Below are 105,292 nucleotides of genomic sequence, written 5' to 3'. Positions count from 1 at the left end.
GGTTGCTCCGCATTTCGCGGTGCAGGCAGCGCAGCACTTCGCCGGGTTGCTCGGCGTTGAGGACGATGCCGTTGGGCGGGAATTCCAGGGCGCGGGTCCACTCAAAGCGTTCGGCGTAGCGGAGCAGGTGCAGCCGGTCGATCGCCAGTTGCGCGTCTTCGGGCAGGCCGATGATGTAGTGGCGCAGGCGGCGACGGTGGGGCAGTTCGCAGGTGAGCGGCGGCAGCGAAAACTGGGTCGCCTCCGAGCGTGGGGACGACCAGGTGTATTGAATTGTCAGCATTTGGGGTTTCCTCCAGGAAACGAGTGGGGTAGGAAACCCCGAAATGTTGGCCGCCCCCGGAGGTGAAGCACTGGGACAGGGCGGCCTACAATGGACGCAGCCCTGAGACAGGCGGTGACTGTCGAGGGGTCAGGCGTTGGTGGGTGTTGCGAGCACCTGCCAATGCCGTGGATGACTAAACGACCAAAATTTCGGGGGAAAGGTAAGCCGCGCTGACTTGGGGTCATTCACAGCTTGATGGACGATTGTACTGGATGCGATCGCCCCCGTCAATTGCCCGATCAAAAGAGGGCGACTCAACCCGAGATTTGAACTCGAGCAGTAAGTTCGAGTCGTAACCCGCCACCAAGGCGCTCAAAAGAGGGCGACTCAACTCGAGATTTGAACATCGGTGGACAATGGCGCGACCAGCGCAATGGGCGATTACGGGAGAAGGTTGGGTGGCGCAAGCCGAATAAACCTTAATCCGTTAATCACCAGAATCCTAACTCTGCTGGATAATCGGACAGATTGTTTCCGCTGAAGCGGTTGGCGCTACCTGCCAGCCGGACAGCAACCCGCCCAGTTCTTGCTTGAGAATTTGAAGCTGTTGAATCTGCTGCTCGATTTCAAGTAACTTATCTTCCAGCTTTTCGCGAATATGATCACAAGGTAAGTTTCCCTGATCGTAGACTGCTAGGAATTCCTTTATTTCCATCAGGCTCAACCCCAGGCTTTGGGCGCGTTTGATGAAGCGCAGCCGAGCCAACACGTCTGGGGCAAATAGCCGATAACCGCCTTCTGTTCTGCCAGAGATTTTCAGCAAGCCCAACTCGTCATAGTAGCGAATCGTCTTGATGGGCAGACCACTTGCTCTGGCAACTTCACCAATTCGCATTGTTTTTTCGTGCGTGAGCATACTCGATTCCGCCAAACTCGTACCCCCATCATAAACTCTCCAGTTGGCTGGAGAGACGAGGAGGGATGGAGACCTGGGCGCAAGTGGAGTTGCTTATTCTCCGGGTTGTGAGATCGAGGCGGCGGTTTGCCCAAAGAGGATCTTGCGGCTGTCGTCGTTGAGGGTGGGCGTGTTGCTGAAGGGCTGCCCCTGCTCGTAGGCGCGGATGACGGCGGGGCGATCGCGCATCGTTTCAAACCAGCGTTTCAGATTGGGGAAGTCCTCCAGGTTTTGCTGCTGCCGCTCGTAGGGCACGATCCAGGGATAGCAGGCCATGTCTGCGATGGAGTATTCGCCTGCGATGTAGTCGCGCCCCTGCAACTGCCGATCGAGTACGCCGTAGAGCCGATTGGTTTCGTTCACATAGCGGGCGATCGCATAGGGGATTTTTTCTGGCGCGTATTGCGAAAAGTGATGGTTTTGCCCGGCCATGGGCCCCAGCCCGCCCATCTGCCAAAATAGCCACTCGGTGACGGTCTTGCGCCCGCGCACAGTGTTCGGCAGAAACAGCCCCGTCTTTTCTGCCAGATACAGCAGAATCGCGCCCGACTCAAAGATGGAAATTGGCTCGCCGCCATCGGCCGGAGCTTGGTCGATGATGGCAGGTATCCGGTTATTCGGTGCAATTTTGAGAAAGTCGGGCTTGAACTGGTCGCCCGCGCCAATGTTTATAGGCACAATGCGATAGTCCAGCGCCGCTTCTTCCAGAAAAATCGTGATCTTGTGTCCGTTTGGGGTGGGCCAATAGTAGAGGTCGATCATACGATTGCATCGGGGTTAAGGGGGGGGAGATCACGCAGCCAGCGCAGAAACCTAGGGGTGAAAGGTCTGCTGAATCCCGCTTTATTCTAGTAGACAGGGCGCTGGCTCAGGTTCATGCAAACTCCATACGACTCCGCTGCTCTGGATACGATCGCCCCTTGCCGTCTTGCTGTAAGCTTTTGGGGGAGATGTATGAGTAACCAAGTGGTATGAGAGTTGTGGCCCTTGTTCCGGGAGGGATTGGTGACCAAATCCTGTTCTTCCCCACCCTGGATGATCTAAAGCAAGCCTATCCTAATGCGGAGATTGATGTGGTGGTGGAACCCAGGGCCACAAGCGCCTACCGGGTCAGCAAGTCGGTCAGCGATGTGCTGTCGTTTGACTTCAAAGACAACAATAGCCCGGCGGATTGGGCAAACCTGCTGGGCGTATTGCGCGATCGCTACTACGACGTGGCGATTTCGCTGGGGCAGCGCTGGGGCGTGGGGCTGCTGCTGTGGCTGACGGGTACGCCCAAGCGCATCGGCTATCAGAGCGGTTCGAGCGGTCTGTTTCTCACCGATGCAGTGCCGCTTAACACCGACCAGTATGCGGCTGCGATGTATCACGACCTGCTGAAGGGGCTAGGCATCGACACGCCCTGTCCCGACCCGTCCATCAGCATTCCCAAAAAAGATCTGGACTGGGCCGAGGCCGAGCGGGCGCGGCTAGGGCTGGGCAGCAGCGGCTATGTGCTGATCCACGGCGGCTCTAGCCAGCTTGCCAAAACCAAGGGCATCGACAAGATTTATCCCGTCGAAAGCTGGCAGATGATTATTCAAGACTTTCAGACCAAGCAGCCCGACCTGCCGATCGTGGTGGTGCAGGGTCCCGAAGATGAGGCGTTTGTGGCGACGCTGACGCAGGTTGCCCCCGGTATCAAAGTCACCTCGCCGCCCGACATCGGCAAACTCGCCGCCATGATTGCCGGAGCAAACCTGATGCTCTGCACCGACAGCGCCCCCATGCACCTGGCCGTAGCGCTGAAGGTCTTCACCCTGGCTCTGTTTGGCCCCACCGATCCAGAAAAGCTGCTGCCCAAGAGCGATCGCTTTGCAGGCATCAAGTCGCCCACGGGCAAGATGGCCGATATTGATCCGAAGACGGTGCTGGCTAAGGTGTGGGGAGGTTGAGGGAAAAACGAAAAAACGAAGAACGAAGAACGAAAAACGAAACTTCTTCTCTCTTCGTTTTTCGTTCTTCCCTCTTCTTTCTTCCCTCCTCCCCTACCCCCTCCTCGCCCGCAACTGCCCACAGGCCGCATCCGCCTCTAGCCCGCGCGAATAGCGGACGCTGACGGCGATGTGATGATCCTGGAGCGATCGCACGAATGCTTTAATCCGCCGCTCGTCGGGGCGCTGATAATCGACTTCGCTGATGGGGTTGTAGGGAATCAGGTTGACGTGGCTCTGGAAGCCGCGCAGATGGTGCGCCAGTTCTTCGGCGTGTTCGGGTTCGTCGTTGAGTCCCGCCAGCAGGATGTATTCAAACGTGACGCGCCGCCCAGTGTGCTGGACGTATTCGCGGCACTCGTCGAGCAATGCTTCCAGAGGATAGTGCTTGGCGCTGGGGATGAGGGCTTCGCGGGTGGGCTGGTTGGAGGCGTGCAGGCTGACGGCCAGCGTCACCTGGAGCTTGTGCTGGGCCAGGCGGCGGATGTGGCCAGGAATGCCCACGGTGGAAATCGTCATCGTGCGCTGACCAATGCCCACGTCCGTATTGAGCGATCGCACGGCTGCCAGCACATTGTCCGTATTCAGCAGCGGCTCACCCATGCCCATAAACACGATATTGCTCACCCGCTGCCCAAAGTCTTCTTGCACCGTTAGCACCTGGTCGATGATTTCGTGTGCCGCCAGGTTTCGCAAAAAGCCGCCCTTGCCTGTGGCGCAAAAGTCGCACGCCATCGGGCAGCCGACCTGGGAAGAGACGCAGACCGTCAGGCGGGTCAGGTCTGAGGAAGTGTAGGCATAGGTGGGCATTCCGACGGTTTCGATGATGTGGCCGTCGGCCAGGCGCAGCAAAAATTTCACCGTGCCGTCGGGGGCAGTGGCGCGATAGTGGATCTGCGATCGCCCGATGGGATAATCTGCCAGCGCTGCTCGCCACACCTTGGGAAACACGGTCACGTCCGAGAGCGATCGCGCACCCTGTTGATAGAGCCATTGATAAAGCTGCTTGCCGCGATAGGCGGGCTGTCCCTGCTGTTGCACCCACGCGGTCAACTGGTCGAGCGACTGGCCCAGCAGCGGTGCCTGGAGCGAGTCGTCCGCAGGTGCAACGGTGGATTCGGCAGCTTCCGCCGATGACAGATCGGCGGGCAGCGTGGAAGAGTCGGAGTGGATGGATGGCATCAGGGCGGCAGAGGGCAGAAAGTTGGCACGCTTTCCATTATCGCTTGCGGTTTAAAGGACGGGGCGATCGCCCCCACCATATGCTCCCACTACACGCCCCCACCATACGCTCCCACTACACGCCCCCACCATACGCTCCCACCATACGTCCCCAAGATGTGCCTTCACCATGCGCCTCCAGCACGCGCCTCACCCCAAACCTGCCACCCAGCGTTTTGGACTAGAATTTAAAAGCTCTCAGCCTAAAAGCTCTTAGACGCTTAGAAAAGCGATTGAGCAAGCTGTCAAGCCCAGAACTTGTACTTCCCCTCACCCGCAAATCAAAATGACCAAAATTGTTGTCGGCCTCTCCGGCGGCGTAGACAGTTCCACCGCTGCTGCCATTTTGCACCACCAGGGCTATGACGTGGTGGGCGTGACGCTGTGGCTGATGAAGGGCAAGGGGCAGTGCTGCTCGGAGGGCATGGTGGACGCGGCGCGGCTGTGCGAAGAGTTGGGCATTCCGCATCACATCATCGATAGCCGCGATCTGTTCCAGGAAAATATTGTGGACTATCTGGTGGAGGGCTATGGCGCGGGCATTACGCCGCTGCCCTGTTCGCAGTGCAACCGGGCGGTGAAGTTTGGCCCGATGCTGCGCTATGCAAAAGAGGAACTGGGCATCGATGCGATCGCCACGGGGCACTATGCCCGCATCAGCCACAACCCCGAAACCGGGCGCTACGAGCTGCGCCGCGCCGTAGACCTGAGCAAAGATCAGTCCTATTTTCTCTACGACCTGCCGCAAGACGTGCTGGCCCACGTCCATTTTCCCCTCGGCGACCAGACCAAAGCAGAAACGCGCCGGGTGGCGTCCGAGTTTGGGCTGCATACTGCCGAAAAGCCCGAAAGCCAGGACTTGTGTCTGATCGAGGCGCACGGCTCCATGCGTGATTTTTTGGATAAATATCTAGCTCCCAAGCAGGGCGATATTGTCGATCAGTCGGGGCGCGTGCTGGGGCAACACGACGGCATCCACCATTACACCATTGGTCAGCGCCGGGGCATTGGCGTGGCGGCGGCGGAACCGCTGTATGTCGTGGGCATCGACGTGGGGCGCAATCAGGTGATTGTGGGCGATCGCGCTAGTGTTCATCAGGCAGAATGCACCGTGCAGCGGGTCAACTGGGTGTCCATTGCCGCGCCCAGCGGCCCGATCCGCGCTCTGGTGCAGCCCCGCTATCGCGCCACGCCCGTCCTTGCGACGCTGGTTCCACTCAACGACGACGCGACTCGCCTGAAGATTACCTTCGACGAGCCGCAGTTTGGCATTACCCCCGGGCAAGCCGCCGTGTGGTACGACGGCGACGGGCAAGACTCTGCGAAGGGCGATCGCGTTTTGGGTGGCGGCATCATCGAAGTGCAGCCCTAAGTGCAAGCTTTTATCTGCAAGCTTTTATCAAAGTTTGGGAGAACTGTGAATGACGCTGAAGATTGCCACTAGCCCAATCCCATTAACACTGGATGCAAACGGAGTTGTCAGAGTCGGCGGCACTCGTGTAACCCTGGATACCGTTGTGGCAGTTTTTCAGCAGGGAAGTACGGCTGAAGAAATTGTTTATCGGTATCCATCTCTCAAGTTGGCAGATGTGTATGCCACGATTGCCTTCTACCTCAACAATACAGAGGCAGTCGAGCGCTACTTGCAACAGCGACAGCAGCAGGCTCAACTGATCCGACAGACAAATCAATCCCGGTTTGATCCTCAAGGCTTGCGAGATAGACTCCTTGCCCGTAGAGCAGAGCAATTTCCATGTTGAAGTTGCTTGCAGATGAAAACTTTGACAACACGATTGTCAGAGGACTGATTCGCAAAAAACCTAAAGTTGACATCGTACGTGTACAGGACTGCGATTTATCTGGCAAAGATGATCCAACCGTTTTGGCATGGGCCGCTCAGCAAGAGCGCATCTTGCTGACCCACGATGTTTCAACTATCACGCGCTACGCCTACGAGCGAGTAAGAGATGGACAGCCCATGCCAGGAGTGCTTGAAATCAGCGTCTTTGCACCGATTGGTCCAGTGATTGACGATATTCTGCTGATTGTGGAATGCAGTTTGCAAGAGGACTTGGAAGGACGGATTTACTACCTTCCTTTTTAGAGACTTCCTCTTTAGAGAAACAGAGACAGGCTCAAGATAACAGAAATTGCAACTGTTAGTTCTGGCTGCAAACCACGCCCAGTCCAGGGCGATCGCCCGGAATCAGCCGTCCCTCCTGCATTTCCGCACCGCGAAACGGATCGTCTAGCAAGTTCAGATGGCTATCCAGATCGACGTGGGTGGCAAAGGGCGTGAGGTGGGCGGCGGCGGTGTTGGCCAGCGTGCTGTCAGAATAGCAGCCAAACATCAGTTGCAATCCGTAAGCCTGGGCCGTGTGAACCATTGCTAGCGCCTCGCTCAGTCCGCCGGACTTCATCAGCTTGATGTTGATGCCGTGGATGCGATCGCCCAGTTTGGGAATATCGGCGCGGTCAAAACAGCTTTCGTCGGCAAACAGCGGCAGCGGCGACTCGCGGTAAAGCCTGGGCAAATCGGCTTCCTGACCGGGCGCAAGCGGTTGCTCCAGATACGTAACGCTGCGCTCTGCCAGCCAGTGGCTCATGGCGATCGCCCCTGGCAAATCCCAGCCGCCGTTGGCATCCACACTCACCTTTGCGCCCGCTGGCACGTCTTGCAGCACCGCTGAGAACATGGCGCGATCGGCCTCCAGCCCTGCCGGACTGCCCAGCTTGATTTTCACGGCGTAAACCTGGGTCAGCTCCAGCCAGCCCCGGAGCCGCTGCTGGGCGGCTTCTGGTGTGTTGATGCCGATGGTGACGGAGGTCGGCACGATGCGATCGCGCTCCAGCCCCCACAGTTTCCACAGGGGCAGTCCTGCTTTTTTGCCCAGCCAGTCGTGCAGCGCCAGATCCAGTGCAGTCCGGGCAGCCGAAGGCAGTTGCAGTTTCCTCAGACGAGCGGCGATCGCCTGCTGGTCGTAGGGCGTATAGTCTGCTAGGTGCGGTGCAGCAGCTTCTAGCGCAGCGGCGATCGCGTCGGTGGTTTGGGGCGATCGCCCAGCCGCAAAGGGCGACGCTTCGCCCCAGCCTTCAACGCCATCATGTTCCAAAATCAGCCACAGGTTTGTGCTTTCGGCGGTGGTTCCCCGGCTGATGGTCAGCGGCACTCGCTTGTGGACTGTAAACGGCTGAACCCGGATCTGCATGAAGAATTCTGAGTAATCTGTCTCAAAAATTGCGTCAGGATTGGGTCGAGCCGACTTCCTCCTCTGCCCTTTCTAGCATATTGTTTTGAAGCTGCTGCTCATGCAACCGCTGCTCGGTCAAGGCTTCTCGCGCTTGTTCAGCAATGCAAGACTCGCCAGCCGCAGCCAGTTCTTCTTCGGCACGCTCCAGCATGTTGTCTTGCAGGTTTTCGGCGTGCTGGCGCTGTTGTGCGAGGCGTTCGCGGGCCTGATGGTCAATGCTCATGGGAAAATCCTCCAGGTGTACTCTAACCAGATGTACTCTGAGATGTAGCGTTCGAGTCCAAACACGGAAATGAGTTCAGCCGCCTACTTTCCTTGTACTTTGATTTAGGGGCTGCAACCTCAAAACGTAACTAAAGTTACGACTGTGGCGATCGCCCGCGTTGAGACACCGAACATCCTGCCACCTCTTTCGCCCTCACTTCAGCCCGTTCACAGCCTCTCCAGTTAATCTCCAGTAATGAGCAGCTTTCCTCCTCCCCCCTCCCAAACCCGTCTCGAAATTTTGCAGCGCTTTCGGGTTTCTTACCTGCTGTGGACGCTGCTATTTGCAGCGCTGGCGATCGCCGCCGTTGCCTGGCGCTGGAGCCGGGGCACAGACTTTGCCGATGGAGTGCCCTTTCGCCAATCGGTGCCCATTCTTCTGGCGGCCGCCGGTCTGGTCAACGGCATCTCGTTCTATTTCCAAAATCGCTATGTGCGCCACTTGCTAAAACAGCCCAATATTGCCCAAACGTTTTACCTCGGCCGCTTCACGCTGCGGTTCTACGCAATTAACCTGGCGGTTGCGCTGGCACTGTCGATTCTTGGGTTTTATCCGCTGCTGCTGCTGCTGTTCTTTTACTGGATCTACCCGATGATGGTCTGGCTGATTCCCTATCACCTGATCACAGGCGCAATTTTGGGACGAGAACTCCGGCAAGGTCTGGGGCGATTTTAGATTTTGGATGGGCGATTTCGGATTGGCGATTTTGGATGGCCAGCTTGGATTGTCTTATCCTTCTGCCTTGGCGATCGCCTCGTCTAGGTGATCGATGCGAATGGCGAAGGTCAGCACAGTCTCGTCTACGCCCTTGAGTTCTAGCGGGCTGAACTTGGTAATCGTGTGCTGATCCAGGTAATCAGCCACGGCGGCAGAAACCAGAATCGTATCGGGTTCGGCAGCTTCCTGGATGCGGGCAGCGATGTTGACGCTGGGGCCGATAGCGGTGTAGTCGGTGCGCTCGGAGCCGCCGAACATGCCGACGACGGCCGTGCCCTGGTGGATGCCACAGCGAAACTGGACGCGGCTGATGCCCTGGGCTTGCCAGCGCTCGTTGAGCTTGTCGAGGGTGCGATACATCTGCTGAGCAGCGGCGATCGCCCGTTTTACCTGCTCATTTGGGCTAATTTCTTCGGGCGCACCAAAGATGGCCAAAATTGCGTCGCCCATGAATTTATCGACCGTGCCGCCATGTTCAAAAATGGCGTGGGTCATTTCGGTCAGGTACTCGTTCAGCAGTTCGGCCACCCGGCGCGATCGCAGCGTGTTGGACAACTGCGTAAAGCCGATAATGTCGCTAAACAAAACGGTGATCATGCGCGGCTCTGGTCGCAGATCTAGCGCCAGGTTGCCCCGTGCCGCTTTCTCCACCAGCGATGGCGGCAAAAATCGCTTCAGCACCGATTCCGTCAGGTAAGTGTTTAGCTCTGCCACGCGCCGCTCGCTCTCTTTCAGGGCCAGCAGGTTTCGCACCTCGGCCACCAGTTCTCGTGCATTAAACGGCTTAGAAAGATAGCCGTCTGCTCCCTTTTCGGCTCCTTCAATGCGGGTTTCTTCGTCGGCCTTGGCAGTGACCAGCACAATGGGTGTTCCCCTCAGGTCGTCGTCCTGACGCACCATTTGAATCAATTCCAGCCCTGACACCAGCGGCATCATCAGGTCGGTCAGGATGAGTTGCGGACGATGCACCTGCGCTGTCATAAAGCCTTCGGCTCCGTTGCGGGCGGTGATCACCTGATAGCCCGCCTGCTGCAACACACTGGACACGTAGCCGCGCATGTCAGCGTTATCGTCTACCACCAAGACCGTGCTTTGTGAAGTGGCCGCAGTTTGGGCGAGGGGCAGCGACTCCAAGGCCGGTGCGCCCGTAATCTGGGTCGGGGGAGCGCTGGGGGAAGGGGCGATCGCCACGGGTCGCTGCTCTGCATCTTGGGCAAGCGCTAGATCGCCCTCAATATCCGCCAGTTCCACCGTAGAGCGGCTATGCTCCAACTCAGCGGGAATCTCAATCACCTGCTCAGATGGCAGATGGGTCAGCCCCGTTTGCAGCCACACAATAAAGGACGTGCCCTCGCCATAGACCGATTCCACTGTCACCTGGCCGCCGTGCATTTCGACCAGTTCCTTCACCAGTGCCAGTCCCAAACCGCTGCCTTCGTAGCTGCGGCTGGCCGAACCGTCGGCCTGGCGGAACCGCTCAAACAGATGAGGAATCTGGTCAGCACGGATGCCGATGCCCGTATCCTGCACCCGAATCTGGCAGTGATCCCCCGCTGGAGCCACAGTGACAGTAATCGTGCCGCCCGACGGCGTGAACTTCATGGCGTTCGACAGCAGGTTATATAGCACCTTGTCAAACTTTTCGACATCCAGATACACCGGGGGACACGGCTCCAGATGGGTAATCAGATGAATCTGCTTTTTCTCGCAGTAGGGGCGGAAGCTGTCGATAATCTGGCTGGCAAAGTCGCGCAGGTCGCAGGGGCGGAAACTGGGCTGCATCCGGCCAGCATCCAGCCGCTGGAGGTCGAGCAGTTGATTTACCAGTCGCAGCAGGCGACGCGAGTTTCGCAGGGCGATTTGCGACTGCTCGAAGCTGAGGCCCTGCTGTTGAGACACAGCCGACTCTAGCGGGCCGATGGTGAGGGTCAGCGGGGTGCGAAATTCGTGGGATACGTTCTGGAAAAACTCGGTCTTTTGGCGATCAAGTTCCAAAAGCTGTTCCGCCTGTTGGCGAGTTTTTTGATAGAGGCGCGACTGCTGCACGGCGATCGCCGCTTGGACGGCCACGGCCTGGGCTAGCTCGATCTCGTCTGCCGACCACTGGCGCGGCTGGTGCATCTGGCGCAGCGAAATGCTGCCGATAATCTGGCCATCGCTGAGCAGTGGCACCACCAGCAGGGCACGGGCGGGCGATCGCAGCGGCAGATCGGGCACGTTTAGCTCTGGGTGCTGGCTGAGGTCGTTGATTACCACCGGAGCCTGGGTAGACAGCAGCCGTTGCAGCACGGGATTACCCGAAATAGGCACCAGCGACAGCGGCAACTGGTGACGTGAACTGGGATCACTCCGTCCCCATTCATCCAGCGGTAACCCGGAGGACACCTCTTTGCCGTCGTGGGTCAGCTCGTGCAAGCCAACGCACTGTACAAACTCGTTTCCCTCTGTCCACAGCGACAGGGCACAGCCATCGGCATGAATTGCCTGCCCCAGCTTTTGAGTAATGGCAGAGAAAATATCCTGGGGATCGAGGCTAGAGCGGATCGCGGTGGTGATGGTGTTCACCAAAGCTTCTCGACGAGCGAGCGATCGCACCTGTTCATAAGCCTTGGCCTGAGACAGCGCCAGGGCCGCCTGATCCGACACCATCACCACCAGTTGCACCTCGTCGTCTTGCCAGGTGCGCGGCGCTTCGCACTGGTGCAGCGCCAGCACTGCCATTAACTCCTGCTGACAGATCAGCGGCACCACCAGGCTAGAAGCAATGTTGGCAGCGCGATAGGCTTGCTGTCCGGCTTCGGTAGGGCAGGTGGCCAGCAGTTCCGCTTCGGCGCGGGCATCGTAGATGACCTGCACGTCTCGCGTTTCCCAGACGGTGTGGGCGAGGCTGCTGATATCATCCAGTCGGTAGGCCAGGTCGGTGTGTTCCTCGGCTTCGGTAACGCGGCGAGAGCGATAGACAAACACCTCGCTCCCCAGGCGGTTGTCGTGAACCGGCCGCAGCAGGCAGCAGTCCACCTCAAACATGTGTCCGACGGTTTCCACAATGGTTTGCAGGATCTGCCGATAGTTCAACGCTCCACGAATGGTGTTGGTGACGGCGTTCAGCAAAGATTCCTGACGGAGCGATCGCTGCAATTCCTGAGTGCGCGTTTTCAGGACATTGTGCGTGTCTACGGCTTGCCGCACCACGCCCTTCAGTTCCTCATCGTCCCAGGGCTTGGTGACATACTTGAAGACCTTGCCGGAGTTGATGGCTTCGACCAAATCCTCTACATCGGTATAGCCCGTGAGGATAATCCGGATAATGTCCGGGTACTGGGTTGCGGTCAAGCTCAGGAATTCCGTCCCGCTCATAGACGGCATCCGCTGGTCGGAAATGATCACCGCCACGCCGCCCTCGCTGGCCAGAATGTTGAGCGCTTCTGGCCCGCTCTCTGCCCGCAGCACTTTGTACTCACGGTGAAAGGTGCGATAGAGCAGGTCTAAGTTATCGGGTTCGTCATCGACGACCAGAATTTTGGGCTTGTTGGGATCTATTGCCGCCATGCATCGCGCTCCTGCTGGGAGTTCATCGCTCTCAAGGGACGGCTAGAAATAGTGTGCCGCATAGAATTCAACGTGCTGCCAAACTGTGAACACCAAATGCACCACGGACTTACCTGATTCTTAGCGTTCCCAATCTAGCAATAGATGTAACTGTAAATGCCAGACGCGCAATAGTAGGGGAATACTGAGAAGAATCAGAATAGCTGCGACTCGTTTTCGCTCGTTCTAGAATGGGGAGATGCAGTGATTACGGGCGTGGCCGTGGGTCGAGACGTATTTTTATCGGCGTTGCTGGCTGGGTTGATGGGTGATCCGCGCGGGATGCCCCAAGTAGATGAACCTGGAACAATCTTAATCCGAACAGCGCGATCGCGCGACCTGCCCGATCTAGCCGAGGTGCTGGCAAGCAGTTTTCACAATCCAGACGGGCTGCTGGGCTGGGCCTATCCGCTGTTTCGAGCGGGTATTTTGGACGATTTGCGCGGCCGGCTGCATCGCAAAACGCCGCACTATACCTGCCTGGTCGCTGTTGAGCAGCACGGCAGCGACGACACCCTGACCGAGCGCGTGGTGGGCACGCTGGAGATGAATCTGCATCGTCCTGCATTTTGGAATGTGGTGGGCGATCGCTATCTTTATATTTCCAACCTGGCAGTGCGGTCGGGCTATCGGCGGCGGGGCATCGCGCTGCAACTGCTGCGAGCGTGCGATCGCATCGCGGCAGAGTGGGGCTTTGCAGCACTTTATTTGCACACGCTGGAAAACAATACAGCAGCCCGACTGCTGTATGAAAAGGCGGGCTATCACGTCAGCAAATCTGAGTGGAATCCGTTTACCTGGGCAATGGGGCAACCCCAGCAGCTTTTCTTGCAAAAACGCCTGTCACAGCCACAGGGATAGGTCACAGCTACAGAGATAGCACTTATAGAATGCATTGAGCAAATGCATCGTATCAGTTCTACCATCGGTTCTACATTCAGTTCTATGCCAGTGGAGAGGTGCCGATCGCAACGGTGGAACAATCTGCACTTCTTGACATCTTTAAAGTTTATTGGCTGATCTGCGCTCGCCCGGCCAATCCGGCGCAATTGAGGATATGAGGACTTTTCAGGGGAGTTGGCTGGACAGCGCTAACGCAACTTTACGAGAGGTTTAAATTGTCGCATCCAACTTTTACTGGGGCTTTATAAAGCTCTTATGGGTTCCGATGCGTTCTGGATTTGCTGCCCTTAGAATTAACTCTAGACATGGACTGCTGTCTGTCCTCAGAGCTTCGTGGGAACATGCTGGATACCGCTAAAGGGAACCGTCAAGATTCTGCTCGTCAAGCGTCTGCTGCTATCAGCGATCGCGATTTACACCATTCATCCACTCGTGTGACAACTCAGCAGAATGGGTTGCTGGACAATGCGGAGATTTCTCAGCCTGTTACGAAGGGCGATCGCACAAATCCCACAGGTTCAGACTATCCTTCTAGAGAGAGCCTCCAATCGTCCTCTGGCTCGGCCTCGGCTGAGCGATCCCCTAGCGAATCCGCTGCGAACACCTCCGTGCAAATTATTGACTGCACAAATCCAGACGAGCTTTTGCGCTATATCCAAGAAGGGCGAGTGCTTGCGGTCAATAAGCGCAAGCGCAACGGACTCGTTCTCTACAAACAGTTCCACGCTGAGTTTGCTGGGCCTGGTGCAGCGGTCGGCGGCGTGTTTGATGCAGACTGCCAAAAGGTTATCCCGGTGGGCAACCTGTCGCTAGTTGCTCCAGAAACCCACGAAGAGCGCCAGGAAGCTTACCTAATTCGGCGACAGTGGATTCGCCTGACGCAGCAGTTTACCGACACCTCTGAGGCGATTCAGCGGGCCAAAAAGATTTTGAACCAGTTTGAAACCTACTTCGACGCGCCTACTATTGCTCGCATTCCTGACGAGTCCTTCGCGCTGATGGTCGGTGTCATGCCCAGCACCGTTCGCCTGGCCCGCCGCCCCCCTGCTGGCAAGGTCAGCGTCAAAGTGCGGGGCTAGCAGGAGAAAAATACCCCCTGCGCCCTTATTCGCCGTGTGTCTGCGATCGCGCTTGGCGCACCATTGCAATCAGCGTTTGATGGGCATCTTCCGAGTCTTGCAGCGTATGGTCAAAGGTGACGCGCACAGGAGTCGCGGTTCCCGCTTGTTCCGCTTCTAGCGTCATGCCCTCTGGGTCAATCGACACCATCTTCGCCGCCGTGGCCGCCGCTGCCCCGCCGTAGACCTTGGCGTAGAGCAACACCGCGTCGGCGTGGTCTTCGTTCATGTGCTTACAAATGCGATCGCTGATTGCGGGAGAAAGTACGTCGGCCATAAGGGGTTTGGGGGTTTAGAAACTGAAGTTGAGGGTAAAGGATTTAGAGAACGAAAAAAATGGCTTAGAGTCTCGCCTTAGCGGATATCAAGAGCGGATATCAAGAGCGGATATCAAGACGCAGCTTAGGACGCAGACAGCCCGCCACTCAAAAAGAATACACCTAGCCGAAATAAGCTGCTGGCAATAAACGCTAAAAGCAAAAACAGAATCACTACATTCACGACGTTGCGAACAGACTGCATAAGGTTTCAGACCCTCAGATAGAGCTAATAGAGCCAACAGACATTAGGCTGCATAAGTCAGGTTTTAGGGTGCGATCGCAGGACTTGAGTGGTTTTTCAGATCCATTTCACCCAACCTCTAGCGCTAGCCTGTTCTCTATAACCCTATCAAGTTTGCGTCCCCGTCGTAATCTGAATGACCTAAAGCCAATCTCTGGTTGTGATAGAACCTGTGCAGGTATTTCATGGGCTGCTTTCGAGTCCTGCGTTCTGAGTTCCAACGTGACTACCCAGTGGTTTAGTAATCACCGCTGCCCATGAAGTCGCTGAGAAGCCGAGCAGAACCCTGGATTGGCGATCCAAAAATCAGCAATCTAAAACCCAAAATCGATATGGCGCAGGAAATCGAGCGAAAATTTCTCGTGGTGGGCGATCGCTGGCGTGGGCTGGCGGAAGGCACGACCTATCGCCAGGGCTATCTGCTGTCGGGGGCAGGGCGGACGGTGCGGGTGCGGGTTGCAGGAACGCGGGGCTTTTTGACGATTAAGGGCGCAACGGAAGGAGTATCGCGCAGCGAGTTTGAGTATGAAATTCCTCTGGCGGATGCGGAGGAATTGTTGGATACCCTGTGCGATCGCCCGCTGATCGAGAAAACTCGCTACAAAATTCCCTACGAAGGGCTGGTCTGGGAAGTGGACGAGTTTTGGGGCGACAACGACGGGCTAATTGTTGCCGAAGTGGAACTCTCTAGCCCCGACCAAACGGTGCAACTTCCCGACTGGATTGGCGAAGAAGTCTCCCACGATCCGCGCTATTTCAACGCGGCGCTGGTGAAGCATCCCTACCGCCAGTGGCACCCCGCTCCAGGATCGTGATCCTTTTTCCGCTAGATCTAACACTGCCCAATACGGAAAACCGCCCCAACTTTAACGGTTTTTTCCTCACGATCAGCGATCCCCGACTCGTACAATTTGAGTGCAAAATAGCGGGTGAGTTGCGATAGGAGCCGGATATGAACCAAGTAAAAACCCTGGCGCTGTTGAGCCTGTTGAGCGGGCTGCTGGTTGGCATTGGCTGGATGCTGGGTGGTTCCAGCGGGGCGCTGATTGGACTGGCGATCGCCGCCTTTACAAACCTGATGTCCTGGTATTCGTCGGATAAGATTGCGCTGGCTGCCTATCAGGCACAGCCGATTACCGAAGCCGAAGCACCGGGGCTGTATGCAATGGTGCGGCGGCTGTGTGAGCGGGCAGACCTGCCGATGCCTCGGATCTTTGTCATTCCCTCTCCGGGAGCCAACGCCTTTGCCACCGGGCGCGACCCAGAACATGCGGCGATCGCCGTTACACAGGGCATCGTGCAAATGCTGACAGAGCCGGAGCTAGAAGCCGTCATTGCCCACGAACTCAGCCATGTCCGCAACCGCGACACGCTGACCCAAGCTGTAGCTGCAACGGTTGCTGGGGCGATTTCCTGGCTGGCGCAGATGATGCAGTACAGCTTGATGTTTGGCGGCATGGGCAGTCGCGACGAGCGCGAGGGCGGCGGCAATCCCCTGGGGCTGCTGTTCACCGTTCTTCTAGCGCCGCTGGCCGCCAGCGTGATTCAGATGGCGATTTCCCGCACCCGCGAGTTTGAGGCCGACGCTGGCTCCGCCCGGATGACGGGCAATCCCCGTGCCTTGGTGAGCGCGCTGCAAAAGCTGGAGGCAAGCGCCCGACAAATGCCGCTGCGGGCCAATCCTGCGTTTGAGCCGCTGCTGATTATGAACGCTATTCCTCAACAATTTCTCTCCAGCCTCTTTTCGACCCATCCAACCACCGAAGCCCGCATCGAAAATCTGCTGCGGGTCGAGCAGGAGCTTTTGGCAACTGGAGACTCGGCAACGCTGAAGTCGTCTGGATTCTAACGTGTTGCTGAGACTGTCATTTCCTAAGGCTGTCATTTGAGCCTGCCGCAATCCGAACTCATCCACTATTTTTTAGGTTTTTAGGAGGCAATGCGATGACCTTTGATCCAAATTCACCGAATGGGTCTGACCAAGAGCCAATCGTCCTGGAAGCGCGACCCGCTACGGGCGACCACGGCTCTGCCTTGGAAGGGCTGGATGAAATTCAGCGAGAAACTAAGGCGCTGATTGATGCCATCACGCACCGCGCCCAGGAGGAAGCCCATTCCGCAGGGGAGTTTACTCGCGAAACCTATCTCAAGGTGGTGCGCCAGGCCCGCGAGGCCGTTGAGCAAAACCAGCTTTTCAAGCCTGATGAATTGGAGCAGTCGATCGACTCGATTCAAAAGGAAGCGGAGAAAAACTGGAATGCGCTGGTGAGCGAGGTCAATGAACTGGGCGATCGCCTCTCAGAAGCGGCCAAAGCCGCCTGGGAAAAGCTGATGCAAGATCAGACACCGAAGTCGTAAATTCTGTTGTAAGTCCCTTGTTCGCACTGAGCCAGACCGGCTCTGTAAGCATCGCCCACACGGCGACCTGACTACAATCTCGGCGTTAGGAGTAGAGGCAGGGACTGGTTTAATTCGGAAAGCTCTAGGCAGATGCTCTCTGAGGTTGCATGATTCCCATCCTGACAGGCACTCATTCAGCCTCTCTGGGTAAGTCGTTATCGAACCAATCTCTGGAAACCTCGATTTATTGGAACCTCGATTTATTGAATGTTGCCCGGGTACAGCCTCAAACAAGACATTAAGCAAGACCAAGGTGAAGCCTCAGTGAAATACGGGCAGTCATATCAATTTTTCGAGGTTCCTATCCCTGTCTCAAGCGACCTAGGCAGCGCGAGTGAATGCACCCCACAGGAAGATCAACAGCATTGCCCCGATCACTGCCAGGATAATGCTGGTCAGATTCAGCCCTGTAACGGCTCCACCCAACAGCACCGTGCCCAGCCATCCGCCCAGCATTGCACCCAAAATACCCAGCAGCGTTGTGGCAAAGATGCCGCCGCCTTGCCGTCCTGGATAAATTAGCTTTGCCAACGCGCCCGCGATGAAGCCCAACACCAGCCAAGTCAACAGATTAGCCATGATTTTTCTCCCACAGTTTAAAGAACAAATTGATCTCAACAGCCGACAAACCTGCTCAGTCAGTAGAAGCGTTTAATTCAATGGAAAGCAGTGCGTTGACCCAATATTTCGGTACAACGCATAACCCGCTTTGGAAAATTAAAAAACGCTGCACAGGGCGATCGCTCGATATCCCCTGTTAGTTTTGCAAACTTGCTTGATATGTTGAATGTTACGAGATCACATGTCAGCAAACTTCATTCCGCAGGGATATTAAGCTGCGATCGTCCGTTGTTGCGGCTATCCCTCCAGGGAGACTTCTGGGGCGGCTTCTGAGGTGGCAAATTCGGTGGCACGGGCAAGGGGCGGGCGAACGGATAGGTAGACCAGCGGCCCCAGCAGGGGAACCAGCGCGATCGCCCAGAACCAGCGGCTTCCAAGACCCCGCCGCGCCAGGTCATCTTGCAGCAGCACCGGAAACAGCGCCGACAGCGCTACAAAATCCAGACTCATGACGTGGATAAACTTGCTGGTTTGCCACTGCTGCACAAAATCAGTCCAGTCGCCCTGCGTAAAGCCGTAGAGCAAGAGGGCGATCGCCCCTAGCAGCAGTACGCGCCCTGTCCACACCGAATCCATCACTCGAATCAGCCAGGACGTTTCGCCGATAAAAGTGGGATTTGGCTTTCGCAGTGCCAGATAGGGCAACAGAGCAAACGCACCGACGGCAAAGCTACCCGCCGCAAAGGGAAACGCCCGCACCTTTTGCCCACGCCCGTCGGCATACAGCACCGCGCTGTAGACGAGCGGCCAGATGCCCATCAAATTAAACAGCGCAATTACCAGCGGGTTAATGCCATCCCACTGGCCCGTTGAGAGGTTCTGAATCAGGCTAAGCGTTTCAGGGCGATCGGGCGGTGCGAGAAAGGTTGCGTAGGCGATGAAGCTGAGCCAGAGGAGCCAGTAGAGCATGGTGGAGTGTTGGGGTGTTGGAGAGGCTTCTGTTCTTGTGCCACAGGGGATGGGGAGAAAGCAAGCGGCGCAGGGGAGAAATGAACAAGCTGGAAAGAGCGATCGCCCCATCCAGCCTGCCCAGTTGATTCACGATTGATTTCAAACCCAATGATTTCAAACCAAAACCCTTACAAGGCTAGGCAGCGCAATTCCCTGGCTCCACCTCCACCGTCACCGTGTTAAACCCTGCCTTGTTTAGAATCGTCCTGATCTGTTCTCTGGCGCTGCTATTGGCGGCTTTGAACAAGTTGCCGCTGCACGCTTTTTCACGGATGATGGCGAGTGCTTGGTGCTGCGCTTCTTCGTATAGCTCCGCAGTTGCAGCAGGGCCAAACCACGAGCGGTAGTCGTCGATTTTTGAACTCCGCGCAATGTCGAGATTGATGTTCAAAATCCGAGGAGCGGGCAATTCGGCTTTGATGACGCGATTCTTGAAGTCGAGATCTGAAACCACCAAGTCTTTCAGGTTAAAGCCTGCCTGCACCGTGCCCACGCCTTCATAGATCAGGCTGGTTTTTCCGATAGGAATGCCCAACTTTTTGGCGACTTCTTCCACCTTGACTGTGGCATAGCCATCCGTCGTGGCAGCAACAAACTCACTGGCATTTTCCACGCCGCTAAAGATTAAGTTTCGCACACTTTCAGTCGTCACGATCTGGGCCGGACGGAACAGCGAAAACAGCAGCATTGCCAGCACTGCAAAACCCACCAGCCCTGCGCCAATGTAAACCTTCGCGCGATCGCCCAGCCGCTCCACAACCCCTTGAGCCATTTTCAAAATACCCAACGAATTCATGTTTGCTCCTTTAGCGTCTTGATTCGGACTCTGGACTCTGTTTTTCAGGAGTGAAGCCAATAGGTGATGCCAGTTCTCAATGAAGCACCACTGTCTTCTATAGTCACACTTCTATAATCACCAGTCACACTTCTATAATCACAAGCGTTTTCGAGTTTTGTCATCCAGGAAATCACAAAGATTTTGAAATCCGCTCATGGCTGATAACAACCAGACCAGACCCTTTAACTCCTCGGATTACCCATCTTTAATCCATAAGCAACCACCTATTTATGAATAGTTATAAATAGACCGCTAGGGAAGTGATTTCATTCCAGCGGATGCTGGATCAAAGCCTTCAGGAAATTGAGTCGGGCAGGGATGAATGGGCGGATAGGTAATATCTACACACAAACTCCTGGACGTTTTTTCGTCGGAATAAAAGGCTCCTTGAAAGTTGGTTTCATCCAGTCTCGTCCCTTGTAGATTGGCTGCGCCCAACTTCGCCCCTCGCAAATTCGCTTCTTCCAAATTTGCCCCTTGCAAGTTGGCTCCCCATAGAACTGCGCCTTCCAAATTCGCTTCAACCAAGCTGGCTTTGGGGAGCTGAATTCCGGCCAGGTAGGCCTTTGCCAAGTCCACCCCGTCCAGGCTTTCAGGTTCCCACTTGGAACATAGCCAATCTTCAGAGATGCAAATCCAGGGAAAATGCAAACGCCAGTTGGCCCCCGGCGAAGCATTCAGAAACTCCAGAGCCAGGATGCGTCCTCCATTTCCGCTTTGTCCTTGGGCGTTGGTGATGGTCTGCCAGGCTGCATAAACCTGATCATCGCGCCGCTGTTTTTCTAAGCCGATGTAACTAACGACAGCAATGATGAGGCCAAGGTTGCCCAACAATCCCAGCAGGCTGATTAAGGCCTGATTTTCTCCCCAGGAAAGTAGCGGTTCCCAAATCCGCTTCTCCATCCAGACAAAGGGTTTAAGCAAGGCGCTGGGCTGCGGGGCGGGCGGAGTTTGTCCGATTTCTTGGGACGAAACTGGATCATCGACATGCTGCTGAGCGTTGATCGAGGTTTCGGAATAGGCGGGGCTGATGGGGTGGAGAATTGGCGAAGAGAGGCTTGCAGTTCTAGAGGGTTCACTGCCAGAGGGTTCACTGCTAGAGGCTTCATCTCTAGAAATAGATGAACCGTAATGACTGCGATCGGCCGCAAATTCCAGGCAAGCCCTGATATCTGTTTCTGTCAGTTCTGGGAATTTATTGACAATTTCAGCGATGGATTGTCCGTCGGCAAGCCAGCCCAAAACGTCATATACCGTGATACGTGTGTGGCGAATGTATGGAGTATCGCCATGCTCATCAGGTTTGATTGTGATAACACTACGATTGCTCATCGCGGAAAAATTGCGGCAGAAGGATTGCGAATGATGAATATTAGGATCTAACTTTACCAAGGCTCTCGGCATCGATAGAGTTTTCAACGCCTAGAGAATTTGGCAGAATTTGGCTCTCGATCTCGATTTTTTCCTCTGGCAAGGCGATCGCCTTGCCGTTTCGTTCTGCCAGGTCAGCCTGCAAATCTTCCGACGACTCCTCGCTGTCGCCCAAGGCTTTGGTGATGCGGGCCAGGCGGGCGGCGGTGGTGATGCTCTCTTCGGTGAGCAGACCGATGACATGGGTGGGGTGGTCGCGCTCAACGACGGGGATCTGGTGCAGTCCGCGAGTGCCCATGCGGGCGATCGCCTCTTTCACCGTTTCGTCGTGATAGGCAAACAGCACATGAGTTGTACAAAGCTCGCGGATGGGTTGCTGGAGTAGGTCGGGGTCTTCTTCAGACTTGAGAATCAGTCGATTCACATCGCGCAGGGTCAAGATGCCCACCAGTTCCTCGTCGCCGCTGAGATAGTCCAGATTGTTGAGGTGATCGACGTTATCCAGCCCTGCCAAATTGTCCATTACCAGAGCGCAGGTGGCCCGCTGATCGATCAAGGTGCGGGCGGCCTGCACCAGTGACAGATCGGCCGACAGCTTGAGGGCAATTGGCTGCAAAGCATCGACCACCAAAAGCGATGCAGGGACGGATATTCCGGCGATTGTCTCCTCTGGGGCTTCTTGCTGTTCGCCGTCGGAGTCCATCAGTTTGGTGGGTTGCAGGGTTTCCACCAGCCAGATGCTCAGCCCTACCGCCGACATCAGCGGCAAAATGATGCGATAGTCTTGCGTTAGCTCAAACAGCAGCAGGATGGACGTGAGCGGCGCGCGCACGCTGCCGGCCAGCACCGCCGCCATGCCCACCATCGCATAGGCGGGCGGCGAGGCCATGTAGGGATGCAGCACGGGCAGGGCGATCGCCAAGGTTTTGCCATACACCAGCCCTAGCGACGCGCCCAGAAACAGCGCGGGCGCAAACACGCCACCCACAAACCCGCTGCCAAAGCTGATAGCCGTCATCACCAGCTTTAGCCCCAGTAGCGCGATGACCATTCGCAGGGGAAACTGCACGTCTTGCAAAATGGACTCAACGGTTTCATACCCTACGCCCAGGATTTGCGGAAACCACAGCGCCACGGCCCCGACCGCAATGCCGCCCAGCACCGGATGCAGCGGATGGGGGATTTTCGCCAGCCATTGAGTTCCCGGCAGTTGCCCTTGAAAGGCTTGTTGGGCGATCGCCATTGCCTGTCGATAGAAAATGGACACCAAACTGGCAAATACTCCCAACCCCACATACAGCGGCAGTTCCAGCAGACTCCGCACCTCATAAGCAGGCAGCGCAAAGGCAGGCTTTGCCCCCAGCCCAATCTGCGCGATCCATGCCGCCACCACCGCCGACAGCAGCACCACACTCGCCGATGACGGGGCAAACAGGCTACCCAGCACCACTTCCAGCGCAAAGAACACCCCGGCGATCGGCGCATTAAACCCCGCCGCCAACCCCGCCGCCGCGCCCGCGCCCAGCAGCAACATTTGCCGCTCTTGCGATACCTTTAGCGCTTGCCCCAGCAGCAGGCTAAAATTTGCGCCAATTTCTACACTGGGCCCTTCCGGCCCTAGAGAAGCACCGCTGCCCAGCGATATCGCTGCCGCCACCATCTTGCTTACGGGCTTCAGCGGGACAAGCTCTTTGCCACCCTGCACCGTTTCCATCAGCGCCGACAGACCCGGCCCAAAGCCCTGCACGCCCCAGCGAAGTCCGCCCACCAATAGCCCGCCCAAAATCGGCAGCAGCGCCAGCGTCCAGTGTCCCCAAACGGACAGCACGCCCGCCACGCGACCCAGCATGAGCTGGTTGACTAGGTGAATTAAATAGCGGAACGTGACTACGCCCAGCCCTGCGCCTGTGCCAATGAGCAGCGCCAGCCCTAGCAGCCGAGAGTCAGGGGTCGGTTGAAACCGGGTCAGCACAGCGCTGAGGCGCAGCGGCTTGGCAAGAGCTGCGCCATCGGTTGCGCTTGGCAAAATGGGCCCCACAGTTTGAGGAGAAGCGGGCATGGCGGCGAGTTGGGGGCGAGAAACGGCAGACCTATCTCTATTCTGTGGGATTCTGCACCAAAGGCGATCGCCCTCAACGCTTCAATTTGCCTAAATCCTCAGCGAAGCAGAACGAATAGATTTGCCCTAATTTTCTTCTGTCAAGTTTTGTCAAGCTGGCTAAACTGGCTCACCAGCGCCAGTGATTTTTGCCGCGCCAAAACACGCCGATGATCAAGCCCATCAGCGCAACTTGACTGGGTGGCAGCAGCGAGGGAATACCAGAGAGCGATCGCACCCACACCATCACCACCAGGCAAGCAATCAGCCCCCAAAGCACACCCAGATTAATAAAAATCTGCCGCTGAAAGTGATCCAGCAAATGCACTGCCAGCGCTCCCACGCCAATGGCAATTGACAGGACAATCAGCAAATCCAGCGGCGGCGAAAAGATCAGGGCATTCGCCCGCGCCACAAAGGGCAGTCGAGAATCGCCCCACCACAGCAACAGTTCCACCGCAAACAGCCCAATTACGGCATAGCCCGCCGTCTGAAACAACGGCAGCCAGGGCAATTGCTTGATTCTGCGGAGGGGGTTGGACATTGCGAGGGAACTTTGGGCTGTGAGAGCTTCAGACGGACAGGAGCGAGAGACTGACAGGAGCGATGTTGCAGGTTTTGCGTATTGCAGACGACAACTGGCGCTTCCCATCATTCATTCCATCATCCCCTAATCTCCGTTACCTTGCATCCCCCATTACGCTACCAAGCGCTGACTCGCCGACAGCACCGCCTGCCGCGCCCACTGATCGGCTACAAGGATGTCGTCGAGGGTGGGCTGGGGCAGATTGTGCGGATGATGGCGATCGCACGCTTGCTCAATCAGCCGGGGAATGTCGAGAAACTGGATTTTTTCCCGCAGGAACAGATCCACCGCCTGTTCATTAGCGGCATTCAGCACAGCGGGCATAGAACCTCCTGCCCGTCCCGCCGCATAGGCCAGCCCCATGCAGGGATACTTCTGATGGTCGGGGGCACGGAAGGTAAGATCGCCACATTTCACCAGGTCGAGTCGTTCCCACTGGGTCGGCACCCGGTCGGGATAGGACATGGCATAGAGCAGTGGCAGGCGCATATCGGGCAGCCCCAACTGCGCCAGCACGGAAGTATCCTCTAGCTCAATTAGCGAGTGGATAATGCTCTGGGGGTGGATGACGATTTCGATATGGTCATAGTCCAGCCCAAATAGGAAATGCGCCTCGATTACTTCCAACCCTTTGTTCATCAGGGTGGCAGAGTCGATGGTGATTTTACGCCCCATCGTCCAGTTGGGGTGCTTGAGCGCGTCGGCAACCTTAACAGTGGCCAACTTTTCGACCGGCAAATCGCGGAATGCGCCGCCCGATGCTGTCAGCAGGATGCGCCGCAGCCCGCCCTCTGGAACCCCCTGGAGGCACTGGAAAATGGCGGAATGCTCGGAATCTGCGGGCAATAGCTTCACGCCATGCTTTTGCACCAGCGGCAGCACGACCGGGCCGCCCGCAATCAGGGTTTCCTTGTTTGCCAGCGCAATGTCTTTGCCCGCTTCGATGGCAGCAATGGTGGGCAGCAGCCCCGCACATCCCACAATCCCCGTTACCACAGCTTCGGCATCGCCATAGCGGGCGACTTCGACTACGCCATTTTCGCCCGCGAGCAGGATGGGTTGCGGCGTGAGGTCGGCGATCGCCTCTTTCAGCTGGGGCAACAGCGCCGGATCACAAATTGCAGCAATTTGGGGGCGAAACTGGCGAATCTGCTGAGCCAAGAGGTCTACGTTTCGCCCCGCCGCCAGCCCCACAATCCGAAACTGGTCGGGATATTGGCTCACAATGTCCAGGGTCTGGGTGCCGATGGAGCCAGTGGAGCCAAGCAGAGTAATCGCTTTCACAATTGCTTAAGGAATGAGCAGCAACTCCACTATAAAACGCAGCGTTACTGTAAAACGTGGCGTTACTTAGAATTCCCTAAATTCTGATGCAACCTTTAGATGCGCCCACTAGGCAAAGGGTTCCAAGCTGCGACGAGCAGCTTCAGAGAGGACATCCTGCGCCCAGGAATCAATGCTTTTGCCTGCGTGGTCGGCGGCACGGCACAAATCGGGCGTGGCTTTTAAGGCGATAGTTTTGGAATCAGGCTGAAGACCGGGGCGATCGGGTTCTTGCTGAGTGTCCTGGCAGAATTTCAGATACACGTCGATACAGCGGTGAAACTTGCGCTCTAGCTCAGCCGCAGTCTCGGCTTCAAAGGTCACGACATCCTGAATGTCGCGGACGCGACCATGCAGCACGCCGGCCTGAATATCCACCTCGATCTCCGCTGTATAGCCTTTGTATTCCAACCTGTTGTGTTCCAACATTTTGTATTCCAGCATAGCGATCTCTACCCCAACCCATAACCAGCGCGATCTGTGCAACCGATGCTAAACCGAGACTTCAACCTTAGTTGAGAAGCGACAACTCTGGCACTCCTCATAGGAGGGAGACTTGAACCTGTCTTGAGAGGGTTCCTAAACCAGGGCGATCGCCACAATGCAGAAGCGTAGCATCGAGTAGACAGCAGCCCTGCAAGCAAACTTAACAGAAGAACTTTTGGAAACGAATCTATCCCAGACCTGATGAACTTTTGAAAAAGCCTATCAGGTTCTGCAATAAGATACCAAAAAGTTCGATTGCAAGATGTGCTAGCACTTGCTTCTAATCTGTTTCACCCGCAAGATACCTACACCCGGACGTAGTCCAGACCCAGATACAGCGTTTTCTCGTGTGGTGAAGTACGCGCCGCTCTCAAGAGACACACAACAAGAGACACACAAGAGACACAGGTTTGATAACCCTTTTGACGACCATCTGCATCCCTCACGAGCCTCAAAAACGCCGGATCAAAATCCTTCGCTGTTGCACCCTGTCAGCGCTTGCGGAATCGGAAATTCCTAGCTTTGGGCGATTTCGATCTTAGCGTGGCCAGTTGGCAGTTGTGAGCAGGGCGATGGGTTAGCTTGCCGCTGCGTGGCTGGTTGGATCAAACAGGTTGTTGAAGTCTAGACTGTTGGGCTGCACATTCTGCAAGATTGCGAGCGTCCTGTCTCCATAGCGGATCAGGGTATTGCTGCCGCTGGCGCTAAAGGTTAGCTGATCGGGGGATAGGCTGCCCGTTAGTCGCAGCTTGTCTAGCCCCACTTCAAAGTCGGCGATCGCATCCACGCCCGGCCGTGCGCCCAGCACGAAGGTATCGCGCCCAGCACCGCCCACCAGCGTATCGTTGCCGATGCCGCCATCTAGCAAGTCATTGCCATCGCCACCGCGCAACAGGTCATCGCCACTCAGCCCCAGCAGCACGTCGTTGCCGCCCATGCCGTTAATCGTGTCGTTGGAATTATCGCGGCCTGTAACGCGGTTGTCATAGTCATTGAGGAAGGTGACAACGTTACTCCGGAAGACCGTCAGGTCTTCGCGCCAGTGGATGACATCAAAGTCATCGGCGATCGCCGTTTGCCCATCAAACAGTAGGTTGCCGTCCGCCACTAGGTTGTCGAGATCCTTCAGCGCAAAGTTCTTCAGGCGAATCGTGAAATCAGACACGCCATCAAAGGTAATCAGCAAGTCAGCCCCGACTTGGGTCAGCAGCATGTTTTTTGCAGTGAACGGCGCACCCACTAGCTGAATCGTATCCAGCTCATTCGGATTCGCTGCTGCAACGCTGCCTGTGCCCACGCCGCTAAAGTTCGCAATCACCACTTCGCGGCCCATCGAGACTGAGAGGGTTTCCTTTCCAGAACGCACTAGGGCTTCAGAGTGACCCAGTTGCAGCACAAAAGTCTTGCTGCCGCCTGCGCCATCCAGCGTCGCAGCAGGGGGTGTCGGCGACACAGGCACATTGTCCGGCGGGTTGGGTAACTCCCCGCCACCTGACTGGTCGTTCTCTCCGCTACCGGGCAAACCCGATCCATCTGGCGGAGTCGGCTGGCTTGGTGGGGCCCCGTCTGCGCCGCCAGAATTGGGTGGGGGCGGCCCGATTGGCGGCTCTGGCAGATTGGGAGGCTCGATGGGCGGGCTAGGAAGCTCATCGTCGCCATTTCCCGACCCTGGCAGCTCAGGCAGTCCGTCGTTGTCGCCACTGTTTCCGCTATTGCCACCATTGCTGCCACCCGGCGCATTGTTACCTGGCGCATGGCCACCCGGCGTATGATCACCGGGCGCATCTGGTGTACTATCACCTGGCACCTCACCACCGGGCGTATCGCCTGGATTCCCCAAATTGGGTGGCGGTTGGGTTGGCCCTGGTGGAGGGGCAGGGGGTTCCGGGATGTTTGGGGAATCTGTTCCGGGCGGGTTATCGATGGGCGGCTGAGGACTGTGTGGAGTCCTGGGTGATTTTGGCTGGCCGCCACCCCCACCGCCCGCATTGTCAGGACTTCCCGGATCGTCGCCCTCCAAATCGCCGACAACGGGATCGCCTGCCCCATCCGCTCCGGGTTCGGAAAGGTCTAAGGTTGGATACTCAAAGGCGGGTGGAGGGGTTGGGCGCGTCGGCTCCCCGCCATTCGTGGAGTCTAGATCGGATGCGGGCGGATCTTCGACTCCGTCGTCGGGCCAAGTTTCGCCGTCAAGAATCGGAAACTGCGATCGCTTCCCGCCAGCTTTTAGCAGACTGGGATGACTGTCTTCGTCTAATTCCTTAAGAACTGCTGGTTGCGCTGGGGAAACCTCTTGAGAAGGCGGTACATCGGGGGCGATCGCCCCTTCCACAACAGAGTCGCCAGAGTCACCCGTCCGCCCCAGCACATGCAAGGCTACGAGATCGTTAAACCTTCCACCTGCTCCGGGCGCTCCTTCTGCTGTGCCCACCCGATCCGAGCTTGCCCAGCGGCGGAGCCAGTCGAGGCTCTCGGCCAGTTCCACGGGCTTTGCAGGATTCCAGCGATGCACCTCGGTAGACAGCAAGTGATACAACAGCAGTGCTACAAGGGCTTCCGTCCGCTCTGGTTTTTCTGAGTGAAATCGCAAAAATTGGGAAGACAGCCCTGCAACGCTCAGCCCAACCCAAGGCAAGACCGATTTTTTAGTAGCGGCATCCGTTTCTAGCGTTGGGCTGCCCTCTTCAGCAACGGGTGTTTCGTTGGGTGCATCGACAGGGTGGGGAATTTGCTGCAACCACTTGAGGAAGTCGCTGGCCGTGTGGATCTGAATGCTGCCATCAAAATTGGGGTAGATTCCAGGGACAATGACGACGATTCCTAGCTGCTCACGCTGGGCGATCGCCAACTCATGCGACTTGGAATCGTGATCCTCTCCCCATTCATGTCCCTCTGGCAGCGGCACAAGGCAGAGGTTGATTTGGTCGATCAGGTCTTCAACTCGCTGGGCCAGTTCAGGATGTTGATTCTCTGTGCGAATCACGTCCAAAACTCGATCCAGCCCTGGTTTTAGAACCACCACAGGAACGCGAGTCCGGATTAGTTCTTGAACAATGCTGTGGGCCTGCTTTTGCAGCTCGACGATAAAAGAGTCAATCTCTGCGCCTGGATATAGGAACGAAAAAAACTCGCTAGCCAAAATCGCAGCAGGCAAGCTAGTCGAGGAAACCAGCGAAACGTGAGGGGGGCGGGCAGGACTCACGAGAAATTTCCTGAGGGGAGCTAAAACCAGTAGTAGTCTATAGGTTCATCTATTTGGGGGATGCGGCCACCTATGCCAGTAGCTTAACCGGACTAGTTCCACTCTAAAAAGTGGCATAGCTTGGAGGTTCAAACCCTGAAAAAGCTCCACCTAGCGGGGTTGAAAGCGCTCCCTCTCAGAACTGTCTCTTCCGACTATTGTGACTATTGTGACTATTGATAAAAGCCTGACACCAGTTGCCAGGTGTGGGCACAACGTTCAAAAAATTACTTGATCAGCCTAAAAAGATTGAAGCACCCCAAACGGCTTCTTGCATAGATGGGCAATAGATGAGTAAACAGTTAAAGCGTTGCCAGATGAATCCAGCCAAGGCCAACCAGCTCAACTGGCGCAGAGCAGTAACGGCGATCGCCCCAAACTCAGCCGGGTTCGAGAATCCTTGCCTTGGGTCAGCAAGTGGGGTTCAAGCGTCAGAAGTTGAAGCGTCAACAGAGAAACACGAAAAAGGGATTGCCCAGGGTATCAAGCAGTTCCAATGCCGATACAACGGCTCAGGTGTTAATTACGGGTGTATTTTCGGGATGCAGCGAAAAATTAACATTCGCCGGTGCAGCGGGGTCTAGACTAATTGTCCTCAACATCTGCTCTGAAATCGCCCTCAGCACAAAGGGCGGCACCTCAGCGACATCATCCGACTTGGTCAGGCTCAAGAGCTTCGACATGCCCTCTTGAACTTGAGCGCGATCAATGGCAATGCCTCGCAATATCAGATCCAAAGATTTCATAATCTCTAGGCTGGCGTGGGGGTCTTTGCGGCTGGCGTAGGGGTTGAAGGCGCTAACCAACTGAGGGGCGATCGCCCCATCCTGGCGCAGAACCTCAGTCAACAAAACCGCAGAGGATGATGCGACTGCCTGTTCCAGCGGCACAGCCACAAGCTGATTGGTATTTCCGGCATTGCCTCGCTCGTAGCGATAGCCCTTTAGCTCGGCATCAGCCGCTTCACTCAACACCTGATCCATCCACGCATTGATGCTCATATCAGCGCGAGCCGCGGCCAGGGAAATCTTCTTGTGAGTCGTCGACGAGGTGCGAAACGCAATGTTTCCTTTGAACGGTTTTTCGGGTTCCTGACCCGTTCGCTCCATTAAACTCAAATATTGATCAACCGCGTCGTGAAAATTCCGCTTAACGTCCTTTAGCTCCTTTGCCTGAAAAACGATAGCATCTCGCAAATCTAAAACTGTGCCATGAAGGACTTCAGCTTCAGGGTCGTAATCTACTTTTGCGGTGTAGCCTCGGTAACTCAGCAAAGTACTCATAACACTACTCGTTCGTGCGGGGAGGTTGTATGCCTGACGCAATCAGGAATCGACGGACTTCGACCACCATTAAGGGCGCAAGACACGGCTGATGGTCTAGCCGATGGAAGATTGCGTTTGCGCGGCGCGTTTCGCACCAGACTTGAATCCACTGACCATCATTGCCGCCGTTCTGGAATAGCTTCGCGCCGCATACGCGAAGTAAATCCAAAACCTTTTCCCAAGAAATATCAGACCGAGGGGGATTCTCAAAAATTGCCTGATACGTCTGCTGATGGTCGTCACTGGCCGTCATGAAGATGCACTATGGAACCGCAAACCCAGTCCCGTTGCCGGAGTGAAATCTCTAGCGAATGGGCTTCAGAATTTTCCATATCCTACCCCGGATATCCAGATTGGAGCTTAGGAAAAATTAGCCCCACTCTAGACCCAGAATAGCGGAAATCATCGACCCGACAAGATCTGCATTAGACACTCAGCCAGCCAAGTTGCTTCCCCGAGAAAAGCAAAAGGTAGACGGCTGAACCTATAAGCAGCTTTCTGAGAGAGCGGTTTCTAGAGCCTGTTTTACGCTATCAAGATAAGCTATCAATGTCAAGGCGATCGCCCGTCTTTTGCTGGATCTTAAGCAGAGTGGGCGATCGCCCGGTTTTATGCCTAGTTTTCATGAAGATTTCTAACTAGATTCGCAAAAAACTTTGCCCAGAATTTTTCTTGCAGATTCCTTGATACTGGATTACGATATCAAGTAGACGATATCAAAAAGCGATATCTAAACTTAGATGCCGGAATAGGCCGCTTCCAACGGCTGCCACGATGTAGAACATCCGTCTACACCGCACAGTGTGCTGCGCCCGTTCTGCATTCCAGACTTTCATCGATTCTCGATCTTGGCTTTGCAATTTTGGATTTGCGATTTGGATCACCAGCCAAAGTGTCTGCGGGGCTTTCAGCCATTTCATTCGTAGATCTGCTTTGGAGAGTGGATATCATTCGCAATCCAGCTAGCCCAGCGAATAACCCAGCGAACTCTACACAACGCCATAACCTGCCCAATGCTGAATTACGAAAACCACATGGAAGTGCGGCTGGTCAAAGACAAAGAGCCACCACCCCCCTCCAATGACGCTGGAAAGACTGTGGTGACCATTACCACAATTTCGATTGCCGCAAGTTTGGCGCTGAAAGTGATGCTGCCAGACATCAACATCAACCCGGCGATCGCCCTTGCCGATCCCATGCCACCCGCAGAAGAATTTCCCGCTGACTGGCCCAACCATCCGCCGCCTTCTGTGGGTGGCCCCTCCACCTCCACGCTGGCGCCAGACCCAAGCTATGGGTACGGACGTGGCTTTTCTCAAATCGTTGAATGTGGCACGGTCTATCCGGCAGCGGCAAACTTTCGAGCCTATCCGGGGCTGGCAAACCACGGCATTCGGGGTGTCGTGCCCCACGGGGAATGGGTGCTGCTGACGGGATTGGTGAGCTATGCCGACGGTATTCTCTGGCATCAAGTGGTGAATCAGTCTCGCCTCTGGCCATCCTTCGCGCCAGGAGCCTTCAACCAGCTTGATAGAAATCAGTTGGGCTGGGTAGCGGGCTGCTTTATCTAACCAGTTGATCGAGCCACATTCCAGGAGCCGAAGTTCGCTAGGATCGGCTTGTCTCGTTCCCGCCTGATTGCACCCCCTGGATCGACCGTGTGCCTCATCGCTATCTATTGTTTTATAAGCCGTACGATGTGCTGACCCAGTTTGGGCAGCCTAGCGAACTGCCCGACCCCGCACCAGCCTATCGCACGCTCAAAGACTACATCCCGGTTCCGGGGGTGTATCCGGTGGGTCGGCTAGATCGAGACAGCGAAGGACTGCTGTTGCTCACCAGCGATGGGCGCTTGCAGCATGTTTTAACAGACCCCAAGTTTCAGCATCCCCGAACCTATTGGGTACAAGTCGAGCGATCGCCCGATGAAGTGGCCCTGCAAAAGCTGCGTCAGGGGGTGGTGATTCAAAACTACCGGACGCGCCCCGCTAAAGCTCGGATCTTGCCCCAGGAGCCAGCGTTGCCGCCGCGCAATCCGCCGATTCGCTTCCGCAAAACCGTGCCGACGGCGTGGCTAGAGCTAACGCTGACGGAGGGACGCAATCGCCAGGTGCGTCGGATGACGGCGGCAGTGGGGTTTCCGACGCTGCGACTGGTGCGAGTGGCGATCGCCCATCTGCGGTTGGACGGGTTGCAGCCGGGCCAGTGGCGCGATCTCACGCCTGATGAATTGGCTGAATTGGCAAGATTGTCTCCAAGATCGCGCCCACGCCCGTAGAGTTGGGGGTGCGGGTCGAGAATGGATCGTGTAACCTTTTAGTCAAGCGGCTGATTCGTTAGGTCACGAAAGCCGAGTCAGGTCGCCGAAGCCAGCTTCAACGGCAGCAGAGTGATTCATTAGAGCGATTCGGTAGAGTTACCAGAGAGTTACCAGTCCGGCTTGCCGCCTACGGGAGTGAAGGAAGTTCCCCCATGCTTGTTTGTCCTCAGTGCGAATTCGAGAATCCCGATAGTAACAAGTTTTGTCAGCAGTGTGGGGCTTCCCTCCAGGAAATCGCCTGCCCTGCCTGCGGGTCGTCGGTGCCCTTTGATGTAGAGCTTTGCCCGACCTGCGGCGCAACGGCGGGAACGTCCTGGCGAGCCATTATTGCCGCCGTTGATGCAGCCGTTGGCTGGCCGCTCGTGTTGCCAGCTCTGCCGTACCTGGATCTGCAACATCGCTATCGGCTGCTGGAGCCACTGCCTGCGACCTCCCTTTCTACAGTGGGTACAGAGGTGCGCGTGCTAGACTGCCAGCCGTTTCGCCTGTCGCCGCTGGAGATCTTATACAGTCAAGACCCAGATGCACCCGATGCTGGGCTGGCGCGGAGTGATGAAGCGATCGCCCAGAGCGGCAAAAACGCCATTCCGGCGATCGCCCAGACCTACCTAGACTTGCAGCAGCAGCTTTATCCGTCCTTACCCCATATTCACGATGCCTGGGAGAAGGATGGGCAAATTGTGGTGCTGCTGGAAGACCGGAGCAGGCTGCCTTCCTTGGCAGAACTGGGTGCGTCGGAGGTGCTGCCTCCGTTCCAGATTCTCCACCTGCTCCACCAGATGACGGAACTGTGGAACGCACTGCAACCCGTGGGCTATTCCCAAAGCTTGCTAGAACTCAACAACCTGAAGGTCGATGAAGACCAGTTGCTCTATCTTCAGCGGCTTTATCAGGATAAACCCGACGCGCCCCCCCAACTCCGCGACCTGGGTCGCGTTTGGACACTGCTGTTGCAGCAACAACCCAGCCACGAAAATCTGAATCCCCTGGTGCAGGTCTGTCAGGATTTGGAACTGGGCACAATCGCCACAGTAGATGTATTGCAGCACTGCCTCAGCATGATTGCAGATCTGTTGCAGGGAGGGGAAGAATTGCCTGATGCAGGGGCGATCGCCCTCGATGCGACTATAGAGGCGATCGCCCTCGATAAGCCTGAAGCGGCTGACGAAACGGCCCCTGATTTGCAAGCAGACGATATACAGGCAGAAGATACGATCGTGCTTCCCCCTGCGCTTTCCGCGAAGGACACCGCGCCGGCCGACGCTGCATCTGCCAATCATCCCAATCGCCCCCTCGATCCAACAGCGGTATTGCTCGGTGGGGTTACCGCCAGCCTCCTCGACACAGCCCCTCCGAAGTCAGCCACAGACGAACCCATTACCAGTGAGCTAGTCCCGTCCGAACTGATTACGGGCGAACCAGTTACAGACGAACCCATCACAGCAGAACTCGTCGCGTCGGAACCCGCCGCAGAACCTGCCGCAATGGAAGCGGAACCCATCACCGCAGAATCTGCTGCTGCCAACCCTGCGCCGGACCCAGCTACTAACCCAGAAGCCTTGCCGATGTCTGATTCGGCTGAATCGGAAACAACGGAGATTCTTTTTCCCACGGTGTCGCGGATGGCGGATATTAGCGTGTCGGCCAGCCCCACCCGCCTGGAGTTGGGCAGTCCCGACGAAGACAGCGAGACCGAAGGCGACGACCTGCCAACGGTGGTGCTGCCGATGAAGCTGATTGGGCTGGAAGATGCAGGACGGAGCGACATTGGCCGCCAGCGAGAACACAACGAAGACTATTACGCCATCCAGGTAGAGGTGAAAAAGCTGGAAAGCCAGAACGGGCGATCGCTCAAGGCGAAAGGGCTATACATTCTCTGCGATGGCATGGGTGGCCACGCCAGCGGCGAGGTGGCCAGCGCCCTGGCGGCCAGTACGCTTCAGCAGTATTTTCAAGATCACTGGAAAGATGGACTGCCCAATGAGGCAACCATTCGAGATGGCATTTTGCTGGCAAACAAGGCGATTTACACCCTGAACCAGGAAAACGCCAGTTCGGGCAGCGGTCGCATGGGCACAACTTTGGTACTGGCGCTCATCCAGGACACCGAAGCGGCGATCGCCCATGTGGGAGACAGCCGCCTCTATCGCTACAGTCGCCGTCGCGGTCTGGAGCAACTGACGGTGGATCATGAGGTGGGGCAGCGAGAGATTCAGCGGGGCGTGGAGCCTACGATCGCCTATGGTCGCCCCGATGCCTACCAGCTAACCCAAGCCCTCGGCCCGCGAGACGAGCACTTCGTCAATCCCGACGTGCAGTTTGTCGAGCTAACCGAAGATTTGCTGCTGCTGCTGTGTTCCGACGGGTTGACAGACAATGACTTGCTGGAAACCCATGTTGAGAGCCACCTCGACCCAATGCTCGACGGGCAGGTGAGCCTAGACAACGGGGTGAATATGCTCATCGACTTGGCAAATCAGCACAACGGCCACGACAACATTACGGCGATCGCCATCCACGCCCGCGTGCGTCCAAACCTAGACATGATGAAGCGTGGATAGGCGATCGCAATCTAGCTGCAATTCAATCTTCGTCCCAGGATTCCACAGCAAGCAAGTCGGCTACGGGATCTCGCATGGAAAAGTCGAAGTCCTCCAGTTCGCGCTTCCAGTAGGCCCACTCGTTACCATAGAGCAGCGCAATCTTCCAGAGGCGATCGCTTGGCTTCAGCACATCTGAGTCCACGAGCGATTTCACCTGCCGCTGAAATTTCACCATCGGATGCAAATCCGGGCTAACAACACGGTTCACCATAATTAACTTGTTAAATTTCCTCTAGGGTAAAAGTTATCCTGACCTCGCAGAGCGCTCCCTCAGCAGCGTGGAGTCTAGTGGCGCAGGGTTTAATAGCACAGAGCCACAGCCGCACTCAGCGGTTCAATTCAATCAGCCGATACTCAATCAGCCGCACTTGGGTAACAGATTCAACTCAAACTCAGCCAGAAACTTATCTGTCGAAACACATCCTAGCTCATCCCTTCACTCTTGCATCCCAAAATCCCGGATGCAGGCGGCAATATTCATTTCTTCTATGGGTCTGCACAGAATCAATTAGGAACCCTTGTTTGCAAACGCTTCACAATCCTCTGATTGGGTGAAGTCACTCCTCGGCGGCAAAAGCCGAAAGCCCTTCGCGATCGCATTGGGAAGTTTGGCGATGTTTCTTTGTCAGGTCTTTGTCAGGGTTCTGGGGGCATCTTTTGTAAGCGGTCTTGACGCTACAGGCGGCGTTTCAGATGGGATAGTCCACCTGTTTGATGAATTCGTAGGGGCCCATCAGCGCTCCCCAAAGCGCCTGGCCGGTGTCTGGGTCAACGCCTTTGTCGTAGCTGCGAAAGCGGCCTGGGCTGACTTCAAACCCCAGCACGACCTGGCGCGTCTCGCCGTTGTATTGAAAACAGCAGCGATCGCCCTCCTTGGGTTCTGCGGCTACTCCGTCCTTGTCAGTCCGCAACCGCAGCCGACAGCCCGGTAGGAGTTGCAAGTCGTCTAGTGTCAGATTGGAGAGCAAATCCGGTCGTGCGCCCGCGCCCCGAAACCGATCTGGCTGGCGAAATGCCCAATATTGCACGATGGGATTGCCGTCAGCCTCATCGCCCACATGATTGGTGTTCCCGTCGCTATTCTCCTGCAATACCAGCACCCGCTGTCGGTAGGGGTTTTGCAAATACAGCGCGTTGGCCTGTTCCGCAAACAGCGCAAGGCATCCATTTATCCGAATGGGCAGAGGGCGGTGCCACAGCCGCAGGTGAACAAACCAAGCCGGCTGATCGAGCGACTGGGCGCGATTGTCAAACTCGCCCGCAAGCCACTGGGCCAGGATGAGTAAATCCAGAACTGGAGGCATGTTGAAAAGTAGGCGCAGGTTTAGAACTGGGGAACGTCAGATTATTTTCTTATTCTTCGAGGTTTTCTGAGGGCTTAGGACGCTGAACAGCCAGTGGGTCTAGCTCGGGCAGGGGAATCGGTTCGACAAGAGGGGGAGCAGCCTGGGGCGATCGCGCTTCGGGTTCCAGCGGCTCCGCCGACTCGATGGTCTTTTGCGCGGTCTTTTGCACTTCGACTTCGGGCTGTTCTGGTGCAGCCAACTCCTTCTGCGGCGCTTTTAGATCCAGCGGCAGGGCAATCGGCTGCGGCTTCTCGATCCAGTAGCTGGCAAGCGGGAGGGTTTCTTCTAGGTCATCCAGCGGACGCGGAATCACCATCACGGCGTGCAGTTCGCCAATCCGCTCGGCTTCGTGCATCCCGGCTTCTACGGCCATGGCCACATCCGCCACGCGCCCGCGAATGATCGCAGTACACAGCCCGTCGCCAATCGTTTCGCACGCCGCAAGCTGCACCTCGGCTGCCTTGAGCATGGCATCGGCTGCACCCACCATCGCCGGATAGCCGCGTGTTTCCAGAAGCCCTACGGCCTGCTTGCTGAGGCGGCTATAGCCCCGGTCAGACAAAAACTTGGCTAGCCGACTGCCGATGGGTAGCACGGCTTCGAGGTTTGGCGAGGGGCGGGCAATGATGGTTTTAGAAATGAACTGGTCAAACCGTCGCGCCGTTTCTTCGCCCACATCTACGGCAATGCGGACATCGGAAATGCCGCCCCGCACGACGGCAGTGCAATAGCCGCTGCCTGTTTTTTCATAGCCAATTAGCGTTACGCCGGAGGACTTCAGCATCATGTCGGCTGTGCCCACAATGGCGGGAAAGCTGCGCGTGCAAACTAGCCCCAGAGCGCTGTCTCCAAAGTCTCGCCGGGGCGGGGTCGTTCCAACCTGAAGTTTGCCGGATGCGTCCATAGGGTTTGATGCTCAGATTGGCGATCGCCCTCTCAGCTTAACACTACGCCCTCGGCTTGGCGGTCTTTTGGCTTGCACCGCCCAACTGCGTTAGATACTGGCGCAAGTTCTGCATGATCTCTACACAGTTGAAATAATCTGCACAAGATTGAACTAAATGATTCAGCCAGCGCTAGGCGGCGAAGCGCTATCTGTCTCCGCCTGCCGATAGGGAAACATGGTTGCTAGAAGCTGCTGAAGTGCCTCCCGTCCGTAGACCGGGGGGGTGGACAGACTAATCGGCGCAGTGGTCGAGAGTCCGCCCACAGAGCGATGGTCACTCAGCACATCGGGCCCCGACCCAGCAGCAGACGTGGAGGCTGGAGCAGGCAGCGGCGTGGATGGAATCGCACCGCTGGAGTCTGGCATCGTAGAGGCGAGTGGGGTATCCAGGTCAACCCGACGGCTCGTGTCTCCCAGCAACGCCCTGGGGGGAACCATTTCGCCAGGGGCGATCGCCGGATTTAGAACCGTCGCCTCGGCCCCGATGCAAGCCGTCGCGCCGATGTGTCCCGCCCCAATGATTAGCACCCGCGAACCAATCGTCGCGCCTGCCTCGATCGTCAGCGGGCCGCCGTGGGCGTGCAAGATAGCCCCCGCCGCAACGCTAACCCCTGCCCGAATCGTAATCCGACTGCCAGGGTTAGCCTGGAGCAAAACCCCAGGGGCGATCGCCGCCCCTGGCTCAATCACCACATCGCCATTCGTCAACCCTAGGGTGGTCTCAACTGACGATAGCGGTGACCTCTGCATTGCTCTAAGGGGATGTAAACCAACCTGTCGTTAAACCCGACTCCACCCGATCAGTGAGCCGCGAGGTTGCTAAGTCAACGCTGCAACTGCTGAAACTGCTGATTGCAACTTGTAACCAGCCGTTGCAACCGATGACTGCAACCAATGACTGCACCTCCATGCAGCGCCTATGGACGCTGAATAATCGTCTCCGCAACTCGCCGCTTGGACTGAGTATCAACGCCATAAATCCGAACATACTGCCCCTGGTTGTCTCCCAAGCAGCGCTCCAAAGCCGCCAGCACATCCGACTCGCGGTTAGACTCGATCGGCGAACAGCTTTCCCAAGAGCTGGTTTGGAAGCGACGCTTGTCGGCGTGTTCTACCGCAACTTTGTAGCCTTGAGACAGCAGGTGCCGCACCTGATCCACGACCTCAGGGCTGAGGCGGTGGCTAGATGCAGTGGAGCTATGGCCAGCGTTGAAGCTGCTGGCAGCAGGCTTCTGATAGGAAGAGGCACTGCCGTAGCTTGGAGCAAGAGCGCTGCCGTTCTGCCCATTGCCAGGACGCTGCACGATCAGTTCTCCAACCCGCTGCTTTAGCTTGGGATCAATGCCAAACAGCCGGACATACTCACCCGAATGCTCTGCCAGACAGGCTTGCAGTGCCGAAATCGCTTCAGAGTCGCGGGTTGCCAGGATGGGAGCGCAGGTATGCCAGGAACTCGTCTGGAATCGGCGCTTATCGGCGTGTTCTGTGCCGATTTGCAGCCCGCGAGACAGTAGCCCGCGAACGTGTTCTACCACTTCGGCCGGTAGACCAGACGAACTGACGCTGCTCCCTCCATAGGATGCAGCGGGCTTGCTGTAGCTCTGGCTAGCGTAGCTCTGGCTAGAATAGCTAGCAGTGCTGGTCGATGTGCCATTTCCGTTAGTGCGATCGCCTGGCCGCTGCACGATCAGTTCCCCAACACGCCGCTTGGAATGGGTATCGATGCCAAACAGCCGAACATATTCGCCGCTATGTTCGGCTAGGCAGGCCTGGAGCGCAGCCAGTACATCTGACTCGCGGGAAGACTGGATGGGCGCACAGCTATGCCAGGAACTGGTTTGGAATCGGCGAGTATCCGCATGTTCGGTGCCAATTCGATAGCCCTGGGCTAGCAAATGGCGCACCTGTTCGACAACTTCTGGAGTTAATTGAGTATTCAGCATCTCAGGATTTTGGCTGGAACGATAGGACGACTCGGCAGCGCGATCGCTCGGCTGCTGAAGGCGGGCTGATTCGGAGCGGGCCGGAGAACCAGCGCCCCCACCACCAGACCGCATTGCGTCGTTGAAACCAACGACTTGGGAAGCAAACTCGATATCAACCGACTGAACCTCTGGCAAGCGGTCGGCCTGCTGCTGGGTGGTGATAATCGACCCAGAGGGAACATACCGACCTGGCGGAATTTCCACATCCTGGATGAGCGCGTGCATCATGACAATGCAGCCCTCGCCAATGCGGGCGTTGAACACCGTAGACCGAAAGCCAATAAAGCAGCGATCGCCCACATAGGCCGGCCCGTGAATCAGCGCCATGTGGGTAATAGAAACGTCTTGACCAATCCAGACTGAGTAGGGCTGCTGATCATCCCCCAGCACGCGCCCTTGCGGCAACCCGTGAACGATCGCCCCCTCCTGAACGCTGCTGCCTGAACCGACATAAAAGGGTGCGCCCTCCTCTGCTCGGATAGAAGCGCCCGGTGAGATTAGCACGTTTGCACCAATCTGCACATCTCCCATCACTGTCGAAAAGGAGTGAACGTATGCAGTCTCATGAATCTTGGGCTGCGTTACCCCTTTTGCCCAGGGTGTAGCAGCAACGGAGCTTTGAGCAACCATGACCACAGCTCTCCTGACCCAGCAACAAAACTCGAACCGTGACCGGCAAAATTAACAGGCCGAATCAACCCGCAAAACCGGCCGACACAGATCGAACAAGGTCAACCCAAACCTTTCACCACCCTCACAGCCCGATCGACCCCGATCAGCCGTAAACCGAGAGCCTGAAACACAATGGTCAGGCTCTCGGTTTCCCACAGCACTCAACGGGCGATCGCCCTCACCACTCTAGAATCGGAACGCTAGAACTCAGAACTCTAGAATCGGAACCACTGTTTGGAAAGCCCTCGCTAGACAATCATCGATCTTGATCCCGCTTGCGATAAAGCATAAGATTTTCCACGCTTACGGTATCAATAATGCCAATCACTAGGGCATCCAGGGGACGAGACTCTCCGCCAGGGGTCTGACGCGCAGCACTGCCTCGACTAACCAAGACCCATTCATCTAGCCCAGCCCCTACGCTGTCTGCTGCCACTTCATAGTCTGCCAGGAGGTTTCCCTCCACATCGACAAACTGCAACAGCAGAAACTTGACCCCCTGCAAGCTAGGCTCTTTTTGAGTGCTAACAACCGTACCGCAAACCTTGGCAATCTGCATCTAGTGGCTACTTACGGACGGTTGACGGGTCGAATCCCGCTGACGCTTTCCCGGAAGGCTTCAACGGCTTCGGTATAGCGAATCGGCAGCACGTACTCCAGGTTTTCATGAGGACGAGCAATAATGTGAGTGGAGAGCACTTGTCCGCCATTGACTCGCTTCACGTTTTCAATCCCAGCCGCCACGGAAGCTTGCACTTCGGACACGTCGCCCCGGACAATCACGGTCACCCGCCCACTGCCGATTTTCTCATAGCCAACCAGCGTCACCCGTGCTGCTTTCACCATCGCGTCCGCCGCTTCGACCACGGCAGGAAAGCCCAGAGTTTCTACCATTCCAACTGCAATTGCCATCGTTTTCTCCCTTCCAAAAAACGGTACTCGAACAAAACTAAAACCTGCGATCGCCATTCATCGCTACTCGCAGCTTGGGCCAGCAAACCAGTCCAAAACCTTATTCACCAGCCCAACACCGTCAATCTGTCTGCAACTGTTAATTATGACAAGTTATGTGCAACTAAGTAACAGCCGGCAGCGACTTAGATATAAGAACTCTGCTTCAACCTTCCATCAGTCTTGCAGAATGGACTTAAGCGACCCTAGGTGTGGGAAATGACGCAAGCGATAACGCTTTGTCTCAGCTATACAAGCTGCGGCTAGCCAACCCAGCAGCCATCCCCTTCAGCGCGCTTCAAACCGGAACAACCGTGCAACGTGGGCATAGAGCAAACACTCCAGAGCTTCCGATAGGAATCTCCGAATAGAGCTACCCACAGTCAACAACCTGTGCGGCTTCAAATCCTTAGACGAAGGACTGAAATGTAGCTTCAGCCAATACCACAAGGTGTCCAAAAAATCTCTAGATGAGCAAACAAACTCGGCATTTGCATCACAAGAAATAGATTGGAAAAGCACGACGGAATTCCCATTGTCAGAATACAAGGGGGTTGACCGCTTTGGCAATATAAACCAAAGTAATTGTTTTTATGGTCTATATAACTCAGCGTTATATCCGTTGGCAATCTGAATCTTTAACAGAACCAGTTCAAGACCAGAGCGCAGGGGCTTATAGTGTAATGCGTCGTGTGAGCAAAGCTGCACATAGAACTGCACACATAGAACCGCACATTCCGTGCATTGTGGCAATACCTACAAATATCTGACAAACTATCTGACAAATACTTGCAAACAATACCAAGGACAGGCATGTATACCAAAAATGCTGGTTCGGAAGCTGCCAGCCCCTTGAACCTTTAACTCCTTATTCCGTAATGGCCCTTGTATTTTATGAGGAAAGCAACAGCCAGTGTCTTATTCTTGGAAAACAGTTCGTAAACCTTGAGAGGATTTAATATTTCGTGTTTTTTGACTGAGAATCGACACAATAATTTACATTTCAACGTTGTCAATCCTGTGAAGCCAGAGGGTCAACCAGTTGTTTGCCTTTTATATATAAGCGTTTGCGGCAGTAATGCTATAGTCCTTTATTACAAAAAACCTTGTGTAGCGGCGATCGCACTCTTTGTCTAGAACGTGCGATCGCCTTTTTAGCAACCTAAGTTTGGCATCAAGTTGATCCCATATCGATCCCATATCGTGATACATCAGCAGCCAGTAAAATCCTCAGTCCGCTTGATCTGCTATTGGCAGCAATGCGAGAATCGCTCAAGTCGTGCCACAGGCTGCACGCAGTGGCTTAGATTCAAGGGCGGATCAGACTTAGGGGGGTAGGCCAAGCAGTTTAGTCCTACGAATGTAGACTCAGAAATGCGTATCTGTTTAAGCAACAGTTCAAACCATGTTCAGACGACATTTGTTCAGACGACATTCAGGTCAGATAGTTCAGTCAGGATGACATGAGTTCGGGTATGGCTGGTTAGCCTAGCTCATGAAGTGTTTGCGATACAGTAGCTCCAACTGTATCTAACTCCAGTAGAGTAGGCCTCCAGTAGAGCAAGCCTCCAGTAGATGGAAGTGGGTTCGAGCAGCCATAGAGAATCAGTGAATGATGAAGCGTGATGAAAGGCAGCCCGACAATCTTGGCACCTGTTTTAGCACCTGTTTTATTTAGCACCCGTTAAAGCGCGTAAGGGATGAATCGATGGTTCAGTTTTTAATTGAAACCAGTTGGTGGGTTCCAGGCTATGGATTGATTGGAGCGCTGTTGACGTTGCCCTGGTCTGTGGGGGCAGTGCGGCGAACGGGGCCCCGGCCAGCGGCCTATTTCAATATTTTGATGACGCTGCTGGCCCTGGTTCACTGTGCGCTGCTGCTGTGGGTGGTCTGGGATATGCCGCCCCAGTATGAGCCGCTATCCTGGCTGTCGGTGCTAGATCTGGACATTACCCTATCGCTAGAGCTATCCCGAATCAGCGTTGGCGCAGCACTGATTATTACGGTCTTGAGCCTGATTGCCCAGGTGTTTGCTCTGGGATACCTGGAGAAAGACTGGGCGCTGGCCCGGTTCTACGCGCTGATGGGCTTTTTTGAAGGAGCCATGAGCGGACTGGTGCTGAGCAACTCGCTGTTCCTCAGCTATGCCCTGCTGGAGATGCTGACGCTTTCGACCTATCTGCTGGTGGGATTTTGGTATGCTCAACCGCTAGTGGTCACGGCGGCTCGCGATGCTTTCTTGACCAAGCGCGTAGGCGATGTGCTGCTGCTAATGGGCGTGGTTGCGGTGGGTCTACTGGCAGGCGATTTAGACTTTCCCTATCTAGAAGCCTGGGCTGAAACGGCGAATTTGTCGCCGCTGGTGGCAAATCTGGTGGGACTGGCCCTGATTGCGGGCCCGGTCGGCAAGTGTGCCCAGTTTCCTTTGAACCTTTGGTTGGATGAGGCAATGGAAGGGCCAAACCCGGCCTCGATCCTGCGGAACTCGGTGGTGGTGGCCTGCGGAGCCTATGTGCTGATTCGGATGCAGCCGATCGTGGCGCTGTCGCCTGTGGCGCTGACGACTCTGATGGTGTTGGGGACGGTGACGGCGGTCGGGGCTTCGCTGGTGGCGATCGCCCAAATCGACATCAAACGCGCCCTTTCCCATACCACAAGCGCGTACCTGGGGCTGGTGTTTTTGGCCGTGGGGCTTCAGCAAGATGAAGTGGCGCTTCTCTTCTTGTTAACCCACGGAATTGCGAAAGCGCTGCTGTTTATGTGTACTGGCTCAGTAATTCTGACCACTAGCACTCAAGATTTGCGAGAAATGGGGGCGCTGGGATCGCGGATGCCTGCAACCGCTAGCGCTTTTATTATCGGGGCGCTGGGGTCTGTGGGGCTGGTGCCGCTGGGCTGCTTTTGGGCGATGTATCAGTGGGCGTTGCCGGTGTGGCGGTCTTCGCCAGGTTTGCTGGCGGTGCTGCTGATCGTCAACGGCCTAACGGCTTTTGGGCTAACGCGAGTGTTTGGTCTAGTTTTTTGTGGCGAGGTGAAGCCCAAAACGCGACGTGCTCCTGAAGCACCCTGGCCGATTGCAGTGCCGATGGTATCGGTGGCGATCGCCACGCTGCTGGTGCCCGTTATGCTCCACAACTGGGGGCTGCTGCCCGACTGGAGAGACCTGAATCTGGCGATCGCCGGGGCGCTATTTGCCTCCAGCATCACGGGTTGCGGGCTGGGTGTTTTCTTTTACATCGGATCTCGCCCCCTGCCGCAGCCGGGCGGACTGGGCTGGAAATCGCTCCAGGATTTCCTGGCCCACGATTTTCGGATTGAGCAGCTTTACAAGCTGACGGTGGTGTTTGCTGTGTCCCAAGGTTCGAGGCTTACGGCCTGGTTGGACCGATACGTGGTAGACGGCATGGTGAATCTCCTTGGCGTTGCCTCGCTGATTGGTGGCGAGAGCCTGAAATATACTGTTTCAGGACGCGCCAGACACTACCTGCTGACTGTGTTTATCGGGGTCATTTTGGGCATCGCCTGGCTAGGCTGGATGTTTTAAATTGCTGTTGCTCAATTCAAAACGCCCGTCACTAAAACGCCTGAAAGAAAAAACTATCACCCGAACGTTTTAGCCAAACTTTTCATTCAAACCCGCTACCCAAACTCTCGCCCAAGCATCCAACCCTGCCGATTCGCCATGCTGAGTGTTCTAATCTGGTTTCCGGTCATTGGTGCGCTGCTCATCAGCCTCTTGCCCCAGGCGCAAGCAGCGGCACGGGGTCGCCAAGTGGCGCTGGTGTTTGCAACGATGGTTCTGGCGTGGACTGGGGTGCTGGTCAGCCAGTTTGACACCAGTGCGGCTGGATTTCAGTTTCAGGAATCGCTGACGTGGATTCAGCAGCTTGGGCTGAGCTACAAGCTGGGGATGGATGGGCTGTCGCTGCCGCTGCTGGTGCTGAATAGCCTGCTGGTGTGGCTGGCAATCTACAGCACCGATGCGAATCTGAACCGTCCCCGGCTCTGGTACTGCCTGATGCTGCTGCTAGAAGCGGGCGTGGCGGGGGCGTTTCTGTCAGAAAACCTGCTGCTGTTCTTCCTGTTCTATGAGGTAGAACTGATTCCGCTTTACCTGATGGTGGCAATTTGGGGCGGCGCACGACGGGGCTACGCGGCCACCAAGTTTTTGATTTACACGGCCCTGTCTGGAATCCTGATTTTGGCTGCTTTCTTCGGGCTGGCGCTGCTCAGCGGGACGGGCAGCTTTGACTATGCGGTGCTGCAAAACCCGGCGCTACCGATTGCCACGCAGTTGGTGCTGCTGATTACGCTGCTGATTGGCTTTGGCATCAAGATTCCAATCGTGCCGCTGCATACCTGGCTGCCAGATACCCACGTCGAAGCGCCAACGCCAGCCTCGGTGCTGCTGGCGGGCGTGCTGCTGAAGCTGGGAACCTACGGAATTGTGCGGTTTGGGCTGGGGCTATTTCCTGAAACCTGGCAAATTGTCGCGCCGTGGCTGGCCTGGTTGGCGGTGGTGAATGTGCTGTATGGCTCCTTTGTGGCGATCGCCCAGACGGACATGAAGAAAATCGTCGCCTACAGCTCCGTCGGGCACATGGGCTATATCCTGCTGGCTGCCGCCGCTGCCACACCGCTGAGCATCGCTGGGGCGATCGCCCAAATGGTCAGCCACGGGCTAATTTCCGCGCTGCTGTTTTTTCTGGTGGGCGTGGTCTATGCCAAGACCGGCACGCGGGATGTCACGGTGCTGCGGGGCCTGCTGACTCCAGAGCGGGGGCTACCACTGGTGGGTTCCCTGATGATTGCTGGGGTGATGGCCAGCGCAGGCATTCCCGGTATGGTGGGCTTTATTGCTGAGTACATCATCTACCGCAGCAGCCTGCTGGTCTTCCCCATCCAGACTCTGCTGTGTATGCTCGGCGTTGGGCTGACAGCCGTGTACTTCTTGAATTTGATTAACCGCGTCTTCTTTGGACGGCTGCCGGATGCCCTGGCGAACCTGCCGGCCATCTACTGGAAAGACCGCATTCCTTCGATTGTGGTCGTCGTTTTGGTCATCTTCCTGGGGCTTCAGCCCAACTGGATGACCCGCTGGAGCGAACTCACCTCCCTGTCGCTGGGCACGCTAGACGACCGGGCGATCGCCGCTGCGCTGGCCCCCCGCCCCCTCCGCCGAAGCGTTGAGTAATTTTTGAGTCATTTGCTTGAACGTCCCTAAAGATTCAGGGATCACGCAGCTTACGCAACCATCCCACCACCCCACACCCAAGCCCCTTGCTCTATAAGATCCTGAAGCTCCTGCTATGCTAACCGCACCCTCTCCCACCGCCCATCCCCTTTCCTACATCGTGGACCGGATTGAGTCTGGCGGTGCGCTACTGCCCGACACCCCGGAAAACGTCGTGGAAGTGGTAGGCATTCTCAAGAGCTATGGCGTGGTGCTGGATGCATACTGGCGCAACCTGATTTACATTTCAGAGCATCAGTTTTTGGTGCTGTTTCCGTTTTTCAAATATTTCAACGGCAAAGTCACGCTAGCCAAGCTGCTGCGCCACTGGTGGCACGACCGGATTAACTACGAATTTGCCGAATATTGCATGAAAGGCATGTTCTGGCACGGCGGCGGCGGTCTGGATGCATTTCTTGACACGCCGGAGTTTGTGAATCTGGCGAAAACGGCGATTCGCGCCAAGGTCAAGTCCAATCCGCTGATGGCTGGACTCAATCAGCTTTTTCCTGACTTCTTGGTAGAACAGGTGCGGCTGCTTTGCTATTACAGCGGGCTAGGGCAGTTTTGGCGGGTCATGAGTCCGATATTCCTGACACTTTCAGATCGATACGACCGGGGAGAAATCAGGGCGATCGCCGATGTGGTAGCGCATGTCAAACAGGGCTTAGTCGATGCAGCCGCACTGCCAATCACCTATTCAGTCAACATAGACGGCAAATCCTATGACCTGCTGCCGGCCTCCGCTGGGTTAACCTTTTTGCCCGATACCGCGCTGCCCTATGTGGAAGCAGTATTTCTCCGGTCGTTTCCCTTCTTTGGCACAGTGTCTTATAACGCCCAGGCACACCAAATTTCAGACAAACAGGCAGACTTTAATTACGGAGCGCTGTTTGCCGATCCGCTGCCGATTGGCGGTGGAGGCATTCCGCCCACGCTGCTGATGCAGGATATGCGCCATTTTCTACCCGATTACTTGCGCGACATTTATCAGCAAGGGCTGCGCGGCGAAGATGATCTGCGGGTGAAAATCTGTCTTAGCTTCCAAAAATCGATGTTTTGCGTGACGACGGCGGCAATTTTGGGCACGCTGCCGCATCCGCTGGAAACGACCGATCTCGCCCAGCAACAGGCCAACCGGGCCTATCTCGAAGCCTGGGTGGAGCGCCTGTCGCCCTCGCGTTTGCCGTGTGTGCAGGAATAGGGCACGGCAGGAGAGCTAAAGGAGAACTAAAAGAGAACTAAAAAAAAGAGCGATCGCCCGCTTGGAACGATCGCTCTTGTTGCCGAATGTTCTTGACCTTCGACTCTGAGTCCGACTCCCAGGAGCCACACCAGCGGTGCGGCTCCTAGGACTGCTCCAACTTAGTAGTCGAAGTCGCCGCCCATGCCGCCGCCAGCGCCAGCGCCAGCCGCTTCTTTGGGTTCGGGCTTGTCAACAACGATGCACTCGGTCGTCAGCACCATGCCCGCGATCGATGCCGCATTTTGCAGGGCAGAACGAGTCACCTTTGCTGGGTCAACAATACCCGCGTCAAACATATCGACGAACTCATCGGTGGCAGCATTGTAGCCCACGTTGAAGTCCTTCTCCTTGACGCGCTCCGCGATTACCGCGCCGTTCTGACCTGCGTTTTCGGCAATCCGCTTCAGCGGCGCAGACAAGGCACGGGCGACAATCAGCGCACCCGTCAGTTCTTCCGCCGTCAGGTTGCTCTTGGCCCACTCTTCAAGCTGCGGAGCCAAGTGAGCCAGCGTGGTGCCACCACCAGGAACGATGCCTTCCTCTACCGCAGCCTTGGTCGCGTTGATGGCATCTTCCAGGCGCAGCTTGCGATCCTTCATTTCGGTTTCGGTCGCAGCACCGACCTTGACCACAGCCACACCGCCAGAGAGCTTGGCCAGACGCTCTTGCAGCTTCTCTTTGTCATAGGAAGAATCAGTTTCTTCAATCTGACGACGGATTTGCTCGCAGCGAGCCTTGACCTGAGCCTCGTTCCCTTCTGCAACAATTGTGGTGGTGTCCTTAGTGATCGTGACACGGCGAGCCTTACCCAAGCTTTCCAACTTCACGTTGTCGAGCTTAAGACCCGCATCTTCGGTGATCACCTGACCGCCCGTCAGCACGGCAATGTCTTCCAACATGGCCTTGCGGCGATCGCCAAAACCAGGAGCCTTGACCGCAGCCACATTCAGCACACCCCGCAGACGGTTCACCACCAGGGTTGCCAGGGCTTCTTTCTCGATGTCCTCAGCAATGATCAGCAGCGGACGACCAGCGCGGGCCACTTGCTCCAGCACAGGTACCAGGTCTTGCACCAGAGTGATCTTCTTGTCGGTCAGCAGAATGAACGGCTCATCCAGGATAGCCTCCATGCGCTCGGTGTCGGTGGCAAAGTAGGGTGAGATATAGCCCTTGTCGAAGCGCATCCCTTCGGTGACTTCCAGTTCGGTCGTCATGGACTTGCCTTCTTCCAGCGAGATCACGCCTTCGCGACCCACTTTGTCCATCGCTTCGGCAATCATCGCGCCGACTTCTTCATCATTGCCCGCAGAGATAGAGCCAACCTGGGCGATCGCCTTGGAATCTTCCACCGGACGAGCGTGTTCCGCGATCTTCTCCACAAGGAAGTGAGCCGCCTTGTCGATACCGCGCTTCAGCGAGATCGCATTGGCTCCTGCCGCCACGTTCCGCAGACCTTCCTTCACCATCGCATGGGCCAGCACGGTCGCCGTCGTCGTTCCGTCACCCGCAGCGTCGTTGGTCTTGGATGCAGCCTGACGGATGAGAGAAACACCCGTGTTCTCGATGTGGTCTTCTAGCTCAATCTCTTTGGCAATGGTCACACCGTCGTTGACGATTTGGGGTGCGCCAAACTTCTTCTCCAGCACCACGTTCCGACCTTTGGGGCCGAGGGTGACTGCCACGGCTTCTGCCAAAATATCGATGCCCTTTTCCAGAGCGCGACGTGCGTTTTCGTTGTAAATGATGCGCTTAGCCATAGTTTCGATTTTGGATTTGCGATTGAGAATTTACGGTTAGATGTTCGATTTCGGGCCGGGTATTGGAATGAGCGCGGCTTGCAAAGGCAGCCGTCTGTCCAAAACCCAAAATCCAAAACTTAGGAAACGATCGCCAGAATGTCTTTCTCGGTCAGTAGCACGTACTCTTCGCCGCCCAGCTTGATGTCGGTGCCGGCGTACTTGGAGTACAGCACTTTGTCACCCACCTTCACTTCCAGTTCTTGACGGGTGCCGTCGTCATTGCGCCGACCGGGGCCCACCTGCGCCACTTCGCCGACTTGAGGTTTTTCCTTAGCGGTGTCGGGCAGAAAAATGCCGCCTGCGGTCTTTTCTTCGGAAGCGCTGACCTTCACAAACACGCGATCGCCCAATGGCTTAACGGTGGAAACACTCAAGGACACAGCAGCCATACGTATAGTCTCTCCAGACGATAAAGTTGCAGTTAGGTTGAAAGAATCTTGCTCAATTGCTGGCTTGTTTGACCAGACAGACCCGCTGCGAGGACTTTGCCCTTGACGCGCTCCGCATTCCCGTTCATATTGAAAGGCTGAACCGGACACTTGCCAGAGCGATCGCCCATCGGGAAGCAGCCCCATAAACCCAGCAGAAGCCGTCTGCCCTATGCCAACCTGCAATTGAGCCGTTGCTATCGAGTCGAGAATTTAGCACTCTCAACTCCTGAGTGCTAATTTACCTGGCAGGTGGGCCCATCTGCAACTTTTTGGGGTGTACGGGTTCCCGAACTAGTGCATTTAGGGGTAGAGGGTTCGTTTGGGCGAACCTGAAACCCCCTGTAAAACCTCAATCCAGGCTTGGTAAGCAGGCTTTGGCTGCAAGTTTTCGTCATAAAGACAGGGATCGGATAGGGGCGAAGCGTTCCTTTCGCTGGGTAATTCTAGCCAGGAATAGCGATCGCTCAATCCCCACACGTTAATCGTAGTCACGCCTGCTTCTAACGCTGCTTCCAGCACGCGCCGATAGAGCCGGGCCTGCTTGCGAAACCGCCGGGTCTGGCTACCTGCAACGCTACGCAGGTCTACATCCAGTTCTGTGATATGCACAGGCAGTTCATAGGCCCGCATCGTCTGAACCAGATCGGCTTTGCGATAGCGGGTCGAGCCACCCAGATGCATCTGGAGTCCGACCGCATCAATCAAGCCCAACGCTTTGAGTCGCTTCACAATCTGCTGGGTGTTTTCGGTATTTGCCCCGCTGGTGGTTTCATTGTTGTAGTCGTTGTAAATCAGGGTTGCCGTGGGATCAACCGCACGAGCCGTCGCAAACGCAATTTCCACGTATTCTGGGCCAATCTTGCGCTGAAAGAAGTCTCGCGGATGCTCCCCGGTTTCCAGTGCCTCATTGACAACCACCCACTCATGGATTTTCCCCTTGAAGTGAGTCATCACCGTGGTGATATGTTGCTGCAAAATCTCGATGTATTGCTCGCGGGTAAAACGCCCCCGACGCAGCCAATCCGGGATGAGGCGAAACTGAGGATAGACAAGCGCGTGGCCATAAAGCTGAATTTTCGCCCGCCTGGCCCAATTCACCTGCCGATCCTGACGTTGGAAGTTATACACACCGCGCTGGGTACTGTCGGCACTCCAGTAGGTTTCTAGCGTGCCATAGTTAAACTGTTGGGCAGCTAGCCGTCGCCAGCGCAGGTCATTCCATCCCCCTAGCTCAGTGCCAATTCGTAACTGGCGGGTGGCTCCTAAGCCTCGCAGCGTCACTACTGCTGATCCTTTGGATTCAGATATTTGTGCTGTCTGAAACAGGTGCGCCGTCGCCAATCGCTTTGGAGGGGGGCTGCTGTGCAGGGCTTTCATGTGCGGTTCTTCCAACCGTGGGTTTGACCTGATTTCAGATAATCTGCCAGCGGCGTTAGGATGACTCGTGCGTATGGGTTTTGCGGAGACTGCGGTTCCTGAGCGCCCCTTTTGGCGGTGCAGTCCCCGTTCCAGGATGGAATTTCGTACCGGAAACTGTGGCCCTGCAACAGGCACTTGCTGGGAATGTTGTATTTGCAGGGAATGGGCGATCGCATCCATCATGCTGACAGTGCCGTAATGAGAAGCAACTTAGAAGAAGTCACTAAAAGGCTAAAAAGAAATCACTAGAATTTAGGTGCAAAGGTGCTACGACGGGTAACCATAGGGGCCGCTATAGGGGCAACTACCCGCTATAGGGGGAACTACAGGGACAACACAGGGGCAACTCCAGGGGCAGCTACGAGCCGGATCGCTACAGGCTGAGGGCTAGTTATACGCCGAGATTACAGTAGAAAACGAAGAACTGCCAAAGTAACGGCTGCTAAAGCCAGAGCGACTTATGACTTCAAAATCAAACCTTCCAGATATCCGAACGGCTATCTCTCAAGGCTCGAATCTTGCTCAAGACGCTGCGGCTCAGCCGCTACTGCGGGCGCGGGTGCTGATCTCCGGGAAGGTGCAACGGGTGGGATATCGTTCTGCAACCCAGGATGCTGCGACACTCTTAAAGATCAACGGCTGGGTGCGAAACCTACGAGATGGGCGCGTCGAGGCCGTGTTTGAAGGGCCGGGCGATCGCGTTCAGGAAATCATCCGCTGGTGCCATCAGGGGCCGCCCACTGCGGTTGTGAAAGACGTTGCAGTGCAATATGAGTCGCCAGAGCATCTGCGGAGTTTTGAGGTCAAGCGATAAGCTAGGGGCTGTCATCAATTGCATACCCAACGTCTAGCTTCTTGGGAAGTTCAGCCCCTAGCCTGATTTGTGTGGACGGGCGCGATACTGCTGATTCCTTAAGGCTTCTGAGCTTGATTGATGACGCGCCCTAGGGTGCAAACTGGCAGATAGCGCGAATTTTCGACATTTCATCCAAACGCGCACCAGACAGAAAGCGCACTGAATTAGAAAGCACGCTGAATATCGATGTGTGGGCAGCCTTGATTCAACCTCGACAGTGGGTTCTCCGTTCTCTCGGCTTCTGCGCCAGCCCTGGCTTCTGCGCTAAGATGCTGATTCCGCTGGCGATTCCTTTGGCTGCATGAAGATCCTGATCTATTCCTACAACTATTTTCCAGAGCCAATTGGGATCGCGCCGCTGATGACGGAGCTAGCCGAAGGATTGGCCCAACGGGGACACCAGGTGCGTGTGGTGACGGGGATGCCCAACTATCCACAGCGGCGCATCTATCCGGGCTATCGCGGGCGGCTGTATCAAACGCGAGTGGAAAACGGCGTGCGCGTGCAGCGCTGCTATGTCTGGATTCGGCCGCGGCCGGGGCTGCTGGGGCGGGTGCTGCTGGACGGCAGCTTTGTGATTACGAGCGTCGTGCAGGCGCTATCGGGCTTTCGACCCGACGTGATTCTGCTGACCACGCCGCCGCTGCCCGTCAGTGTGCCTGCGGCACTGCTGGGGAAGATTTACCGCTGTCCGGTGGTGCTAAACGTGCAGGATATCTTGCCGGAAGCGGCGGTGCGGCTGGGCATTGTGAAAAATCGGCTGGCGATTCGCGCTTTCGAGGCGCTGGAACGGTTTGCCTATCGCACCGCAACGGCGATCGCCGTAATTGCCGACGGATTTGCTCAAAACTTGGTCAACAAAGGCGTGCCGCCCAAAAAGCTGACCTGCATTCCCAACTGGGTAGACGTAAACTTTATTCGCCCGATTCCGCCAGATGAGAACCGATTTCGCCAACAGTACGGCTTGCAGGAAAAATTCATCGTGCTGTACGCGGGCAACATTGCGCTGACCCAAGGCATGGAAACGGTGGTTGAGGCTGCATCACTGCTGCGCGATTTGCCCGATTTAATCGTTGCGATTGTGGGCGAGCGCGAAGCCTGTCAGCAGTTGCAGGACTATGCGCGGCAGTGCCATGCAGACAACGTGCAGTTTTTTGACTTTCAGCCGCGAGAACACCTGCCCCACCTGATGGCAGCGGCCAATGTGGGGCTGGTGGTGCAGCGCAAAAATGTGGTGAGTTTTAACATGCCGTCGAAGTTTCAACTGCTGCTGGCGAGCGGCTGCCCGGTGGTGGCTTCGGCCCCGATGGAGGGTGAATTGGCAAAACTCGTGCTGCATAGCCAGGCAGGAACGGTCGTGCAGCCGGAGCAGCCGGAGCAACTGGCAGAAGCGCTGCGCTCGGTCTATCACGATGCGCCGCAGCGGGCCGCGTGGGCCCACCAAGGGCGACAGTATGCCCTCCAGCACTATCGCTTTGAGCAGGCGATCGCCGCCTATGAACAGCTATTCCACTCGCTGGTCGGTTCGGCAACGCCAGAAACGTCCGCCCCGTCCCCCGCGCCCGCTGCCACTCGACCTACTGGGACGCTGCCAAACGGTTCCACGCCCAACGATTCAAAATCCAGCAGCCCAACGAGTTCCACCGAGCCAGCCCGTCGTCGCCAACCCTGGCGGTAAGCAAGCCATCCCGTAACCTGCGCTACAATTGACTCACTTGGCAGGAGACGGTGAGCAGATCTACGCATTCCTATGCATCCTCAAGCAACATGAATCCAGCATGGTTGATTTAGACGATGACGCGCTGCGGAGCCGCATTCTGAACTGGCTAGAGGTTCAGGTTCCAGCCTCGCGGGTGCAGCATGTGCTGGGGGTCGAGCAGATGGCGATCGCCCTGGCCCAGGTTCATAACCTCGATCCACAGCGGGCGGCCCTAGCGGCGCTGCTGCATGATCTGGCGAAATACTTCAAGCCCCAAACGCTGCTGAGCATCGCGGACGAGGCGGGGCTGCCGCTCGATCCGGTAGACGAAGCCAATCCGCATCTGCTCCATGCCGATGTGGGGGCGATCGTGGCGCAGCGAGAATTTGGTGTCATGGATGCAGAGGTGCTGGCGGCGATCGCCAACCATACGCTTGGCAGTCCGGGCATGAGCGCCCTGAGCTGCGTCGTGTTTTTGGCAGACACGCTAGAACCGGGGCGCGGCAACACCGACGAACTACGTCATTTGCGAACCGTGAGTCAACAAAATTTAACGCAAGCAGTTTGGATGACCTGCGACTATACCTTCAAATATCTGCTGGACGCTGGACATTTAATTCATCCCCGCGCCCTGCAAACCCGCAACTGGTTTCTCCAGGCAGATTCGGGGCGATGGCGCAGCCCCGCCGCCGAGGCATATCGCGCTGCAACTTGGTCGGCCCCAAGATTTACCGCAACTTGATTTTTTGCCCGCTGCTTCGTTGTTCATCACACAATGCAAAACTTTGTTTTTTTGCTATTCTGCCTGCAATCTCGATTCAGCCAGTCCTGAATCTGTTTTCCTATCAAGCCCTGTCTTATCAAACCCTGTCCTATCAAACGTAGAGGTACTGAACATTTGATGACCCATGAATCTCCGCTAGAGGCCCTGCTTTCTACCCGGTTGGCTGCTGATGCATCCGCCCCTCGCCTCACCATCGAAACCGACTCCAGCAGCGATGACTTGGCGCTGGCGATCGCCCAGGCCGCCGACGACCGCAAAGGTGGCGACATTGTGCTGCTGAAGGTGGCGGACGTGTCCTACCTGGCAGATTATTTTGTGCTGGTAACGGGCTTTTCGCATGTGCAGGTGAGGGCGATCGCCAACAGCATTGAGCAAACGGTGAAGGAAAAACTCCAGCGGGTGCCCGTGCGAATCGAGGGGCAAGCCGAGGGCAACTGGGTACTCATCGACTACGGCGATGTCATTGCCCACATCTTCCTCGAAAAAGACCGCGAGTTCTACAACCTGGAAGCGTTTTGGGGACACGCCGAGCGGCTGTCTTTTGCGGCACTTCAAGGCGCAAGCACCTCTGCAAAAGGCTAGGGTCACGTTTGACGGACTTGAGAAGGGGCATTTGACCGGGATCTTTTAACTAGAATCTCACTGGGTCGAGTGTCCTTTATCCGGTACGGCTGGGATTAAACAAGGTAGCGAAGAGCCTGGAAATCACAAAAGCCCTGTGCAGCGTGACTTTCGGCTCCGCCTTCCGCCGTCTGTCTGCCCCTAGCTACACCAGATTCGTGGATTACAGTAGACTGCATTCAGGATTGTTTTCAGAATCCGATTTGAAACCAGACTCAGTGCGGATGACGCGAGAAGTCAGCACATTTCGTTCACTGTTTCCCACCTCGCGCTAGGATGCAGCCCACTCGTTGCCCATGAAATCCTCTCTGCCCGTCTGCCCGGTTCCCTCCGAGCAACAACCCATCAATGAGTTTCAGGACTTGCAAGAGTCCTGGTTTTTTCGCTGGGCGACGCTCGACCTCTGGCCCTACATCAAGCCGATTCTGATTCTCTGGAGCTTGAGTTGGGCGGTGTCTGGGCCTGTGGCGGCGGTCAGCTTTCCGCCCGCGAAATATCCAGCGCTGTTTGCCCTGAGCGCGGCGGTAGGGGCTTGCGTGATTCCGCTGCTGGCGCTAGTGCGGCTGACGCTGGGCTGGTGGTATGTGCGCGATCGCCTTTCCAAGGAAACCGTGTTCTATGAAGAATCGGGCTGGTATGACGGCCAGACCTGGACGAAGCCCGAAGAGGTGTTGCAGCGCGATCGCCTAATCGTGAGCTACCAGATCCAGCCCATCATGAGGCGGCTCTGGCGCACGTTTGCCATCTTTGGGCTACTGTTGCTTCTCAGTGGCATTATCTGGAGCATTCTCTCGCAGCGTGGCTCGTTGCCGTGACTCCCTCGCGTGAACTGTTGACTCGCATCGCCTCGCTCCCAAACACCTGCCGTCAAGCTATCTCGTGACACATCATGGCGTTTCTATTGCGCTAGTGGACGCAGTGTGTCACAGTCCTAGAGGCGGAAGACGCTGGACTTTATCTACTGGAAATGGCTAAGGCCAGGAATGACTAGGGGAAAACGAGTACAGACCGCAGAGCTAGAAGTTCGGCTGCTGCGAGAGGGCATTATCGAGTCGCGGCATCTGGTGCAGGCGGCAGTCGCAGACAATCGTGGTCGCGTGCTGTCCGTCGCGGGCAGTGCGGAGACGGCTTCCTTTGTGCGATCGTCGCTCAAGCCGTTTCAGGCGATGGCCGTGACCAGCACGGGCACGCTGGAGCGCTTTGGGTTGAGCGATCGCGATCTGGCGATTATGTGCAGTTCCCATCGCGGCACGATTGAGCAGGTACGCCAGGTGTTCAACATTCTCTGGCGCTGCGATGTGGACCCGTCAATGTTGCAATGCCCCATTCCCGATGGCAAGCGTAGCCCTTTAGAATATAACTGCTCTGGCAAACATGCAGGCATGTTAGCAGTCTGCCGCCAGCTTGGCTATCCCACCTCCGATTATTTGCAGCGCAACCACCCGGTGCAGACGCTCATCCTGTCCAAGGTATCAGAACTGCTGCGAATGCCTGCGGCAGAATTCATCTCCGCCCACGACGATTGCGGCGCACCCACGTACTTTATGCAACTGGGGCAGATGGCGACGCTGTTTGCCCAGCTTGCATCGGGCAGCAGCCTGGATCTGGAGCGCATTGTGCGAGCGATGACCCATCACCCCATTCTGGTGGCAGGCGAGGGCGAGTTTGATACAGAAGTGATGCGCCTCTCAGAAGGTGCGCTGGTGAGCAAGTCTGGTGCAGAGGGGATTCAGTGCATTGGCCGCGTGGGCGAAGGCATGGGGCTGGCGATCAAGGTGATGGACGGAGCCAAGCGGGCCAAGTATGCCGTCGCGGTTCACCTGCTCAAGCAGCTAGGCTGGGTCACCCCGGCGATCGCCGAAACCTTGACCGAACGCTACCTGACGCTGGGCAACTTTAAGCGGCTGGATGTGCAGGGCGATCTGACCGTCGTGTGATTTTTGTGTTTTGTAGTTTTCGTACCGCGATCGCAAAACTGCGATCGCAAAACCGCGATTAAAAAAGCGGGTGGCTGATCGCTTGGCGATGGGTCACCCACTTTTCATTCTTCGTTTTTCGCTCTTCGCTCTTCCTTCTTCCTTCTTCGCGCTTCCCCTGCCATTGGAGTGCGGCCGCAGCCCTACTCCACGGGATTTTGACGGGCGATCGCCATCAGGGCCCGCTCCACTCGCAGCGCAGGTTGCAGCATCGGTGTGCTGTCAACCGAGTCATTCGCCAGCGTGAACAGCGGATTGGACAGAATGCCCGCCAGCGAGGTGAAGATTAGCGCCGTGATGATGCCTACCTGGAGCGGTCGCATTCCTGGCAGCGTCCAGCGGATCGGCGGATAGTTCTTCACCGACTCCGACATTTCATCCGGCTCCTTCACGACCATCATCTTCACCACACGGATGTAGTAGTAGATGGAAATTACGCTCGTCACCAGACCCACCAGCACCAGCGCATAGGCCCCAGCCTGCCAGCCTGCCCAGAATAGATAGATCTTGCCAAAGAAGCCCGCCAGCGGCGGAATGCCCCCCAGAGACAGCAGACAAATGCTCAGCGCCAGCGTCAGCAGCGGGTCTTTTTGGTACAGACCGCTGTACTCGGTAATTTCGTCCGTGCCCGTCCGCAGCGCAAACAGGATGATGCAGGAAAATGCGCCCAAGTTCATGAACAGGTACACCAATAGGTAAAATACCATGCTGGAATAGCCAGCCTGAGTACCCACGATCAGCCCGATCATCACAAAGCCCGCCTGACCAATCGAGGAATAGGCCAGCAGTCGCTTCATGCTGGTTTGTGCTAAGGCTACCACGTTGCCCAGCACCATGCTGAGAATCGCCAGGGCCGTTAGCACAAACTGCCACTGGTCGGAAACAGCAGGAAAGGCCGTTACTAGCAGGCGAATCGCCAAAGCGAAGCCCGCCGCCTTGGAACCCACCGACAGAAACGCGACTACGGGCGTTGGAGACCCTTCGTACACGTCTGGGGTCCATTGGTGAAAGGGCACAGCGGCAATCTTGAAGGCAATGCCCGCAATCACAAACACCAGGGCAATCACGATACCGATGGAGTCTTCCAGCCCTGCGATCGAAATGTTAGTGGCGATCGCCCCCAGTCGCGTCTCACCCCCCGACAGCCCGTACAGCAGCGATGAGCCGTAGAGGAAAATGGCGGAACTGGCTGCGCCAATCAGCAGATACTTCAGCGCCGCCTCGTTCGAGCGGGGGTCGCGCTTCATGTAGCCCGTCAGCAGGTAAGACGAAATACTCAGCGTCTCCAGCGACACAAACACCATCACCAGTTCGTCGGCCCCGGAGAGGAACATGCCGCCCAGCGTCGCCGTGAGTAAAATGACGATGAACTCGGCCAGCGATGTGCCCGACTGCTCCACGTAGCGCACCGACATCAGGATCGTCAGCGCCGCCGACAGGGCAATGATGCCGCGAAACACAACGCTCAGGGTGTCCCCGCTGAAGCTCCCCAAAAATGAAATGGGTTCGGCGATATCCCACTGCGGCACTAGCGCCACAACCGCCGCCAACAGTCCGGCGATCGCCACGTAGGGAGTCCATCGAGCCGACGATCGCCCCACAATCAAGTCTCCGATCAGCACCACCATCAGCGTGGCAATCACAATCCCTTCCGGCAGAATGGTTCCGGCATTGAGCTGGCCGGCAAGCGTGGAAAAGTCCATAGGGGGTCTAGCGTAAACGGCGCAAAGTTGAAAATGTGACAGAACAAAATGACCTTATCAGAATCATGGGCAGTTAGACCAAAGCGTTCAAACAAAACGTTCGACAAAGCGTTCAAACGTGGTTTCCGATCGGCTTTCTGTGGGCAAACTGCTTTCTAATCGCCTGCATTCAGGTCAGACTCACTCCATTTCTAATGGATCATACCGCGCAAATCTGTGCGCTACGTGCGGCTCGGCCGATAATCCCCGTTGTTTCTCCTAATAGCCCCCAAAAGATTTCCTTCTTGTAAAATCCTTACGATTTGAGATTCCCTACTTTTCAAGGCTATGGTCTATAAGTAGAGAACAGGCATCAGTCGAACGACTGTCCTATAATTGCCTATCTGTCTCGTCCTCGCCCGGCCCCCGCCAGATCGAAGCGTTACCGATACGTTCTCCATCTGCGTCCTTTTTCTTAGCACGACTGAGATCCATGTCAACTCTCGTCATTGTCGAATCCCCCACCAAAGCGAAAACCATCCGCAACTACCTGCCGCCGGGCTATCGGGTCGAGGCATCGATGGGACATGTGCGAGATTTGCCCCAGTCGGCGAGCGACATTCCCGCTTCGGTCAAGGGCGAAGAGTGGGCAAAACTGGGGGTCAACGTAGACGCGGATTTTGAGCCGCTCTACATCGTGCCGCAGGATAAGAAGAAAGTCGTCAAGGCACTGAAGGAGGCGCTGAAAGAGGCCGACGAGCTAATTCTGGCAACAGACGAAGACCGCGAAGGGGAAAGCATTAGCTGGCATTTGCTACAACTGCTCCAGCCCAAGGTGCCCACGAAGCGCATGGTGTTCCACGAAATTACCGAGGAAGCCATCCGCGAGGCCCTGCAAAACTGCCGCGATGTGGATGAGCAACTGGTTCATGCCCAAGAAACGCGGCGCATTCTGGATCGGCTGGTGGGCTACACCTTGTCGCCCTTGCTGTGGAAAAAAATTGCCTGGGGTCTATCGGCAGGGCGAGTTCAGTCGGTTGCAGTACGGCTATTGGTCAACCGCGAACGGCAGCGCCGCGCTTTTCGCAAGGGGTCTTACTGGGATCTGAAGGCGACGCTGGAGAAAGACGGCAGCAGCTTTGAGTCGAAACTGGTGACCCTGGGCGGCCGCCGCATTGCCACGGGTGCAGATTTTGACGAATCGACGGGACAAATCATCGCCGGACGCGATGTGCTGCTGCTGGGTGAGGCAGAGGCCCAGACGTTGCACGATCGCCTCCAGTCGGCAACCTGGACTGTCACAGGACTAGAGGAGCGGTCTTCGACGCGCAAGCCCTCGCCGCCCTTCACCACCTCGACGCTGCAACAGGAGGCCAACCGCAAGCTGCGCCTGTCGGCCCGTGATACGATGCGCGTGGCTCAGAGCCTTTATGAACAGGGCTATATCACCTACATGCGAACTGACTCGGTGAACCTGTCGCAACAGGCGATCGCCGCTGCCCGAAGCTGCGTCCAGCAAATGTATGGCAGCGAATACCTCAGCCCCGAACCACGCCGCTATGCTACTAAGAGCAAGGGCGCACAGGAAGCCCACGAAGCTATCCGTCCCGCAGGCAGCACCTTCCGCACGCCCCAGGAAACGGGCCTGAGCGGGCGCGAGTTTCAGCTTTACGACCTGATCTGGAAGCGCACGGTGGCCACCCAGATGGCAGAAGTTCGCCAGACGAATATCACCGTGCAGCTCCAGGCAGAAGATGCGGGATTCCGCGCCACGGGCAAACGTATCGACTTTCCCGGCTTTTTTCGGGCCTACGTGGAAGGATCAGATGACCCTGATGCAGCAATCGAAAACCAGGAAGTGATCCTGCCTGTGCTGCGGGAGGGCGACCATCCAAATTGTCAGGAGCTAGAGGCGATCGCCCACGAAACCCAGCCGCCTGCCCGCTATACCGAAGCATCGCTGGTGAAAACGCTGGAAAGCGAAGGCATTGGTCGCCCCAGCACCTACGCCAGCATCATCGGCACCATCATCGACCGGGGCTACGCCCAAATGGTGAACAACAGTCTCGTGCCCACTTTCACTGCCTTTGCCGTCACCAGCCTGCTCGAAAAGCACTTTCCCGACCTAGTAGACACCAGCTTTACCGCTCGCATGGAGCGCACGCTAGACGACATTTCCACGGGCGAAGCCGACTGGCTGCCCTATCTCCAGCAGTTTTACCTGGGCGAAACCGGGCTAGATGGGCAGGTGAAGCAGCGCGAGAGCCAGATCGACCCTGCCGAAGCCCGCAGCGTGGATCTGGAGGGACTGGATGCCAAAGTCCGCATTGGCCGCTACGGAGCCTATATCGAAACCGAAACCGAGGAGGGGCTGGTTAAAGCTACCATTCCCCAGGACTTTACGCCGTCTGACCTGGATGCCGAGCGGGTCGAAGTGCTGCTGCGCCAAAAAACCGAAGGGCCAGACAAGCTTGGGTTTCACCCCGAAACGGGCGAACCGATTTACGTGCTGATCGGAGCCTACGGCCCCTATGTGCAGCTTGGCGACGTAACGGATGAAAACCCCAAGCCCAAGCGGGCCTCGCTGCCCAAAGGCTTGCAGCCCCAAGATGTGACGTTGGAGCAGGCGGTAAACCTGCTGGCGCTGCCGCGTTTACTGGGGATGCACCCGGAAACGGGCTGTAAAATTCAGGCGAACCTGGGTCGTTTTGGGCCCTATATCGTCCATGACCAGGGTAAAAATGGCAAAGACTATCGCTCGATCAAAGGCGACGACGATGTGCTGACGATCACGCTAGAGCGGGCGCTGGAGCTGCTGGCAGAGCCGAAGGCGGGGCGTGGACGCGGACGGGCCGCGGCTCCGATCCGAGAGTTGGGCCCCCACCCGGAAGACGGCGAACCCGTGAACCTCTATAACGGCCCTTACGGCGTTTACATCAAGCATGGAAAGCTCAACGCCTCTTTGCCCGAAGGCGAGGCGGCCGAGTCCATTACGATGGAAACGGCACTGAAAGCGCTGGCTGAAAAAGCCGCCACCAAGAAAACCTCGCGCCGTTCCAGCAAAACTGGCGACGCAGGCACGAAGACTTCGGGCACCAAGACGGCGACCAAAACCACCAAAACAACCCGCGCAAAGGCTGGTACGGCTAAATCCAGTACAGCTAAATCCAGCACAACTAAATCCAGCACGGCTAAATCCAGCACAACTAAGGCGGCCGCTGCGAAGAAGACGACCAAATCTGCTAAATCGACGGCTGAGGCAGAGGCTGAGGCAGCGCCAACTGAGCCAGCGCCCGCCCAAAAAACGGCAGCAAAATCCACCCCTGCCAAGTCCACCACTCAAAAAGCGGCATCTACAACGCGCAGCACTAAGTCCACCAAAGCGTCCTGAGCATCTTATTGACTAGTACTGTTGACTGAAACTGCCTGACGCTGAGCGGTCAGAAACGCCTAATTTTGAAATGCTTGGTTTTAGTAAACCCAGCGAACCCGGTGATCCGGCTCGGTGCTGGCGATCGCCCCGCTGCTCTCTAGATAAACCAGCGCTGGATATTGGGTAAACCGCCCCAGCCCACCTGTCCACCAGGGATCGAGCGTCCAGTAGATCTGCTGCGCCGTCAGACCATCGCAATAGAACAGCAGGGCACTGCCCAGCGTATGCTGATCTGGATTGGGGCCAGGCAAGGCTCTGGCTGCCTCCGGAGAACAGTGCCACGCGATGATGTGGAGCGATCGCCCCAGTCGCGTCGCCACCTGTTCTGCGGCTTTGGCTAGACGCACAATGGCCTGCATCGCCGCCAGATTCTTCGGCAGATATAGCCCGCCCTGGGTCGCCTCTGCCCAAGTCAGCCGTCCACCAGGGGCGATCGCCCCGTGCAGTTGAATCGTGTCCAGCGCCCACTCGGTTTGCAGCACCGGCAGCAGGTCGGGTACGGGCGCAGGCATTGCGTCTAGAGAACCAGGATGTGCTGCTTGCAGGCGGCGTAGATCTTCCACGAGCGATCGCACGGTTGCCTCGCCTGTTTCCAGCCCCCGCCAGGTCTGCACCAGATGCAGCAGGGCCACTCGCTGAGCATCGGTTTGACGATAGGCGGCGGGAATCCGCTGGACAAATCGCAGAAGCTGCTGATCAAGCTGGCGAGCAGCATCCAGCAGCGCGGCGGGGCTGGCGCTCATCAGTGCCTCTGGATCTACGCCCAGCGTCCGCACGGCTGTCGTGCGCGAATCCAGACCTTGCCATAGGCGAAAGGTTTCCGTCAGGGCATTGCGCTGTTCCCCTTTGCCCAGGTAATGCGCCGGAAGCCGCTGCACAAAAGCCATCAGCGCCGGATCGAGGATTGCCAGATCAGGGGAAACTGGCTCTTTTTTCTCCAGAGAGGCGATCGCCGCTTCTCGGCTGGGCAACTGTCGCCAGCACTGCACCAGCCGCAGCAGCGCCTCCCGCTGATGGGGATAGCCTGCGTAGTTGAGCGGCAGGCGGCGGCTCAGGTCTTGCAAGGCGATGTCCAAGCGGTCAGTAGCAGGCAGCGCGTCTGGCTCAGAGGTTGACCCACGGGGCAGGAGCGAGTGAATGGCGGCCGATTGGCTGTCCAACTTCCGCCAGAGTCGCACTGCCTCCAGCAGTCCGTCCCGCTCGTGGCTCAGCCCGCGATAGGTTGCAGGCACTTGTTCCAGGAAATTCAGCAGCGCCCCATCCACAAACGCCAGGTTAGACGGCAACCCTGCCGCCAGATGGTCTGCTTCCACCCTTTGGACATAGGCCCGCAGCAGCGCCCCGCCGTCGCAGGGTTCGATCTGGGCGGCGTGGGTGTCGTTGGGCGGCGGCAGATAGCCCTCCGCCAAGGCAGTCAAAAAGCGATCGCCATAACGTCCCCGATCCACGTCCCACAGGTCTGCACTTTGCCAGCCCTGGGCAATCAGGCGATCGGTAATGCTGCGAACCGTGCTGGCGGCGACCTGCACCTGTCCAGGTAGCGTTTCCACCTCTGTCAGCGCCACCTGGTTGGCAGGCGAGATGCCGAGGCCGACTTCACCATCGCTAAGGGTTGGAGCCTGATGCACCGCGTGGAGGGCTGCCAGCAGCGGCGCATGAACCCCAGCGCGATCGCCCGCCTGCTGAAAAAATGCCCTGCGCTGTGCGGCGTTGAGTGGTTCCATCGCTCCCTGTCCTCCCAGTCTTGCCAGTCTTGCAATTCGGCTTCGCGATTGTCCGTCGCGGCTCCAAACGACTATCTGCCCTCCCAATTTACCCGCTGATGCCCGTTTGGAGACAGGTTGTGGATTTTGGATTGGGGATTTTTGGATTGAGGATTTTGGATTGCCAAGTCAGGCGTTGATGAGGCTTCTAGGTATTAGCGCTATTTGTGAGAATTAATCTGGGTGTCAAAAAGGGGATAGGGCAGAAGCATTTGACCGAGATATTTGAGATAGGCAGTTTAGGCGGAGGCTGCGACGGATTTCTTCACCTGGGATTCCAAAATCACGCCGTAGAGCGGACTGGTTTTCAGCAGTTCTTCATGGGTGCCCTGGGCCACCAGTCGCCCCTTGTCCATTACCAGAATGCGATCGGCAGTGCGGACGGTGCTGATGCGCTGGGCCACCACGAAGGAGGTGCAGGTGCGGCGGCGCATCAGGTCGTCGAGGGCGGCTTGAATCTCGGCGCTGGTTTTGGCATCCACTGCCGAAGTGCTGTCGTCCAGGATCAGAATGTTGTAGTCGGTGAGCAGTGTGCGGGCGATCGCCAATCGCTGCTTTTGCCCACCCGACAGCCCCACGCCCCGCTCCCCAACGAGGGTGTGATATCCTTCTGGCAAACTGGCGATAAAGTCGTGAATTTGCGCCGTTTTTGCCACGGCGATCGCCTCTTCTAGGGTGGCGTGGGGCTTGGCGTAGGTGATGTTGGACAAAATCGTGCCGGAAAACAGCGTCGTTTCCTGAAACACAATGCCAATGCGCGATCGCAGGCTTTGCAATGTGAAATCACGCACATCGCGCCCGTCAATCCGCACGGCTCCATCCGTCACGTCGTAAAACCGGGGAATCAGGTTGACCACAGTGCTTTTGCCCGATCCGGTCATGCCCAGGATGGCGATTAGCTCGTTGGGCCGGGTCTCGAAAGACACATGGCGGAGGGCAGGCGTGCTGGAGCCAGGATAGCGGAACGACACATTCTCAAACGTGATGCGGCCGCCGCAGGTGACAAACGGAACCGCGTTGGGGCGATCGCGAATTTCGACTTCCGCATCCACCACTTCGTAGACGCGCTCTGCCGAAGCCGCCGCCTGGGCGATCGCCGGGGCCGCAAAGCCAATCAGCAAAATCGGCTGCAAAATCAGCAGCAGGTAGGAGTTAAACGCCACCAGTTCGCCTACCGAAAAGCGGCCGCCAATCACGGCCGCGCCGCCATAGCCAATCACCGCCACCGTCACCAGGTTGCTCAGCAAAAAGATAAACGGAAACGTATTGCGAATCGACCGCACCGTTTTCAGGTTGGTCGCCACCAAGTCTTGATTCAGGCTGGAATAACGCGCCGTTTCCACGTCCTCCCGCACAAACGCCTTGACCACGCGCACGCCGATCAGGTTCTCTTGCAGCACGGCGTTTAGATTGCTCAACTGTTCCTGCACTTGGCGAAATAGGCTGCTGTTTTGCCGCAAAAACCGCGCCATCAGCCAGCTACTTGCAGGCACGACCGTCAGCGTGATCAGCGCCAGTTCCCAGTTCATCATCAGCAGAATGATGGCGATCGCCACCAGCGTCACCACGCCGCTGATCACCTGAATCAGGCTGGTGCTGAGAAACGTCCGCACCTGCTCGATGTCGCTGGTGACTCGCGTCAGCAGTTGCGAGGTCTGCGCCTGGTCGTGATAGCTAAAACTGAGGTTTTGAATTTTCCGAAAAATGCGGTTCCGCAGGTCATAGGCTACGCCCTGCGACAGGGCCTCGGCACAAAAACTTTGCCCAAAGTTGAACACACCCCGGGCGATCGCCGCCGCCACCAGCCCGCCCGCTCCATACAGCACCACGTGCAGATTGCGTTGCGCCACCCCCTGGTCAATCGCCCAACGAAAGAGTTGCGGGGTCGCCGCGTAGGCCGCAATTAGCAGCAGCGCACTCAGCAGCCCGCCCAGCGTCAGCCAGGGATAGTGCCGCAAGCTGCCCAAGACTCGCTGGAGCGGCAGCAGCGAAGACTTTTCTTCCAGATTGTTCAGATCAGACGATGGCACAGATCAGCCGCCCCCGAAGCCCCAAACAATTCCCTCCAGCCTATCAGACCAGGGGCGATCGCCGCTGCTCTAGCCAGTCCGTTGGCTCAGCTAGCTAATCTAGTTAATCTGGTTAAGCCCATGAATCTAGTCAAGAATCTTGGCAGGAATACCCACCGCCGTCTTGCCTGCGGGTACGTCCTTCAACACCACGGCGTTTGCGCCCACATTGGCATCGTCGCCCAGCGTCACCGCACCCAGAATCTTCGCCCCCGCGCCCACATTCACCCGCTTGCCGAGGCGGGGCGCTTCCGTGGGGCGATCGAGATAGCGGTTGCCCATCGTCACGCCCTGACGAATCACGCTGTCGTCGCCGATTACCGTCTGCCCATGAATCACGATCGCCCCTTGGTGCTCGATAACCACGCGCCGCCCAAGCTGCACCGTGTAAGGCAGTTCGATCCCGTAAACATTGCGAACATGGCGAAACATGGCCCGGTAGAGAATGCTGAAAGGGGCCCTCAGCAGCTTCGGCTCAATGCCCATGCGCCACACGCCAAAGCGATGCACCGCCACGGCACGAAACCCAGGCTTCGTCCAATCGCGGCCGTGGGCGATCCAGTCTTCTTTGATCTGCTGCCACAGCGACAACGGCGCATCCTCTGAAGCGGCAGACATCATGGAGGGGTCAGTATGAGCAACCATAGGTCGGGGTTTGAAGTTTGGGACTGGGGATGTGGTGAGATATCGGTTTAAGCCACTTAAGCCACGAGGGGTTGGGGGGATTAAAGCCCTGGATCTGACTCCAAAACCTCGCCAGACTTTTTGCTAATGCCAGACTTTTTGCTAGCGCCAGATCACGAGCAGCGGGCAGGCTTAATTTCGGCTCCCTTTAGAAACACGCTGTTGGCGATGAAATCGGACAGGAAATTGGGCGGGTCGGCATCGGGCTTTTGCTGGAGGACACGCCGCAACCGCCATAGGGCAAAGGTGCTAGCCCACACAGCATCGGTCGCCGCGGCATAGAGCCAGCCGTGGTTTTTGACAAAATAGCGGCGGCGCGAGTCAAACCAATATTGTGGGCGACGCTTGGGCGCTTGCTTTTGGTTGGTGACTCCGGAGCTTTGCCCCACCAGATGCACGACGCGGCTCTCTGGCACATACCAGCAGGGCCAACCAGCGCGATGGGCTTGCAGGCAAAAGTCCATCTCTTCGTAATACATGAAGTATTCTTCGTCCATCAGCCCAACGGCATCGAACACCTCGCGGCGGATGATCATGCTGGCTCCGGCCACCCAGTCGGTCTGGAAGGTGTCATCGGAAACGGGTGGTGCAACCGTCCAGCGGTTTAGCAGTTGGCTGACCACGCCCAGCCGCAGCCCGCTGTCGATTTCGCTCAGCAGCGTGTGGAACCGGAAGGCCGAGCGCTGGGGCGTGCCGTCTGGGTCTTCTAGCCGACTGCCCGCAATGCCAACCGTGGGATGCTCGTCCATGAACTGAACCAGCACTTGCAGCGCCCGCGGCCGAACGATGGTATCTGGGTTGAGCAGCAGCACGTAGTCTGGCGGGTGTGCGGATTGCAGCGCTGGCCGAATCGCCGCATTGTTGCCATAGGCAAAGCCGCCGTTTTTCGGTAAGGGCATAAAGGTACACCAGGATTCCCAGCCCTCAGCGGCGATCGCCTCTCCGATTTTTGCGACCGAGTCATCTGGCGAGAGGTTGTCGGTCACCACGACGCGGGTATCGGGCATGGCCTGAATTTCGGGGACGAGCGATCGCAGCGTATCGATGGTCAGGTCGGGCGTTCGGTAGTTCACGATTACCACCAGCAGGCGGGTTGCTGGGGTCAGCGGTAAAGATTGAGTCATAGGGGTTGATCAAAAACGCGCATAACTGGGTTGCTTTGGGCTAGCGATGGGTCGATCAATGCACCGGAACCCGTCCTTTTCGATCCACTGAGATTAAATCACACAGCGGCTAAAATCACGGTATCAATCCACTCATCCGTTAGATCACGGTACAGAGCTTTTGATACTTGGCGGCCTTTTGCTGGCGTAGCTGATTTAGCCCCTTGCTCAGCACTTTCCACTGGGGCGGGGCACTGTTGACCAGAGGCCCCTGCGCTGCCAGCCAGGTTCCTACATCGGGATGCGTGTCGTTCAGGCATTGCAGAAACGTGTCCCAAAACGGCATCCACATCGCATCGTGATAGTGCAAAATCTTGGCTTGCCGCAGCTTTTCGGGGTCATACCATTGGGCGTGGGTCTTGGTGCCCATGCCGTAGTTGTGTGAATGGGGGAGCGATCGCCAGCGCAGGCCCATCTTCACCATCGCCATGCCCAGCGTGTGCTGGGTGAAATACACGCCCGCCTTGGCAGAGGCGATGTGGGCATCCAGCAGTTTCAGCGTCGTGTCCAAGTGGATCTTGGAAAATCCTGTGGCGCGGCGATAGACAAACACGCCGCTGTTCCAGTACAGGCGGATTTTGATGCCCTCGCGCTCCGTCACCACCCACGGCAAATCCGATAGCTCCAGTCCCGCCACCTTGCAAGCTTCGCGCCAGTAAGGTTCAAACGGATCGTCCGGGCCGGATGTGCCAATGTTCTTGTCGGGGGCGCAGGCGGCAAAGTCTTCGTCGGCAGATAGGCGGAGCTGGTCGGGTTCGCCCAAAATCAGCAGGTCGCTATCCAACCAGCCCAGAAACTCCGTGGTGCAGCGTTCCTCAACCGCCGCCATCGCGTAGTGCTTGTTCAAAAAGCTTTTCCAGGCGTAGGGATTGGGGGCGCGAAAGCGCAGGTATTCCACACCTAGGCGGTCAAACGCCCGCAGCGTCTTGCCCGACAGCGGCGGCCCAAAGCGCGGCGTGACTGCCACCACGGGCACATCGGCAAAGGCCCCGCCCCAGCGCCGCAGGCTCTCTACCATCCGCACGGTCTGGGTTTCCAGCCAGCCCGACTCGACGCAGCAGACAAAGGTGGTGTCAGTTCTTCGCTCTTCGCTCTTCACTCTTCGTTCTTCACTCTTTGATCTTTTTGATCTTCGCTCTTCGTTCTTGCTCAAATTGGCGACAGATGACATAGGGTTGCTCCGTAATGTGCTTTGGTTCTGGATTGGCGCTGTTCGGATTCGATTCCCAGGACTGCGGTCAGGTTTCGCGATATTCGGGTTGCAGCGCACTCGCACCATAGTTTTGCGATTTGCAGGTCAGCAGCAGCGTTTTCAATCGGGCAGCCCAGCCGCGCTTGGGGTCATAAAAGCGGTCTTGCAGTTTGAGGCAGGCTCGCTGCTTTTGCTGATATAAAGCGCGATCGCCCATCAGCGTCACCAGCGCCTCAGCGTAGGCAACGGTATCGTTTGGTGGCACTTCGATCACGGCCTCGCGCACAGCCGACAGAGCAGGACAGGCGGCAGACGTGACCACCGGACGACCCGCCAGCACGCCTTCTACCACCACTTTGTTGAATCCCTCTACGAAATCCGTTCGAGTGGGCACGATGACAGCATGGGCGGCTTCGTAGCGCTGCCGCATGGCGGTCTGGTCGCAGTGTCCGTGGCAAATAAAGGAATCTGCCAGTCCCGCCGCTGCGGCAGCCTGTCTCAGCGCATCCAGCGCCGATCCATCGCCGCACAGGTCGAATACGATATCCTGGCTGAGGCTGCGCGTTTGCTTGGCGATGTCCAGCAGGTCGAACACGCCTTTTTCAGGTTCGATGCGCCCCGCAAACAGCACACGAAAGGGCGATCGCGCTTCGTCAGGCGGCTTCAGCAGGGCAAACTGTTCCCGCCGATAGACAGGGGTAAAGATGGAGATGGTGCGATGCTGACGATGGGTGATCATGGCGACCTGCTCAGCGATATCATCAGAAATCGCCAAAATCGCGCGACAATCCTGCTGAAACAAGCGTTTTCCCCACCTGAGCGCAGTCTTTTCAAGTTTTCGCATGGGCAAAAACTTGCGCCACAGGACGCAGTGCAGCGATGGGATCACCTGCACCCCCAGCCGAGGCAACAGTGACAGCATGAACCAGTGGGTCGTGCCGTCAGCAACAACTGCTACATCAGCTCGAAATTGCACTGCCGTCATCACCAGCCGCAGTCCGTACCAGATTTGCCCCGCGTGGTAGATCAACCCCGTTGCCTTTTGAAAGGGAATCGGCCGATGTTCCAGAGTAAATGCACCATCCTGAAGCGTTCGCTTATCTCGATGCGAAGAAATCACGTAAGCGTTCGCATTGAGTTCGCGGCAGACTTCAAAGAACTGTCCGGAGTACGTCACAGACACCTGCGATGGATCATCTTTATGCTGTCTCCAGTGCTGGTATGTTCCAATTACATTTCCAGGGCCAGCCGCGTACAAAACGCGCAGAGACGATGGCATCACCTTTTGCATGAAAACGGCCTCAGATCAGCGGAAGAAGCAGTTGCAGCAATCTCAGCGTGGGCGTATGAAGGACACTCTGGAGGCGTTAAGTCGTGCAGAGGGCGGCACTTTTCACTTAGCGTTCCCGAACTTAGGGCGAAGCTAGCGGCAGGCTTGGCCTTCGACGCGGGAGCGATCGCCCCGCGGGTTTGCGTTTGGGCACTCGTTTTCGCAGCGGCTCCGGTTTCAGCACCAGCCCCGCAATGCCGCCGCTAGAGAGGGTGAAAATGGGATTGGGCATGGCGTTTAGCACACAGTCCAGCGCAAATAGAATCGTGACGACCGCCACGCAGACCGCAGGAGCCGCCAGCGGTTGGGCCCAAACTTTTGGCGGATAACGGCTGACGCAGAGCAGAAACGATGGCACAATCATGGTGCTGAACAGCGTGATCAGCCCAAACGCGCCCTGATTCCCAAAGGCAATGATCCACAGGCTGTCCGTCACAGAAATGTCTTTGCCATAGTCGTCGTAGACGCGGGCCCGCCCCCAGCCGCCCCAGCCAAACACAGGTCGCTGGCGGGCTTTTTCGCTCAGCAGTTCCTCGTTTTCTAGCCGAAAGATCAGTGATTGGGCACGTTCTGCATTTAGCGTTTTGGTGACAAATTCTTCGATGCTGTCGCGGCGATCGGGCGTGATGTAGCCCGTTGCGCCCATGTAGAGGTACGTGCCGATGAACACGACCAGGAGGATAAGTGGAACGTAGGTTTTCAGCTTGCTGCCCAGAAATAGAATGATCAGACCAAACACCAGCAGCAGGTAAGCACCCGTCGATCGGCAGTTGAGAAAGCTGACCACCAGTACGGGCACCAGCGTTTTCATCGGCTGATCCCAATACTTTTTCAGCACGCCGCTTTTCCAGAGCCAGATGCCCACCAGCGCCGCCGCCATCATCCACGCCCCTACCGCCAGCCCGTGGGACATAAACACCGTGGGACGATAGCCGCCCATCCGCATGGTTTGAGAAAAGTCGGCGCGGGCGTGATAGCCGTAGACCATCCGGTGAAGCTGGGGGCTAAAGCGCGATTCGTAAAGGGTGAAGGGAATATAGGTTAAGCCACCCGCAAAGATGGCGATCGCCAAGTGCTTCATGCCCGCCAGATTACTCAGGTACAATCGCCCAAAAAAGTAGGGTAGCCCCCAACTCACGACCTGCTCCAGGCTGCTGGAAACGCCGTCGTAGGCCCCCAGCCCATTGGCCATTGACGAGACAAATGGACTGATGCAATACAGCGCCATCAGCCCGTCGATCCAGCCGGGTTTGAAGGTGCTAAATCGTCCTGAGTCGAACACAAACACTGCCAGCAAAATGCAATAGCACGTCGCCGACATTTTGGTGTAGTCGGGAATGCTGGGCAGCACAATGGCGGCCTGCGGCAGGAACAGCCACGCGATTACAAAACTGATGATGACGGCCCGCGGGGGGGAATAGCGCGTGAACAGGTACAGCACGATGGGAATCCAGCCGTACATCACGAGGGCAACTGTTGGACTCATGGCGATCGCTCCTCCGGGTTACACCGATCCGCCAAAGGCGGGCAGCCCCCAGCCCAGCGCCAGCCGCAGCCCCAGCACCGCCGCCAGCAGTCCCAAAAACACGGCCGTCGCCTGCACATCCTGTCGCCAGCAGCCCAGCCGCTCTTTTTCCAGCCCGTATAGCACCACGCCATACATCGGCAGGTCGCTAAAGGTGATGGCCAGCACGCCGCCCCATAGCCCTGCCGCGTCAAACCCATAGGGAATGCCAAGGGCGATCGCCCCAAACCGCAGCAGATTGCCCCAAGCTCCGTAAACCGACTTGCCCACACTCAGCAAACAGGGGTTCATCGTGCTATACAGCAGCGTATGCCATAGCCCGAAGGACATCACAGGCACCATCCACGCGGCATCGCGATAGCGGTTGTCATAGAGCGTCAGGATGAACAAATCGCCAAAGCCCACCACGCCCGACAGCAGCAGCGCCGACCCCATCAGCAGCAGCCAGCGCTTTTTCAAAATCTTGGCCCGCAGTTCAGGCCGGGGCAGATCTGCCGTGCGCGACACCACGGGAAAAATCACCTTGGTTCCCAATGCGCCAATCACCTGCCGGGGAATGTCCGACAGGGTAAAGGCAATTGTGTAAATCCCCAGCATGGTGATGGAGATGTATTTGCCGAGAATCAAGCGGTCGGCCTGGGTCGCCAAAAACGTCAGCGCGGTAGAGATAAAGATCCAGCGTCCAAAGCTGAATAAATCTCGCAGCGATTCTTTTTCCCAGCACAACTGGTTGCGATAGCCCGGAATCAGCCAAAAGCTGCGAGCTGTTCGCAGGGCCGCCGCCACCAGGTTGCCGCCCACCAGCGCCCAAATCGTTGGGCTAAAGCTGGCCCAGATGATCATAAAAATCAGCGAGGCCGCCTGCATGATGGCATCGAACTTGATGGTCTTGGCCAGGTCAACGTGGCGGCGCAGGGTCGCAACAGCGGTAGACTCAAACCCGTTAAGAATGGTGGTCAGCCCGACGATGGGAATCAGCCAGAGCAGGCGTGGCTCGTTGTAAAACTGGGCAGTGGGATAGGCGATCGCCAGACAAAACAGCCACAGCCCAAAGCCCCGCACGATTTGCAGCGTCCAGGCCGTGTTGTAAAAGGCTGGCTCGTCGCCGCGCTTGTTTTGCACGATGCTGGGAATGATGCCCACGTCAGAAAATAATTGCAGCCCGATGATGGGAATATTCACCAGTGCCATCAGTCCGAAATATTCCGGCAAGAGCAGCCGCGTCAGGATCAGGTTGCCGCCAAAGCGCATGACCTGGCTGGCTCCATAGCCTGCAATAGTCCAGATCACGCCGCTGAGGGCTAGTCGGTTGAGAGAGGCAGAAGAGGCCATGCGAATTTCATGAGAAGGGGCAGAGAGACGTTCGGTCGCGTTCCAAGCAGGCTAGATGCTGTTGAGCGAAGGCAGCAGATGAGGTTGGGGCAGACAGCCAGCAGCAACCGTAGGCAACTCCTAGCCTTCGGGAATCGGTTGAGACAGGTCGGGTGGGGCGATCGCCTCAGACAATCGCGCTTCGGTTTCAATTTGTTGGAATAGGGCGGCCAGCTTACGAGCTTCGGTGGCGGCGTTGTGCTGCTGAAACACGCGCGATCGCCCATGATGTCCCATCGCGCTGAGCGTCTTTGTGTCTGCTTGCAGCACCTCCCGCAGCGCCGCCGTCAGGTCTTCTACTGCGCCTGGCGGCACTAGCCAACCCGATCGCCCCGGCTCCACCAGTTCGGGAATTCCGGCGACGTAGGTACTCACCACCGGACGCGCCAGCGCCAGCGCTTCCATCAGCACCACGGGCAGTCCTTCTGCAAAGCTGGGCAGCACCAGCGCACGAGAGCGCTGAATCTGCTGCCGCACGTCTGCGCTGCTGGCCCAGCCCGTAATTTCAACCTGAGACTGTAGACCGTACTGAGCGATGGCCGCCTCTACCTGGGGACGCAGTTCGCCGTCGCCCACCAGCACCAGCTTGAAGGGAATACCCTCCGCCGCTAGGGGGGCGATCGCCTCCAGCAACAGCAGGTGTCCCTTTTGCTCACTCAGTCGCCCCACGCAGACCAATTGCTGCGTTTCGGGAACCGGGGTCGCCGCCTGGGTCAAAAATTCTTCATCCACACCGCAGTGAACCACCTGAATCTTGCGCCAATCGGCAGCCTCACACCAGCGCATGAGTTGACTTTTGCCGAAGGCGCTGATCGCCACCACCGCCGCCGCCCGCCGAATTTTTTCGGGCAGCAGCAGCGCCTCTGGTCGGTCAAATTCTTCGGGGCCATGCACCGTAAAGCTGTAGGTCGGCCCGCCCAGCGCGTGACACAACATGGCTACGGTCGTGGAGTTCGTACCAAAATGAGCATGGACATGCGTAATTCCCTGGATCTCAAACTCGCGTCGCAAAATGCAGGCTTCCGCTAGGTAAGCCAGATGGTGAGCCAGCCCGCGCTGACCCCGACGACTAATCTTCAGCGTAAAGGCAAGTGCTTTTAGAAACTGTCCGGGGTGAGCCAACGCCGTTTGAATTAATCCGGTCAGCAAGCCAGAAACACCCCGCGACAAGATCACCTGAGTTTTGTGTAGCTCTGCCTCGTCGCCAGGATCGACCAGTTCGCCGCTACAGGAGCGCACCGAAAAGCGAGCAACGGGCGTGCCAGCCGCCTCCAGCGCCAGGATCTCTCGCCGGATAAAGCTGTGGCTGACCTTGGGATATTGATTCACCAGATACGCAATCGTCATGGCTGCTTTTGCAGGGGGGATGTGCTAAGGGCGGGCTGAGGCTGCGCCCCAATCCAGTGTGCCCATGCGGGATGGGGTGGTAACATTTGCCACGCCAAGTATGCGTCACAGAAAATTCCAACGGCTGGACTGAAACCGGATTGAGGGGCAATATCGGCCCGACTTTTAAGCACGCCAAGATGCATCAAAGCCGAAGCAAATTCTGGCAATCTCCGCAATTTTGACTAGACTTGCGGGCGTTACTGAGAGCCAGCAGTTGGGCATTCTAAAGCCAGAGTTTCTGAATCAACGCAGCGTGCGATCGCCCGCTCTGCCTTTATCCAGTCCTCGAGATAGAAAGCCCGCTCATTCACCTAAGCCCAATTCAAACTGCACCGATCGCAAAGATGCGTCTCACTTAAAAATCAGCGTCTATGACACCCCCAATCCAGACTGTTGCGACTCATCTTCCCGACGCTCTCTGCCCTCCTGTGCCGCAGCGTGTCCGTCCAATCGCCCACCGCAACAATATCCGTGTTAATACGGCATTAACAGTTTTCATTAGCACTATTGCCCTGCCCGTCATTAGCGCCATCGCCCTCCCCGTCGCCGCGCAAACGTCTTCGACAGGCACGTCTTCGACAGGATGGACAGCAACCCCGACCTCTCCTGCTGCGCCGATGACAAACGTCCCAGCGCAGGTACAACCCTCGCCCCAACCGGGGTTGCAGCCCTTGATGCCGCTCCTGCCCGCTGCACCCCAGACTGACTCGCCCTTTACCCTCCAGCAGCCCCTCCCTGCCGCCCAAAGCCGTGATACCTACATCCTGGGTGCAGGCGATGCCATTCGCATTGATATTTTCGACGTGCCAGAATTCAGCGGGCAGAATGGGCAATACACCATCCTGTCGGATGGCTCTCTGAACCTGCCCTGGATTGGCAATGTGTCGGTGCAGAACATGACGTTAGAGCAGGCCGCCAACACGCTGGCTCAGCGCTACGCCCGCTATATCGACGATCCGCTGATTACCGTGACGCTGCTGGCTCCCCGACCCATGCGGATTGGGATTATCGGTCAGGTGAATCGCCCTGGCATTTACACCGTTAACCCAGCAACGGGCGCAACCTCCCAAAAGCAAACCGTCAGCACCGCTATCCAGGCGGCAGGCGGTATTACCCAACTGGCCAACGTGCGGGCTATCGAGGTGCGCCGCCCCACGCCCAGCGGAGAGCAGAGCATCACAGTCGATCTGTGGCGATTCTTGCAGGCTGGCGACATTTCTCAGGACATTGCGCTGCAAGATGGCGATACGGTGGTGATTCCCCAGGCCGATTCCATTGACCCCGCAGAGTCGGCTCAGATCGCCGCCGCCAGCTTTTCCCCCGCTACGATTAACGTCAACATCGTGGGCGAGGTGATGCGACCGGGCACCATTGCGCTGCCGCCGAATGTCTCGCTGAATCAGGCCATCATGGCGGCAGGTGGGTTTAATCGGCAGCGGGCACGGCAGAGCGAAGTCAGCCTGATCCGGCTCAATCCCGACGGAACCGTGACGAAGCGCGACGTTGACATTGATTTTGCGGCCAGCCTGAACGATGCCACCAATCCGCCGCTTCGCAGTAACGACATTATCGTGGTCGGGCGATCGTCCCTCGCGTCTACCTCGGATTTTTTGAATACGCTGCTCAGCCCGCTCAACGGCGTGTTTTCCATTTTTCGCGTGTTTGATGGGCTGGGTACTCTGCTGGCCCCGTCGCCCCGAAACCCCTAGAGCAGAGCAAGCAACCCAAGGAGTTCATCTTTGGGCCATGTTGGATAACGGCGAACGCATGGTTGGTTAAAGCAGGGTGCATTCTAGAAACGCCTTTCAAAGTAGGGCGTTCAACCTGAAATTTAAGCGCAGATTCTCAAGGTTCTAAGCAAAAAATTCAGGGGTTCCTATCAGCCTTTCAGCCCTGGCGGTCTCAATAGGCAATATAGATGACCCCGCACTGCGAGAGACATCACAGCGAGAAAATTATGGATCAGGATTTGGACCTGCAAGCTCTCGATGAGCCAGGGGAAGCCAGTGCTCCGAAAAAGGGCGGACTGCCGATTGGCGGACTGATCCGCATGGTGAAGCGGAAGATCTTGATCATTAGTGGAATGACCGGGGCGCTGTCGATTGCCGCCTGGTTATCGACCGCCTCTGATTTGCCCACCTATCGCGGCAACTTTCAACTGCTGGTGGAGCCTGTGACCTCGGAGGCACGAATTGCCGAGCCAACGGCGCTGACTCGTTCTGCTGGCGGTGTGCCCAGCCGCGATATTTTTAGCCTGGACTATCCAACGCAACTGCAAATTTTGCGGAGTCCCAAGGTGTTGGAAGAGGTTTATGAAAAGGTGCGAGCTAAGTACCCAGCATTTACCTACTTTCAGCTAATCCAGGGGCTAGAGTTGGGGCGGATTGGCAATACTCGCACAACGGAGACAAAGATTTTACAGGTGGGCTATTCTGGCTCCGATGCCGATCTTGTGCAACTGGTGCTGAATGAGCTGGCGAGTAAGTATCTGCGCTATAGCCTGGAGGATCGCAAGTCTCGCATTAGTGAGGGGGTGAAGTTCATCGAAGATCAGCTTCCGGGTTTGCAACGGCGGGTGGCTGAGCTAGAAAAACAACTCCAGGAATTGCAGCAATCCTACGAACTCATCGATCCATCTTCGCAGGGGGGGCAAATTTTTTCGCAACTCCAGACGGTGACGGAGCAGCAAGTCGCAACCCAGCAGCAGATTCAAGAACAGCGCGTGCTTTACAACACGCTGCAACGGCAGTTGGGTCTGTCGCCCAATGAGGCGATCGCCGCTTCGGCCCTCAGCCAAGATCCCCGCTATCAGCAGTTGCTCAGCAGCATCAATGAAATCGACAGTCAGATTGCGCTGGAGTCGAGTCGCTTTACCGATGAAAGCCCGATTATTCAGCGATTGCGACAGCGGCAGGCCAATTTGACGGCCGTGCTGGGGCAACAGGCCAATCGCATCCTGGGGCCGCAACTGGCTCGCAAAGCAGATTCGCTGACTTATCAAGACTCGCTGCGGTTGGGGCTGATTCAGCAATTGATCAGTACTGCCAATGAGATGCAGGTGTTGCAGATGCGGGATCAATTTCTGGCACGGCGACAGGCGGAGGTTTCGCGCCAGGTGCAACAGTTTCCGGCGATCGCCCGTCGGTATGCCGAAATTCAGCGCGAACTGGGCGTGGCCACCCGCACGCTGGATCAACTGCTGGGGCAGCGCGAGACGCTGCGGGTAGAAGCCGCCCAGACACAAGTGCCGTGGGAACTGATCTCAGAACCCATGCTGCCTCGTGATCCGAGTGGCGCTGCCATTCCCGATCCCAATAGCTCTCGCAAGAAGCTGATGATGGGCATGGTGGCCGGGCTGGCGCTGGGACTGGGAACGGCAGTGCTGATTGAAAAGCGGCAAAACATCTTTTTCGGTGCAGAAGACGTGAAAGATGCCGTGCCTGTGCCTCTGCTGGGGGTGCTGCCGGCCTGCGCCACGGCCGACCCCTGCGGCAGCTTGCTCAGCATTGCGCCCAGCAGTGGGGAACTGAGCGAGGATGCCTTCCCGTTTCTGGATGCAGTGAACAATTTCTACGCCAGCCTGCGATTTCTCAACCCCAACAACCTGGTGCGATCGCTCGTCGTTTGCTCTCCTGCTACGGGCGACGGCAAGACCACCATTGCCCTCCACCTGGCGCAGACGGCGGCGGCGGCGGGGCAGCGCGTGCTGCTGGTGGATGCTAACCTGCGATCGCCCAAGCTGCACAGCATTCTGAACTTGCCGAATGAATGCGGGCTGAGCGAACTGCTGGCCCAAAAAGTCTATCCCGAAGATGCCATCCAGGTCTGCCCCAGCTTAGAGCATCTGTGCATCCTCACTGCCGGGCAAACGCCCCCCGGCACGACCAAAATGCTGGCCTCGCCCCAGATGAAAGACCTGATGGCGGCGTTTGATGCCCAATTTGACCTGATCCTGTACGACACGCCCAACCTGGGCAGCACAGTGGATGCCAACTTTTTGGCGGCCCAGGCAGACGGAATCTTGCTGGTGCTGGCGGTGCGCCAGACGGCCTACTCCAAGACTAAGGAGGTGCTGAAAAAGCTGGAGGAATTTCACCTGCCCATTATTGGCACTGTGGCCAACCGGGCGATCGCCCCTGCCGAAGTGTCTGAAGAGGATGATGAATACGACGAATATGATGAAGATTCCGAAGGAATTTGGGCAGCAGCAGCAGCCGAGTTGGAACCGGACTACAATCCTGCCTACAATGTCGATGTCGATGACGTTGAGGACGTTGAGGACGTTGAGGACGACGACGCGGACGAAGCCCTCCAGCCCGTTCTAGACCCCCTATTTGTGGATGACATCGCATCATGACTCGACTTTTGGCAGGCGACATCGGCGGCACCAAAACGATTCTGCGGCTGGCAGAAGTCCATAGCGACGACGGCCCGGTTAAGCTGCAAACGCTCCATGAGATGCGCTACGTCAGCGCGGAATATCTCGACCTGGTGCCGATGGTGCGGGCGTTTCTGGCAGACGCAGAAAACTGCATGGGCTGCGCTCCTGGAATTGAGAAAGCCTGCTTTGCGATCGCCGGGCCTGTGGTCAACAATACCTCCGTGCTAACCAATCTCTCCTGGACCCTGGAGGGCGATCGCCTCAGCCGCGAACTCAACATTCCCAATATCAGCCTGATCAACGATTTTGAAGCCGTCGGCTACGGCATTTTGGGTCTGGGTGAAGACGACTATTACACGCTCCAGGTCGGCAAGCCCCAGCCCAACGCCCCCATCGCCGTCATTGGCGCAGGCACAGGGCTAGGTCAGGGCTTCTTGATTCCTCAGGGGGGCGTGTATTACGTCTACCCGTCGGAGGGGGGACACGCTGATTTTGCGCCCCGTTCAGAACTGGAATTTCAACTCCTGAAATATTTGCTGGATAAGCTAAACATCAATCGCCTGTCGGCCGAGCGGGTTGTGTCGGGGCAGGGGATTGTGTCGATTTACCAGTTTTTGCGCGATCGCCAGCTTGCCGAAGAGTCGCCTGACATCGGCGCGAAAATCCTCACCTGGGAGCGCGAGGCGGGCAAAGCAGAAAAGTCCGTCGATCCGGGCGCGGTAATTTCCCTTGGCGCTCAGGCGGGCGATCGCCTCTGCCAGCAAACCATGACCCTGTTTGCCTCTGCTTACGGAGCCGAAGCGGGCAACCTAGCGCTGAAACTGCTGCCCTTTGGCGGCCTCTACATCGCAGGCGGCATCGCAGCCAAAAATCTGGACGTGCTAAAAGCGGGCGGCTTTATGGAGGCGTTTCTCGACAAAGGGCGCATGAGTCCGCTGCTGGAGCAAATCCCGGTGCATGTGGTGCTGAATGCTCAAGTCGGGCTGATTGGGGCCGCCGTGAGAGCTGCTCGACTGTAGCGAAGTTGATTTATCATCTGGCTCCATCATCTGGAATGATAGTCCCTGTAAGCGTGATACAGCGTTTTTGCAGATCGTGAGGTACGCAGAAGGTTACGAAACCTTTGTCTTTTCAGAAAAGCGCGCATCTCACCCTGCAAGAAGATGCTGTATCTGCGATGCAGTAGGCGACGTCTGAAAGGGCTTGCGTCTCCTAAACGGAGACAAGCGTCTGCTGGCATCGTTCAGCAGGGAGGAGGAACGATGAGGCGGAGACGAATAGCAGTATTCATGGCGAACTTTTGGGAGACGGTGAAAACGCTTCAGCGGGGGCGGGTCAACCTCTCGGAATTGGAGCGCCTTCACAGCGAGATGCTGAGTGAGTCAGTTGCGAATACGCCTTACTTGGTGCTAGTCGTCACGTCCTGCGCGATCGCCACCTTTGGGCTATTGTCCAACAGCGCGGCGGTGATCATCGGCGCGATGATTATCGCGCCCCTGATGTCGCCGATTCGGGCGCTGGCCTTTGGAGCGCTGGAGGGCAACATTCTGCTGGTGCGGCGATCGGCGACATCAGTCTTGCTGGGAACGCTGCTCGCCCTGGCGATCGCCTGGCTATTGGGGCGCGTCGTGGGCATTGCCAGCTTTGGCGGCGAGGTGCTGGCCCGCTCCAGCCCCAACCTGCTGGATCTGGGGGTCGCGGTGGCGGCTGGCGGCGTAAGCGGCTATGCCAAGATCAATCCCAAAGTGTCGGCCTCGCTGCCCGGAACGGCGATCGCCGTTGCCCTTATGCCGCCTGTTTGCGTGATTGGGCTGGGCCTCTCCCAAGGCGACTGGCACCTTAGCCTAGGGGCAACGCTGCTCTACGTCACCAACCTGCTGGGCATCACGTTGTCCTGCATGTTGACCTTTTTGCTGGCAGGCTATACGCCGATCGAACAGGCGCAAAGAGCCTTGCTGTGGGCCTTCACCTTCACCGGGCTGTTGCTAATTCCGCTGGGGGTCAGCTTTGTGCAAATGGTGCAGCAAAACCAGCTTGAGGCCACCCTGAAACGGGCGCTGCTGACGCGCACGGCAACCTTTCAGCGCGTGCAATTGGTCGATAGCGACATCAACTGGTATACCCAGCCCCCCGAAGTGCGGCTGACGGTGCGGAGCCGAGAACCCGTCACCCCGCGCCAGGTGGAACTGCTGGAAGAGTTTGTGAGCCGAGAATTGGGACGACCCATGACGCTGATTCTGTCCGTCAGTCAGGTCGAAGAAGTGCGGCGCGAACCCTAGAGGGCCACGCTGCATCTCTTCCAACCAATATCAGGCATTTCTGCTAGCCGATAACCAATAGCCAATAACCAAGATCAGGCAGCGCCCGGAACTGCGGTTACGGTGGGCAGCGTCATCCACAGGAAAACTGCAAAGGTGGCGATCGCCAGAATAAACTGCACCAGTCGCCCAATCAGCGACCCCACCACAATCCCCAAACCGGCCTTAATTGCCAGCCACAGATCCTTGCGAAACAGAAACTCACCCAAGATCGCCCCCGCGATGGGGCCAATTAGCAGCCCCAAAAACGGGCCGCCAAAGGGCAGCGCGGGCAGCAGCCCAAACACACCCAGCAGCAGCCCCACCACTGCGCCAATTTGCCCCCACTTGCTAGCGCCAGCTTTTTTCGCGCCCAAGTAGGTGGCCAGAAAATCGACCCCTGTGCCCACCAGTAGGCACACCACCGCCACCGTCAGGGGAATGCCCAGTCCGGTGAATCCATTGACGAGTCCCCAAACGGCGATCGCCAGCGCAATTAGCCCAATTCCCGGAATCGCAGGCGCGAAAGAGCCAATCACGCCCACCAGCATCACCGCAACAAGAATCCAGTAGAGGTAGACCATGTTTAGGGGTTAAGGATTAGAGGAGTTGGCGCAGAGTCGAGATGCGGTCTTTTGCCACTTCTTCACTTTAGCCAAAAGAGTCCAGATCGAGCGCTTTGGAGCCGCCACGCTCCAGTTGCTCCAGCAGCCGTGCCAGTTGAGTCCACACCAGCAGTCCAGTCAGAACCGTCAGCGGAATGGCAACCGCGTAGGCCAGCTTAGTGGGAAAGCCAAAGATTTCTAGCCCAGCGGCGAGGAAAAAGCACACGCCGCCAGCAATTCCCAAAAATGGCACCAAAAGCTGCGGCCCCTGCATGTTCGCCAGCGTGCGGGTCGAGCGGTTTTTGTCCCATTCGTTGACTTGCTGCTTGAGGGTTGCCGAAAAGGCCGCACCCGATGCTAGCCCCGCCAACAGCCCCGCCACAAACAGAAAATACGGAGCGCTTGAGTAGTAGTACGGCACAACGGACTCCTTCAGTGCAGATTCAGAGGATGAAACGGAAAAACCAAAAAGAAAATATTCCTTAACATCAATCTAGCCGGAATCGGCACCCTTGGGCGCACTGGTGGGGAGATTTGGGTGATGGGGTGATTTGGGTGACAGGCGAAAGGGACGGAAAAATCGAAAACCGAAAACCGGAACCCCTTCCCTCTTCCCTCTTCCCTCTTCGTTCTTCGTTCTTCTCTCTTCTCTCTTCCCTCTTCCCTCTTCATCTTCCTCCCTCCACCATTCCAACCCTCCCCTCATCGCTGCTACGGAATCGCCACGGTGTGCAGCAGGCGATCGACGATCAGCCGCGCTTTGCGGCCGCCTGCGGGAATCAGGCGATGGGCTAGCACGAAAGGGGCCAGATACTTCACGTCGTCGGGGATGGCGTAGTCGCGTCCTTCCAAAAAGGCGATCGCCTGCACGGCCCGATGCAGCGCCACGGTCCCCCGTGGACTAACGCCCAGCAAAATCTCCTCATCCTGCCGCGTCGCCCGCACCAGACTCAGCATATATTGCTGCAAATGCGGCTCTACATGCACCGCCGCGCACTTCTGTCGTAGCGCCTGCACCTCCTCTAGCGACAGGCAGGGGCGCAACGCTTCGGTGGGCACACTGCCGCCATCTAGCCGCTGCAACATCTGCAATTCTTCTAGCTCCGTTGGATAGCCCAGGCTCAGCGAGAGGGCAAAGCGATCCATCTGGGCTTCGGGCAGCGGGAATGTGCCCTGATATTCCACCGGGTTTTGCGTGGCAATCACAAAAAAGGGCGTGGGCACGCGGCGCGACACGCCATCCACCGTCACCTGCTGTTCTTCCATCACTTCTAGCAGGGCAGACTGGGTGCGGGGCGTGGCGCGGTTGATTTCGTCGGCCAGCACCACGTTGGCAAACACGGGCCCCGGCATAAACACAAACTCGCCGCTGCGGGGATTCCAGATATTCGTCCCGGTGACATCCGACGGCAGCAGGTCGGGCGTGCATTGCAGCCGCTGAAACTGGCCGTCGATCGATCGCGCTAGGGACTTGGCCAGCAGCGTTTTGCCGACCCCTGGCACGTCTTCTAGCAGCGCGTGCCCCCCTGAAAACAGCGCCACCAGCACCAGCCGAATCGCCTCCGACTTGCCAACGATGGCGCGTCCCAAATTTTCTACAAGCTGTTCGATGCGGTCTCTCATAATAGGCTGGCGCAGGGTTGCGAAACGCTCTGCTCCATCATGGCAGCGATCGCCCGCAATCGGGCCAGGAATTCTGCGGGTTTTGCACAGGACTGCCGCGATTTCCCAAGGCCCGGCAATGGCGCTAGGATGATCGGGGATTCATGTTGCAAAACGCTGAACCGTTTACCATGCGAATTCGACGGCGTTGGGTGGGGCTGTGGCTGGCGATCGCGCTGCTAGTCGGGCTGGCGGCGGGGCTGCTGCCGACGGGATTTCTAGGGGAATCGCACTCTCGCCCACAGCCCACCGCTTTGGGGTCAGCGCTGACTACGCCTGACATTGACCCTGCTCGGCTGCGCGGGGATGTGGAGGCGCTCAGCTTTGTGCGATACGAAGCGGGCGATCGCCAGCGAGCGGCAGAATATATCGAGCGATCGCTGACCGCAGCAGGCTGGCAGGTAGCGCGTCAGCCCTTCGGCACCGGCGAAACCGCTGGAGAGAACCTGATCGCCACTCGCCCAGACGCGCCGCCGGATCGTCCCAAACTGCTGCTGGCCGCGCACTACGACACGGTGAAGGATTCTCCCGGAGCCGACGACAATGCGACGGCCGTGGCAACGGTTCTGGAAGCGGCTCGGCTGCTCGATTCTCAAGACACCCCTTGCGCCCTGGAACTGGTGTTATTCGATCGAGAGGAAGCGGGGTTGGAGGGCAGCGAGGCGTTTGTGGCCGATGCGGCGCGGCGGCAGGGGGTGCGGGGCGCGGTGGTAATGGATATGATCGGCTACGGCTGCGACCTGGCCGGCTGCCAGTCCTATCCGGCGATGCTGCCGATCGCCCCACCGACGGATCGGGGCAATTTTCTGGCGGTGATTGGCGATTTGCAACGCAATCCCTACGGGAATCGCCCTCATCCCGACCTCATCCAGGCGTTTCACCAGATTGCCGATGCCTCGTCTGCCGATGTCACTCCCGTCCTCAGCCTGGCCGTGCCGCTGCTGGGCGACCTCACGCCCGACCTCCTCCGCAGCGACCACACCCCCTTCTGGAAAGCGGGCATCGGCGCAGTGCTGCTGACCGACACCGCCAACTTCCGCAATCCCCACTATCACCAGCCCAGCGACACCCCCGACACGCTCAATGCACCGTTTTTCCTGGGTTCAGCGCGGCTGGTGGTGAAGGCAGTGGACTGGCTCCTGCACGAGGGCGACTCGCAAGCATAACTCGCAGCCATGCACTACCGCCGCTTTGGGAAAACCAATCTGCAACTGTCTGTCTTCTCGCTGGGGACGATGCGCTATCTGGCTTCGGCAGAGACGGCGCGGCAAACCGTAGAGCGGGCGATCGCCCTCGGCGTGAACCACCTCGAAACGGCGCGGGGCTATGGCAACAGCGAGATTTTTTTAGGCAAGGCGCTGACGGGACTGCGGCGGGAAGATCTGATCATCACCACAAAGCTGCCACCCACCGCCGATGCCGAGGCAATGGCGCGGGGCATTGACGAATCGCTGGCGCGGCTGGGGCTAGATTATGTGGACTGCTTAGCGATTCACGGGGTGAATACGGCAGAGCATTTGGCCCTAGTGACGGCAGAAACGGGCTGCATGGCGGCAGTGCGGGCGGCGATCGCCGATGGGCGCGTGCGGTGGGTGGGCTTTTCGACGCATGGGCCGCTGGAGGTGATTTTGGGGGCGATCGCCACCGACCAGTTTCAGTTTGTAAACCTGCACTACACTCTGTTTTTTCAGCGCAACGCAGCCGCCGTCGAACTGGCGCACCAACAGGACATGGGCGTGTTCATTATTTCTCCCGCCGACAAGGGCGGCCTGCTCTATACACCGCCAGAACGACTGGAAGCGCTGTGCAACCCTTTTTCGCCGCTGCACTTGGGCTATCGCTGGCTGCTCAGCGACCCGCGTATTACCACCCTTAGCCTGGGCGCGGCCAAGCCAGAGGAACTGGACTGGCCCCTGGAAATGGCAGACCAGACACACCCGCTGACGGACGAAGAGTTGGAGAGTTTAGAACGGCTGCGATCGCACCAATCTGCTGTCTTGGGAACCGACCAGTGCCACCAGTGCTATGCCTGCCTGCCCTGCCCCGAAGACATCCACATTCCCGAAGTGCTGCGGCTGCGAAACCTGGCAGTGGCCTACGACATGACCCAATACAGCACCTACCGCTACGGCATGTTTGAAAACGCGGGGCACTGGTTTCCCGGCCGCCGGGGCGATCGCTGCACCGACTGTGGCGACTGCCTGCCGCGCTGTCCCCAAGCACTGGATATTCCCACCCTGCTGCGCGATGCCCATCGCCGCCTGGGGGGATCGCCGCGCCGCCGCCTCTGGGGTTAAGGCGATCGCCCCCAGGGTGAATAGTCGAGAAATACAAGGGAAAGATGCCCATACCCGGTAGGGGGATGCTAGGCTATGGAGGATGCAGGAAACCGCTTCAATGTATCCCTGTATTCCTTGTCACATTGCCCCCATACGTTAACTGGTAGGTGTATCGCGTGGTTGCTACTCCCGAACGACTTGAGCAAACTCCCGCCGAGCTTTCCCCCAGCGCGGCCCCGTCCAGCCGAGTGGCGGTGTTGCTGATGGGCTACGGTGAGGTCGAAAGCTACGAAGACTTTGCCAACTACAACGAGCAGGCGCTGAACCTGCTGACGGCAAAATTTGCCCCCGTCCCCACCTGGATCTATCCGCCGCTGGCCAAGCTGCTGGCAATGTTTGACCTACATGAGTGGCAGCATCAGCACGATCACTTTATTTCGCCGCACAATGCGATTTTCGAGCAGCAGCGGGCGGGTATTGAGGCGCGGCTGAAGGAAAAATGGGGCGATCGCATCAAAGTCTTCAAGGCGTTTAACTTCTGCGCCCCGTTTTTGCCGGAGCAAGTGCTGGCGCAAATCCAGGCAGAGGGCTTCGACAAGCTGCTAATTTATCCACTGCTGGTGGTGGACTCAATCTTTACCAGTGGCATTGCGGTGGAGCAGGTTAACAAAGCCCTGACGAAAACCTTTGTTGGCTCCGAGCATTGGCTCAAAGGTACGCGCTACATTCCCTCCTTCTACAACGAGCCGGAATACATCGACCTGATGGCGCGGCTAGTCGAAGACAAGATTCGCGCTGACTTGGCAGTGGCGCACCTGCCGTCACAGACGGGCATTGTGCTAATGAATCACGGCTGCCCCCACAAAGCCAAGGGCTTTACCTCCGGCATTGACGAAAGTCAGGCGCTCTATGAGCGGGTGCGCGAAAAGCTGATTCACCGCTATCCGCTGATTTCCGTCGGCTGGCTGAATCACCAAACCCCGCTGATCGAGTGGACCCAGCCCAATGCCGAACTGGCCGCCAAAAACCTAATCGACTTGGGTGCAACAGCGCTGGTCTTCATGCCCATTGGCTTTGCCACCGAAAACCACGAAACCCTGCTGGATGTGGATCACATCATCCACGGGCTGCGTCGCCGCCATCCCGAAGTGACCTATGTGCAGATGCCCTGTGTTAATGACCACCCCGACTTTCTGCAAATGGCAGCAGACTGGGCCGATGGGCAGATTGCTGCGCTACTGGAAGAAGAGGCGCTGGCAGTGACCCCATCCTTGGCGATCGCCCTGGCCCAGTCCTATACAGATCACCATCACCACGAGCATTCCCATGGGCATTCCTACGAACATTCCCACAGGCATTCTCACGGACATTCCCATGGACATTCCCACTCGCATGATTCTGGATATGCTCACCCATCTGAGCATCGCCATGCCCACGGACATACGCATAACCATTCCCACCAGCCTTCCCACAGTGAGCATTCTCACAGGCATTGAGCTAATACAACATTAGCTCAGGAAATCCTGCACTAGCCGTTTTGCCATGAGGATGTCGGGCTTGCCGGGCCCATTGACATCGGGAAGCACACCGACAATCTGAAAGCCCATCTTTTGATAGAACTCGTAGGGGTGGTTGCCAGGATTGCGAATTTGGGCGATGTGCTGAAATGGATCGCAGTAGAGGTCAACCCCAAACAGACTGGTTTGACCCAGTTCGTCGTCTGTGCCCAGATAGAGGGTGTGGCCGCCCTTTTCTGCGGCTTGTTGTTCCAGGTCTTGTACGAGCGATCGCCCCACACCCCGTCTGCGCCAGTTGCGCTGCACCACCAGTGGATGTAGCTCCCAGGCAGAGCCGCCATATTGGGCGATCGCCCCAATCCAGCCAATCACTTCACCCGACGGCAAAACGGCAATGCGGCTGAGGCGATCGCCCGCCAGCGATTCCTCCACTTCTGCCACCGCAGACGGCATATCGCGCCAGCCATGCTCCATCGGGCCAAAGGCATCCACCAGCATTGCCGCCAATTGCCGGATCGTGTTGGGTTCATCAGGCTGCAAATCGCGGATGTGCCAGTGCATTATGCAGGTTTCTGAAAGATCATGAGGTGCTGCTGCGGCAAAAAGCCCTTGGTTTCTCGCCAGACCAACCCCACCGCCTGCATTTCTTGCTTCACCTGGCGCTGGGTCATTTTGTGCAGCCCTTTGATAGAGATAAAGGGATTTTCGCCGCGATATTCCACCAGCGCCACGCGGCCGCCGGGTTTCAGCGCCTTAAAAATGGCTTCCATCATCTCGCGCGGATATTCAAACTCGTGGTAAGCATCCACCATCAGCGCCAGGTCGATGCTTTCTGGCGCGAGTTGGGGGGTGTCTGGTTCACCCAGCACCGGTATTACGTTGTCGGCAGGCGTGCCCGCTGCTGCGGCTTCCTGCTTAAAAAACTCAAGAATATCAATCATCTCCGGCTGAATGTCTACCGCCAGCACCTTGCCCTGGGGCACCAGCGGACTCAGGCGAAAGCTGAAGTAGCCCGTGCCCGCGCCAATATCGGCAACCACATCGGTTGGCTTTAGGTTGAGGGCGGGCAGCACTTTGTCGGGCTGCTCTTGGAACGATCGCCCCGGCCGCTCTAGCCACGCTGCCCCCTGGTGCCCCATTACCTGTGCGATTTCTCGCCCCATGTAAAATTTGCCAATGCCGTCGGGATTGTGCAGCACGCGATATTCGTAAAATTCCGTATTGGGCGGCGGCGGGTCGAGCGTCAGCACGGGCGCGAGATCCTGGGCGCGGGTAGGGGAAATTCCGCAGAGCCAGAGTAGGAGGGCAAGGGCGATCGCCAGCAGGCGGCGGTGAGGCATGGGGCAATGGGGGAATCGGGTAAGTCTCCTCCATTATTTCCGGTGAGGCGGGTGGGCGGCTACTGGTTTGGGCGAGTTGGTGCAAAATCAAGATAGTTTTTCAACATTGCGTTATGTCTACAGTCAGTCTGCTGCGGGCCACCAGCTACGAACATGAATCGCTACGCCAAGCCCTGCGAACCCTGCTGGAACCGCTGGGCGGCATGGGGGCGTTCGTGAAACCGGGCGATCGCGTCTTGCTCAAGCCAAACCTGCTGACGGGGGCACGACCGAGCAAGGAATGCGTGACGCGCTGGGAACTGGTTTACGTCGTCGCGCAACTGGTGCAGGCGGCAGGCGGCAAGCCGTTTTTGGGCGACAGTCCCGCCTTTGGCAGTGCGCGGGGGGTGGCGATCGCCAATGGCTATCAGCCGCTAATCGACGAGCTAAATCTGCCGATTGTGGAATGGAACGGTCGCCGCTACGAAACCGTGAGCGAGAATTTCAACCACCTGCTGCTGTGCAAAGAGGCAATGGAGGCAGATGTGGTGATCAATTTGCCCAAGGTCAAATCACACATGCAACTAACGCTGACGCTGGGTGTGAAGAATTTATTTGGCTGCGTCCCCGGCAAGATGAAAGCCTGGTGGCACATGGAAGCAGGCAAAGACAGCCGCCGTTTTGGAGAAATGTTGGTCGAAACGGCGCGGGCGATCGCCCCCAACCTCACCATTGCCGACGGCATCCTTGGCCACGAGGGCAACGGCCCCAGCGGCGGCGAACCGAGGATGCTGGGCGTGCTGGCTGCGTCGGCAGATGTCTTTGCGTGCGATCGCGCTCTGGTGGATATCCTCCAGGTCAATCCAGACCAAGTACCTACGGTTGCCGCCTCCCAGCGTATGGGGCTATGTCCGCCGCTGCATCAAATCAGTTTCCCACTCTGCCAGCCCGCCGACCTGCGAATCGAAAACTGGAAACTCTCCGATCGCCTCATGCCGATTGACTTTGGAATGCCCCGCGTGATCAAGTCCACCTTCCGCCATCTCTACATCCGCTTCATCAAAGAGCCGATGACAGCCTACGCACGACGGCAGGAAACCTGAGTGTGGGATGCGTCCGGGCGATCGCCCTTCATCTCCCAACACCAAAACCTCTGGGCGATCGCCCCTCGATATCTCTTGGAACCTCGAACTGCTGACCCAAACCGATCACTCATCCATCACCAGACCAGTGCCCTAATCAATGGCTCTGAATCGGTAGCTGCCTGACTCAGTTCGTTGAACTTGAACCAGGACAGGCGTGAGGCGGCGATCGCCCGTGTCGAGAAACCGCACTGCGCCCTTGCCAGCACTGGTGGCGGCAAAGTCCGGAGAGGTCAGGGCTTGCTGCAAGGTGCTGCGGCTATTGCCCGCACGCAGTAATCCTTCGGCGATCGCCTGCGTCGCGTCGTAGGCGGTGGCGGTGCGCCAGTTTACTGTAGCTCCCCAAAGTTGCTGTGCTTTGCGGGCAAAATCTGGATAGGCATCGGGACTCCAGGGCGTTGGCAAGATCATCCCTGCGACGGCCTGTTGCCCGTCCTGCAAGATTTTGTGAGTGTAGAGCGACGGGCTGCTGTATAGAGACAGCCGTCCGTTATTCGCCCGCGCTACCCCAATTGCCGGGTCGAGATAGTTGATGCTGGGGCCGAGGTAAAGCCCTGTCGCTTGCTGCTGAAGCGCCTGGGCGATCGCCGCATCCGGATCAAACCCCTCAGACGCAAAATCGCACAGGTCTTCGCCCTGCTCGTTCACCACTTTCACAATCTCGCCGCCGCGCCCCGTCAACACATCCACAAACGCATTCCGAAATTGGTTATTGTCGGGCGCTGTGGAGTCGTAGCAGACCAGGATCTTTGCAGATTGGGGCGATCGCGCCAGAATGTAGTCCACCAGCGGTGTCACCATCGATTGCGGCGTGGGCACCGCTCGAAAAATGAAGTTACCCACCTTTGCCACATCAGCATCAAAGGTGGTCGGCGAAATCATCACCAGCCCGTTTTGCTGATAAGTCGGCGCGGCTGCCATCGACGCATCCGAGGTGTTGTGCCCCACCATCGCCAGCAGCTTGCGGTTGGCCACCAGCAGCTTCGCAAGTTCTCGCGTGATGGCGGGCTGATTGTCATCGTTGACAATGGTGACCTCTAGCCCCCGCAATCGTGGGTCAGCTTGCCGATTGACCTCACTTTGCGCCTGCGCCACGCCCCGCAAAATTTCCTGGGCGACGTTGAGGTTCGTGCCGATGGGAACGCTGACGGCGATCGCCAGCATTTTGTCTTCCTGCGATCGCAGCCGCGCATTGTTCAGATAAATCAGCGTCTCCGGGTCGTTGGGCAGCGCCTTCAGCGATAGCTCAAACCACTCCACCGCCTTGTCGTAGTCTTGCGCGTCAAACGCGGCAATGCCCTCCCGCTTGGCAGGCGTGGTGACTGACGTGATTAACTGCCGATTGCCAAGGCTGATTCGGTCTGGCAGGCTGCTTAGGTCTGGCGGCACCTCACCTACGGTTGGGGATGAGGACATGCCCACAACCGTCGGCGACATTCGTCCTGGCTGAAGGCGAGGAAAAATCCAGGCAGACAGCAGACCGATTGAGCCAACGGTAACCAGCAGCGAAATGATCAAAACCGTCAGATCTTTGCTTTTTGTCATGGCGACAGGCTCCGGGGAAAATCGACAGAGATTAAGGCGCAGTCAGCCAACCTTTGCGCTTACTCAGTAAGCTATTGCGCCCGCCTGCTCGCCTATGTCGCCAGACTAGTGCAGCATAAACATTTCAGAATCCACAGAAATTGGGGTTCGTAGTGAGTGCTTTAGCGCTAAAGCGCCGACTACGAACTGAGGGGTTGACTAGGATTGCCGGAATCTCACCGTAGCTGTGTGGGAAATTCGTGAGCGCTAAAGCGCTCACTACAAACTGCGGGGTTAACCCTAAAACTAAAGTTGACAAAACGAAAGTTGACAAACCACTAGGCGGGCACGGCGACTGGCTCGTAAAGGTACTCAAACCAGTTACCGTCGGGGTCGCGGCCATAGAACGAAGCCGTGCCGTCGCGGTGTTCGTGGACGGGCGTGACGTGAACCCCTTCGGATTTCAACTGCTCGTAGGCGGCATCCACCTCAGCGCGATCGCCAAACACAAAGCCAAAGTGGGGCCCCGCCTGCTCGTAGGCGGCACTCAGCAGCGCCAGTCCGTCGTCCCCCGCTTTCAGATATGCCCAGTCTGGGTCTTTCCAAACCAGATCCATGCCCAAGTTCTGATAGAACTGCGCCGCCCGATCCAGATCCTCGACGCGGATCGCCACATGCCCAATGCGCTTTAGTTTCATAGCCTTCAGACGTTAAGAAACAGTCACGTTTGCCTTACTTCTATTCTAGGGCCGCTAGGATGGGCGCATAGAATTCTGGTTTCGGGAATGTTGGCTAACCTTGCTGTAGTGGATTCTAAGTAGACGATTTTTTTGCTGGCACATTTGCCCCTACTGCCAAGTCAGCACGACGGGGCGATCGCAACAAGTTTCAGCCCTCTTCTTAAGTCTGCTGTCATCATGCCGGTCTTTGCTGCTGCTAACTTACCTTACTGGGTGCTGCTGGGAATTGGAGTGGCGTTGTTTCTGGTGGTCATTTTCTCTGGCGGCGGCGATGATGCAGATTTAGACGCTGATCTGGATTTGGATGCCGATCTGGATATGGATTTGGATGCAGATTTGGACGCAGACTTCGAGGTTTCTGCGCCGCTCGATCTAGATACCGATGTAGATTCTGGCAGCGAATTCAGTCCGCTAGACGTGCTGCGGTGGTTTGGGTTGGGTCGTGCGCCGCTAATGCTGTTGCTGGCGACAGACTTCAGCCTGTGGGGGCTGCTGGGCTGGATGGGCAATGTGTTTTTGGGGGGAACCCTGGAAACGCTGCTGGGGAGTCTGGCAAATGGCTCTGTGCTGCTGGGGTCGTTTGGGCTGGCGCTGGTGCTAGGTGGGCAAATTGCGCGGCCGCTGGGGCGAATGTTTGCCTCGTTTGGAGAAGATGCCAGTGGCGATCGCCTCGTGGGGTGTCTGGGGATTGTCAGCACGGGGCACATTCCCAGCGTGGCAGAAGGGCGCATCGGCCAGGTAGACGTGCTGGATGCAGCCCGCAATCGGGTGACGGTGAACGCTATGCTGCCAGACTGGGCCAGCGTGTTGCCCCAGCGGGGAGACACAGTGCTGGTGATCGAGCGATCGGGAGCGGGTTATCTGGTCATTGCAAAGGACAGTCCTGACCAAGATCACTGGCTGAACGGTTCTCATGCTCTCAAAGATTCTCGTTGAGTTACTTTAATTCATCTTAGGGATATTCCAATGCTGTTCTGGCTAACGTTCATTCAGTCTTTGCCTACGGTTCCGGTTTATGAACTGGACGAGTTTCAGGCGCGTGATGCTGAGTATTCCGAAATTGTGGCGATCGCCCCACTCGACACCGCGCCTGCTCCCTCTACGCTGGCCCAGCTTCCCGTAAGCGGACTGCTCGTATTCCCAGCGTTAATCGGCAGTCTGGTTCTATTGCTCCTGCTAGCAGTTTTTGCATACACCCGTGTTTACAAAATTACGCCCAACAACGAGGCATTTGTGCGAACGGGCGGGGTCTTTTTTAAGCGCAAAACCGTGATTTTGAATGGGGGCTGCGTTGTTCTTCCTGGCTTTCATGAACTGACTCGCGTCCCCTTGCGCGAAATTTCCATCGACGTGGAGCGGGCCGGTAAACTTGCCGTTCGCACGAAAGATTATCTGCGGGCTGATATGCGGGCTACTTTCTATGTCTGCATTACGGCCTCTGAGGAGGACGTGCTAACGGCTGCTGCACGGCTATCGCAGGGCAACAAGATTACACCAGAGGACATCAAAAACGCGCTGGAAAAGCGGGCAGATGACGCGATTCGGGCCGCTGCAAAAACAAAGAGTCTGGCGGAAATCGACTCCGACAAGCTGGGCTTTGCCCAGGAAGTGCTAAACCTGATGCAGCCTGACCTGGCGAAAGTTGGGCTGACGCTGAACAACATTGCTGTATCGGAAATTCAGGAAAGCGACACCTACGACACCAACAATTTCTTTGACGCGCAGGGCGTGCGGCTGCGGACGGAGACGATTCAAAAATCCATTCAGCAAAAGCGCGAAGTGGAACTGGCCACACAGGTCGCCATCGAGCAAAAAGAACTGGATGCCGAAAAGCGATCGCTCCAAATTTTGCAAGAAAAAGAAACCGCTCGGCTGGAGCAGCAGTTGCAGGTAGAAAGCCTGAAGGCACAGCGGGAGCGAGAAATTGAAGAATCCAAAGTGAAGGAACTGGCCGCCACCCAGCGGGCCAAGATTCTCCAGGAAAAAACGGTGGAAGAGGAGCAAATCCGCAAGCAGTTGAGCGTGCAGCAGAGCCAAATTCAGGCGGACATTGCCCTAGAGGAGCAGCAGAAAAAGCTGAAGGTGGCTCAGGCGTTGCAGCAGCAGGAGGCAGACCTAGCAGAAATTACTCGCCAAAAAACGGTGGAGTCGCAGCGGCTAGAGGCACAGGTGCAGGTGGCAGAGTCGGAACGGCTAGCGCGAATTGCCCAGGAGGATGCGGCGATCGCCATTGCCACCAAGCGCAAGGAAAGCCTGGAGGCCGACGCAGAGCGGGCCCGCGCCGAAGCGGGCGTAACCACCGCGACCGAATTGGAAATCGCCGAACGGCAGCGCCAGCTTGCGGTGATCGCCGCCGAACGCGCCGCCCAGGAAAAGCGCATTTCAGAACAAAACGTGGTGGAAATTGACGTGTTCCGCCGTCGTCGTCAGGCAGAAATCGCCCGTCAGGCGGCAGAGCTGGAGGCCGAATCCATCCGCACCCTGGCCGCCGCCCAGCGCGACAAGCTGCTGGCCGAAGCCGAAGGTTTACAAGCAGAACTCACCGCCCGCAACCTGATCAGCACCCCCAACCTGACGGCGCAAACGCTGATCACGCTCTGGCCAGAACTCTCCGAAAAATTGCCAGAAATTGTCAAAGCGCTGGCTCCGCAGCCAGGTGTGCTGGGCGATGCCCGCATCTACGCTTTCCCTGGCGCAGGCAGCAACGGCAACGGCAAAAGCCCCGACGTGAGCCAACTCTTGCTGTCCACCAGCGGGCTGTCGCTGATTAACACGCTGCTGGATGAAGGCAAGCTGAGTCAACTCATCGGGGCGATCGCCCAACTCATGCGCGACTCCAGCAGCCCGGCCCAGCCCGCCAATTCCGCAGCCCCGCCTGTATCGGTAGAGTTGGAATAGTTCCAGGACTGATGCACTGCGTCGGTTTTCTGGGTTGTGGACAATTTCTCGCGGGCTGCGTCCGCGAGAAATTGTCCCACTGCGTTAGTCCTAAGTTCGTAGCTGATACGGCGCTCCTAACGGATTCGTGAATTTGCAACTGGTTCGTATCCCAAGGCGTTTAGAATCTCTGCGAATTTTTCGTTTAGAACCGCAATCGTTTCCGGTTGCAGCTTGCGCGTGTGATCCCCAGGAAGCACCTGGCGCTTGTGGCGATAAACGTCTTCGTCTTCCACCTGGAAATCGGTTTTGTGAGCCTCAAAAAGCTCCTGATAGAGTGTGGAGAAAGTGGGACTGGGCGATCGCTCTTTCCGCTGAACCAGCGGCAGCTTTTCTAGCAGTGCTAGCAGTCCTTTGGGCTGAATTTCAGTTGGGACATTTGGCTCTGGTGCAATAAAAACTGACAGGAACTTTGCCAGCCATTCCTGATAGTTGAGTACCATATCCTCATACTTCAAAAAGAGGACATTCTCTCGTCCCAGCAGGTTGGCAATCACGTAGTTATAGCGATCGATCACAACGGGCGATCGCTCGATTACAAACGCATCAATACCCCGCTCGATCCATTCCTGTCGGGCGGCCTCATCCGGATTGAAAATTGCCGGATTGACCGGATGACTAAAGGCATTGGAAAAGAACGAAGAAACCAGCACGTCTCGCGGATCTCGTAGATGCAGAATTATCGAGAAATCTGCAACTCCTTCGGGAATAGAAGGCATCGCTTCGAGCGAGCGAATCGGGCCAAAGCAAGCTCGCTTTTCTGCCTGACTCAGATATTTTTGGATGAACCCATTCCAGGACAATTCCTTCACTTCTTGATAGCCTGCCGCCTTGTTGTTAATGGTGAAATACTCCATTTCCAACTCCCGCGCAATCTGCCGCGTCAGCCGATGCAAAAACATCGAAGCTGCTTTGTGGACGGTGTAGATCAAAATGGGACGGTCTGCCGAAGAAGTCATAGCAAATCCAGAGGGGGTTAGCGGGATGCCCTAAGATAAACTCTAGCGCTTTGCGTCCCCCATACTTGGTTTTTGCCTGCTGTCTGCGATCGCCCTCCATGAAAATTGCCATCCAAAATCCCTTTTTCGACAAGCCTTACATCGCCGAAGTCGAAATGTCTCGGCGGCTGGTGCTGGCCGCAGAAAACATTGGCTGGCAGGCGGTCGAAGTGCAAACTGGCGGCGAAATTCGCGCCGCCCAGCCCGATTGCGTCATCGTACTGCACCACTGGACTCCAAAAGTGGCTCCGGTGCCCACCTACCTCTGCATGTGGAGTCCGCCCGAATTTTTTGAAGGCACCGATCGCCTGATTGCCAACACCCTGTCCTACGATGGCTACCTGATCGGCTCCCGCATCGTCGATCGCTGGCTGCATCACCTGCTCTGCCACACCCCCAAGCGCTATTTCAAATCGCCCTTCTACACCAGCGCCCCCAAAACGGCCTATCGCCCACCCGACCTGAGCCAGCCGCGCTTGGTCTATCTGGGGTCAAACTGGGACGGGCCCCGCTTCCAGCAACTCTTTGAAGGGCTAGACCAGCAGCCCTACATGGATGTATACGGCAACCCCGACGGTTGGAAGTATCTGAACCAGGCCCATCGCGGCGCACTGCCCTACGACGGCAACAGCGTGTTTGAGGCGATTCACAGCGCTGGGGTGGGGCTATGTTTGCACCGGGAAGAACACCGCCAAGCCGAAATGCCCTCCATGCGGATCTTTGAGATTGCCGCTGCGGGAGCCGTCGCCATTTGCAGCGAACACGCCTTTATCCGCGAAGCCTTTGGCGACACAGTGCTGTATATCGATGCCGATGCAGACCCCGCAGAACAGGTCGAGCAAATTTCGCAGCACATGGCTTGGATCGCCCAGCACCCCCAGCAGGCCGAAACCTTAGCCGCCGCTGCTCACGAAATTTTTATCCAGCACTACACACTAGAAAAGCATTTGCTCGATCTGTTGCCACACCACGAGGCACTGCTGACAGACAAAGGCTTTGTGCCTGCGCCCATAAGTGTCCCACCGCCTGCCCAGGTGCAGGTAATTGTGCGGGTGGGGGGTCGCCCTCTGGCTTATATTCGCCGCGCCCTAGACAGCCTCGCCGCCCAGACCTATCCAAATATCGGCGTGATTTTGGTGGAATATCAGCCTGTACCGGGGCTGGATGAGGCGTTTTTGGGGCAATATGGCGATCGCCTCCAGTTTTGCCGTCTTGCCAGCCCCGCCCCCTGCCGCAGCACCACCCTCTGGACAGGACTCCGCGCCGTCGATGCGCCCTACTTTGCCATCCTGGACGACGACGACGCGATCCATCCCAACCATTTGCAAACTCTGGTAAAGATCCTCGAACAGCAGCCCAACATTGGGGTTGCCTACTCCGGCACGCTCAAGGTTCTAGAATCCGGCAGCCCTGAAACATTGCACCACATTGACACCATCACGCTGCCCTACTTCCAACCCTTTCGGCTGCAAGATTTGCTAGAGCTAAGAAACTTCATGCCGCCCAATTCCTACGTCGTTCGCCGTCAGTTGCTTCAAGACATTCTCGACCGCGACCCGCTGCTGGATCTGGGCGAAGACTTTTGCCTGGTGCTAATGCTCTGCCAGCGGGCCGAGTTTTGCTTTAGCTACGAGGCCACCGCCGAGGTCTACTGGCGCAGCGACACCCAAGACAACGCCAGCTACAGCGGCAAACCCGCCTGGCGCGATGCGATGCGCCGCCTCCGTCTGATGTTTTGGAAGCAGGAGTTTGCGCCCGGACAAACCCTCCCCACCCTGCAAGAGTTGCGCGATCGCGAACGGCAAGCCAGCCAGCCCGAAGCGATCCAGCACCTTGAGGCAGAACTCGGCCGCGCCCGTGGCCGCATCGCCGCAATGGAAACCAGCAAATTCTGGCAATTGCGCGATCGTTGGTTTCGGCTGAAGCGGCGGCTGGGGCTGCCTGTAGAAGAGTGATGAATCGTCAGTCTTGCCCAGTCTCGCCAATTAAGCCTGTCATTAAGCCTGTTCCATCGTTCCACCCACCAAACACTGCTGCTTGCTTAGCCGCTTTTCTACATAAGCAGGCGCGTCGAGAGTGGTGCGATCGCCCAGCCTGCCCTGTAGCCCATAGGCAATCAGTCCCAGGGATTCGCGGGTCATCAGCGAGAGACGGCGCTTGCGAGAGAGGGTGTCGCGCAGAGGGCTGGGGTGGGTGATAACGGAAAAACCCACGCTTTCGTAGGTCATTTGCGATCGCCACAAGTGCGGCCGATCGGTGACCAACAAGATCCGTCGAACACCCTGAGGAAACAGGACAGCGCGAGAAAACCAGGCATTTTCCTCGGTTGTGCGAGAACATTCTTCGCCACCCAGCGCCTCAACGGGAATGCCAGCCTCCCGCAGCGATTCTACAATCAGGGGCGCATCACTCGCGCCGCTGGCAAAAACCTTGGGCGATCGCCCCGCATTCCACAATTCAGCCACCGTAGCCACCCGCGACGGATTCAGCCGCCGCCCGCGCCCCAGCACCACAATGGCATCCACCGATTCCCCTGTATCTGGAGCGGCAAACACCGCCATACCCCGCTCCAGGGCAGAGACCCCGGTCGGAGAAACCACCACCAGCCCAAAGCAGACCAGGAACAGGATGATATTTCGGGCAACGCGGCGGGCAGACTGGGGCATCAGCCGCAGCCCGATCGCCAGGGTCGCGGCGAGCATCAGGGCCATTGGGATAGCGAGTTGCCGCATCCCGTTTTCAACATCGTGCCAGGTTAAAGAATCGAGTCCGGGCATGGTAGTTGCAATCCTTTACACTTGCTTACCAGGATGGATCGGATTTTTCGGAACTGGATCGATGTTTTGATTAAGCGCCTGTGAAAATTCCGTAATCTTTCAGAAAACCGGATTCACATCATCAGGGTCGGCACTGAAAATTGCCAACTCCAGCTTCACCATACCAATACTCTGAGAATCTATGACCTTTCCGGGCACACTCTACAATTGAGTGGGAGAAATAAACGGCTCCGTTCCTCATAACGCTTAGCGACTTTGCCTGCTGCCCATGCTTGAGACTCTAAAAACCTCGCTCTATCACCTCCAGCACGCGGCCGATGGGCTGGTGTCGGGACAACTGACCCATCTCTCGCCCGCCAGCGTGGGCATTATTTTTGTCGCTGGCCTGTTGACCAGCCTCACGCCCTGTATGCTGTCTATGCTGCCCATCACCATCGGCTATATCGGCGGCTACGAAGCCAAGAGCCGCTGGCAGGCCGCGGCCCAATCGACCTGGTTTGCGCTGGGGCTGGCAACCACGCTGGCGGCGCTGGGAATTTTGGCGGCGATCGCCGGCCGCATCTATGGCCAGGTCGGCATCGGGCTGCCGATTATTGTCAGCCTGATCGCCATCCTCATGGGGCTGAACCTGCTGGAAGCACTGCCGCTACGTCTGCCGTCGTTCACAGGCATGGAGTGGATTTCCAAAGACTGGCCCGAAGGCGTGCGCTCCTACCTGCTGGGGCTGACCTTTGGGCTGGTCGCCTCGCCGTGCAGCACACCCGTTTTGGCAACGCTGCTGGCGTGGGTGTCTACGACCCGCGACCCGCTGCTGGGCAGTGTGCTGCTGCTGGCCTACACGCTGGGCTACGTTGCGCCGCTGATTCTGGCGGGCACCTTCACCGCCTCGATCAAAAAAATTTTGGAACTGCGCCGTTGGTCGGGCTGGATTACGCCTGCGAGTGGGGTGCTGCTGATTAGTTTCGGCGTATTCACCCTGCTGTCTCGCGTCGTCGGCTCAGGTGCAATCTAGCGCCTTGAATTTAGCGCCTTGAATTTAGCGCACTGATGAAATCGCTGGAAGCCTGACAGACTCTTGAAACTGGCAATAAGCTGGCACTCTAAAATCGCCAATCTAAAATCCAAAATCGATATAGCTCCTCACTCCTATGCGCGATTTTCTTAAAAATGTATTGGCAACGCTGACCGGGTTGGCGCTATTTGGCGTGCTGAGCGCGGGTGGGATGGTGATGCTACTGGTGGCGATCGCCCTTTCTGGACGCGACAGCGGGCCAACGGTCGAAGACCAATCTGTGCTGACGCTGGATCTAGATCGGGGCATTGCCGATGCGCCTGTGGCCGTGAATCCTGGTCGGGTTTTTCAAGAAGCCCTCTCTGGCCGCACGACCCTTCAGCCCGTCTCGCTGCGAACTACTGTAGAAGCGATTGAAGCAGCCGCAACCGACAAAAAAATTGTGGGGCTGCTTCTGGAGGGGAATCTGCCTGCCACCACAGGCTACGCCACGCTGCGGGAAGTGCGGCAGGCGCTCGACACCTTCCGCGACAGTGGCAAGCCCATCTACGCCTACAACGTGAACTGGAGCGAACGGGACTATTACCTGGCTTCGGTGGCCACCGATCTGGCCATGAACCCAGCGGGCGTGCTGGAGATGAACGGTCTGCGCTCGGAAATGACCTTTTTTGCAGGGGCCCTGGAGCGGTTCGGCGTGGGCGTGCAGGTGCTTCAGGTGGGGCGCTACAAATCAGCGGTGGAACCCTTTACCCGCCAGAACAACAGCCCCGAAGCGCGTCAGCAAACCGAAGCGCTGCTGCGAGATCTGTGGACTGAAGTGATTACAACCGCCAGCCAGCACCGCGACCTGTCGCCCACCCAGATCCAGGCGATCGCCGACAGTGGCGGTCTGCTCATGGCTGCCGAGGCAAAGACCACAGGACTCATCGATCGGGTCGCCTATCCCGATGAGGTACTCGCTGACCTAAAAAAGCTGACCGATCGCAAGGAAGACGACAAGACCTTTCGCAGTGTTGGTTTGGGCACCTATGCTGAGGCGGTGGCGGCGGAGAAAAAGCGGGGCGATCGCATTGCGCTGGTCTATCTCAACGGCGACATCGTGGGCGGCACAGGTAGCACGGGGCAGATCGGGAGCGATCGCTTTGTAAAGCTGCTGCGAGATCTGCGGCTAGATAAGGATATCAAAGCCGTGGTGTTGCGGATCAACAGTCCCGGCGGCGGTGCAGTCGCCTCTGACCTGATCGCTCGCGAAGTGACGCTGATGCGAAAGGAAAAGCCCGTGATCGCCTCGATGGGCAATATTGCGGCTTCCGGCGGCTACTACATTGCCGCCCAGGGAAGCAAGGTCTTTGCCTCGCCCAACACCGTCACAGGCTCCATCGGCGTGTTTGGACTCGTGCCCAATTTTCAAACCCTTGCAAACCGCAACGGTGTTACCTGGGACATCATCAAAACAGGACGCTATGCCGACATCGAAACCACCTCCCGCCCCCGCACCGAAGCAGAAATGGCGCTGCTGCAACGGATGGCCGAGCAAGCCTACGGCACATTTCTAGACACCGTAGCATCGGCACGGCCCCTCTCGCGGGAGCAGGTTAACCAGGTGGGGCAGGGGCGCGTCTGGTCGGGCATAGCGGCCAAGGAGGTGGGGCTGGTAGACGAACTGGGCGGGCTGCAAGCCGCGCTCAAAGAAGCTGCCGCCGAGGCAAAGCTGGAAACTTGGTCGGTGGAGGAATATCCCAAGCGCCTCAGCTTCGGCGAACAGTTTTTGTCTGATTTGCAGAGCCGTCTGCCGGAAGATTCTCGGAGCCGCACCCTGCTGGGCGATCGCCTCGATGCGCTGCAATCTGACCTGGAAATCTTTGAACTACTGGACGATCCCGCTAACCTCTATATGCGCCTGCTCTTTAACCTGAGGATTGAATAATGTCGGACACCCAGCCAATGTCCAGCATCCCAGGGCCCCCGCTGCGTGTTACCGCCGTCGCGCTGTTTGTGGATGGAGACGAGGTGCTGATGCTGCATCAGGTAGCGCCGCCAGAACCCGACTGCTGGGACTTGCCAGGGGGTGGGCTAGAGCCGATGGAACCCATCTTGACAGGGCTACGCCGCGAGGTGTGGGAAGAGACGGGGATTCAAGACTTCCAGTGCGATCGCCTGTTGACCGTGTTCGAGCAGTTTTTCCCCAACGCCGACGCGCCCATCTCGCACACCATTCACCTGATTCACCAATGCACGCTGCCCGCACGTCCCGCAATGCTCCAAGGCGACCCGACCGAGGTGGGCCCAGGGGGCATTCAGTGGCGGGCGATCGCCAGTCTACGCCAGGAGGACTGCTCTGCTCGCGCCTGGGCAGCCCTACGGGCGATCGGCCGGGTTGCCTGATGAGACCGGGGTACGCCGATTAGCAGAACGGTTGGCAGACGGTTGGCAGACGGTTGGCAGACGGTTGGCAAATGTTTTGCAGAACGGTTTTGCGCTTAGTCTTTACAGGGCTGAAATATTAAGCAAATATTAAATTAGCTTTTAGTGGGAATGCCCTTCTAAAAAGATCTCGAAAGCCTCATTGAACGAGTTCCCCAATAAGCCACTTCATACCAGGCAACTTCTATGACACTTTCTGCTGATCCGATTGCTCCGAATCCGGTTGCTGCCGACACAGTGCTTCAGCAGCTTCAATGGCGCTATGCCACCAAAAAATTTGACCCGTCTAAGACGATTCCCGAACCCACTTGGCAGGTTTTGGAACAGAGCCTGGTGCTTGCGCCCTCGTCCTTTGGGCTTCAGCCGTGGAAATTTCTGGTGGTGCGAAATCCAGAACTGCGCCGCCAAATCGTAGATCTGTCCTGGGGACAAACGCAGGTGGTGGATGCGTCGCATCTGGTCGTGTTTGCCGCCAAGGTCAAGACCGACGCGGCCGATGTTGATCGCTACATCGCTCGCATGGCGGACGTGCAGCAGACCAGCGTTGAGAATTTGCAGGGCTTTGCCAATGTGGTCAAGGGCTTTTTGGACAAGCCGCCCTACCCGCTGGATTTGCACGAATGGGCCAAGCGCCAGACCTACATTGCTCTGGGTCAGTTCATGACGGCAGCGGCGCTGCTGGGCGTAGATACCTGCCCAATGGAGGGCTTTGCGCCTGCCAAGGTAGATGAACTGCTGGGGCTGGCGGGGGGCGAGTATGCGTCGGTGGTGATGTGTCCGGCGGGCTATCGCGCCGAGGATGACAAGTCGGCTGCCCGTCCCAAGGTTCGCTATCCTCTAGAGGAAGTCATCCGCTACATCGACTAGGCGACCCAGGGCACCCATGACAGCGATCCATCCAGGAACCGTGAGCCACATCCTAGAGCGGGCGCTGGCCGGGGCAGACCTGACCGAGGCGGAGGGCGTGGTGCTGCTGCGGCAAACCGACCCAGGGGCGATCGCCGCTCTCCGCCAGGCCGCTGATGAACTGCGACGGCGACAGGTGGGCGAGGTCGTCACCTATGTGATCAACCGCAATATCAACTACACCAATATTTGCGAGCAGCATTGCAGCTTTTGCGCCTTTCGCCGCGATGCCGACGCGGCCGGAGCCTACTGGCTAAACGAAGGCGCAATTCTGGAAAAGGCCGCCGAAGCCGTGCAGCAGGGCGCGACAGAAATCTGTATGCAGGGCGGGCTGAATCCAGAGGCGCAGATTGATGGGCGATCGCTCTCCTACTATGTCCGTCTGGTGCGCCTGATTAAAGGCGAATTCCCCCAACTCCACCTGCACGCCTTTTCGCCCCAAGAGGTGCAGTTTATCGCCCGTCAGGATAGACTGAGCTATGCCGAGGTAATTGCGGCTCTGCAAGACGCGGGCGTTGGCTCCATGCCGGGAACGGCGGCCGAGGTGCTAGACGACGAGGTGCGAAAAATCCTCTGTCCTGAAAAAATCTCTTCCGCCGAGTGGCTGGAAATCGTCGCCACTGCCCACCGCCTGGGAATGCCCAGCACCAGCACCATGCTCTCTGGGCACATCGAAACGCCAGAACAGCAGATGCGGCATCTGGGCAAAGTGCGATCGCTCCAGCAGGCCTCTCTTGCCGAAGGTAACATAGGCATTACCGAATTCATCCTGCTGCCGTTTGTGGGACAAGACGCGCCCAAGCCCCTGCGCCGTCGGGTGGGACGCGACCAGCCCGTGCTGGCCGACGCGCTAAAGCTGACGGCAGTGGCCCGGCTCTTTTTGGGCAATTGGATCGCCAACCATCAGCCAAGCTGGGTAAAGCTGGGGCTAGCGGGCGCAACGGAAGCCCTCCAATGGGGCTGCAACGACCTCGGCGGCACGCTGATGGAAGAACACATCACCAGCATGGCGGGGGCCCAGGGCGGTACGTGCAAGACGGTCGAAGAGTTGCGGGCGGCGATTCTCCAGTGCGATCGCCCTGCTCAGCAGCGAGACACCCTATATCAGCCTGTTGTCTCCAGCGTGTCCTGATCCAGCTGCGATTCATCAGCACCACAGAAAAATTTGTAAAACTCGTATTATTACGGTATCTCTGAGCATATTTTATACAACTTTTAGGTCTGTCTCCAGCATGGCAGATGGCTCTATGATGAAGTTGTTTTACTCGGAATCCTCGAATCTTCAGGTCGTTTTACAGGAATTCATCCCTGGAGGGCAAAGTTCAAAGATTGTATCAAGAGCGGCGTATAAAAGAGTACTAAACCCAATAGAGTGGGTATCTTAAATGTAGTCAGGAATACAATGTTTTGCGCTGAGCGTTTTCCCCACATTGTGTACGGCATCCTGTGTTGCATCAGACACAGCGCAGTTAATGGAGCGCATGGAATAGGGCGCATGGGACACAGCGCGTTCTGAGTTTTCTCTCAGCCGCGCCCTTTGATCACTACATCAAGAGGTTTGGATTCGTGAAAAACGCACTCACTACTTGGTCTACGGCGATTGCTTCTGCGGGCATCGCGGTTCTGATGGCAGCGGTCAACCCTGCCAACGCGGCCAGCATTACCTTCTCTGCAAGCCAGCAGCAGGGCAGTGCCCCTGTCAATGTGGATATCTTTGCCCAGGATGTAGCTGACGGCGTTGAATTCTCATTGAAAGTCAACGACCCCAAAAATATCGGCGACCTGTTGGCTATCTATTTCAACTTTGGCGGTCTTTTTGACACCAACATCCCAAAGACCACAACCGTGACTGGGCAAGACGTGACTAAAGTCGCTCTTAACACCAATAACATTGTTGGTGGCAACATTGGTCAACGGTTTGAGATGGCGATTCAGTTTGGTAGGACGGGCGCAGCGGGCGGGCTGCTAACAGAAACCACTTTCAAAATTGCCCAGGTTGGGCTGACGGTGCAGGACTTCCTGCATCAAACTTTCGCAGTTCGCCTACAGGCTGTTGGTTCTGGAGTAAACGGCGGCACAAATAGCGCCAAGCAATATGGCACGGCTCCCGTTGCGGTTGATCCAGTGAAGGTGATTGAACCGATTAAACTGCCCGAACCCGAAGTCAAGGCTCCCGAACCCGAAGTCAAGGCTCCCGAACCCGAAGTCAAGGCTCCCGAACCCGAAG

At 57.2% G+C, this 105,292-nt stretch carries 88 protein-coding genes and 2 pseudogenes; 41 read left to right on the top strand and 49 right to left on the bottom strand.

Translation table 11 applies throughout. The features are described from left to right. The 3 genes from IGS16_RS18255 to IGS16_RS18245 all read right to left on the bottom strand — a co-directional run. Positions 1-283 (bottom strand): hypothetical protein (locus IGS16_RS18255; protein ID WP_297087877.1); only part of this gene is annotated, 283 nt, incomplete at its 3' end. Between the two features lie 484 nt (positions 284-767). Beyond that, positions 768-1,181 (bottom strand): heavy metal-responsive transcriptional regulator, encoded by a 414-nt coding sequence (locus tag IGS16_RS18250; protein ID WP_297087876.1) that lies wholly within the window; start codon positions 1,179-1,181, stop codon positions 768-770. Positions 1,182-1,274: 93 nt separating this feature from the next. Further along, positions 1,275-1,982, bottom strand: coding sequence for a glutathione binding-like protein (locus tag IGS16_RS18245; protein WP_297087874.1), 708 nt, complete (start codon positions 1,980-1,982; stop codon positions 1,275-1,277). A gap of 209 nt (positions 1,983-2,191) precedes the next feature. Here IGS16_RS18245 and IGS16_RS18240 point away from each other — a divergent pair, with 209 nt between their 5' ends. Continuing rightward, entirely contained in the window at positions 2,192-3,154 is a 963-nt protein-coding gene (locus IGS16_RS18240) for a glycosyltransferase family 9 protein (protein ID WP_297087872.1), read from the top strand. Between the two features lie 93 nt (positions 3,155-3,247). Here IGS16_RS18240 and rlmN read toward each other — a convergent pair whose 3' ends face one another. Then, a complete protein-coding gene (rlmN, locus tag IGS16_RS18235) occupies positions 3,248-4,366 on the bottom strand; it encodes a 23S rRNA (adenine(2503)-C(2))-methyltransferase RlmN (RefSeq protein ID WP_297087881.1) in 1,119 nt (372 codons plus the stop codon). A gap of 334 nt (positions 4,367-4,700) precedes the next feature. Here rlmN and mnmA point away from each other — a divergent pair, with 334 nt between their 5' ends. The 3 genes from mnmA to IGS16_RS18220 are packed head-to-tail and all read left to right on the top strand — an operon-like array spanning position 4,701 to position 6,518. Then, the gene (gene mnmA, locus IGS16_RS18230; RefSeq protein ID WP_297087870.1) at positions 4,701-5,786 is read left to right on the top strand and encodes a tRNA 2-thiouridine(34) synthase MnmA; all 1,086 of its coding nucleotides are present in this window, start codon (positions 4,701-4,703) and stop codon (positions 5,784-5,786) included. Between the two features lie 49 nt (positions 5,787-5,835). Beyond that, positions 5,836-6,174 carry a DUF433 domain-containing protein gene (locus IGS16_RS18225; protein ID WP_068507711.1) on the top strand — a complete coding sequence of 113 codons (339 nt, stop codon included), beginning with the start codon at positions 5,836-5,838 and terminating at the stop codon, positions 6,172-6,174. Further along, positions 6,168-6,518, top strand: coding sequence for a DUF5615 family PIN-like protein (locus IGS16_RS18220; protein WP_297087868.1), 351 nt, complete (start codon positions 6,168-6,170; stop codon positions 6,516-6,518). Before IGS16_RS18225 ends, IGS16_RS18220 begins: the two co-directional genes overlap by 7 nt. A 55-nt stretch (positions 6,519-6,573) precedes the next feature. On the opposite strand, the gene IGS16_RS18215 is transcribed toward IGS16_RS18220, so the two are convergent. Next, positions 6,574-7,623, bottom strand: coding sequence for a dipeptide epimerase (locus tag IGS16_RS18215; protein ID WP_297087866.1), 1,050 nt, complete (start codon positions 7,621-7,623; stop codon positions 6,574-6,576). Between the two features lie 34 nt (positions 7,624-7,657). Further along, positions 7,658-7,888, bottom strand: a complete 231-nt coding sequence (locus tag IGS16_RS18210) for a hypothetical protein (protein ID WP_068507719.1) — start codon at positions 7,886-7,888, stop codon at positions 7,658-7,660. Positions 7,889-8,125: 237 nt separating this feature from the next. Between IGS16_RS18210 and IGS16_RS18205 the strand changes: the two genes are divergently transcribed. After that, positions 8,126-8,605: a hypothetical protein gene (locus tag IGS16_RS18205; protein WP_297087862.1), complete on the top strand. Its 480-nt coding sequence runs from the start codon at positions 8,126-8,128 to the stop codon at positions 8,603-8,605. Positions 8,606-8,659: 54 nt separating this feature from the next. Here IGS16_RS18205 and IGS16_RS18200 read toward each other — a convergent pair whose 3' ends face one another. Next, positions 8,660-12,196, bottom strand: a complete 3,537-nt coding sequence (locus IGS16_RS18200) for a response regulator (RefSeq protein ID WP_297087861.1) — start codon at positions 12,194-12,196, stop codon at positions 8,660-8,662. Positions 12,197-12,439: 243 nt separating this feature from the next. Between IGS16_RS18200 and IGS16_RS18195 the strand changes: the two genes are divergently transcribed. Further along, on the top strand, positions 12,440-13,096 hold the full coding sequence (locus IGS16_RS18195) for an N-acetyltransferase (protein WP_297087859.1): 657 nt from the start codon (positions 12,440-12,442) through the stop codon (positions 13,094-13,096). A gap of 383 nt (positions 13,097-13,479) precedes the next feature. Next, complete coding sequence (locus IGS16_RS18190) at positions 13,480-14,217, top strand: hypothetical protein (RefSeq protein WP_297087857.1); 738 nt, start codon at positions 13,480-13,482, stop codon at positions 14,215-14,217. 25 nt (positions 14,218-14,242) lie between these two features. Here the strand turns inward: IGS16_RS18190 and IGS16_RS18185 are convergent, their stop codons facing one another. Continuing rightward, positions 14,243-14,533, bottom strand: a complete 291-nt coding sequence (locus IGS16_RS18185) for a DUF2470 domain-containing protein (RefSeq protein ID WP_297087855.1) — start codon at positions 14,531-14,533, stop codon at positions 14,243-14,245. Between the two features lie 616 nt (positions 14,534-15,149). On the opposite strand from IGS16_RS18185, the gene IGS16_RS18180 reads away from it, so the two are divergent. The 3 genes from IGS16_RS18180 (at position 15,150) to IGS16_RS18170 (ending at position 17,175) form a co-directional block, all read left to right on the top strand. Then, positions 15,150-15,632, top strand: coding sequence for a CYTH domain-containing protein (locus IGS16_RS18180; RefSeq protein ID WP_297087879.1), 483 nt, complete (start codon positions 15,150-15,152; stop codon positions 15,630-15,632). Between the two features lie 137 nt (positions 15,633-15,769). Further along, a complete protein-coding gene (locus tag IGS16_RS18175; protein WP_297087853.1) occupies positions 15,770-16,666 on the top strand; it encodes a M48 family metalloprotease in 897 nt (298 codons plus the stop codon). A 95-nt stretch (positions 16,667-16,761) separates the two neighbouring features. After that, on the top strand, positions 16,762-17,175 hold the full coding sequence (locus IGS16_RS18170; protein ID WP_297087850.1) for a hypothetical protein: 414 nt from the start codon (positions 16,762-16,764) through the stop codon (positions 17,173-17,175). A gap of 363 nt (positions 17,176-17,538) precedes the next feature. Here the strand turns inward: IGS16_RS18170 and IGS16_RS18165 are convergent, their stop codons facing one another. From IGS16_RS18165 to IGS16_RS18115, 12 genes and pseudogenes are all read right to left on the bottom strand, one after another. Beyond that, positions 17,539-17,796 (bottom strand): GlsB/YeaQ/YmgE family stress response membrane protein, encoded by a 258-nt coding sequence (locus tag IGS16_RS18165; protein WP_297087848.1) that lies wholly within the window; start codon positions 17,794-17,796, stop codon positions 17,539-17,541. A 279-nt stretch (positions 17,797-18,075) separates the two neighbouring features. Beyond that, on the bottom strand, positions 18,076-18,747 hold the full coding sequence (locus tag IGS16_RS18160; protein WP_297087846.1) for a DUF2834 domain-containing protein: 672 nt from the start codon (positions 18,745-18,747) through the stop codon (positions 18,076-18,078). A 178-nt stretch (positions 18,748-18,925) separates the two neighbouring features. After that, on the bottom strand, positions 18,926-19,561 hold the full coding sequence (locus IGS16_RS18155) for a DUF4230 domain-containing protein (protein WP_297087843.1): 636 nt from the start codon (positions 19,559-19,561) through the stop codon (positions 18,926-18,928). A 318-nt stretch (positions 19,562-19,879) separates the two neighbouring features. Beyond that, positions 19,880-20,530 (bottom strand): pentapeptide repeat-containing protein, encoded by a 651-nt coding sequence (locus IGS16_RS22400; protein WP_367185823.1) that lies wholly within the window; start codon positions 20,528-20,530, stop codon positions 19,880-19,882. Between the two features lie 228 nt (positions 20,531-20,758). Beyond that, positions 20,759-20,959 (bottom strand): annotated as a pseudogene (locus IGS16_RS22395) (DUF433 domain-containing protein); the annotation flags it as partial. Between the two features lie 40 nt (positions 20,960-20,999). Further along, positions 21,000-23,057 (bottom strand): chloride channel protein, encoded by a 2,058-nt coding sequence (locus tag IGS16_RS18145; RefSeq protein ID WP_297087839.1) that lies wholly within the window; start codon positions 23,055-23,057, stop codon positions 21,000-21,002. Positions 23,058-23,226: 169 nt separating this feature from the next. Then, the gene (locus IGS16_RS18140) at positions 23,227-23,640 is read right to left on the bottom strand and encodes a hypothetical protein (protein WP_297087837.1); all 414 of its coding nucleotides are present in this window, start codon (positions 23,638-23,640) and stop codon (positions 23,227-23,229) included. Positions 23,641-23,793: 153 nt separating this feature from the next. Beyond that, positions 23,794-24,966: a 1-deoxy-D-xylulose-5-phosphate reductoisomerase gene (locus IGS16_RS18135; RefSeq protein WP_297087835.1), complete on the bottom strand. Its 1,173-nt coding sequence runs from the start codon at positions 24,964-24,966 to the stop codon at positions 23,794-23,796. A 108-nt stretch (positions 24,967-25,074) separates the two neighbouring features. Next, positions 25,075-25,449, bottom strand: a complete 375-nt coding sequence (locus IGS16_RS18130) for a type II toxin-antitoxin system HicB family antitoxin (RefSeq protein WP_297087833.1) — start codon at positions 25,447-25,449, stop codon at positions 25,075-25,077. Between the two features lie 619 nt (positions 25,450-26,068). Then, positions 26,069-28,693, bottom strand: coding sequence for a hypothetical protein (locus tag IGS16_RS18125; protein ID WP_297087831.1), 2,625 nt, complete (start codon positions 28,691-28,693; stop codon positions 26,069-26,071). A gap of 551 nt (positions 28,694-29,244) precedes the next feature. Continuing rightward, positions 29,245-30,015 (bottom strand): type II toxin-antitoxin system HicB family antitoxin, encoded by a 771-nt coding sequence (locus IGS16_RS18120; protein WP_297087830.1) that lies wholly within the window; start codon positions 30,013-30,015, stop codon positions 29,245-29,247. Positions 30,016-30,019: 4 nt separating this feature from the next. Further along, the gene (locus IGS16_RS18115; protein ID WP_297087828.1) at positions 30,020-30,310 is read right to left on the bottom strand and encodes a hypothetical protein; all 291 of its coding nucleotides are present in this window, start codon (positions 30,308-30,310) and stop codon (positions 30,020-30,022) included. A gap of 760 nt (positions 30,311-31,070) precedes the next feature. On the opposite strand from IGS16_RS18115, the gene IGS16_RS18110 reads away from it, so the two are divergent. The 3 genes from IGS16_RS18110 to IGS16_RS18100 all read left to right on the top strand — a co-directional run bounded on the left by IGS16_RS18110 (position 31,071) and on the right by IGS16_RS18100 (position 34,938). Then, complete coding sequence (locus tag IGS16_RS18110) at positions 31,071-31,628, top strand: hypothetical protein (protein ID WP_297087826.1); 558 nt, start codon at positions 31,071-31,073, stop codon at positions 31,626-31,628. An 89-nt stretch (positions 31,629-31,717) separates the two neighbouring features. Then, a complete protein-coding gene (locus IGS16_RS18105; RefSeq protein WP_297087824.1) occupies positions 31,718-32,335 on the top strand; it encodes a pseudouridine synthase in 618 nt (205 codons plus the stop codon). A 194-nt stretch (positions 32,336-32,529) separates the two neighbouring features. Continuing rightward, positions 32,530-34,938 carry a serine/threonine phosphatase gene (locus tag IGS16_RS18100; protein WP_297087822.1) on the top strand — a complete coding sequence of 803 codons (2,409 nt, stop codon included), beginning with the start codon at positions 32,530-32,532 and terminating at the stop codon, positions 34,936-34,938. A gap of 22 nt (positions 34,939-34,960) precedes the next feature. Here IGS16_RS18100 and IGS16_RS18095 read toward each other — a convergent pair whose 3' ends face one another. The 7 genes from IGS16_RS18095 to IGS16_RS18065 form a co-directional block, all read right to left on the bottom strand. Next, the gene (locus tag IGS16_RS18095; protein ID WP_297087820.1) at positions 34,961-35,191 is read right to left on the bottom strand and encodes a DUF4327 family protein; all 231 of its coding nucleotides are present in this window, start codon (positions 35,189-35,191) and stop codon (positions 34,961-34,963) included. Positions 35,192-35,669: 478 nt separating this feature from the next. Continuing rightward, a complete protein-coding gene (locus IGS16_RS18090) occupies positions 35,670-36,284 on the bottom strand; it encodes a chromophore lyase CpcT/CpeT (protein ID WP_297087818.1) in 615 nt (204 codons plus the stop codon). Between the two features lie 49 nt (positions 36,285-36,333). Continuing rightward, complete coding sequence (locus IGS16_RS18085) at positions 36,334-37,230, bottom strand: BMC domain-containing protein (protein ID WP_297087817.1); 897 nt, start codon at positions 37,228-37,230, stop codon at positions 36,334-36,336. Positions 37,231-37,392: 162 nt separating this feature from the next. Beyond that, positions 37,393-38,022 (bottom strand): hypothetical protein, encoded by a 630-nt coding sequence (locus tag IGS16_RS18080; protein ID WP_297087815.1) that lies wholly within the window; start codon positions 38,020-38,022, stop codon positions 37,393-37,395. Between the two features lie 167 nt (positions 38,023-38,189). After that, positions 38,190-39,887 carry a ribulose bisphosphate carboxylase small subunit gene (locus IGS16_RS18075; RefSeq protein WP_297087814.1) on the bottom strand — a complete coding sequence of 566 codons (1,698 nt, stop codon included), beginning with the start codon at positions 39,885-39,887 and terminating at the stop codon, positions 38,190-38,192. A gap of 298 nt (positions 39,888-40,185) precedes the next feature. Beyond that, entirely contained in the window at positions 40,186-40,488 is a 303-nt protein-coding gene (locus IGS16_RS18070) for a EutN/CcmL family microcompartment protein (RefSeq protein WP_068507758.1), read from the bottom strand. Positions 40,489-40,499: 11 nt separating this feature from the next. Continuing rightward, positions 40,500-40,841: a carbon dioxide-concentrating mechanism protein CcmK gene (locus IGS16_RS18065; RefSeq protein WP_068507759.1), complete on the bottom strand. Its 342-nt coding sequence runs from the start codon at positions 40,839-40,841 to the stop codon at positions 40,500-40,502. A 1,747-nt stretch (positions 40,842-42,588) separates the two neighbouring features. Between IGS16_RS18065 and IGS16_RS18060 the strand changes: the two genes are divergently transcribed. From IGS16_RS18060 to IGS16_RS18050, 3 genes are all read left to right on the top strand, one after another. Next, positions 42,589-44,424, top strand: a complete 1,836-nt coding sequence (locus IGS16_RS18060) for an NAD(P)H-quinone oxidoreductase subunit F (RefSeq protein WP_297087812.1) — start codon at positions 42,589-42,591, stop codon at positions 44,422-44,424. Positions 44,425-44,562: 138 nt separating this feature from the next. Continuing rightward, positions 44,563-46,074 (top strand): NADH-quinone oxidoreductase subunit M, encoded by a 1,512-nt coding sequence (locus IGS16_RS18055; protein ID WP_297087810.1) that lies wholly within the window; start codon positions 44,563-44,565, stop codon positions 46,072-46,074. A gap of 115 nt (positions 46,075-46,189) precedes the next feature. After that, positions 46,190-47,317, top strand: a complete 1,128-nt coding sequence (locus IGS16_RS18050; protein ID WP_297087808.1) for a CO2 hydration protein — start codon at positions 46,190-46,192, stop codon at positions 47,315-47,317. Between the two features lie 161 nt (positions 47,318-47,478). On the opposite strand, the gene groL is transcribed toward IGS16_RS18050, so the two are convergent. From groL to IGS16_RS18035, 3 genes are all read right to left on the bottom strand, one after another. Continuing rightward, positions 47,479-49,116 (bottom strand): chaperonin GroEL, encoded by a 1,638-nt coding sequence (gene groL, locus IGS16_RS18045; protein ID WP_297087806.1) that lies wholly within the window; start codon positions 49,114-49,116, stop codon positions 47,479-47,481. A gap of 119 nt (positions 49,117-49,235) precedes the next feature. Next, positions 49,236-49,547 carry a co-chaperone GroES gene (groES, locus tag IGS16_RS18040; protein ID WP_297087804.1) on the bottom strand — a complete coding sequence of 104 codons (312 nt, stop codon included), beginning with the start codon at positions 49,545-49,547 and terminating at the stop codon, positions 49,236-49,238. Positions 49,548-49,889: 342 nt separating this feature from the next. Next, positions 49,890-50,870 carry an endo-1,4-beta-xylanase gene (locus IGS16_RS18035; RefSeq protein WP_297087802.1) on the bottom strand — a complete coding sequence of 327 codons (981 nt, stop codon included), beginning with the start codon at positions 50,868-50,870 and terminating at the stop codon, positions 49,890-49,892. 685 nt (positions 50,871-51,555) lie between these two features. Here IGS16_RS18035 and IGS16_RS18030 point away from each other — a divergent pair. From IGS16_RS18030 to IGS16_RS18005, 6 genes are all read left to right on the top strand, one after another. Beyond that, positions 51,556-51,822 carry an acylphosphatase gene (locus IGS16_RS18030; RefSeq protein ID WP_367185822.1) on the top strand — a complete coding sequence of 89 codons (267 nt, stop codon included), beginning with the start codon at positions 51,556-51,558 and terminating at the stop codon, positions 51,820-51,822. 343 nt (positions 51,823-52,165) lie between these two features. Next, positions 52,166-53,542 carry a WcaI family glycosyltransferase gene (locus IGS16_RS18025; RefSeq protein ID WP_297087797.1) on the top strand — a complete coding sequence of 459 codons (1,377 nt, stop codon included), beginning with the start codon at positions 52,166-52,168 and terminating at the stop codon, positions 53,540-53,542. A 124-nt stretch (positions 53,543-53,666) separates the two neighbouring features. Further along, positions 53,667-54,305 carry a bis(5'-nucleosyl)-tetraphosphatase (symmetrical) YqeK gene (yqeK, locus tag IGS16_RS18020; RefSeq protein ID WP_367185821.1) on the top strand — a complete coding sequence of 213 codons (639 nt, stop codon included), beginning with the start codon at positions 53,667-53,669 and terminating at the stop codon, positions 54,303-54,305. A 159-nt stretch (positions 54,306-54,464) separates the two neighbouring features. Next, complete coding sequence (rsfS, locus tag IGS16_RS18015; protein ID WP_297087793.1) at positions 54,465-54,929, top strand: ribosome silencing factor; 465 nt, start codon at positions 54,465-54,467, stop codon at positions 54,927-54,929. A 335-nt stretch (positions 54,930-55,264) separates the two neighbouring features. After that, positions 55,265-55,783: a CGLD27 family protein gene (locus IGS16_RS18010; RefSeq protein WP_297087791.1), complete on the top strand. Its 519-nt coding sequence runs from the start codon at positions 55,265-55,267 to the stop codon at positions 55,781-55,783. 168 nt (positions 55,784-55,951) lie between these two features. Then, positions 55,952-56,905, top strand: coding sequence for an asparaginase (locus tag IGS16_RS18005; RefSeq protein WP_297087790.1), 954 nt, complete (start codon positions 55,952-55,954; stop codon positions 56,903-56,905). Positions 56,906-57,087: 182 nt separating this feature from the next. On the opposite strand, the gene IGS16_RS18000 is transcribed toward IGS16_RS18005, so the two are convergent. Next, positions 57,088-58,647, bottom strand: coding sequence for an NAD(P)H-quinone oxidoreductase subunit N (locus tag IGS16_RS18000; protein WP_297087789.1), 1,560 nt, complete (start codon positions 58,645-58,647; stop codon positions 57,088-57,090). Positions 58,648-59,119: 472 nt separating this feature from the next. Between IGS16_RS18000 and topA the strand changes: the two genes are divergently transcribed. Next, entirely contained in the window at positions 59,120-62,017 is a 2,898-nt protein-coding gene (gene topA / locus IGS16_RS17995) for a type I DNA topoisomerase (RefSeq protein WP_297087787.1), read from the top strand. 80 nt (positions 62,018-62,097) lie between these two features. Here the strand turns inward: topA and IGS16_RS17990 are convergent, their stop codons facing one another. The 9 genes from IGS16_RS17990 to IGS16_RS17950 form a co-directional block, all read right to left on the bottom strand. Continuing rightward, positions 62,098-63,783 (bottom strand): peptidase M15A, encoded by a 1,686-nt coding sequence (locus tag IGS16_RS17990; RefSeq protein WP_297087785.1) that lies wholly within the window; start codon positions 63,781-63,783, stop codon positions 62,098-62,100. Positions 63,784-64,061: 278 nt separating this feature from the next. Next, positions 64,062-65,852, bottom strand: coding sequence for an ABC transporter ATP-binding protein (locus tag IGS16_RS17985; protein ID WP_297087783.1), 1,791 nt, complete (start codon positions 65,850-65,852; stop codon positions 64,062-64,064). Between the two features lie 126 nt (positions 65,853-65,978). After that, positions 65,979-66,536: a serine O-acetyltransferase gene (locus IGS16_RS17980; RefSeq protein WP_297087781.1), complete on the bottom strand. Its 558-nt coding sequence runs from the start codon at positions 66,534-66,536 to the stop codon at positions 65,979-65,981. A 152-nt stretch (positions 66,537-66,688) separates the two neighbouring features. Beyond that, positions 66,689-67,699: a glycosyltransferase family 2 protein gene (locus IGS16_RS17975; protein WP_297087779.1), complete on the bottom strand. Its 1,011-nt coding sequence runs from the start codon at positions 67,697-67,699 to the stop codon at positions 66,689-66,691. 139 nt (positions 67,700-67,838) lie between these two features. After that, positions 67,839-68,837, bottom strand: coding sequence for a hypothetical protein (locus IGS16_RS17970; RefSeq protein WP_297087777.1), 999 nt, complete (start codon positions 68,835-68,837; stop codon positions 67,839-67,841). Positions 68,838-68,976: 139 nt separating this feature from the next. Further along, on the bottom strand, positions 68,977-70,107 hold the full coding sequence (locus IGS16_RS17965) for a glycosyltransferase family 4 protein (protein WP_297087775.1): 1,131 nt from the start codon (positions 70,105-70,107) through the stop codon (positions 68,977-68,979). Positions 70,108-70,342: 235 nt separating this feature from the next. After that, positions 70,343-71,746, bottom strand: coding sequence for an O-antigen ligase domain-containing protein (locus IGS16_RS17960; protein WP_297087773.1), 1,404 nt, complete (start codon positions 71,744-71,746; stop codon positions 70,343-70,345). Between the two features lie 18 nt (positions 71,747-71,764). Continuing rightward, positions 71,765-73,117, bottom strand: a complete 1,353-nt coding sequence (locus IGS16_RS17955) for an oligosaccharide flippase family protein (RefSeq protein ID WP_297087771.1) — start codon at positions 73,115-73,117, stop codon at positions 71,765-71,767. 120 nt (positions 73,118-73,237) lie between these two features. Next, entirely contained in the window at positions 73,238-74,503 is a 1,266-nt protein-coding gene (locus IGS16_RS17950; protein WP_297087769.1) for a glycosyltransferase, read from the bottom strand. 470 nt (positions 74,504-74,973) lie between these two features. Here IGS16_RS17950 and IGS16_RS17945 point away from each other — a divergent pair, with 470 nt between their 5' ends. The 4 genes from IGS16_RS17945 to IGS16_RS17930 all read left to right on the top strand — a co-directional run bounded on the left by IGS16_RS17945 (position 74,974) and on the right by IGS16_RS17930 (position 81,205). Continuing rightward, positions 74,974-76,254 (top strand): polysaccharide biosynthesis/export family protein, encoded by a 1,281-nt coding sequence (locus tag IGS16_RS17945; protein WP_297087767.1) that lies wholly within the window; start codon positions 74,974-74,976, stop codon positions 76,252-76,254. A gap of 248 nt (positions 76,255-76,502) precedes the next feature. Continuing rightward, positions 76,503-78,902, top strand: coding sequence for a tyrosine-protein kinase domain-containing protein (locus IGS16_RS17940; protein ID WP_297087765.1), 2,400 nt, complete (start codon positions 76,503-76,505; stop codon positions 78,900-78,902). Next, positions 78,899-79,945, top strand: coding sequence for a glucokinase (locus tag IGS16_RS17935; protein WP_297087763.1), 1,047 nt, complete (start codon positions 78,899-78,901; stop codon positions 79,943-79,945). The genes IGS16_RS17940 and IGS16_RS17935 overlap by 4 nt, the downstream gene beginning before the upstream one ends. A gap of 270 nt (positions 79,946-80,215) precedes the next feature. Next, entirely contained in the window at positions 80,216-81,205 is a 990-nt protein-coding gene (locus tag IGS16_RS17930; RefSeq protein ID WP_297087761.1) for a DUF389 domain-containing protein, read from the top strand. A gap of 74 nt (positions 81,206-81,279) precedes the next feature. Here IGS16_RS17930 and IGS16_RS17925 read toward each other — a convergent pair whose 3' ends face one another. From IGS16_RS17925 to IGS16_RS17915, 3 genes are all read right to left on the bottom strand, one after another. Then, positions 81,280-81,807, bottom strand: a complete 528-nt coding sequence (locus tag IGS16_RS17925; protein WP_297087758.1) for a DUF456 domain-containing protein — start codon at positions 81,805-81,807, stop codon at positions 81,280-81,282. Positions 81,808-81,874: 67 nt separating this feature from the next. Further along, positions 81,875-82,249 (bottom strand): hypothetical protein, encoded by a 375-nt coding sequence (locus tag IGS16_RS17920; RefSeq protein WP_068507798.1) that lies wholly within the window; start codon positions 82,247-82,249, stop codon positions 81,875-81,877. A 290-nt stretch (positions 82,250-82,539) separates the two neighbouring features. Continuing rightward, complete coding sequence (locus IGS16_RS17915) at positions 82,540-83,451, bottom strand: MoxR family ATPase (protein ID WP_297087755.1); 912 nt, start codon at positions 83,449-83,451, stop codon at positions 82,540-82,542. 170 nt (positions 83,452-83,621) lie between these two features. Between IGS16_RS17915 and IGS16_RS17910 the strand changes: the two genes are divergently transcribed. The 3 genes from IGS16_RS17910 (at position 83,622) to IGS16_RS17900 (ending at position 87,265) form a co-directional block, all read left to right on the top strand. After that, positions 83,622-84,656: a M28 family peptidase gene (locus IGS16_RS17910; RefSeq protein ID WP_297087753.1), complete on the top strand. Its 1,035-nt coding sequence runs from the start codon at positions 83,622-83,624 to the stop codon at positions 84,654-84,656. Positions 84,657-84,665: 9 nt separating this feature from the next. Continuing rightward, positions 84,666-85,787 (top strand): aldo/keto reductase, encoded by a 1,122-nt coding sequence (locus IGS16_RS17905; RefSeq protein WP_297087751.1) that lies wholly within the window; start codon positions 84,666-84,668, stop codon positions 85,785-85,787. A 158-nt stretch (positions 85,788-85,945) separates the two neighbouring features. After that, positions 85,946-87,265: a ferrochelatase gene (locus IGS16_RS17900; RefSeq protein ID WP_297087749.1), complete on the top strand. Its 1,320-nt coding sequence runs from the start codon at positions 85,946-85,948 to the stop codon at positions 87,263-87,265. A gap of 12 nt (positions 87,266-87,277) precedes the next feature. On the opposite strand, the gene IGS16_RS17895 is transcribed toward IGS16_RS17900, so the two are convergent. Together IGS16_RS17895 and IGS16_RS17890 are read right to left on the bottom strand one after the other, a co-directional pair. Beyond that, positions 87,278-87,847 carry a GNAT family N-acetyltransferase gene (locus tag IGS16_RS17895; protein WP_297087747.1) on the bottom strand — a complete coding sequence of 190 codons (570 nt, stop codon included), beginning with the start codon at positions 87,845-87,847 and terminating at the stop codon, positions 87,278-87,280. After that, the gene (locus IGS16_RS17890) at positions 87,847-88,626 is read right to left on the bottom strand and encodes a class I SAM-dependent methyltransferase (protein ID WP_297087745.1); all 780 of its coding nucleotides are present in this window, start codon (positions 88,624-88,626) and stop codon (positions 87,847-87,849) included. Before IGS16_RS17890 ends, IGS16_RS17895 begins: the two co-directional genes overlap by 1 nt. 113 nt (positions 88,627-88,739) lie before the next feature. On the opposite strand from IGS16_RS17890, the gene IGS16_RS17885 reads away from it, so the two are divergent. Both IGS16_RS17885 and IGS16_RS17880 read left to right on the top strand, forming a co-directional pair. Continuing rightward, a complete protein-coding gene (locus IGS16_RS17885; RefSeq protein ID WP_297087744.1) occupies positions 88,740-89,708 on the top strand; it encodes a DUF362 domain-containing protein in 969 nt (322 codons plus the stop codon). 7 nt (positions 89,709-89,715) lie between these two features. Further along, on the top strand, positions 89,716-89,844 hold the full coding sequence (locus tag IGS16_RS17880) for a hypothetical protein (protein WP_297087742.1): 129 nt from the start codon (positions 89,716-89,718) through the stop codon (positions 89,842-89,844). Here the strand turns inward: IGS16_RS17880 and IGS16_RS17875 are convergent. Continuing rightward, the gene (locus IGS16_RS17875; RefSeq protein ID WP_297087740.1) at positions 89,841-91,292 is read right to left on the bottom strand and encodes an ABC transporter substrate-binding protein; all 1,452 of its coding nucleotides are present in this window, start codon (positions 91,290-91,292) and stop codon (positions 89,841-89,843) included. The genes IGS16_RS17880 and IGS16_RS17875 overlap by 4 nt on opposite strands. A gap of 317 nt (positions 91,293-91,609) precedes the next feature. Beyond that, entirely contained in the window at positions 91,610-91,969 is a 360-nt protein-coding gene (locus tag IGS16_RS17870) for a VOC family protein (RefSeq protein ID WP_297087738.1), read from the bottom strand. Positions 91,970-92,188: 219 nt separating this feature from the next. Between IGS16_RS17870 and IGS16_RS17865 the strand changes: the two genes are divergently transcribed. Then, positions 92,189-92,947: an OB-fold-containig protein gene (locus tag IGS16_RS17865; protein WP_297087735.1), complete on the top strand. Its 759-nt coding sequence runs from the start codon at positions 92,189-92,191 to the stop codon at positions 92,945-92,947. A 30-nt stretch (positions 92,948-92,977) separates the two neighbouring features. Continuing rightward, the gene (locus IGS16_RS17860) at positions 92,978-94,909 is read left to right on the top strand and encodes a flotillin domain-containing protein (RefSeq protein ID WP_297087733.1); all 1,932 of its coding nucleotides are present in this window, start codon (positions 92,978-92,980) and stop codon (positions 94,907-94,909) included. 116 nt (positions 94,910-95,025) lie between these two features. Here the strand turns inward: IGS16_RS17860 and IGS16_RS17855 are convergent, their stop codons facing one another. Continuing rightward, complete coding sequence (locus tag IGS16_RS17855; protein ID WP_297087731.1) at positions 95,026-95,907, bottom strand: sulfotransferase domain-containing protein; 882 nt, start codon at positions 95,905-95,907, stop codon at positions 95,026-95,028. A gap of 98 nt (positions 95,908-96,005) precedes the next feature. On the opposite strand from IGS16_RS17855, the gene IGS16_RS17850 reads away from it, so the two are divergent. Next, entirely contained in the window at positions 96,006-97,901 is a 1,896-nt protein-coding gene (locus IGS16_RS17850; protein ID WP_297087728.1) for a glycosyltransferase, read from the top strand. 42 nt (positions 97,902-97,943) lie between these two features. On the opposite strand, the gene IGS16_RS17845 is transcribed toward IGS16_RS17850, so the two are convergent. Next, a complete protein-coding gene (locus IGS16_RS17845) occupies positions 97,944-98,723 on the bottom strand; it encodes a YdcF family protein (RefSeq protein WP_297087726.1) in 780 nt (259 codons plus the stop codon). A 268-nt stretch (positions 98,724-98,991) separates the two neighbouring features. Here IGS16_RS17845 and IGS16_RS17840 point away from each other — a divergent pair, with 268 nt between their 5' ends. The 6 genes and pseudogenes from IGS16_RS17840 to IGS16_RS17815 all read left to right on the top strand — a co-directional run. Further along, positions 98,992-99,735, top strand: a complete 744-nt coding sequence (locus tag IGS16_RS17840) for a cytochrome c biogenesis protein CcdA (RefSeq protein WP_297087724.1) — start codon at positions 98,992-98,994, stop codon at positions 99,733-99,735. Positions 99,736-99,871: 136 nt separating this feature from the next. Next, entirely contained in the window at positions 99,872-101,662 is a 1,791-nt protein-coding gene (gene sppA / locus IGS16_RS17835) for a signal peptide peptidase SppA (RefSeq protein ID WP_297087722.1), read from the top strand. Then, positions 101,662-102,120 (top strand): NUDIX hydrolase, encoded by a 459-nt coding sequence (locus IGS16_RS17830; protein ID WP_297087720.1) that lies wholly within the window; start codon positions 101,662-101,664, stop codon positions 102,118-102,120. Before sppA ends, IGS16_RS17830 begins: the two co-directional genes overlap by 1 nt. 225 nt (positions 102,121-102,345) lie before the next feature. Next, on the top strand, positions 102,346-103,026 hold the full coding sequence (locus IGS16_RS17825) for an NAD(P)H-dependent oxidoreductase (protein ID WP_297087718.1): 681 nt from the start codon (positions 102,346-102,348) through the stop codon (positions 103,024-103,026). A 16-nt stretch (positions 103,027-103,042) separates the two neighbouring features. Then, positions 103,043-104,197, top strand: a complete 1,155-nt coding sequence (cofH, locus tag IGS16_RS17820) for a 7,8-didemethyl-8-hydroxy-5-deazariboflavin synthase subunit CofH (protein ID WP_297087716.1) — start codon at positions 103,043-103,045, stop codon at positions 104,195-104,197. Between the two features lie 434 nt (positions 104,198-104,631). Beyond that, a pseudogene (locus tag IGS16_RS17815) lies at positions 104,632-105,292 on the top strand (hypothetical protein); the annotation flags it as partial.

Origin of the sequence: Thermoleptolyngbya sp. C42_A2020_037 (assembly GCF_015272455.1) — a bacterium.
In the GTDB taxonomy this organism is placed as follows: domain Bacteria; phylum Cyanobacteriota; class Cyanobacteriia; order Elainellales; family Elainellaceae; genus Thermoleptolyngbya.
The sequence above is the reverse complement of the archived record's forward strand: the minus strand, read 5'-3'. Positions and strand labels throughout refer to the sequence as shown.

Bases quoted from the DNA above. Each gene is read 5' to 3' on its own strand.
- IGS16_RS18250 (WP_297087876.1), bottom strand. From the start codon at position 1,181: ATGCTCACGCACGAAAAAACAATGCGAATTGGTGAAGTTGCCAGAGCA.
- IGS16_RS18245 (WP_297087874.1), bottom strand. From the start codon at position 1,982: ATGATCGACCTCTACTATTGGCCCACCCCAAACGGACACAAGATCACG.
- IGS16_RS18240 (WP_297087872.1), top strand. From the start codon at position 2,192: ATGAGAGTTGTGGCCCTTGTTCCGGGAGGGATTGGTGACCAAATCCTG.
- mnmA (WP_297087870.1), top strand. From the start codon at position 4,701: ATGACCAAAATTGTTGTCGGCCTCTCCGGCGGCGTAGACAGTTCCACC.
- IGS16_RS18225 (WP_068507711.1), top strand. From the start codon at position 5,836: ATGACGCTGAAGATTGCCACTAGCCCAATCCCATTAACACTGGATGCA.
- IGS16_RS18220 (WP_297087868.1), top strand. From the start codon at position 6,168: ATGTTGAAGTTGCTTGCAGATGAAAACTTTGACAACACGATTGTCAGA.
- IGS16_RS18215 (WP_297087866.1), bottom strand. From the start codon at position 7,623: ATGCAGATCCGGGTTCAGCCGTTTACAGTCCACAAGCGAGTGCCGCTG.
- IGS16_RS18210 (WP_068507719.1), bottom strand. From the start codon at position 7,888: ATGAGCATTGACCATCAGGCCCGCGAACGCCTCGCACAACAGCGCCAG.
- IGS16_RS18205 (WP_297087862.1), top strand. From the start codon at position 8,126: ATGAGCAGCTTTCCTCCTCCCCCCTCCCAAACCCGTCTCGAAATTTTG.
- IGS16_RS18200 (WP_297087861.1), bottom strand. From the start codon at position 12,196: ATGGCGGCAATAGATCCCAACAAGCCCAAAATTCTGGTCGTCGATGAC.
- IGS16_RS18190 (WP_297087857.1), top strand. From the start codon at position 13,480: ATGCTGGATACCGCTAAAGGGAACCGTCAAGATTCTGCTCGTCAAGCG.
- IGS16_RS18185 (WP_297087855.1), bottom strand. From the start codon at position 14,533: ATGGCCGACGTACTTTCTCCCGCAATCAGCGATCGCATTTGTAAGCAC.
- IGS16_RS18180 (WP_297087879.1), top strand. From the start codon at position 15,150: ATGGCGCAGGAAATCGAGCGAAAATTTCTCGTGGTGGGCGATCGCTGG.
- IGS16_RS18175 (WP_297087853.1), top strand. From the start codon at position 15,770: ATGAACCAAGTAAAAACCCTGGCGCTGTTGAGCCTGTTGAGCGGGCTG.
- IGS16_RS18170 (WP_297087850.1), top strand. From the start codon at position 16,762: ATGACCTTTGATCCAAATTCACCGAATGGGTCTGACCAAGAGCCAATC.
- IGS16_RS18165 (WP_297087848.1), bottom strand. From the start codon at position 17,796: ATGGCTAATCTGTTGACTTGGCTGGTGTTGGGCTTCATCGCGGGCGCG.
- IGS16_RS18160 (WP_297087846.1), bottom strand. From the start codon at position 18,747: ATGCTCTACTGGCTCCTCTGGCTCAGCTTCATCGCCTACGCAACCTTT.
- IGS16_RS18155 (WP_297087843.1), bottom strand. From the start codon at position 19,561: ATGGCTCAAGGGGTTGTGGAGCGGCTGGGCGATCGCGCGAAGGTTTAC.
- IGS16_RS22400 (WP_367185823.1), bottom strand. From the start codon at position 20,530: ATGGAGAAGCGGATTTGGGAACCGCTACTTTCCTGGGGAGAAAATCAG.
- IGS16_RS18145 (WP_297087839.1), bottom strand. From the start codon at position 23,057: ATGCCCGCTTCTCCTCAAACTGTGGGGCCCATTTTGCCAAGCGCAACC.
- IGS16_RS18140 (WP_297087837.1), bottom strand. From the start codon at position 23,640: ATGTCCAACCCCCTCCGCAGAATCAAGCAATTGCCCTGGCTGCCGTTG.
- IGS16_RS18130 (WP_297087833.1), bottom strand. From the start codon at position 25,449: ATGCTGGAATACAAAATGTTGGAACACAACAGGTTGGAATACAAAGGC.
- IGS16_RS18120 (WP_297087830.1), bottom strand. From the start codon at position 30,015: ATGAGTACTTTGCTGAGTTACCGAGGCTACACCGCAAAAGTAGATTAC.
- IGS16_RS18115 (WP_297087828.1), bottom strand. From the start codon at position 30,310: ATGACGGCCAGTGACGACCATCAGCAGACGTATCAGGCAATTTTTGAG.
- IGS16_RS18110 (WP_297087826.1), top strand. From the start codon at position 31,071: ATGCTGAATTACGAAAACCACATGGAAGTGCGGCTGGTCAAAGACAAA.
- IGS16_RS18100 (WP_297087822.1), top strand. From the start codon at position 32,530: ATGCTTGTTTGTCCTCAGTGCGAATTCGAGAATCCCGATAGTAACAAG.
- IGS16_RS18095 (WP_297087820.1), bottom strand. From the start codon at position 35,191: ATGGTGAACCGTGTTGTTAGCCCGGATTTGCATCCGATGGTGAAATTT.
- IGS16_RS18090 (WP_297087818.1), bottom strand. From the start codon at position 36,284: ATGCCTCCAGTTCTGGATTTACTCATCCTGGCCCAGTGGCTTGCGGGC.
- IGS16_RS18085 (WP_297087817.1), bottom strand. From the start codon at position 37,230: ATGGACGCATCCGGCAAACTTCAGGTTGGAACGACCCCGCCCCGGCGA.
- IGS16_RS18080 (WP_297087815.1), bottom strand. From the start codon at position 38,022: ATGCAGAGGTCACCGCTATCGTCAGTTGAGACCACCCTAGGGTTGACG.
- IGS16_RS18075 (WP_297087814.1), bottom strand. From the start codon at position 39,887: ATGGTTGCTCAAAGCTCCGTTGCTGCTACACCCTGGGCAAAAGGGGTA.
- IGS16_RS18070 (WP_068507758.1), bottom strand. From the start codon at position 40,488: ATGCAGATTGCCAAGGTTTGCGGTACGGTTGTTAGCACTCAAAAAGAG.
- IGS16_RS18065 (WP_068507759.1), bottom strand. From the start codon at position 40,841: ATGGCAATTGCAGTTGGAATGGTAGAAACTCTGGGCTTTCCTGCCGTG.
- IGS16_RS18060 (WP_297087812.1), top strand. From the start codon at position 42,589: ATGGTTCAGTTTTTAATTGAAACCAGTTGGTGGGTTCCAGGCTATGGA.
- IGS16_RS18055 (WP_297087810.1), top strand. From the start codon at position 44,563: ATGCTGAGTGTTCTAATCTGGTTTCCGGTCATTGGTGCGCTGCTCATC.
- IGS16_RS18050 (WP_297087808.1), top strand. From the start codon at position 46,190: ATGCTAACCGCACCCTCTCCCACCGCCCATCCCCTTTCCTACATCGTG.
- groL (WP_297087806.1), bottom strand. From the start codon at position 49,116: ATGGCTAAGCGCATCATTTACAACGAAAACGCACGTCGCGCTCTGGAA.
- groES (WP_297087804.1), bottom strand. From the start codon at position 49,547: ATGGCTGCTGTGTCCTTGAGTGTTTCCACCGTTAAGCCATTGGGCGAT.
- IGS16_RS18025 (WP_297087797.1), top strand. From the start codon at position 52,166: ATGAAGATCCTGATCTATTCCTACAACTATTTTCCAGAGCCAATTGGG.
- rsfS (WP_297087793.1), top strand. From the start codon at position 54,465: ATGACCCATGAATCTCCGCTAGAGGCCCTGCTTTCTACCCGGTTGGCT.
- IGS16_RS18010 (WP_297087791.1), top strand. From the start codon at position 55,265: ATGAAATCCTCTCTGCCCGTCTGCCCGGTTCCCTCCGAGCAACAACCC.
- IGS16_RS18005 (WP_297087790.1), top strand. From the start codon at position 55,952: ATGACTAGGGGAAAACGAGTACAGACCGCAGAGCTAGAAGTTCGGCTG.
- IGS16_RS18000 (WP_297087789.1), bottom strand. From the start codon at position 58,647: ATGGACTTTTCCACGCTTGCCGGCCAGCTCAATGCCGGAACCATTCTG.
- topA (WP_297087787.1), top strand. From the start codon at position 59,120: ATGTCAACTCTCGTCATTGTCGAATCCCCCACCAAAGCGAAAACCATC.
- IGS16_RS17990 (WP_297087785.1), bottom strand. From the start codon at position 63,783: ATGGAACCACTCAACGCCGCACAGCGCAGGGCATTTTTTCAGCAGGCG.
- IGS16_RS17980 (WP_297087781.1), bottom strand. From the start codon at position 66,536: ATGGTTGCTCATACTGACCCCTCCATGATGTCTGCCGCTTCAGAGGAT.
- IGS16_RS17975 (WP_297087779.1), bottom strand. From the start codon at position 67,699: ATGACTCAATCTTTACCGCTGACCCCAGCAACCCGCCTGCTGGTGGTA.
- IGS16_RS17960 (WP_297087773.1), bottom strand. From the start codon at position 71,746: ATGAGTCCAACAGTTGCCCTCGTGATGTACGGCTGGATTCCCATCGTG.
- IGS16_RS17955 (WP_297087771.1), bottom strand. From the start codon at position 73,117: ATGGCCTCTTCTGCCTCTCTCAACCGACTAGCCCTCAGCGGCGTGATC.
- IGS16_RS17950 (WP_297087769.1), bottom strand. From the start codon at position 74,503: ATGACGATTGCGTATCTGGTGAATCAATATCCCAAGGTCAGCCACAGC.
- IGS16_RS17940 (WP_297087765.1), top strand. From the start codon at position 76,503: ATGGATCAGGATTTGGACCTGCAAGCTCTCGATGAGCCAGGGGAAGCC.
- IGS16_RS17935 (WP_297087763.1), top strand. From the start codon at position 78,899: ATGACTCGACTTTTGGCAGGCGACATCGGCGGCACCAAAACGATTCTG.
- IGS16_RS17930 (WP_297087761.1), top strand. From the start codon at position 80,216: ATGGCGAACTTTTGGGAGACGGTGAAAACGCTTCAGCGGGGGCGGGTC.
- IGS16_RS17925 (WP_297087758.1), bottom strand. From the start codon at position 81,807: ATGGTCTACCTCTACTGGATTCTTGTTGCGGTGATGCTGGTGGGCGTG.
- IGS16_RS17915 (WP_297087755.1), bottom strand. From the start codon at position 83,451: ATGAGAGACCGCATCGAACAGCTTGTAGAAAATTTGGGACGCGCCATC.
- IGS16_RS17910 (WP_297087753.1), top strand. From the start codon at position 83,622: ATGCGAATTCGACGGCGTTGGGTGGGGCTGTGGCTGGCGATCGCGCTG.
- IGS16_RS17905 (WP_297087751.1), top strand. From the start codon at position 84,666: ATGCACTACCGCCGCTTTGGGAAAACCAATCTGCAACTGTCTGTCTTC.
- IGS16_RS17895 (WP_297087747.1), bottom strand. From the start codon at position 87,847: ATGCACTGGCACATCCGCGATTTGCAGCCTGATGAACCCAACACGATC.
- IGS16_RS17890 (WP_297087745.1), bottom strand. From the start codon at position 88,626: ATGCCTCACCGCCGCCTGCTGGCGATCGCCCTTGCCCTCCTACTCTGG.
- IGS16_RS17885 (WP_297087744.1), top strand. From the start codon at position 88,740: ATGTCTACAGTCAGTCTGCTGCGGGCCACCAGCTACGAACATGAATCG.
- IGS16_RS17880 (WP_297087742.1), top strand. From the start codon at position 89,716: ATGCGTCCGGGCGATCGCCCTTCATCTCCCAACACCAAAACCTCTGGG.
- IGS16_RS17875 (WP_297087740.1), bottom strand. From the start codon at position 91,292: ATGACAAAAAGCAAAGATCTGACGGTTTTGATCATTTCGCTGCTGGTT.
- IGS16_RS17870 (WP_297087738.1), bottom strand. From the start codon at position 91,969: ATGAAACTAAAGCGCATTGGGCATGTGGCGATCCGCGTCGAGGATCTG.
- IGS16_RS17865 (WP_297087735.1), top strand. From the start codon at position 92,189: ATGCCGGTCTTTGCTGCTGCTAACTTACCTTACTGGGTGCTGCTGGGA.
- IGS16_RS17860 (WP_297087733.1), top strand. From the start codon at position 92,978: ATGCTGTTCTGGCTAACGTTCATTCAGTCTTTGCCTACGGTTCCGGTT.
- IGS16_RS17855 (WP_297087731.1), bottom strand. From the start codon at position 95,907: ATGACTTCTTCGGCAGACCGTCCCATTTTGATCTACACCGTCCACAAA.
- IGS16_RS17850 (WP_297087728.1), top strand. From the start codon at position 96,006: ATGAAAATTGCCATCCAAAATCCCTTTTTCGACAAGCCTTACATCGCC.
- IGS16_RS17845 (WP_297087726.1), bottom strand. From the start codon at position 98,723: ATGCCCGGACTCGATTCTTTAACCTGGCACGATGTTGAAAACGGGATG.
- IGS16_RS17840 (WP_297087724.1), top strand. From the start codon at position 98,992: ATGCTTGAGACTCTAAAAACCTCGCTCTATCACCTCCAGCACGCGGCC.
- sppA (WP_297087722.1), top strand. From the start codon at position 99,872: ATGCGCGATTTTCTTAAAAATGTATTGGCAACGCTGACCGGGTTGGCG.
- IGS16_RS17830 (WP_297087720.1), top strand. From the start codon at position 101,662: ATGTCGGACACCCAGCCAATGTCCAGCATCCCAGGGCCCCCGCTGCGT.
- IGS16_RS17825 (WP_297087718.1), top strand. From the start codon at position 102,346: ATGACACTTTCTGCTGATCCGATTGCTCCGAATCCGGTTGCTGCCGAC.
- cofH (WP_297087716.1), top strand. From the start codon at position 103,043: ATGACAGCGATCCATCCAGGAACCGTGAGCCACATCCTAGAGCGGGCG.